This is a genomic window from Klebsiella sp. RCJ4, from assembly GCF_009025755.1.
In the GTDB taxonomy this organism is placed as follows: Bacteria; Pseudomonadota; Gammaproteobacteria; order Enterobacterales; family Enterobacteriaceae; genus Klebsiella; species Klebsiella michiganensis.
This window is the reverse complement of the sequence record NZ_WCIN01000042.1, coordinates 56308-171650: the sequence shown is the minus strand read 5'-3', so window position 1 is coordinate 171650 and position 115343 is coordinate 56308. Positions and strand designations below refer to the sequence as shown.

Annotated in this window: 106 protein-coding genes and 1 riboswitch (2 of these 107 only partly in view); of the genes, 53 read left to right on the top strand and 53 right to left on the bottom strand. The window is 56.5% G+C overall.

Annotation, left to right across the window (positions count from 1 at the left end):
• From nfuA to rsmJ, 4 genes are all read left to right on the top strand, one after another.
• Positions 1 to 9, top strand: the final stretch of a protein-coding gene (nfuA, locus tag F8562_RS21660; protein WP_004106660.1) for a Fe-S biogenesis protein NfuA. It extends 567 nt beyond the left edge of the window; the window shows 9 of its 576 coding nt (coding positions 568–576); the start codon falls outside the window, past its left edge; its stop codon occupies positions 7 to 9.
• Between the two features lie 332 nt (positions 10 to 341).
• Positions 342 to 1658, top strand: coding sequence for a gluconate transporter (gntT, locus tag F8562_RS21655; protein WP_004134706.1), 1317 nt, complete (start codon positions 342 to 344; stop codon positions 1656 to 1658).
• A 209-nt stretch (positions 1659 to 1867) separates the two neighbouring features.
• The gene (gene prlC, locus F8562_RS21650; RefSeq protein ID WP_014839726.1) at positions 1868 to 3910 is read left to right on the top strand and encodes an oligopeptidase A; all 2043 of its coding nucleotides are present in this window, start codon (positions 1868 to 1870) and stop codon (positions 3908 to 3910) included.
• Between the two features lie 7 nt (positions 3911 to 3917).
• A complete protein-coding gene (gene rsmJ / locus F8562_RS21645; protein ID WP_014227143.1) occupies positions 3918 to 4682 on the top strand; it encodes a 16S rRNA (guanine(1516)-N(2))-methyltransferase RsmJ in 765 nt (254 codons plus the stop codon).
• A gap of 138 nt (positions 4683 to 4820) precedes the next feature.
• Here the strand turns inward: rsmJ and dtpB are convergent, their stop codons facing one another.
• The gene (gene dtpB / locus F8562_RS21640) at positions 4821 to 6287 is read right to left on the bottom strand and encodes a dipeptide/tripeptide permease DtpB (RefSeq protein WP_014227142.1); all 1467 of its coding nucleotides are present in this window, start codon (positions 6285 to 6287) and stop codon (positions 4821 to 4823) included.
• Between the two features lie 72 nt (positions 6288 to 6359).
• On the opposite strand from dtpB, the gene F8562_RS29365 reads away from it, so the two are divergent.
• Positions 6360 to 6533, top strand: a complete 174-nt coding sequence (locus F8562_RS29365) for a hypothetical protein (protein WP_014227141.1) — start codon at positions 6360 to 6362, stop codon at positions 6531 to 6533.
• Between the two features lie 12 nt (positions 6534 to 6545).
• On the opposite strand, the gene uspA is transcribed toward F8562_RS29365, so the two are convergent.
• A complete protein-coding gene (gene uspA / locus F8562_RS21635; RefSeq protein ID WP_004126268.1) occupies positions 6546 to 6983 on the bottom strand; it encodes a universal stress protein UspA in 438 nt (145 codons plus the stop codon).
• 380 nt (positions 6984 to 7363) lie between these two features.
• Here uspA and uspB point away from each other — a divergent pair, with 380 nt between their 5' ends.
• Positions 7364 to 7699, top strand: a complete 336-nt coding sequence (gene uspB, locus F8562_RS21630) for a universal stress protein UspB (RefSeq protein ID WP_004855171.1) — start codon at positions 7364 to 7366, stop codon at positions 7697 to 7699.
• A gap of 66 nt (positions 7700 to 7765) precedes the next feature.
• Here the strand turns inward: uspB and pitA are convergent, their stop codons facing one another.
• Positions 7766 to 9262 (bottom strand): inorganic phosphate transporter PitA, encoded by a 1497-nt coding sequence (gene pitA / locus F8562_RS21625; RefSeq protein ID WP_014227140.1) that lies wholly within the window; start codon positions 9260 to 9262, stop codon positions 7766 to 7768.
• A 229-nt stretch (positions 9263 to 9491) separates the two neighbouring features.
• On the opposite strand from pitA, the gene F8562_RS21620 reads away from it, so the two are divergent.
• Positions 9492 to 10688 (top strand): NAD(P)/FAD-dependent oxidoreductase, encoded by a 1197-nt coding sequence (locus tag F8562_RS21620; protein WP_014227139.1) that lies wholly within the window; start codon positions 9492 to 9494, stop codon positions 10686 to 10688.
• Between the two features lie 34 nt (positions 10689 to 10722).
• Here F8562_RS21620 and F8562_RS21615 read toward each other — a convergent pair whose 3' ends face one another.
• From F8562_RS21615 to F8562_RS21595, 5 genes are all read right to left on the bottom strand, one after another.
• Positions 10723 to 12606, bottom strand: a complete 1884-nt coding sequence (locus tag F8562_RS21615; RefSeq protein ID WP_094909481.1) for a sigma 54-interacting transcriptional regulator — start codon at positions 12604 to 12606, stop codon at positions 10723 to 10725.
• Positions 12607 to 12748: 142 nt separating this feature from the next.
• Positions 12749 to 13912 (bottom strand): metallo-dependent hydrolase, encoded by a 1164-nt coding sequence (locus F8562_RS21610; protein ID WP_014227137.1) that lies wholly within the window; start codon positions 13910 to 13912, stop codon positions 12749 to 12751.
• Positions 13913 to 13924: 12 nt separating this feature from the next.
• Positions 13925 to 15319: a DASS family sodium-coupled anion symporter gene (locus F8562_RS21605; protein ID WP_004126262.1), complete on the bottom strand. Its 1395-nt coding sequence runs from the start codon at positions 15317 to 15319 to the stop codon at positions 13925 to 13927.
• Between the two features lie 66 nt (positions 15320 to 15385).
• On the bottom strand, positions 15386 to 16084 hold the full coding sequence (locus tag F8562_RS21600; protein ID WP_014227136.1) for an RraA family protein: 699 nt from the start codon (positions 16082 to 16084) through the stop codon (positions 15386 to 15388).
• 10 nt (positions 16085 to 16094) lie between these two features.
• Positions 16095 to 17048 (bottom strand): hydroxyacid dehydrogenase, encoded by a 954-nt coding sequence (locus F8562_RS21595; protein ID WP_014227135.1) that lies wholly within the window; start codon positions 17046 to 17048, stop codon positions 16095 to 16097.
• A 332-nt stretch (positions 17049 to 17380) separates the two neighbouring features.
• Here F8562_RS21595 and F8562_RS21590 point away from each other — a divergent pair, with 332 nt between their 5' ends.
• Entirely contained in the window at positions 17381 to 17713 is a 333-nt protein-coding gene (locus F8562_RS21590; protein WP_038422952.1) for a LysR family transcriptional regulator, read from the top strand.
• Here the strand turns inward: F8562_RS21590 and F8562_RS21585 are convergent.
• Positions 17679 to 18692: a magnesium transporter gene (locus tag F8562_RS21585; RefSeq protein WP_004855147.1), complete on the bottom strand. Its 1014-nt coding sequence runs from the start codon at positions 18690 to 18692 to the stop codon at positions 17679 to 17681. The genes F8562_RS21590 and F8562_RS21585 overlap by 35 nt on opposite strands.
• A 56-nt stretch (positions 18693 to 18748) precedes the next feature.
• Positions 18749 to 18932, bottom strand: a riboswitch (M-box (ykoK) riboswitch).
• 253 nt (positions 18933 to 19185) lie between these two features.
• On the opposite strand from F8562_RS21585, the gene F8562_RS21580 reads away from it, so the two are divergent.
• Positions 19186 to 19743, top strand: coding sequence for a YagU family protein (locus F8562_RS21580; RefSeq protein ID WP_014227134.1), 558 nt, complete (start codon positions 19186 to 19188; stop codon positions 19741 to 19743).
• Between the two features lie 50 nt (positions 19744 to 19793).
• Here F8562_RS21580 and nikR read toward each other — a convergent pair whose 3' ends face one another.
• From nikR to F8562_RS21540, 7 genes are all read right to left on the bottom strand, one after another.
• Positions 19794 to 20210 carry a nickel-responsive transcriptional regulator NikR gene (nikR, locus tag F8562_RS21575; protein ID WP_014227133.1) on the bottom strand — a complete coding sequence of 139 codons (417 nt, stop codon included), beginning with the start codon at positions 20208 to 20210 and terminating at the stop codon, positions 19794 to 19796.
• Between the two features lie 5 nt (positions 20211 to 20215).
• Positions 20216 to 20986 carry a nickel import ATP-binding protein NikE gene (gene nikE, locus F8562_RS21570; RefSeq protein ID WP_014227132.1) on the bottom strand — a complete coding sequence of 257 codons (771 nt, stop codon included), beginning with the start codon at positions 20984 to 20986 and terminating at the stop codon, positions 20216 to 20218.
• Positions 20986 to 21747: a nickel import ATP-binding protein NikD gene (gene nikD / locus F8562_RS21565; RefSeq protein WP_014227131.1), complete on the bottom strand. Its 762-nt coding sequence runs from the start codon at positions 21745 to 21747 to the stop codon at positions 20986 to 20988. The genes nikE and nikD overlap by 1 nt, the downstream gene beginning before the upstream one ends.
• The gene (gene nikC, locus F8562_RS21560; protein WP_014227130.1) at positions 21747 to 22580 is read right to left on the bottom strand and encodes a nickel ABC transporter permease subunit NikC; all 834 of its coding nucleotides are present in this window, start codon (positions 22578 to 22580) and stop codon (positions 21747 to 21749) included. The genes nikD and nikC overlap by 1 nt, the downstream gene beginning before the upstream one ends.
• Complete coding sequence (gene nikB, locus F8562_RS21555; protein ID WP_014227129.1) at positions 22577 to 23521, bottom strand: nickel ABC transporter permease subunit NikB; 945 nt, start codon at positions 23519 to 23521, stop codon at positions 22577 to 22579. The genes nikC and nikB overlap by 4 nt, the downstream gene beginning before the upstream one ends.
• Positions 23521 to 25089, bottom strand: a complete 1569-nt coding sequence (nikA, locus tag F8562_RS21550) for a nickel ABC transporter substrate-binding protein (RefSeq protein WP_014227128.1) — start codon at positions 25087 to 25089, stop codon at positions 23521 to 23523. The genes nikB and nikA overlap by 1 nt, the downstream gene beginning before the upstream one ends.
• Before the next feature lie 466 nt (positions 25090 to 25555).
• Complete coding sequence (locus F8562_RS21540; RefSeq protein ID WP_014227126.1) at positions 25556 to 26416, bottom strand: LysR family transcriptional regulator; 861 nt, start codon at positions 26414 to 26416, stop codon at positions 25556 to 25558.
• Positions 26417 to 26513: 97 nt separating this feature from the next.
• On the opposite strand from F8562_RS21540, the gene F8562_RS21535 reads away from it, so the two are divergent.
• The 8 genes from F8562_RS21535 (at position 26514) to arnF (ending at position 34798) form a co-directional block, all read left to right on the top strand.
• Positions 26514 to 27020: a phenolic acid decarboxylase gene (locus F8562_RS21535; protein ID WP_025106840.1), complete on the top strand. Its 507-nt coding sequence runs from the start codon at positions 26514 to 26516 to the stop codon at positions 27018 to 27020.
• A 399-nt stretch (positions 27021 to 27419) separates the two neighbouring features.
• Entirely contained in the window at positions 27420 to 28559 is a 1140-nt protein-coding gene (arnB, locus tag F8562_RS21530; RefSeq protein WP_004855110.1) for a UDP-4-amino-4-deoxy-L-arabinose aminotransferase, read from the top strand.
• Between the two features lies 1 nt (position 28560).
• Positions 28561 to 29544, top strand: a complete 984-nt coding sequence (arnC, locus tag F8562_RS21525; RefSeq protein WP_004126208.1) for an undecaprenyl-phosphate 4-deoxy-4-formamido-L-arabinose transferase — start codon at positions 28561 to 28563, stop codon at positions 29542 to 29544.
• A complete protein-coding gene (arnA, locus tag F8562_RS21520) occupies positions 29541 to 31526 on the top strand; it encodes a bifunctional UDP-4-amino-4-deoxy-L-arabinose formyltransferase/UDP-glucuronic acid oxidase ArnA (RefSeq protein ID WP_014227124.1) in 1986 nt (661 codons plus the stop codon). Before arnC ends, arnA begins: the two co-directional genes overlap by 4 nt.
• Positions 31523 to 32425 (top strand): 4-deoxy-4-formamido-L-arabinose-phosphoundecaprenol deformylase, encoded by a 903-nt coding sequence (gene arnD / locus F8562_RS21515; RefSeq protein ID WP_014227123.1) that lies wholly within the window; start codon positions 31523 to 31525, stop codon positions 32423 to 32425. The genes arnA and arnD overlap by 4 nt, the downstream gene beginning before the upstream one ends.
• The gene (arnT, locus tag F8562_RS21510; protein ID WP_014839720.1) at positions 32425 to 34080 is read left to right on the top strand and encodes a lipid IV(A) 4-amino-4-deoxy-L-arabinosyltransferase; all 1656 of its coding nucleotides are present in this window, start codon (positions 32425 to 32427) and stop codon (positions 34078 to 34080) included. The genes arnD and arnT overlap by 1 nt, the downstream gene beginning before the upstream one ends.
• Entirely contained in the window at positions 34077 to 34415 is a 339-nt protein-coding gene (arnE, locus tag F8562_RS21505) for a 4-amino-4-deoxy-L-arabinose-phosphoundecaprenol flippase subunit ArnE (protein ID WP_014227121.1), read from the top strand. Before arnT ends, arnE begins: the two co-directional genes overlap by 4 nt.
• Positions 34415 to 34798 carry a 4-amino-4-deoxy-L-arabinose-phosphoundecaprenol flippase subunit ArnF gene (arnF, locus tag F8562_RS21500; protein WP_014227120.1) on the top strand — a complete coding sequence of 128 codons (384 nt, stop codon included), beginning with the start codon at positions 34415 to 34417 and terminating at the stop codon, positions 34796 to 34798. The genes arnE and arnF overlap by 1 nt, the downstream gene beginning before the upstream one ends.
• A gap of 213 nt (positions 34799 to 35011) precedes the next feature.
• Here arnF and acpT read toward each other — a convergent pair whose 3' ends face one another.
• The 20 genes from acpT to F8562_RS21400 form a co-directional block, all read right to left on the bottom strand.
• Positions 35012 to 35593 carry a 4'-phosphopantetheinyl transferase AcpT gene (gene acpT, locus F8562_RS21495; protein WP_014227119.1) on the bottom strand — a complete coding sequence of 194 codons (582 nt, stop codon included), beginning with the start codon at positions 35591 to 35593 and terminating at the stop codon, positions 35012 to 35014.
• A 1-nt stretch (position 35594) separates the two neighbouring features.
• On the bottom strand, positions 35595 to 36824 hold the full coding sequence (locus F8562_RS21490; protein WP_014227118.1) for a beta-ketoacyl-ACP synthase: 1230 nt from the start codon (positions 36822 to 36824) through the stop codon (positions 35595 to 35597).
• Positions 36821 to 37552: a 3-ketoacyl-ACP reductase FabG2 gene (locus F8562_RS21485; RefSeq protein WP_014227117.1), complete on the bottom strand. Its 732-nt coding sequence runs from the start codon at positions 37550 to 37552 to the stop codon at positions 36821 to 36823. The genes F8562_RS21490 and F8562_RS21485 overlap by 4 nt, the downstream gene beginning before the upstream one ends.
• The gene (locus F8562_RS21480; protein ID WP_014227116.1) at positions 37549 to 38025 is read right to left on the bottom strand and encodes a 3-hydroxy-fatty acyl-ACP dehydratase; all 477 of its coding nucleotides are present in this window, start codon (positions 38023 to 38025) and stop codon (positions 37549 to 37551) included. Before F8562_RS21480 ends, F8562_RS21485 begins: the two co-directional genes overlap by 4 nt.
• Positions 38022 to 39191 carry a beta-ketoacyl-[acyl-carrier-protein] synthase family protein gene (locus F8562_RS21475; protein WP_014227115.1) on the bottom strand — a complete coding sequence of 390 codons (1170 nt, stop codon included), beginning with the start codon at positions 39189 to 39191 and terminating at the stop codon, positions 38022 to 38024. Before F8562_RS21475 ends, F8562_RS21480 begins: the two co-directional genes overlap by 4 nt.
• A 1-nt stretch (position 39192) precedes the next feature.
• Positions 39193 to 39777 (bottom strand): DUF3261 domain-containing protein, encoded by a 585-nt coding sequence (locus tag F8562_RS21470; protein WP_014227114.1) that lies wholly within the window; start codon positions 39775 to 39777, stop codon positions 39193 to 39195.
• Positions 39770 to 42091, bottom strand: coding sequence for an MMPL family transporter (locus F8562_RS21465; protein ID WP_042934209.1), 2322 nt, complete (start codon positions 42089 to 42091; stop codon positions 39770 to 39772). Before F8562_RS21465 ends, F8562_RS21470 begins: the two co-directional genes overlap by 8 nt.
• Positions 42060 to 42665, bottom strand: coding sequence for a LolA family protein (locus F8562_RS21460; RefSeq protein ID WP_014227112.1), 606 nt, complete (start codon positions 42663 to 42665; stop codon positions 42060 to 42062). The genes F8562_RS21465 and F8562_RS21460 overlap by 32 nt, the downstream gene beginning before the upstream one ends.
• Positions 42662 to 43084: an acyl-CoA thioesterase gene (locus tag F8562_RS21455; RefSeq protein WP_014227111.1), complete on the bottom strand. Its 423-nt coding sequence runs from the start codon at positions 43082 to 43084 to the stop codon at positions 42662 to 42664. The genes F8562_RS21460 and F8562_RS21455 overlap by 4 nt, the downstream gene beginning before the upstream one ends.
• Positions 43085 to 43087: 3 nt before the next feature.
• Positions 43088 to 44779, bottom strand: a complete 1692-nt coding sequence (locus tag F8562_RS21450) for a glycosyltransferase family 2 protein (RefSeq protein ID WP_014227110.1) — start codon at positions 44777 to 44779, stop codon at positions 43088 to 43090.
• Positions 44770 to 45123 (bottom strand): hydroxymyristoyl-ACP dehydratase, encoded by a 354-nt coding sequence (locus tag F8562_RS21445; protein ID WP_014839718.1) that lies wholly within the window; start codon positions 45121 to 45123, stop codon positions 44770 to 44772. Before F8562_RS21445 ends, F8562_RS21450 begins: the two co-directional genes overlap by 10 nt.
• Positions 45110 to 46459: an AMP-binding protein gene (locus F8562_RS21440; RefSeq protein WP_014227108.1), complete on the bottom strand. Its 1350-nt coding sequence runs from the start codon at positions 46457 to 46459 to the stop codon at positions 45110 to 45112. The genes F8562_RS21445 and F8562_RS21440 overlap by 14 nt, the downstream gene beginning before the upstream one ends.
• Positions 46456 to 47037: a hypothetical protein gene (locus F8562_RS21435; RefSeq protein ID WP_014227107.1), complete on the bottom strand. Its 582-nt coding sequence runs from the start codon at positions 47035 to 47037 to the stop codon at positions 46456 to 46458. The genes F8562_RS21440 and F8562_RS21435 overlap by 4 nt, the downstream gene beginning before the upstream one ends.
• A gap of 6 nt (positions 47038 to 47043) precedes the next feature.
• Complete coding sequence (locus tag F8562_RS21430) at positions 47044 to 47295, bottom strand: acyl carrier protein (protein WP_014227106.1); 252 nt, start codon at positions 47293 to 47295, stop codon at positions 47044 to 47046.
• A gap of 12 nt (positions 47296 to 47307) precedes the next feature.
• Positions 47308 to 47565: a phosphopantetheine-binding protein gene (locus F8562_RS21425; protein WP_014227105.1), complete on the bottom strand. Its 258-nt coding sequence runs from the start codon at positions 47563 to 47565 to the stop codon at positions 47308 to 47310.
• On the bottom strand, positions 47546 to 48361 hold the full coding sequence (locus F8562_RS21420; protein WP_032719974.1) for a lysophospholipid acyltransferase family protein: 816 nt from the start codon (positions 48359 to 48361) through the stop codon (positions 47546 to 47548). Before F8562_RS21420 ends, F8562_RS21425 begins: the two co-directional genes overlap by 20 nt.
• The gene (locus F8562_RS21415) at positions 48358 to 49080 is read right to left on the bottom strand and encodes a beta-ketoacyl synthase chain length factor (protein WP_014227103.1); all 723 of its coding nucleotides are present in this window, start codon (positions 49078 to 49080) and stop codon (positions 48358 to 48360) included. The genes F8562_RS21420 and F8562_RS21415 overlap by 4 nt, the downstream gene beginning before the upstream one ends.
• Before the next feature lie 76 nt (positions 49081 to 49156).
• Positions 49157 to 50218, bottom strand: coding sequence for a class I SAM-dependent methyltransferase (locus F8562_RS21410; RefSeq protein WP_014227102.1), 1062 nt, complete (start codon positions 50216 to 50218; stop codon positions 49157 to 49159).
• Between the two features lie 63 nt (positions 50219 to 50281).
• Positions 50282 to 50671: a lipoprotein gene (locus tag F8562_RS21405; protein ID WP_014227101.1), complete on the bottom strand. Its 390-nt coding sequence runs from the start codon at positions 50669 to 50671 to the stop codon at positions 50282 to 50284.
• Positions 50672 to 51084: 413 nt separating this feature from the next.
• Positions 51085 to 52134 (bottom strand): AI-2E family transporter, encoded by a 1050-nt coding sequence (locus tag F8562_RS21400; protein ID WP_014227100.1) that lies wholly within the window; start codon positions 52132 to 52134, stop codon positions 51085 to 51087.
• 132 nt (positions 52135 to 52266) lie between these two features.
• Between F8562_RS21400 and F8562_RS21395 the strand changes: the two genes are divergently transcribed.
• Positions 52267 to 53487, top strand: a complete 1221-nt coding sequence (locus tag F8562_RS21395) for an MFS transporter (RefSeq protein ID WP_014227099.1) — start codon at positions 52267 to 52269, stop codon at positions 53485 to 53487.
• Here the strand turns inward: F8562_RS21395 and F8562_RS21390 are convergent, their stop codons facing one another.
• Together F8562_RS21390 and F8562_RS21385 are read right to left on the bottom strand one after the other, a co-directional pair.
• On the bottom strand, positions 53488 to 54045 hold the full coding sequence (locus F8562_RS21390; RefSeq protein WP_004855087.1) for a DcrB family lipoprotein: 558 nt from the start codon (positions 54043 to 54045) through the stop codon (positions 53488 to 53490).
• Between the two features lie 73 nt (positions 54046 to 54118).
• Positions 54119 to 54784, bottom strand: coding sequence for a 7-cyano-7-deazaguanine/7-aminomethyl-7-deazaguanine transporter (locus F8562_RS21385; protein ID WP_004126198.1), 666 nt, complete (start codon positions 54782 to 54784; stop codon positions 54119 to 54121).
• Positions 54785 to 54950: 166 nt separating this feature from the next.
• Between F8562_RS21385 and tusA the strand changes: the two genes are divergently transcribed.
• The gene (gene tusA, locus F8562_RS21380; protein WP_004106582.1) at positions 54951 to 55196 is read left to right on the top strand and encodes a sulfurtransferase TusA; all 246 of its coding nucleotides are present in this window, start codon (positions 54951 to 54953) and stop codon (positions 55194 to 55196) included.
• 78 nt (positions 55197 to 55274) lie between these two features.
• Here the strand turns inward: tusA and zntA are convergent, their stop codons facing one another.
• Positions 55275 to 57479 (bottom strand): Zn(II)/Cd(II)/Pb(II) translocating P-type ATPase ZntA, encoded by a 2205-nt coding sequence (zntA, locus tag F8562_RS21375; protein ID WP_014227098.1) that lies wholly within the window; start codon positions 57477 to 57479, stop codon positions 55275 to 55277.
• A gap of 78 nt (positions 57480 to 57557) precedes the next feature.
• Positions 57558 to 58184 (bottom strand): lysoplasmalogenase, encoded by a 627-nt coding sequence (locus F8562_RS21370; RefSeq protein WP_004855080.1) that lies wholly within the window; start codon positions 58182 to 58184, stop codon positions 57558 to 57560.
• A gap of 142 nt (positions 58185 to 58326) precedes the next feature.
• Between F8562_RS21370 and F8562_RS21365 the strand changes: the two genes are divergently transcribed.
• Positions 58327 to 58686: a DUF2500 domain-containing protein gene (locus F8562_RS21365; protein ID WP_004855078.1), complete on the top strand. Its 360-nt coding sequence runs from the start codon at positions 58327 to 58329 to the stop codon at positions 58684 to 58686.
• 14 nt (positions 58687 to 58700) lie between these two features.
• Here F8562_RS21365 and F8562_RS21360 read toward each other — a convergent pair whose 3' ends face one another.
• Positions 58701 to 58979 (bottom strand): DUF1145 family protein, encoded by a 279-nt coding sequence (locus tag F8562_RS21360; RefSeq protein WP_004106574.1) that lies wholly within the window; start codon positions 58977 to 58979, stop codon positions 58701 to 58703.
• Entirely contained in the window at positions 58969 to 59565 is a 597-nt protein-coding gene (gene rsmD / locus F8562_RS21355; RefSeq protein WP_014227097.1) for a 16S rRNA (guanine(966)-N(2))-methyltransferase, read from the bottom strand. Before rsmD ends, F8562_RS21360 begins: the two co-directional genes overlap by 11 nt.
• A gap of 192 nt (positions 59566 to 59757) precedes the next feature.
• Here rsmD and ftsY point away from each other — a divergent pair, with 192 nt between their 5' ends.
• The 4 genes from ftsY to rpoH all read left to right on the top strand — a co-directional run bounded on the left by ftsY (position 59758) and on the right by rpoH (position 64108).
• On the top strand, positions 59758 to 61275 hold the full coding sequence (gene ftsY, locus F8562_RS21350; protein ID WP_014227096.1) for a signal recognition particle-docking protein FtsY: 1518 nt from the start codon (positions 59758 to 59760) through the stop codon (positions 61273 to 61275).
• 2 nt (positions 61276 to 61277) lie between these two features.
• The gene (gene ftsE, locus F8562_RS21345) at positions 61278 to 61946 is read left to right on the top strand and encodes a cell division ATP-binding protein FtsE (RefSeq protein ID WP_004106557.1); all 669 of its coding nucleotides are present in this window, start codon (positions 61278 to 61280) and stop codon (positions 61944 to 61946) included.
• Entirely contained in the window at positions 61939 to 62997 is a 1059-nt protein-coding gene (gene ftsX / locus F8562_RS21340) for a permease-like cell division protein FtsX (protein ID WP_014227095.1), read from the top strand. Before ftsE ends, ftsX begins: the two co-directional genes overlap by 8 nt.
• 256 nt (positions 62998 to 63253) lie before the next feature.
• The gene (gene rpoH, locus F8562_RS21335) at positions 63254 to 64108 is read left to right on the top strand and encodes an RNA polymerase sigma factor RpoH (RefSeq protein WP_004106554.1); all 855 of its coding nucleotides are present in this window, start codon (positions 63254 to 63256) and stop codon (positions 64106 to 64108) included.
• A gap of 32 nt (positions 64109 to 64140) precedes the next feature.
• Here the strand turns inward: rpoH and F8562_RS21330 are convergent, their stop codons facing one another.
• Positions 64141 to 65655: a PLP-dependent aminotransferase family protein gene (locus tag F8562_RS21330; protein ID WP_014839712.1), complete on the bottom strand. Its 1515-nt coding sequence runs from the start codon at positions 65653 to 65655 to the stop codon at positions 64141 to 64143.
• A gap of 117 nt (positions 65656 to 65772) precedes the next feature.
• Here F8562_RS21330 and F8562_RS21325 point away from each other — a divergent pair, with 117 nt between their 5' ends.
• The 3 genes from F8562_RS21325 (at position 65773) to F8562_RS21315 (ending at position 69792) form a co-directional block, all read left to right on the top strand.
• The gene (locus tag F8562_RS21325; RefSeq protein ID WP_014839711.1) at positions 65773 to 67038 is read left to right on the top strand and encodes a 4-aminobutyrate--2-oxoglutarate transaminase; all 1266 of its coding nucleotides are present in this window, start codon (positions 65773 to 65775) and stop codon (positions 67036 to 67038) included.
• Between the two features lie 149 nt (positions 67039 to 67187).
• On the top strand, positions 67188 to 68432 hold the full coding sequence (locus F8562_RS21320) for an aromatic amino acid transport family protein (RefSeq protein ID WP_038423782.1): 1245 nt from the start codon (positions 67188 to 67190) through the stop codon (positions 68430 to 68432).
• 256 nt (positions 68433 to 68688) lie between these two features.
• Positions 68689 to 69792 carry a branched-chain amino acid ABC transporter substrate-binding protein gene (locus tag F8562_RS21315; RefSeq protein ID WP_014227091.1) on the top strand — a complete coding sequence of 368 codons (1104 nt, stop codon included), beginning with the start codon at positions 68689 to 68691 and terminating at the stop codon, positions 69790 to 69792.
• Between the two features lie 386 nt (positions 69793 to 70178).
• Here the strand turns inward: F8562_RS21315 and panM are convergent, their stop codons facing one another.
• Positions 70179 to 70565, bottom strand: a complete 387-nt coding sequence (gene panM / locus F8562_RS21310; protein ID WP_014839709.1) for an aspartate 1-decarboxylase autocleavage activator PanM — start codon at positions 70563 to 70565, stop codon at positions 70179 to 70181.
• A 420-nt stretch (positions 70566 to 70985) separates the two neighbouring features.
• On the opposite strand from panM, the gene livK reads away from it, so the two are divergent.
• The 5 genes from livK to livF are packed head-to-tail and all read left to right on the top strand — an operon-like array spanning position 70986 to position 75854.
• Entirely contained in the window at positions 70986 to 72095 is a 1110-nt protein-coding gene (gene livK / locus F8562_RS21300; RefSeq protein WP_014227089.1) for a high-affinity branched-chain amino acid ABC transporter substrate-binding protein LivK, read from the top strand.
• 60 nt (positions 72096 to 72155) lie between these two features.
• Positions 72156 to 73082 (top strand): high-affinity branched-chain amino acid ABC transporter permease LivH, encoded by a 927-nt coding sequence (gene livH / locus F8562_RS21295; RefSeq protein WP_094909480.1) that lies wholly within the window; start codon positions 72156 to 72158, stop codon positions 73080 to 73082.
• The gene (livM, locus tag F8562_RS21290) at positions 73079 to 74359 is read left to right on the top strand and encodes a branched chain amino acid ABC transporter permease LivM (RefSeq protein WP_014227087.1); all 1281 of its coding nucleotides are present in this window, start codon (positions 73079 to 73081) and stop codon (positions 74357 to 74359) included. Before livH ends, livM begins: the two co-directional genes overlap by 4 nt.
• Complete coding sequence (livG, locus tag F8562_RS21285) at positions 74356 to 75123, top strand: high-affinity branched-chain amino acid ABC transporter ATP-binding protein LivG (RefSeq protein WP_004855045.1); 768 nt, start codon at positions 74356 to 74358, stop codon at positions 75121 to 75123. The genes livM and livG overlap by 4 nt, the downstream gene beginning before the upstream one ends.
• A gap of 17 nt (positions 75124 to 75140) precedes the next feature.
• Positions 75141 to 75854 carry a high-affinity branched-chain amino acid ABC transporter ATP-binding protein LivF gene (gene livF / locus F8562_RS21280; protein WP_004126158.1) on the top strand — a complete coding sequence of 238 codons (714 nt, stop codon included), beginning with the start codon at positions 75141 to 75143 and terminating at the stop codon, positions 75852 to 75854.
• A gap of 44 nt (positions 75855 to 75898) precedes the next feature.
• On the opposite strand, the gene F8562_RS21275 is transcribed toward livF, so the two are convergent.
• From F8562_RS21275 to F8562_RS21260, 4 genes are all read right to left on the bottom strand, one after another.
• Positions 75899 to 77494, bottom strand: a complete 1596-nt coding sequence (locus F8562_RS21275) for a UxaA family hydrolase (RefSeq protein ID WP_014839706.1) — start codon at positions 77492 to 77494, stop codon at positions 75899 to 75901.
• 33 nt (positions 77495 to 77527) lie between these two features.
• Entirely contained in the window at positions 77528 to 78838 is a 1311-nt protein-coding gene (locus F8562_RS21270) for an MFS transporter (protein ID WP_014839705.1), read from the bottom strand.
• Positions 78839 to 78856: 18 nt separating this feature from the next.
• Positions 78857 to 79756 carry a dihydrodipicolinate synthase family protein gene (locus tag F8562_RS21265; RefSeq protein WP_014839704.1) on the bottom strand — a complete coding sequence of 300 codons (900 nt, stop codon included), beginning with the start codon at positions 79754 to 79756 and terminating at the stop codon, positions 78857 to 78859.
• Positions 79757 to 79984: 228 nt separating this feature from the next.
• Positions 79985 to 80752: an IclR family transcriptional regulator gene (locus F8562_RS21260; protein ID WP_014839703.1), complete on the bottom strand. Its 768-nt coding sequence runs from the start codon at positions 80750 to 80752 to the stop codon at positions 79985 to 79987.
• 271 nt (positions 80753 to 81023) lie between these two features.
• Between F8562_RS21260 and ugpB the strand changes: the two genes are divergently transcribed.
• The 5 genes from ugpB (at position 81024) to ugpQ (ending at position 86001) form a co-directional block, all read left to right on the top strand.
• Positions 81024 to 82340, top strand: coding sequence for a sn-glycerol-3-phosphate ABC transporter substrate-binding protein UgpB (gene ugpB, locus F8562_RS21255; RefSeq protein ID WP_004855028.1), 1317 nt, complete (start codon positions 81024 to 81026; stop codon positions 82338 to 82340).
• 122 nt (positions 82341 to 82462) lie between these two features.
• Positions 82463 to 83350, top strand: coding sequence for a sn-glycerol-3-phosphate ABC transporter permease UgpA (ugpA, locus tag F8562_RS21250; RefSeq protein WP_014839702.1), 888 nt, complete (start codon positions 82463 to 82465; stop codon positions 83348 to 83350).
• The gene (ugpE, locus tag F8562_RS21245) at positions 83347 to 84192 is read left to right on the top strand and encodes a sn-glycerol-3-phosphate ABC transporter permease UgpE (protein ID WP_094909479.1); all 846 of its coding nucleotides are present in this window, start codon (positions 83347 to 83349) and stop codon (positions 84190 to 84192) included. Before ugpA ends, ugpE begins: the two co-directional genes overlap by 4 nt.
• Before the next feature lies 1 nt (position 84193).
• Positions 84194 to 85264 (top strand): sn-glycerol-3-phosphate import ATP-binding protein UgpC, encoded by a 1071-nt coding sequence (locus F8562_RS21240; protein ID WP_014839701.1) that lies wholly within the window; start codon positions 84194 to 84196, stop codon positions 85262 to 85264.
• The gene (ugpQ, locus tag F8562_RS21235) at positions 85261 to 86001 is read left to right on the top strand and encodes a glycerophosphodiester phosphodiesterase (RefSeq protein WP_014839700.1); all 741 of its coding nucleotides are present in this window, start codon (positions 85261 to 85263) and stop codon (positions 85999 to 86001) included. The genes F8562_RS21240 and ugpQ overlap by 4 nt, the downstream gene beginning before the upstream one ends.
• A 23-nt stretch (positions 86002 to 86024) precedes the next feature.
• Here ugpQ and F8562_RS21230 read toward each other — a convergent pair whose 3' ends face one another.
• Complete coding sequence (locus F8562_RS21230) at positions 86025 to 86345, bottom strand: DUF2756 family protein (protein ID WP_004855016.1); 321 nt, start codon at positions 86343 to 86345, stop codon at positions 86025 to 86027.
• A gap of 120 nt (positions 86346 to 86465) precedes the next feature.
• Here F8562_RS21230 and ggt point away from each other — a divergent pair, with 120 nt between their 5' ends.
• Positions 86466 to 88208, top strand: a complete 1743-nt coding sequence (gene ggt / locus F8562_RS21225) for a gamma-glutamyltransferase (protein ID WP_004855015.1) — start codon at positions 86466 to 86468, stop codon at positions 88206 to 88208.
• A gap of 50 nt (positions 88209 to 88258) precedes the next feature.
• Here the strand turns inward: ggt and yhhY are convergent, their stop codons facing one another.
• Complete coding sequence (gene yhhY / locus F8562_RS21220) at positions 88259 to 88750, bottom strand: N-acetyltransferase (RefSeq protein ID WP_014839699.1); 492 nt, start codon at positions 88748 to 88750, stop codon at positions 88259 to 88261.
• A gap of 246 nt (positions 88751 to 88996) precedes the next feature.
• Complete coding sequence (locus tag F8562_RS21215; RefSeq protein ID WP_014227078.1) at positions 88997 to 89635, bottom strand: bactofilin family protein; 639 nt, start codon at positions 89633 to 89635, stop codon at positions 88997 to 88999.
• Positions 89636 to 89888: 253 nt separating this feature from the next.
• Between F8562_RS21215 and F8562_RS21210 the strand changes: the two genes are divergently transcribed.
• The 11 genes from F8562_RS21210 (at position 89889) to glgP (ending at position 106144) form a co-directional block, all read left to right on the top strand.
• A complete protein-coding gene (locus F8562_RS21210) occupies positions 89889 to 90926 on the top strand; it encodes an oxidoreductase (protein ID WP_014839698.1) in 1038 nt (345 codons plus the stop codon).
• A gap of 121 nt (positions 90927 to 91047) precedes the next feature.
• Positions 91048 to 91743 carry a pirin family protein gene (locus tag F8562_RS21205; RefSeq protein ID WP_004855003.1) on the top strand — a complete coding sequence of 232 codons (696 nt, stop codon included), beginning with the start codon at positions 91048 to 91050 and terminating at the stop codon, positions 91741 to 91743.
• Positions 91744 to 91857: 114 nt separating this feature from the next.
• The gene (gene gntR / locus F8562_RS21200; RefSeq protein ID WP_004106498.1) at positions 91858 to 92853 is read left to right on the top strand and encodes a gluconate operon transcriptional repressor GntR; all 996 of its coding nucleotides are present in this window, start codon (positions 91858 to 91860) and stop codon (positions 92851 to 92853) included.
• A gap of 181 nt (positions 92854 to 93034) precedes the next feature.
• The gene (gene gntK, locus F8562_RS21195) at positions 93035 to 93565 is read left to right on the top strand and encodes a gluconokinase (protein WP_014227076.1); all 531 of its coding nucleotides are present in this window, start codon (positions 93035 to 93037) and stop codon (positions 93563 to 93565) included.
• A complete protein-coding gene (gene gntU / locus F8562_RS21190) occupies positions 93565 to 94905 on the top strand; it encodes a gluconate transporter (protein ID WP_014227075.1) in 1341 nt (446 codons plus the stop codon). The genes gntK and gntU overlap by 1 nt, the downstream gene beginning before the upstream one ends.
• A gap of 452 nt (positions 94906 to 95357) precedes the next feature.
• On the top strand, positions 95358 to 96464 hold the full coding sequence (gene asd / locus F8562_RS21180) for an aspartate-semialdehyde dehydrogenase (protein ID WP_004854992.1): 1107 nt from the start codon (positions 95358 to 95360) through the stop codon (positions 96462 to 96464).
• A gap of 248 nt (positions 96465 to 96712) precedes the next feature.
• Positions 96713 to 98899: a 1,4-alpha-glucan branching enzyme gene (glgB, locus tag F8562_RS21175; protein ID WP_014227074.1), complete on the top strand. Its 2187-nt coding sequence runs from the start codon at positions 96713 to 96715 to the stop codon at positions 98897 to 98899.
• Positions 98896 to 100872, top strand: coding sequence for a glycogen debranching protein GlgX (gene glgX, locus F8562_RS21170; RefSeq protein WP_014839696.1), 1977 nt, complete (start codon positions 98896 to 98898; stop codon positions 100870 to 100872). Before glgB ends, glgX begins: the two co-directional genes overlap by 4 nt.
• An 80-nt stretch (positions 100873 to 100952) precedes the next feature.
• Entirely contained in the window at positions 100953 to 102248 is a 1296-nt protein-coding gene (gene glgC, locus F8562_RS21165; protein ID WP_004106488.1) for a glucose-1-phosphate adenylyltransferase, read from the top strand.
• The gene (glgA, locus tag F8562_RS21160) at positions 102248 to 103681 is read left to right on the top strand and encodes a glycogen synthase GlgA (protein WP_004854984.1); all 1434 of its coding nucleotides are present in this window, start codon (positions 102248 to 102250) and stop codon (positions 103679 to 103681) included. Before glgC ends, glgA begins: the two co-directional genes overlap by 1 nt.
• Positions 103682 to 103696: 15 nt before the next feature.
• On the top strand, positions 103697 to 106144 hold the full coding sequence (gene glgP / locus F8562_RS21155; protein ID WP_014227071.1) for a glycogen phosphorylase: 2448 nt from the start codon (positions 103697 to 103699) through the stop codon (positions 106142 to 106144).
• Positions 106145 to 106195: 51 nt separating this feature from the next.
• On the opposite strand, the gene glpD is transcribed toward glgP, so the two are convergent.
• A complete protein-coding gene (gene glpD, locus F8562_RS21150; protein ID WP_014839695.1) occupies positions 106196 to 107704 on the bottom strand; it encodes a glycerol-3-phosphate dehydrogenase in 1509 nt (502 codons plus the stop codon).
• Between the two features lie 212 nt (positions 107705 to 107916).
• On the opposite strand from glpD, the gene glpE reads away from it, so the two are divergent.
• The 3 genes from glpE to F8562_RS21135 are packed head-to-tail and all read left to right on the top strand — an operon-like array spanning position 107917 to position 109914.
• On the top strand, positions 107917 to 108246 hold the full coding sequence (gene glpE, locus F8562_RS21145; RefSeq protein WP_004126086.1) for a thiosulfate sulfurtransferase GlpE: 330 nt from the start codon (positions 107917 to 107919) through the stop codon (positions 108244 to 108246).
• 59 nt (positions 108247 to 108305) lie between these two features.
• The gene (glpG, locus tag F8562_RS21140; protein WP_014227070.1) at positions 108306 to 109136 is read left to right on the top strand and encodes a rhomboid family intramembrane serine protease GlpG; all 831 of its coding nucleotides are present in this window, start codon (positions 108306 to 108308) and stop codon (positions 109134 to 109136) included.
• Between the two features lie 19 nt (positions 109137 to 109155).
• Positions 109156 to 109914: a DeoR/GlpR family transcriptional regulator gene (locus F8562_RS21135; protein ID WP_004106478.1), complete on the top strand. Its 759-nt coding sequence runs from the start codon at positions 109156 to 109158 to the stop codon at positions 109912 to 109914.
• A 165-nt stretch (positions 109915 to 110079) separates the two neighbouring features.
• On the opposite strand, the gene malT is transcribed toward F8562_RS21135, so the two are convergent.
• Positions 110080 to 112785 carry an HTH-type transcriptional regulator MalT gene (gene malT / locus F8562_RS21130; protein WP_014227069.1) on the bottom strand — a complete coding sequence of 902 codons (2706 nt, stop codon included), beginning with the start codon at positions 112783 to 112785 and terminating at the stop codon, positions 110080 to 110082.
• Between the two features lie 618 nt (positions 112786 to 113403).
• On the opposite strand from malT, the gene malP reads away from it, so the two are divergent.
• Positions 113404 to 115343: the 5' portion of a maltodextrin phosphorylase gene (gene malP, locus F8562_RS21120; RefSeq protein ID WP_009654839.1), read on the top strand. Its footprint extends 451 nt past the window's final position; only the first 1940 of its 2391 coding nucleotides appear in the window; the start codon lies at positions 113404 to 113406; the stop codon falls past the right edge of the window.

The window sequence follows — 115343 nt, the reverse complement described above, 5'->3', positions numbered from 1 at the left end:
TACTACTGATTTCCCCGCCCGGCAGCCTTTTCGCGGCCGGGCGACTCCCCTCATGTTACCGCGCAACATTTCCCGCTAAGCGACCCGGCAGAAACCCGGGAAAGAGTATGACTTAAGTCTCATATTTGAAATTTTCACCGCCCAGGTGATTCTCAAACTTCATATGTTACCCGTATCATTCACTTCAGGCGCCACAGATAAAAAAATAGCCAGCTATCCTTTCTCTGGGTAAGGATAAAGCCAGCTTCTACGGCGTCAGACATTTTTTGTTCCGGTCGGAACGGATGAAGTCAATGTTGAAACTATGACGTTACCCATAACAAATTAAGGCCAGGTAAATCATGCCATTAGTCATCGTTGCTATCGGGGTTGCCCTGTTATTGTTGCTGATGATCCGTTTCAAGCTGAACGGGTTTATCGCTCTGGTTCTGGTGGCACTTGCCGTCGGGCTCATGCAGGGTATGCCTCTGGATAAAGTTATCGTCTCCATCAAAAACGGCGTTGGGGGAACCCTCGGCAGCCTCGCGCTGATCATGGGCTTCGGCGCGATGCTCGGTAAAATGCTGGCGGACTGCGGCGGCGCGCAGCGTATCGCCACCACGCTGATTGCCAAATTTGGTAAACAACATATTCAATGGGCGGTTGTGCTCACCGGCTTTACCGTCGGCTTCGCCCTGTTCTATGAAGTGGGCTTCGTACTGATGCTGCCGCTGGTCTTTACCATCGCCGCATCCGCCGGTATCCCGCTGCTCTATATCGGCGTCCCGATGGCGGCCGCGCTCTCCGTCACGCACGGTTTCCTGCCTCCGCACCCGGGCCCGACGGCCATTGCCACTATTTTCCATGCCGACATGGGTAAAACCCTGCTGTTCGGTACGATTCTGGCGATCCCGACGGTTATCCTCGCGGGGCCGGTTTACGCACGCTTCCTGAAAGGTATCGATAAGCCGATTCCGGAAGGCCTGCATAACCCGAAAACGTTCACTGAGGAAGAGATGCCGGGCTTCGGCGTCAGCGTCTGGACCTCTCTGGTGCCGGTTATTCTGATGGCCATGCGCGCCGTGGCCGAAATGGTTCTGCCGAAAGGTCATGCCTTCCTGCCGATCGCGGAATTCTTCGGCGACCCGGTCATGGCCACGCTGATCGCGGTACTGATCGCCATGTTCACCTTCGGTCTTAACCGCGGTCGTTCCATGGAGCAGATTAACGATACGCTGACCTCCTCGATCAAAATTATCGCCATGATGCTGCTTATCATCGGCGGCGGCGGCGCCTTCAAGCAGGTGCTGGTCGATAGCGGCATGGATAAATACATTGCTTCTATCATGCATGAATCCAATATGTCCCCGCTGTTTATGGCATGGTCGATTGCTGCGGTACTGCGTATTGCGCTGGGTTCCGCCACCGTTGCGGCGATCACCGCGGGCGGTATCGCCGCGCCGCTGATCGCCACCACCGGCGTGAGCCCGGAACTGATGGTGATCGCCGTTGGCTCCGGCAGCGTTATCTTCTCTCACGTTAACGACCCGGGCTTCTGGCTGTTTAAGGAATACTTCAACCTGACCATCGGCGAGACCATTAAGTCGTGGTCGGTGCTGGAAACCATTATCTCAGTGTGCGGCCTGGTAGGCTGTCTGCTGCTGGGGATGGTGGTATAAGCTGCTTGTCCGCCTAAAACGAGCCGGGTCGCCGCGAGGCGAACCCGGCTTTTTTATGCGCTCTGGCCACAACGGCCAGACTTATCGCAGTAATACCCGCCTGCGCGCGGCGCCTGACATTGAAATTCAGCAAACTATCCCCCATTCTAGATCTCATGCTATAGCGCCGGACGCGCGCTTCATTCACCCAATTCAACAGGACTGCGCATATGACCAATCCATTACTGACGCCTTTTTCATTACCGCCATTCTCTGCCATCAAACCCGAGCACGTGGTCCCCGCGGTCACTAAAGCGCTGGATGATTGCCGGGCGGCGGTAGAGCGCGCGGTGGCGCAAGGGGCGCCGTATACCTGGGAAAATCTTTGCCAGCCGCTGGCGGAAGTAGACGACGTGCTGGGGCGTATTTTTTCCCCGGTCAGCCATCTGAACTCGGTCAAAAACAGTCCGGAACTGCGCGAAGCCTACGAGCAGACCCTGCCGCTGCTTTCGGAGTACAGCACCTGGGTTGGGCAGCATGAAGGCCTGTACAAAGCGTACCGCGACCTGCGCGACGGCGACCATTACGCCACCCTGAATACCGCGCAGAAAAAAGCGGTGGATAACGCGCTGCGCGATTTTGAACTCTCCGGTATTGGCCTGGCGAAAGAGCAGCAGAAACGCTACGGCGAAATCGCCGCCCGCCTCTCCGAGCTGGGCAATCAGTACAGCAACAACGTGCTCGACGCGACCATGGGCTGGACCAAGCTGGTCACCGATGAATCTGAGCTCTCCGGCATGCCGGAAAGCGCGCTTGCCGCAGCGAAAGCCCAGGCTGAAGCCAAAGAGCAGGAAGGGTTTCTGCTGACCCTGGATATCCCGAGCTATCTGCCGGTAATGACCTACTGCGACAATCAGGCGCTGCGTGAAGAGCTGTATCGCGCCTATTCCACCCGCGCCTCCGACCAGGGGCCGAACGCCGGAAAATGGGACAACAGCCCGGTAATGGCCGAAATCCTCGCCCTGCGCCACGAGCTGGCGCAGCTGCTGGGCTTTGACAGCTTTGCCGACAAGTCGCTGGCGACCAAAATGGCCGAAAATCCGCAGCAGGTGCTCGACTTCCTGACCGACCTGGCGAAACGCGCCCGTCCGCAGGGTGAGAAAGAGCTGGCCCAGCTGCGCGCCTTCGCCAAAGCCGAATTCGGCGTGGATGAACTGCAGCCGTGGGATATCGCTTACTACAGCGAAAAACAGAAGCAGCATCTTTACAGCATCAGCGATGAACAGCTGCGCCCCTACTTCCCGGAAAACAAAGCGGTTAACGGCCTGTTCGAGGTGGTTAAGCGTATTTACGGTATTACCGCGAAAGAGCGTACCGATGTGGACGTCTGGCATCCGGAGGTGCGCTTCTTCGAGCTTTACGATGAAAAAAATGAACTACGCGGTAGCTTCTATCTCGATCTCTACGCTCGCGAACATAAACGCGGCGGGGCGTGGATGGATGACTGCGTTGGCCAGATGCGCAAGCTTGACGGCTCGCTGCAAAAGCCGGTCGCTTATCTGACCTGTAACTTTAACCGTCCCGTCAACGGTAAGCCGGCGCTGTTCACCCACGATGAAGTGATCACCCTGTTCCACGAGTTTGGCCACGGTCTGCACCATATGCTGACCCGTATCGACACCGCCGGCGTGTCCGGCATCAGCGGGGTACCGTGGGATGCGGTCGAGCTGCCGAGCCAGTTTATGGAAAACTGGTGCTGGGAGCCGGAAGCGCTGGCCTTTATCTCCGGCCACTATGAAACCGGCGAACCGCTGCCGCAGGAATTGCTGGAGAAAATGCTGGCGGCGAAAAACTACCAGGCGGCGATGTTTATTCTGCGCCAGCTGGAGTTCGGCCTGTTCGACTTCCGCCTGCATGCGGAGTTCAGCCCGCAGCAGGGCGCGAAAATCCTCGAAACGCTGGCGGAAATTAAGCAGCAGGTGGCGCTGATCCCCGGGCCGTCGTGGGGCCGTTTCCCGCACGCCTTCAGCCATATTTTCGCCGGCGGATACGCAGCGGGTTATTACAGCTATCTGTGGGCCGACGTCCTGGCGGCGGATGCCTTCTCGCGCTTCGAAGAGGAGGGTATCTTCAATCGCGAAACCGGCCAGTCGTTCCTCGACAACATCCTTAGCCGCGGCGGTTCGGAAGAGCCAATGGTCCTGTTCAAACGCTTCCGCGGTCGCGAGCCGCAGCTGGACGCGATGCTTGAGCATTACGGTATTAAGAGTTAACCCTGTTGTGAAAATTTGTTTAATTGATGAAACGGGCGCCGGAGACGGCGCCTTATCTGTTCTGGCTGACCGCTGGGGGCTGGAGCAGGATGAGGACAACCCGATGGCGCTGGTGATGACGCCGGCGCATCTTGAGCTGCGCAAGCGCGATGAACCGAAGCTTGGCGGCATCTTTGTTGATTTTGTCGGTGGGACCATGGCCCACCGGCGCAGGTTCGGCGGCGGCCGCGGCGAGGCGGTGGCAAAAGCGGTGGGAATCAAAGGTGACTATCTGCCGGATGTGGTCGATGCGACCGCCGGTCTGGGAAGGGATGCCTTTGTTCTTGCCTCCGTGGGCTGTCGCGTGCGGATGCTGGAGCGTAACCCGGTGGTTGCCGCGCTGCTCGACGATGGCCTGGCGCGCGGCTACGCCGACGCTGAAATCGGCCCCTGGTTACAGGAGCGTTTGCGGCTGATTCACGCTTCCAGCCTGACGGCGCTGACCGATATCACCCCGCGTCCGCAGGTGGTCTATCTCGACCCGATGTTTCCGCATAAGCAGAAAAGCGCGCTGGTGAAGAAAGAGATGCGGGTATTTCAGTCGCTGGTGGGGCCGGATTTAGACGCCGACGGTCTGCTGGCGCCGGCGCGTCAGCTGGCGACCAAACGGGTGGTGGTTAAGCGCCCGGACTACGCGCCGCCGCTGGCGGATGTCGCGACGCCTAACGCGGTGGTGACCAAAGGCCACCGGTTTGATATCTATGCCGGAACGGCGATTGAGCCGCAGGGGTAAGCAACCTGCGTCAGGGCCCTTTCCCCGAGGGCGGCGCGATGCGCCTTGCCCGGGCTACGGGTTCTTGCGATCTGGGGGTTCTGTAGCCCGGATAAGGCGTTAGCCGCAATCCGGGAAACCTCGTCGACCGCTCCGTTTTTACGCGCTTTTTGTATTAATCATCCTGTTCAGCCACGGCACCATGATCGCCATGACCACCGTTACGCCCAGGGTCACCAGGCCAATTTTGCTGAAGACATCGGTATAAATCGGCAGCGTCTGTAGCGGGTCGGTAATATTATCCGGTACGGCGGTGAAGGTCGCCACGTAGCCGCCCAGCAGGAACGCGGCCGCCTGGGTTAAAAACCACATCCCAAGAATAAAGCCCATCAGATGCTGCGGCACCAGCGCGGCAACCATCGCCAGCCCCAGGGCGCTAATCAGCAGTTCTCCCAGACTCTGGAACAGATAGACCAGCACGATAAACCACGGCGAGGTCAGCCCCTGGGCGTCGGCAAACCACATTCCCGCCGCGGCTGCCGTCAGAAAGCCCAGCGCGCACAGGAACATGCCAAGGGTAAACTTCATCGGCATAGTCAGGTCTTTGCCCTTATTGCCCAAACGCGTGTAGATAGCGGCGAGGATGGGGCTGGCCACCACCACCCAGAACGGGTTTAGCGCCTGAAAGCTCACCGGGTTAATCGCGAAACCAAGTATTTCATGGTGAACGTTATTGATAGCAAAGAAGTTGAGCGAGGTGGGCATCTGCGCGTACAGAATATAAAACAGCACCGCTTCCAGCATCAGGATAAAGGCGACGAACATTTTGTTGCGCCCGGTTTTATCCAGCTTGAAGGCCTCGCGGAAGAAGAAAATCGTCACCACCACTGAGAGGATAATCAGCACCAGATTGGCAATTTTGACATTATGCATTAGCCAGGCGCAGAGAAAAATCATGACCACCGTACCGGCCAGCACGTACAGTAAATTGCGCAGGCTCAGCGGTTTGTGGTCCGGCCCAGAGCCGATATCTTTCACCATACCCCGACAGGCGAAGTAAACCAGCAGGGCGACGATCAGACCGGCGCCGCACAGGTTGTAGGTTACCGCATAGCCGAACTTGTCGGCAATCACCGGCGCCAGCGACAGCGACAGCAGCGAACCGATATTGATCGACATATAAAACAGCGTGAAGGCGCCATCCAGGCGGGCATCTTTTGGCGGATAGCATTTGGACAGCAGGCTTGCCGGGTTAGCTTTAAACAGGCCGTTACCCACCGCAATGGTCCCCAGCGCGATGAAAATCAGATTGGGTTTGAGCAGCGACAGGCCGGTCATAAAGTAGCCTGCGGCAAGCACAATCGCGCCCAGAACCAGCGTACGTTTCGTACCCAGCAGGTGATCGCCAACATAGCCGCCGATGGAGATAAGGCCATATACCAGCGCGGCAAACGCGCCAAAGGTAATAAACGCCTGCTCCTGAGAAAAACCGAGCTGTTTAACAAAGAAAACGGCCAGGATCCCCTGAACGCCGTAATAGCCAAATCGCTCCCATAGTTCCACAAAGAAGATCATGAAGAATGGGCGAGGTTGCTGCAGCAAGCCTGTCGGTGCGGTTGAATTCATCTTTCTTCGCCTTTAAGTCCTGTCCGGAAAAGTATGAACGCGTATGCCAAAACGCGCTGAAAAAGGTTAATTTTGCGTAATGATATGATGTTTATCTATTTTGGCGAATTATTATATGGCTATATTGCTTTTGAAATGGTTGATCAGCCTGGCATTGTGGTGATTATTTGGATTTATATGCTTTTTGCGGCGGGTGGGGGAAATAAAAACGCCCGCGTTGGCGGGCGTTGGTCATCAGCGAAATGAAATAACGGCCTGTTATTCGTCTTCTTCGTCGCGCAGCGGGACAATCAGCATATCCACGTGAACGGTGTTGATGAGCTGACGAGCCGAGGACATCAGTTTGCTCCAGAAGTCCTGATGGTGACCGCAAACCACGAGGTCCATATCATACTTTTTAATCGCATCAACCAGCACCTGGCCGAGATCGCCGCTGCCGCTCAGGGTCTCAGTGATCGGATAGCCCGCGTTGGTGGACAGCTCGCTTAACGCGTGGTGAGTCTCTTCGGAGATGCGTTTCTGCATGTCGCCCAGATTGACGTCAATAAGGCCGGTGTAGAGATCGGAGTAATTCACATCCACGTGGATCAGGGAAACTTTTGCATTGTAGGGGCGGGCCATAGAAACGGCTTTTTCTACCAGTACTTTGCTTTCCGGGGACAGGTCTACTGCAATGAGAATATGTTTGTAAGCCATGGTGTTACTCCTTCCATAAGTTGTCGATGACCGTTGGACCTGACAGCCAGCGCTGCCGCTTCGCCCGCGTCCTGCGTGCTACATTCGCGGGGGGGAGTCCTTAAGGACCTAATTGTAGAAGATATTTCTACCTTATAGCGCCCCTCGCGATCCGTCAATCCACCTTGTTCAGCGAATAGTTAAACAAATATATCCGACTTATGCATTGATAATGATTAACGTTGTGGTAAAAAAATTAACTGATCTCCTACACTATTTAATGAGCCGGTCGGATAAATAAACGTGATCGGAATCGCACTCTTTCACAGTACAGTCGGTTTGATATTGGGGAGCGGTAGTCCCGGAGGGAGCCTCCGAGGACGGGTCGCCGGGGAGGAGGTATGATCAGCACTGTTGCGCTGTTTTGGGCCCTGTGTATCGTATGTGTAGTGAATATGGCACGCTACTTCTCGTCGCTGCGTGCATTGCTTGTTGTGCTACGTGGTTGTGACCCTTTGCTCTATCAATATGTCGACGGCGGCGGTTTTTTTACGTCGCACGGGCAGCCCGGCAAACAGGTGCGCCTGGTGTGGTACATCTACGCCCAGCGCTACCGCGATCACCACGACGATGAATTTATCCGCCGCTGCGAGCGGGTTCGTCGGCAGTTTATTCTCACCAGCGCGCTATGCGGCCTGGTGGTGGTCAGCATGATTGCTCTGGCTATCTGGCACTAGCTTCACGATACAAAAAAAACGGGCCAGTTTCCTGACCCGTTTATCTTTCTTGTTTCTGATATTCGCTTAGATAATCTGCAGCGAGAGCCAGTACAGCGCGCCGGACAGCAGAATCGCCGCGGGCAGGGTCAGTACCCAGGCCATCAGGATGCTGGTGACGGTTTTCTTCTGCAGACCGCCGCCATCAACGAGCATCGTCCCCGCTACCGAGGAGGAGAGCACGTGGGTGGTGGAAACCGGCATACCGGTATAGCTCGCCAGACCAATCGATACGGCGGCGGTCATCTGAGCTGACATACCTTGTGCGTAGGTCATCCCTTTCTTACCGATTTTCTCGCCGATGGTGGTCGCCACGCGACGCCAGCCGATCATGGTGCCGATACCCAGCGCCAGCGCAACCGCCATAATAATCCAGATTGGCGCGTACTCGATGGTGCTCAGCATATCGGTTTTCAGCTTCTTCAGCAGACGCTTATCGTCAGCATTCACTTCCGGCAGCTTAGCCACTTTGTCAGTGGTGTCGGAGATGCAGAGCATAATACGGCGCAGATGGCTACGCTGTTCCACGGAGAGCGTGTCGTAGCTTTCGGTACCGGTCAGCATCGTCTTCACGCGGTCAAGCGCGTTGATGGTGTTTGCCGGGTGGCAGTGGAACTCGCCGTTTGCGGCAGCCCCTGCGTCCGGAGACGGGATGAGCTGCTCGGCGCCGGTCGCTTTTTTCAACAGCTCAGGACGCTGCTGGAAGAAGGTTTCCACGTTGTTGACCGCATCGCGGGTACGGGTGATTTCGTAGCCGGAAGCGTTCATATTGACCACGAAGCCAGCCGGAGCCACGCCGATCAGCACCAGCATCACCAGGCCAATGCCTTTCTGACCATCGTTCGCGCCGTGGGAGAACGCGACCCCAATGGCGGACAAAATCAGCGCAATACGCGTCCAGAACGGCGGCTTTTTCTTGCCGTCTTTCTTTTCACGCTCGGCTGGAGTCAGGTGGATACGGGCGCGTTTTTTGGTTCCGCTCCAGTAGCGACGCAGAATGAAAATCAGGCCGCCCGCCACGACCAGGCCAACGATTGGCGAGACGATCAGCGAGCCAAAAATACCCATGACTTTCGGGATGTTCAGCGCGTCCACCACCGACGTACCGGTCATCAGGGCATTGGTTAAACCAATACCGATGATCGCGCCGATCAGGGTGTGCGAGCTGGAGGCCGGAAGGCCGAAGTACCAGGTGCCGAGGTTCCAGATAATTGCCGCCAGCAGCATGGAAAAGACCATGGCGAGGCCATGTGCTGAACCCATGTTAAGCAGCAGGTCGGTCGGCAACATATGCACGATGGCATAGGCTACGCTGAGACCGCCCAACAGAACGCCGAAGAAGTTAAAAAGAGCCGCCATCGCCACAGCAAGCTGCGACCGCATTGCGCGAGTGTAAATCACCGTTGCAACCGCGTTTGCGGTATCATGAAAACCATTGATCGCTTCGTAAAAAAGCACGAAAGCCAGAGCAAGCAATAACAGTAATCCGGTATGTAAATCCAGACCGGCAAATAAATGTACCATAGGACGTTACGCCATTTTGAGGACATGAACGCGGCGCATTATCAGTGACTTTCGCGGCGCGGGCAAAGTGAAATATAGACTTTTTTTGATTTTCTTCCTGTTTAAGTTTTACCTTGTTGGGAGTATTCCTATATCTTTCAATGAGGTACGCAAATCTGTTTTTTTCAGTCTGGTGCGACCAGAATGAAAAATTTACAATTCCCGACAATCGGGATATGAGGAATGTTGTGTGGAAAGGTTTGATGCCATCGTAATCGGCGCCGGAGCGGCGGGAATGTTTTGTGCAGCGCAGGCGGGGCAGGCAGGCTGTCGGGTGCTGCTGCTCGATAACGGCAAAAAGCCCGGGCGGAAGATCCTGATGTCTGGCGGTGGCCGCTGCAACTTTACTAACATGTATATCGAACCCGCGGCATATCTCAGCCAAAACCCGCATTTTTGCAAATCTGCGCTGGCGCGCTACACCCAGTGGGACTTTATCGATCTGGTTAGCAAACACGGTATCGCCTGGCATGAGAAAACCCTGGGCCAGCTTTTCTGCGATGATTCCGCCGAGCAAATCGTTAACCTGCTGCTGGCCGAGTGCGAAAAAGGCGGCGTACACATTCGCCTGCGTAGCGAAATTATCAGCGTAGAGCGGGATGATGAGGGCTATACGCTACAGCTTAACGGCGAGACGGTGGCGGCGAAAAAGCTGGTGGTTGCCTCCGGCGGGCTATCCATGCCCGGCCTGGGCGCCTCGCCGTTTGGCTATAAGCTCGCCGAGCAGTTTGGCCTGAAGGTGCTGCCGACCCGCGCGGGCCTGGTGCCGTTTACCTTGCATAAGCCGCTGCTCGAACAGCTGCAGGTGCTTTCCGGGGTGTCGGTGCCGTCCACCATCACGGCGGAAAACGGGACCGTCTTCCGGGAAAATCTGCTCTTTACCCACCGCGGGCTGTCCGGGCCGGCGGTACTGCAAATTTCCAGCTACTGGCAGCCGGGAGAGTTCGTCAGCATCAATCTGCTGCCGGATTGCCATCTTGATGACTTCCTCAACGAGCAGCGCGCGGCGCATCCCAATCAGAGCCTGAAGAACACCCTGGCAATGCAGCTGCCAAAGCGGCTGGTCGAGTGCCTGCAGCAGCTGGGGCAACTGCCGGACGTCACCCTGAAACAGCTTAACGTTCGCGAGCAGCAGGCGCTGGTTGAGACGCTGACCGCGTGGCGCGTCCAGCCGAATGGCACCGAAGGCTATCGCACGGCGGAAGTGACCCTCGGCGGTGTCGACACCAACGAACTCTCTTCGCGCACCATGGAGGCCCGCAAGGTGCCCGGTCTGTACTTTATCGGCGAAGTGATGGACGTCACCGGCTGGCTGGGAGGCTATAACTTCCAGTGGGCGTGGGCGTCAGCCTGGGCATGCGCGCAGGCTTTAGCGGAACAGAAATAACCGCCTGCTCTGTATCAGCGGACCCGGCTCCGCCTTATCCGCTGATATTGTGCTGCTTTAATTTGCGCCACAGGGTCGTGGGGCTGATGCCGAGCATCACCGATGCTTTGGTCCTGTCCCCGTCGGTTTTTTCTATGACATGGGTAATCAGCCGTTTCTCTTGTTTCTTTAATAAATCGGTTTCATCTGATGCCACGCCCGCGGCCGGGAAGTGAGAGCTCTCGTTGGCGTCATCCGGTGAAATTTGACCGATCTGCAGCAAAACGTCTTTGCTCACTCGATCGATGTCCAGCAGGACGATGAGCCGGTAGATAACCGCCTGAAGTTCACGAATGTTGCCAGGCCAGCTATAGCGATGCAAAAAATCCACCGCGTCGGGGGTAAATGTGATTTGCCTACCTTGCTGATAAAGCAGGTGCTGAATCAACAACATGATATCGCCCGGTCGTTGGCGTAAGGCCGGTAGACTCAACTCAAGAATATTTATTCTATAGTACAGATCCTGCCTGAACTCACCGCTGGCGACGAGCTGGCGCAGATCTTTATTGCTGGCGGTGATCAGGCGAAAATCGGCGGTGATCAGCGTATCGCCGCCGAGACGAGAGAATTGCTTCTCTTGTAACACGCGCAGCAGCTTAACCTGTACCGATAACGGCGCTTCGCTGATTTCATCGATAAACACCGTGCCGTTCATCGCCATTTCAAACACCCCCGGTTTTCCGCCCTTGCGCGCGCTGGTAAATGCGCCGTCGGCATAGCCAAAGAGTTCACTTTCCAGAATGCTCTCGGGAATGGCCGCGCAGTTAATCGCGATAAAAGGGCCGTGGCTTCTGGCGCTATGGTTATGAATACTCTGAGCGAAAAGCTCTTTACCTGTGCCGGTATCGCCCAAAATATGAATGGGAAGTTCGTGGCGGGCGCACAGTTTAGCTTTTTTTATTACATCGCGTATCGCCGGAGACTGGCCAATAATGTCGTCGAAAGACCAGGTTGTGGAAAAACCGCGGAGTTTACTTTTTTTGCTGATACTATTTTGCCAAAGCGAACTTTCCTGGTTTAATCCTGTAATAATGCTAAAAGATGTTTGGCGGTTGGAAAAATGACGTATGGAAATGTAAATAGTTTGGCCGTTAATATCAATGGCCTGTTCTTTAATATCTAATTCGTTAATAATGCTGGGGTAAATATCTTTAAATGCCTCTTTTTTGAATATTTTATCTCCGACATGACACTGGAATAAGCTCAGGCCGATAGCATTAATATTGATGATCTCACCCAACTGATCAATACACATGATGCCCTCACGTGCTTGATTCAGCGCGGCGTGGCTCATGATGAGCTTGGTATTTTCTCTGTTGAGATATTTTAATAGGCTATCGGCTTCATTGATGGCCTGCTCAATCGAAATATTATCGGTGTCTCCCATAATAGCATTGAGGTTATATTTTTTAGCCATTTCAGCAACCGTGAGGCCGCCGATGACCGTATGGTAATCGTTCTCTGAAAGATTTTTTATAACGTTTTCAATATCATTGTGGTTGTATACCTGGCAAATTTTAAACTCTTCGTTAGTCATGTTCTGATAATGACGTAAGGCATTACAAAATTGGGGGAAACCAACCGCGGCGATTTTTTGTGATTTGATTTTGGCCTGTTGTAAAATGCGATAAACGCCGTGAAAATCATGGGCGATCTCAATGACCGGGATACTAATATTGTTACGCAGGAGGGCGGCGGTGCCGCCTCGGCTAATAATTATCTTAGCGCCGGACTGGATCATCTCATTCGCTTTATCGAGAACGTCAGAATAACGAAATTCATATACCGGAACATCGAGCTTCCTCTCAATAAGAACATTCATGATGCGTTGGGTTATTGTTTTGGAAACTGAAAAAATGACAATTTCATTATTCTTCATATATTATTCGCTCAGGTGTTCTGGGTTTGCAATGTTTATTATATGGTGAGCACAGGGAGAATCAATGAGGGTGGTCATATAATACGATATTAAGAATAAAAGCCTTACGCATAGCAAATGCGTAAGGCTAAGTTTTTAGTGATTAGAAACGCAGGCGGCGGTAGACAATTTGACCGTTGCATAAGGTAGCGCAGTTATCGATATAACGGTCACCTTCGAGTTTGACCCCGTGGGTATCTTCAAAAATGACGTTCTCTTTTCGCAGCTTAACAATCGAAATATCAGCACTGGCGCCGGGCGCCAGGGTACCAATTTGCCCCTGCATTTTCATTAAGCGGGCCGGCGTGGCGGTTACCGCGCGAACGATATCGAAGAAGGACATTCCCATATTGAGATATTTCGACATGACGTGGAGCAGACTGTAGACCTTATCCGTCCGTAAGCTATTTCTCAGGGTGAGATCGGTGCTGATGATATCGGGATAAAATCCCTGCTCCATGGCGGTTCTGGCAACGTGAAAATCAAAGTGGGCCACGCCGTTTGAACAGTCGAAGATAACCCCTCTGGTCTGCGCCTCTTTTATTGCCGCATAGACCTCGCCCTGTTCATTGAGAATCGAGTGGCCGGTACCGTGGAAGCAGTGGGCGTAAATATCATCGGCATTAAAATAGCGGATCAGTTCATCGGCGCAGAGAAGAGAGTCCGTGACGTGAACGCAAATCGTGGTATCCAGTTTACGCGCCAGGGAGACGGTAGAGAGAAGAGGGTCGCTGGCGTACTGTTTCCCTTTGGCGATATCCTGGCTGTAGCGTAGTTTCAATCCCAGAATATTGTCTCTGTTGCTATTCAGCGTTTGGGCGATTTTCTCCTCGTTGTAATTCGCCGGATTGGTATTTTCCAGATACCCGGTCGGCCCGCCCCCGAGGGTGGAAAGCCCGACGTTGACCACGTTCAAATAGCTTTTGATTTTCACCATGGCAGGATGAATCACGCTATTGCGAAAAAGCGGATAATTCACCCAGCCGCTGCTGCCGGCATCGACCATGCTGGTGACCCCGTTGGGCAAGCATACGATGTCAGGGTTGACGCTGATGGCGGTCCCGCCGTGAAAAACATGACCATGGAAGTCGATTAAGCCAGGCAGCACGATACAACCCGCGGCATCAATCACCGTTTCGGCCTGCAAATCGTCAACGGTATTTAAGTCCACGATGCGATCGCCGATAACGCCAATATTACGATTAATATAATCATGACCTTCGGGATCGGCGACCAGACCGTTTTTAATCAGAATATCCAGTTTCATTTTATGCTCCCGTTAAATGCCGATAAATTTCCAGTAGGGAATACCGATCAGGAAGAAGATTAATACGTTGACCACCACCATGATGGTGCCCAGCATCCAGAACGTTTTTTGCGGGACGTAGCCGCTGGAGAACGTAAATACGCCCGCGCCGTTGCCGTAGTGCGTCAGCAGTGCGCCATAGCCTGCGGAGAAAGCCAGAGAAAGCGCCACGTACATCGGGTGCGCCTGGGTCGTCATTCCCAGGGTAAAGAGTACCGGATAGAAAGAGACGACGAACGCGCTGTTCGAGACAAAGAAATAGCGGACGGCAAGGCTGATAAAGACCAGCACGGCAATCGCGCTGATTTCATTGAGATGCGACAGGTCGAGATAGTTTTTGATAACGTCCACCAGAAAGACGTAGAACCCGCCTTTTGATAGGGCAACCGCACAGCCATAAAACGCGCCATACCAGACGAAGGTCTGCCAGGCCGATTTTTCGCTCACCACGTCATTCCAGCTCAGCACGCCGAAAAGCAGCAGACAGGCGAGGAACGCCAGGCCGACGGGAATAAAGGCGATGCCGGTGATGGAACCGGTCATCCAGCCGAGCACGCCCAGGACAAAGAACACGATCAGCAGCTTCTCTTCACGTTTTACCGGACCCAGCTCACGCAGGCCCTTCTCGGCAATTTCATTGACGTTATCGATAACTTTCAGTTCCGGCGCGTAGATTTTATACAGTATCCACGGCGCGAGCAGCAGCACCAGTCCGGCTGGCACCACGGCGGCTTTAAACCAGGTCATCCATTCGAGATTCACCTTCATGATCTCGTTGGCCAGCGAGACGGTAATTGAGTTGGTCGCCATCCCCGTCAGAAACAGGCTGGAGGTTCCCATTGAGACGACGTACATCAGGATGGTCAGATAGGCGCCGATTTTGCGGCTACCGTCGTCGGGCTTCGAGCCCAGCGCTTCGGCGATGTTCCTGAAGATGGGATAGGTAATGCCTCCCGAACGGGACATATTTGAACCCGTTGCCGGGGCCAGTACGGTATCCGTCACCATCATCAGATAACCCAGGGTGAGGGTATTTTTTCCATAGCGTTTTAGCAGCAGATAGGCGATACGTTTACCCAGTCCGGTAATAACAAACGCTTTGCAAATAATAAAGGCGCTGATAATAAACCAGACCATAGGGCTGCCAAAACCGGCAAACAGGGGAGCGGGGTCGAGAACCAGAGAGGCAAACCCGAGAATAATCAGCATAATGACCGCATCGGTAAACGGGCGCAAAACCAGCCCGCACAGCATCGCCAGATAGATGCCAACCATATGCCAGGTCGGTGCGGAGACGCCTTCCGGGTGCGGTATTATCCAAAATAAAACGGGGAAAAAGATAATGGGCAAGAGTTTTAAATAAAGCATTTTTATTACCTTTGCTTTAAAGCCGCGGCCCGTCAGGGCGCCGCGGCCTGATATTATTTAATCAAATTAACGATACATGTCGTCGATAAACTCAACGCCGGTCTCATCCAGTGATTTTTTGACCCAAAGGCGATTCGCGGTGCCGTTTTTGGCGGCCTCTACTTTGCTGGCATCGAATTTTGCATACTCTTTGGCTTTATTCAGTACGGCTTCTGCGTCGCCGAGGGGAATAACAATCACGCCATCCGCATCGCCGACGATCAGGTCGCCCGGACAAACCGCGACGCCGCCAACGGCGATCGGCGTGTTCACCTCCCCTGGACCTTGTTTAAACGGGCCTGCGGGGTTAGAGCCGGTAGCGAACAGCGGAAAATCGAGAACCGACAGCGCATCGATATCGCGGATAGGCCCGTCCAGCACGATACCGGCGATTTTTTTCATGCAGTGGGCATAGGCCACCATGATTTCGCCCATTAATGCCCGCGAACGGTCGCCTTCGTTGGAGACCACAATCACATCGTTCTCACCCGCCATATCCAGCGCGGCGTGCAGCATCAGGTTATCGCCCGCGCGGACTTTCACGGTGATGGCGAACCCCGCCATAATCGGCTTTTTCGGCGAAGAGATACGTTTAATGCCGTTACCCAGAACGGCAATACGGTTCATGGTGTCAGCAATATTCGCCGCCGGGAGCTGTTCAAATTCTTTAAGAAGATCGACGCTGCTGGTCGGACGCTTTAAAAAAATACGGTTACCAATAGTCATTTTTTTCTCCTTAAAAACCCGGGACCGGCCAGGACGGTTTCTTACCGGATAAGACTTCATCAATGCCAATCGCGGAATGGAGCGAGGCTCTGTCGGTCGCTTCAATGGTGGCGGCGCCAATATGCGGGGCAATCACGATATTGCTTAGCGAGAAAATCGGGTCGTTGGCATCAAACGGCTCTTTCTTTAAAACATCCACGCCCGCCCCGGCGATAGCGTGGGTGCTCAAGGCGTGATACAGCGCTTTTTCATCAACCAGCTTCCCGCGCGCGGTATTAATGAAATAGGCGGTAGGCTTCATCATGGAAAACTGTTTCTCTCCGACAAAACCGGTGGTTTCCGCCGTCGTCGGACAGTGCAGAGAAACGAAGTCGCTCTCTTTGAAAATACGGTCAAAATCGTTGGTAAGCTCTACGCCTTCGGGGATCTGCTGCTGGGTTTTATACGGGTCATAGGCGATAACTTTCATATTAAAGCCATGCAGCGCTTTGATTGCCACGCGTGAACCGATATTCCCGACGCCAATTAAACCCAGCGTTTTTCCATCCAGCTCCACTTTTGGCGTGCGCAGTTTCGCCCAGTAATAATCTTCAAGCATCTTTTCCTGTACCAGCTTGAAATTACGCGAGCAGTGCAGCATATAAAATATGGCCAGTTCGGCAACGGACATGCTGTTAGCAATTGGCGCATTTAATACCACGACGCCGTGACGTTTAGCCGACGCCAGATCGACCGTATCGTAACCGGCACCGTGACGCGCAACGACTTTCAGCTTTTTAGCCGCTTCAAATACGCGGTCGGACATTTTTGAAAGGCGGACGATAATACCGTCGCAATCGACGATGTCGCGAATGATATCTTCTTCTTCCATCCCTGAGCCGTTAATCAGTTGATAACCGCGGCTTTCCAGATATTCTCTCCCTTCTGCCATGATTTCCTGCGGGAGTAAAATTTTGTACGTCATTTAACTATCTCCAGTGTTGATTACGTGGAGGTAATTGCATGGCGTGTGCCATACATTCATGCAAGATGTGTATTTTTTGTAATGCTTTGATATATATGTGTATTTTGTTTTTGTGGTCAACGAGTTGTGGTGATGTTCTTCACATACCTGAACGCCGGAGTGAGGCCGGTTATTTAATTGTGAAATGGCTGAAATGCATAATTAAATGTGCGAATGGCGAGCTTCACACTTTATTTTATTTATATACGGAGAGCATTTTCTTGTAGCGATTGACATTGCCCGGTGGACAACTTAAAACGTAAGCCAAAGGTTAATCGGGAGAGGTTTCGGCAATGAATAAATCACAGGTGGAGATATTCATGCTTATGGTTCGGGAGGGGAGTGTTCATTTTGTATCGCAGCGGCTGAGTATTGCGCCTTCGTTGATAACAACCAGCGTATGTGCGCTTGAAAATGAACTGGGTTTCAACCTGATTAAGCGCGGCAGGAATATCAGAAAAGTTATCTTAACGGAAAAAGGACACGCTTTTTATCGGCTTGCTCCAGAGTTACTGAGATTGCTTAATGCGATTGCGGATATTCGGGCGGGAATAAAACAGCCCGGCAAGTCCTCCCCGCCGGGCAAAATAATCAGTTCAGCCCCAGGAAATACTGGGCAATTTTGAAGTAGATAATCAGTCCGGTACCGTCGATAAGGGTGGCGATAAACGGCGCTGAAACTACAGCCGGGTCGATGCCGACGCGTTTGAGCGTCAGGGGGATCACCGACGACACCACCGCGCTCCACAGGGTAATGCATACCAGCGTCAGGCTGACAATCAGGGTGATCTCCATGCCGATGCCCATCATCCAGGCGCGCAGGCAGCCCGCCAGGCCGAGCGTAATGGCAATCAGCAGCGAGGTTGAGACCTCTTTACGGATTACGCGTCCCATATCGCGCAGCCGCACCTCGCCGAGCGCCATGGAACGCACGAGGGTGGAGGTGATCTGCGTCCCGCTATTGCCGCCGGTACCAATCAACAGCGGAATGAAAAAGGCCAGCGCAATCGCCGACTCCAGCGCTTCCTCAAAATGCTGCAACACGCTGCTGGTATAGGCTTCGGCGACAAACAGCAGCAGCAGCCATACCGAACGTTTTTTCCACAGCGCCCACGGGCTGGTTTCCAGGTAGGGCTTTTCCAGCGGCAGCGTCGCGCCCTGACGCTGAGCATCCTCGGTCACGTCATCTTCCAACAGATGCGCGATCTCTTTTTCCATCAGGCAGCCGACCAGCTCGCCTTTTTCGACCACCGGCACGAGGTCGAGCCCGCGCTCGGCCAGCTCGGCGACCACCTGCGGCCGCGGGTCGTCAGGCCTGACGCGAAACAGGCAGCTATCCATTAAATAACGAATGGACTGGGCGGTATCGCTCTCCTGCAGCAGCTTTTTAATCGATAAACTGCCGCGCAGTTTTTTCCCGGCGACGACAAAAACCTGGCCGGGGATCTCATCGCTGGCCAGCTGAGAAACGAACAGCTCACGCGCTTCATGAACGCTGAAATGTTCCGGCAGGGTAATGAAATCGGTACGCATGTACTGGGCGATCGCGTCGCCGTCGAACGCTGCGGTAGCCTGATGTGCGGCGCACAGTTGAATGGAAGACATGGTGTAATTCCCTATAAAAAATCACTCATAGGGGCGAACAAGACAGGATGAGCACAGGCAGATCCCTACGTCCTGGTTTTAGCACTGCACAACGTATCTGCCCGGCATGAATGCCGTCAGAAGTTACCTTGGCAACACCTTGATTCGATGGAAGCCTGTATTTCCCTGAGTGGTCTCTCTCGATACCAACAGGGCGGTAACTTATGTTTATGCAGGAGCCTCGCCATAACGAGATCGTTAAATGAGGCCTGATTATTCGCGAAGAGAGATGATTAACCAAGCATATAATTCATGTGGTTTATTAATTGTTGAGAAAAGGCGAAAGTTTATTGCGATCAGGGCGATACGGGGATTTTTCCCTCTTAGGGTGAACAAAATTTTTTCAAACTATACTTAGCAATGGATGCGTTATAAATGCTATTTCCCGCGAGATTGTTGGTTGAAAAAACTGAGGTGACCCATCGTATAAGCGATATTTAAGAGGAACGCTGTTATGTTGAAAAGCAGGATTAATCTTCAGGTTATTATCTGGACGACGCTCATTGGAGGGTTCATTAGCTCTCTGGTGAAGTCGGGAACGGAAGCTAATATGCCGCCCCGCGTGGCGGGCGAGATATCGCCCCCGGCGGCGCATATCGACGCCTGGCTCGGCTGGCTTGGCATTAATTCACACTCGCTGGACTACGTTTATCAGGGGGTGACAATCCCCGGCGCCGTCATGCTTTACCACTGGCTGTTCAGCTTTGCTTTTGCCTTTCTCTATGTCTTCATTTCCGCATACTGGCCGAAAATCCGGCTTTGGTACGGCGCGGCCTATGGTCTGATTATTACTCTCGTTATGCACGGCTTCCTCATTCCCGCGCTGGGCTTCAGGCATCCCGCCTATTTAAACGGGGAAACCGGGTGGCTGTGGAACCTGAATGGCTACGAGCTGTGGAGCGAAACCCTCGGACATATTTGCTGGTCGTTTTCGATTGAAATCAGCATGATTGCCGTTCTTGCCCTGCTGGCAAAACCGATACGAGGCGCATGGGCCAACGAGTCGCCATAATGGCGTTAGTCCCGATCGCGCGTTAAAGAGTCATTTATCGCATCCCACTGCTATGAGTGGGGTGACTCCTTCTCCGTTGGCAAACACTGCAAATGGCCGTGGCGCACGCCGCGCTGGGCGATAACGTCATCGGCAAAATGCTGAACGTCGCCCATATCGCCTTTCAGCACGGCGATTTCCAGACAGTCGTCATGGTTGATATGTACGTGGAGGGTGGCGACGGAGAGGTCGTGGTGGTGATGCTGGGTGGAAACTAAACGGCTGGCTAAATCGCGCTTCTCATGTTCATAAACATAGGAGAGTACCGCGAAGCCCTGGGTGCTGTGCTCCTGAGCGCTTTCCTGGGCCAGCGCGCCGCGCAGAATATCGCGGATGGCTTCGGAGCGATTATGATAGCCGCGGCGCTGGCTCAGGCTATCCAGCGTGTCGAGTAAATCGTCATCAAGAGTAATCGTGATACGTTGCATCTGTTTTAAACCTTATTACGGCGCACGGGAAAGGCGGGAAGTACCGCATTTTGTAACACGCGACCGGCGTGGGAAGAAAACGTTAATTTGTCGCCCACGACCTGCGTCTCAACGATTTGCCCCTCATCCATCACCATCACCCGCTGGCAAAAACGCTCCACCAGACGTAAGTCGTGGGTGATAAACAGACAGGCGGTGCCAAACTGTCGCTGAAGCTTTTTGAGCAGACCAATGACGCCCGCCTGGAGCACCAGGTCGAGGTTAGACACCGCCTCATCAAGGATCAGCAGCTGCGGCTCAACCGACAGCGCGCGCGCCAGGCAGACGCGCTGTAGCTGTCCGCCGCTCAGCTGCGGGGGGCGCTTATCGAGCATGCCATCATCGAGATCCACCGCCCTGAGCATGTCGCTTGCCCGCGCCAGCTGTTCCGCTTTCGTCAATGACAGCAGATGTCGCATGGGTTCACGCAAAATCTCGCGTACCGTTTTACGCGGATTCACCGCGCTGATGGCGTCCTGAAACACCATCTGAATATCCCGACGGAACGCCTTTTGCTTGGCGCGATTGAGCCGGGAGAGCGGTTCTCCCCGCCAGCAGACGCTGCCCTGAGTGGGGGATTCCAGGCCAACGAGCAGGCGCGCCAGGGTGCTTTTCCCGCAGCCGCTGCGTCCCAGCAGGGCAACGGTTTCACCGCTTTTCAGCGCTAAAGAGACCTCTTTTAGCACCGTTGAATCGGTATATTGATGGGTTATCGCGGATACGCTCAGTAATGTCATCAGGCCAGCTCCAGTCCGTAGAGGGCGAGATGCGCCGCCACCAGGCTGCGGGTGATGCTGTGCTGCGGAGCGTTGAACAGGCTTTCGACATCCCCCTGTTCCACAATGCAGCCGCTATCCATCACCGCCACATCGTCCGCCAGCCGCGCCACGACGCCCATATCGTGAGTGACCAGCAGCATCCCGGGCCCACGGTTTTGCATAACACCTGCCAGCAGATCGAGAATGCGCGCCTGGGCCACGGCGTCCAGGTCGGTGGTGGGTTCATCGGCAATGATAAACGGCGCCTCGCACAGCAGCGCCATGGCAATCATCATCCGCTGCAGCATGCCGCCGCTCATCTCGAACGGATAAAGCTTCAGGACGCGCTGCGCCTCCTCCAGCCCAACGGCTTCCAGTACCGCCGTAAGCGTGGCGTCGTCTGCGGGTTTACCCAATGCCCGGCAGGTTTCCCGCGCGTGGGTCGCCATGGTGTGCAGCGGATTAAAGGCGCTGCGCGGGTTCTGCATAATGGTGGCGATTTTGCTGCCGCGCAGCTCGCCGGGGGAGACCGGCTGGCCGTCGGCGAGGATCATCCCCGCCGTTTGCCGTACGCCGGGAGGCAAAATGCCCAGCGCCGCCGCGCAGGTTAGCGATTTTCCGCTGCCGCTGCCGCCAACCAGCGCCAGCACGCGCCCGCGTTTGAGCGTCAATGATACGCCGTGCACCAGCGGACGCTCGGCCTGTAAGACGATGTTTTGCAGTGTAATTTGTTGCGGCATTAGTGGGCGTGCTCCGCGATCAGATGAGGATCCAGGCGATCGCGCAGCGCGTCGCCCACCATGTTGAAGGCCATGACGGTGATAAACAGCGCCAGTCCCGGCCAGAACATTTGCAGCGGCTGGGTCCAGATATACTGGCGGGCGTCGTTAATCATCACCCCCCACTCGGCGGTTGGCGCGGTGACGCCGAGGCCGAGAAACGACATCCCGGCGACGTGCAGCATCATATGCCCGATATCCAGGGTCGCCAGCACCAGCAGCGACGGAATGACCGCGCCGGCCAGATGGTCGACGAATACCCGCACGTGTCCCGCGCCGGAAAGCCGCGCGGCGAGCACAAATTCGCGCTGGCGCAGGGAGATTGTCAGGCTGCGCACCATCCGCGCATACCACGCCCAGTGCGACAGGGCGATGGCGATAATTACGTTGGTCAGCCCGGTTCCCAGTACCCCCACCATAAAGAAAGAGAGGATTGAGGTCGGGAAGGTCATAAACAGATCCGCGATGCGCATGGTGGCCTGATCGACGCGGCCGCCGATAAGCCCGGCGCAGCCCCCGACGAGGAGTCCCAGCGCCAGCACCAGCAGCAGGCAGGCCATCACCGAGCCGAGCGATACGCGGGTCGCCGCCAGCAGACGCGAGAAGATATCGCGCCCCAGATGATCGGTACCGAGCCAGTGCTGGCTGCCGGGCGGCAGCAGGCGCGAAGGCAGATCGATCGCCTGCGGATCGTACGGCAGCCACCACTGGCTGGTGAGCGCAACGACCGCCAGCAGGGCGATGATAAGCAAAGAAATGCGGACGGACCCGCGTGAAGAGAGGAAAAAGTTCACGAGCGCGCTCCTTCATGGCAGCGAATGCGCGGGTCCAGCGCGGCGTTCAGCAGATCAACCATCAGGTTACAGACCACAAAAACGATCACCATCATCAGGGTGAAACACTGAATCACCGGATAATCGCGATTAAAAATCGCCGAGACGGCGTAGCGGCCCACGCCGGGCCAGGCAAAGATATTCTCGATAATCATCGTGCCGCCAATCAGCTCGCCGATATGCATCCCCACGGCGGTAATCATCGGCAGCGAGGCGTTGCGCAGAATATGGCGGCGCTCGGTTTGCCTGTCGTTCAGGCCGCGCAGTCTGGCCCAGGTTACGTGACGCTGCCCGGCGACTTCCAGCATGCTGGCGCGCAGCAGGCGGGCGTTGATCGCCAGCGACATAAAGGCGATCGACACCGCCGGCAGAATGATGTGCTGCCAGCCGCCATAGCCCATCGCCGGCAGCCATTGCAGATAAACCGAAAAGAACATCACCAGCAGGAAAGCCAGCCAGAAGTTGGGCATCGACACGCCGAGAAAAGCGATGATCCGCACAATAAAATCCGGCAGGCGGTCGCGGTGCCGCGCCGCCCAGATGCCCAGCGGTACGGAAGTGAGGAGGATCAGCACCAGCGCGGCGCCGGCCAGCTGCAGCGTGGCGGGCAGAAAGCTCAGCATGTCATCCAGTACCGGACGCTGGGTGGCGAACGAAACGCCAAAATCCAGATGCAGCGCCTGCCACAGCCAGCTGCCGTACTGGACGATAAGCGGCCGCTCCAGCCCCAGCATCGCGCGGGTTGAGGCCACCATCTCCGGCGTCGGCGGCAGGTTTGACAGGCGCAAATAGTCCAGCGCCGGGTCACCGGTGCCCAGGCGCAGCATTAAAAAGATAATCACCGAGGCGGCGAAGATCATCGGTATCAGCAGCGCGACCCGCCGCAGCGCGTAACGTAACATCAGGGTTTCACCGGCTTAATCTGTTCAAACGGAATTTCAGACGCGATCGGCGCGTAGGGAATCGCCCCCAGCTCCGGTCTGGCGACCACCATCATCGAGACGTAACTGATGGGCAGATAGACCGCATCGTTGTGCAGTCGGGTCAGCAGGTCTTTGTACAGCGCCTGACGCCGCGTTTCATCGGTGGTTATCAGCACCTCGCCGATTTCTTTATCAATAATCGGTTTGTCGGCTAATCCCTGCTGCGCCTGAAAATCGGCGTGCGACGGTACGCGCATCGAACTCATAAAGGCGTGCGGATCGTAGGGGGCGCCCCAGGTACGGTTGAAAATCATGCCGAAGCGACCATCGCGCTGGCGGGCATAAATACTGCTCTCTTCCTCGCCGACCAGCGCCACGTCCACGCCAACCTGGCGCATATCGGCCTGAATGATTTCCGCCATCGATTTGCTTAGCGCGTCGGTACCGATAAACGACAGCTCAACGCGCAGCGGCAGGCCGTTTTTCTCGCGAATATCCTTACCCGCAGGCAGGACCCAACCCGCGTTTTCCAGCAGCGCCTTCGCCTGCTGCGGATCGTACCGGCGCGGCGTCAGGCCAATATCGGCATAGGGCACGGTGGGGGCGAACAGCGTATCGGCCACCTGCTGAGTGCCGTACAGGGCGTTATCAATCAGCGATTTTTTATTCACCGCAAAGTTCAGCGCTTCGCGCACCGCTAGCTCGTTGGTGGGGGCTTTGGCGGAGTTCAGCGCCAGCATCACCGTCTCTATCGGGCGGGAAAGCTGGGTACGGTAGGCCGGGTTGTGGCTGAAGCGGTCGAAGGTGTCGAGCGGCAGCAGCCCTTCGTTGCCGTAGAGCAGGTCAATATCGCCGGTTTCAAAGGCCACCGCGCGGGTCGTCGGGTCCGGGATCACCTTGACGGTAATTTTTTCAATCTGCGGCTTTTCGCCCCAGTAGCGCTCGTTACGCACCAGCACGTCGTACTGATTGAGTTTTGATTCCTTCAGCAGCCACGGACCGGTGCCAATCGGCGCTTTAATGCCGTGCAGGGTCTCATTGTCTTTGAACTGCGACGGGGCGATAAAGCGGAAAGGGCGCGGCAGCGCCAGCTCCTGTAAGAACGGATAATAGGCGCTTTTCAGGGTGATTTGCAGCTGGTTTTTGTCGAGCGCGTTGACCTCGACGATCTGATTAACCAGCTCCAGCCAGGCGTGGCGCTGGCGGTTATCGAGCACCACGCGGAAGTTCTCCGCGGCGGCATGGGCGTCAAACGCTTCGCCGTTGGAAAATGTCACGTCATCGCGCAGGGTGAAGGTCCAGACTTTGCCGTCCGCCGAGTGGGTCCAGCTTTTTGCCAGCCAGGGTTTCACCGAGCCATCCGCCTGATACTTTACCAGCGGCTCATAGACCATGCTCTGGGCGTACATCTGGTTGGGCGTATAGAGGTGCGGGTTGAGCGGCCCCACGTTGACCGGCCAGGCGGTGGTGATTTCATTGGACGCGGCGCAGGCCAGCAAAGGGGCGCAGGCGAATAGCGCCAGCAGGGTGGTGCGGATAATAGACAAGGCTTTTTCTCAGCGACAGGAAAGTATGACGATTTTAAAGATTCATCATACTTTCGGCGTAAGCTGGATCAATATCGGGCCTGAAAGTATAAGAAAACGGTATATCTCTTTTGGCTGTATGAGCTTACGAACCCGCCTGCAGCCCGGCTAAACGCAGCGCAAGCCGGGAAGCATCAGCTTCGGCACATTTCCCGGAGGCGATGCTGCGCATCTGTCCGGGCTACCGGCTCGCAGACGGCGGGGAACCCGTAGCCCGGGCAAGGCGCGTTAAGCGCCGCCCCCGGGAGCAGACCGCAGAGAGGCTGAATTTCCCGGAGGCGATGCTGCGCATCTGTCCGGGCTACCAGACCACAGACGGCAGGGAACCTGTAGCCCGGGCAAGGCGCGATAAGCGCCGCCCCCGGGAGCAGACCGCAGTGATTCTGTAGCCCGGCTAAGCGCAGCGCGAGCCGGGTAAACAAGCCCATCAGGGCGCTCTGAACAGATCCAGCAGCGTGGCGACCTGCTCATCAATAGGTGTTAAATCACGCTTAACGATCAGGTGCAGCGGCGTTGCCCGCCGCGCGCCGTGTCCCAGCGGCAGCGCCTTCAGCACCCCTTGTTGAAGCTGTGGGCCAATGCGCTCTTCCGGCAGCCAGCCAAATCCGACCTGATACAGCACCGCATCGATGGCGGCATCAATAGTGGAAAACGTCCATGCATCGCGGGAAGATTGCGGGTCGTTGCTGCGGTCGGCGATGCGCACCAGCGGCCAGGGGGCCAGCGCGCTGTCGTCCAGCGGCCCCGCCAGTGCGGAGAGTGGATGATCGCGATGGGCGACGGCGACAAAATCAATGTTCATCAGCCATTCGCCGCGGCCGGTAATATCCTGACGGCGGGTCAGCACCATCACGTCCGCCTCGGTGCGGGCCGGATGCTCTTCCTCAACGTTTTCCAGCACTTCGGTCAACCTGACCTGAGTTTGCGGGTAGCGCTGTTGAAACTGGCGCAGAATGGCGAACAGCCGCTGGCGTGGGAAAATGCTGTCGACCACCAGATCCAGCCGGGTCCGGGCGCCGTCTCGCAGGGTGGCGGCATGGGTTTCGACATAAGAGAAGGCCTGCAGCAGCGGCTTAACCTGGCCGAGCAGCAGCTCGCCTGCCGGGGTCAGCACCGCGCGACGGCCCGATGGCGTCAGCAGCGTAACGCCCAGCCGCTCCTGCAACAGCGCGAGATTATAGCTCACCGACGACTGGCTGCGGTGGGTCTCGTCCGCCGCCTTCGCGAAGCTACCCAGCTCGACAACTTTCTCCAGCAGCGCCCATTGTTCCAGCGTAGTCTTGTGCATAATCCATCTAAAAAGTGAATGGGTTTAATCCAAACATAGCGTTATTCATCCATTTTTTAAAGCAGTATGCTTGTTCTCAACAAACAGAGGAGAACAGATTATGAGCACATTCGACAAACATGACCTGAGCGGTTTTATCGGTAAACATCTGGTTTATACCTATGATAATGGCTGGAACTACGAAATTTACGTTAAAAACGGCACCACCCTGGATTATCGCATTCACAGCGGTATCGTGGCGAATCGTTGGGTGAAAGATCAGCAGGCTTACATCGTTCGCGTCGGCGAAAGCATCTACAAAATTTCCTGGACCGAACCGACCGGTACCGACGTGAGCCTGATCGTTAACCTCGGCGATAAGCTGTTTCACGGCACCATCTTTTTCCCGCGCTGGGTAATGAATAACCCGGAGAAAACCGTCTGCTTCCAGAACGATCATATTCCGCTGATGGTCTCTTATCGTGAAGCCGGTCCGGCTTATCCGACAGAAGTGATTGATGAGTTTGCCACCATCACTTTTGTGCGCGATTGCGGCGCGGATAATGACGAAGTGATTAATTGCCCGGCTAATGAATTACCTGACAACTTTCCTGCCAACCTGTAATCATTTTGAAATAGTTTCGTGATTCGACTGGATTTTTTATATTTGCTGAACGATGTTTAAAGATAGCTTATTGGAATCTGGTTGAGCATCCGTTTACTTTTCGCCAATGCGTTCCCGCTATTTCTCCGTCAAGCGGGAACGCTATAGCGCCTTTTTCTGCAATAAATTCCAACCTATCTCAATGATTTTTAACAAAATCATCATGCATATCTAATTAATATTAATTTCTTAATATTATCCTAAGCAAAGCTGACTAAATTTAATAACATCTGAATACAAAATAATGAAATGCGCCATCGGACTGATTTCGCTTTCATTTTCATTTTGTTTAGGTCAGCAGGTGCAGGATATTTCTTATCGACCCGTTTTTTCGCGGGTCATTCACAGAACAGGAACATGATGAGCGATTTTTTGCCGTTTTCGCGCCCGTCGATGGGCGACGCAGAGCTGGCTGCGCTGCGTGAAGTTTTGCAATCGGGCTGGATCACCACTGGACCGAAAAATCAGGCGCTGGAAGAGGCGTTCTGCACGTTAACCGGCAACCGTCACGCCATCGCCGTCAGTTCGGCGACCGGCGGCATGCACGTCACGCTGATGGGGCTGGGTATCGGTGCGGGTGATGAAGTGATCACCCCTTCCCAGACCTGGGTCTCCACGCTGAACATGATCTGCCTGCTCGGCGCGACCCCGGTGATGATCGATGTCGATCCCGATAACCTGATGATTACCCCCGAAGCGGTTGAAGCGGCAATCACCCCGCGAACCAAAGCCATTATCCCTGTGCACTATGCTGGCGCACCGGCGGATATTGACGCCATTCGCGCGATTGGCGAGCGTCACGCTATTCCGGTGATTGAAGATGCCGCCCACGCGGCGGGGACGTACTACAAAGGCCGCCACGTCGGGTGGCGCGGTACCGCCATTTTTTCATTCCATGCGATCAAGAATATGACCTGCGCCGAAGGCGGGCTGGTGGTAACCGACGATGACGAGCTGGCCGCGCGCATTCGCAGCCTGAAGTTCCACGGCCTCGGCGTTGACGCTTATGACCGCCAGACCCTGGGCCGCGCGCCGCAGGCGGAGGTGATTTCGCCGGGCTTTAAATACAATCTCGCGGATATCAACGCCGCGCTGGCGCTGGTGCAGCTGGATAAGCTCGCCCACGCCAATCAGCGCCGCGCCGCCATTGCGCAACGCTATCTGCGCGAGCTGGCGGATACGCCCTTCAGGCCGCTGGTGGCGCCGTCGTGGGAGCATCAGCACGCCTGGCACCTGTTTATTATCCGCGTTGACGAAGCCGCCTGCGGCATCAGCCGCGATGCGCTGATGGAAAGACTGAAGGCCATGGGCATTGGCACCGGCCTGCACTTCCGCGCGGCCCATACGCAAAAGTATTACCGCGAGCGTTTCCCTGAAGTTTCATTACCGCATACGGAATGGAACAGCGCGCGCATTTGTTCCATTCCGTTGTTCCCGGATATGACCGATGACGATGTCACTCGGGTCATTTCCGCACTGCACCAGCTGTCAGGACGTTGATATGTTTAGCTACCCTCCCGTGAAAAAGGTCTCGGTCGTTATTCCTGTGTATAACGAACAGGAGAGCCTGCCGGAGCTTATCCGCCGCACCGACACCGCCTGCGCGACGCTCGGACGGCAATATGAAATTCTGCTGGTCGACGACGGCAGCAGCGACGACTCGGCGCGAATGCTCACCGAAGCCGCCGAGGCCGAAGGCAGCCACGTGGTGGCGGTCCTGTTGAACCGCAACTATGGTCAGCACTCGGCGATTATGGCGGGCTTCAGCCACGTTACCGGTGACCTGATCATTACCCTTGATGCCGACCTGCAAAACCCGCCGGAAGAGATCCCGCGCCTGGTCGAGAAGGCCGATGAGGGCTACGACGTGGTCGGTACCGTGCGCCAGAACCGCCAGGACACCTTCTTCCGTAAAAGCGCCTCGAAGATGATCAACCGCCTAATCCAGCGCACCACCGGTAAAGCGATGGGCGACTATGGCTGCATGCTGCGCGCCTATCGCCGCCATATCATCGACGCGATGCTCAACTGCCATGAGCGCAGTACGTTTATCCCGATTCTGGCGAACACTTTTGCCCGCCGGGCGGTTGAGATCCCGGTGATGCACGCCGAGCGCGAATTCGGCGATTCTAAATACAGCTTTATGCGCCTGATTAACCTGATGTACGACCTGGTGACCTGCCTGACCACCACGCCGCTGCGCCTGCTGAGCCTGTTCGGCAGCGTCATCGCTCTGCTGGGCTTCGCCTTCGGCCTGATGCTGGTAGTGCTGCGTCTGGTGTTTGGTCCCCAGTGGGCGGCGGAAGGGGTGTTCATGCTGTTCGCGGTGCTGTTCATGTTTATCGGCGCCCAGTTCGTCGGGATGGGCCTGCTCGGGGAGTATATCGGCCGCATCTATAACGATGTCCGCGCCCGCCCTCGCTACTTTATTCAACGTGTTGTTCGCCAGCCGGAAACGGCATCTCAAGAGGAAGATCGTTCATGAAAGCCGTAGTCTTCGCTTATCACGATATGGGTTGTGCAGGTATTCAGTCTCTGCTGGATGCCGGTTATGACATCGCCGCTATTTTTACCCATCCGGATAACCCTGGCGAAAACCATTTTTTTGGCTCCGTGGCGCGTATTGCCGCTGAGCAAGGCATCCCGGTATGGGCGCCGGAAGATGCGAATCATCCGCTGTGGATCGAACGTATTCGTGAGATTAAACCGGACGTGCTGTTCTCGTTCTACTACCGCAACCTGCTGTGCGATGACATTTTGAATATTGCGCCGCAGGGGGCTTTTAACCTGCATGGTTCACTGCTGCCAAAATACCGCGGCCGCGCGCCGCTGAACTGGGTGCTGGTGAACGGCGAAAGCGAAACCGGCGTGACGCTGCACCGTATGGTTAACCGCGCCGATGCCGGCAATATCGTGGCGCAGAAAAGCGTCGCGATCGGCGCGGATGACGCGGCGCTGGCGCTGCACCGTAAGCTCTGTTCCGCGGCGTCGGAACTTTTGGCTCAGGCGCTGCCCGCCATCCGCGACGGCAAAACCGAAGAGCGCGCCCAGGATGAAAGCCAGGCGACTTACGTCGGTCGCCGTACGCCGGAAGACGGTCGCCTCGACTGGGAACGCTCGGCCCAGACGCTGCACAACCTCGTCCGTGCGGTCTCCGATCCGTGGCCGGGCGCGTTCGGCTACGCCGGCGCGAACAAGTTTATCGTCTGGAAATCCCGCGTGCGCCACGATCTGGCCGCCGCCAAAGCGGGGACGGTGATCTCCGTTGCGCCGCTGGTGGTCGCCTGCCAGGAAGGGGCGTTAGAAATCGTTACCGGGCAGACCGAGCGCGGCGTTTATATGCAGGGTACGCAGCTGGCGCAGGCGCTTGGCCTGGTTGCCGGCGCGGTGCTGAGCAGCAAACCGGTGGTGGCGATTAAGCGCCGTACCCGCGTGCTGATCCTCGGGGTGAACGGCTTTATCGGCAACCACCTGACCGAGCGTCTGCTGCAGGACGACAACTACGAGATTTACGGCCTGGACATTGGCTCCGACGCTATCAGCCGCTTCCTCGACAACCCGCGCTTCCACTTCGTTGAAGGCGATATCAGCATTCACTCCGAGTGGATCGAGTACCACATTAAGAAGTGCGACGTGGTCCTGCCGCTGGTGGCGATTGCCACGCCAATCGAATATACCCGCAACCCGCTGCGCGTGTTTGAGCTGGATTTCGAAGAGAACCTGAAGATTATCCGCGACTGCGTGAAATACGATAAGCGCATCATCTTCCCGTCGACCTCGGAAGTGTACGGCATGTGCACCGACAATAACTTCGATGAAGATACCTCCAATCTGGTGGTCGGGCCGATTAACAAACAGCGCTGGATCTACTCGGTCTCCAAGCAGCTGCTGGACCGCGTGATCTGGGCCTACGGCGATAAGAACGGCCTGAAGTTTACCCTGTTCCGTCCGTTTAACTGGATGGGGCCGCGCCTCGATAACCTCAACGCCGCGCGCATCGGTAGCTCTCGCGCCATCACCCAGCTGATCCTGAACCTGGTTGAAGGTTCGCCGATCAAGCTGATTGAGGGTGGTAAGCAGAAGCGCTGTTTTACCGATATCAGCGACGGTATCGAAGCGCTGTTCCGCATCATTGAGAACAAAGACGGCCGCTGCGACGGGCAGATCATCAACATCGGCAACCCGGATAACGAAGCGAGTATCAAAGAGCTGGCGGAAATGCTGCTGGCCTGCTTTGAACGCCATCCGCTGCGCGACCGCTTCCCGCCGTTTGCCGGGTTCCGCGAAGTGGAAAGCAGCGATTACTACGGTAAAGGCTACCAGGACGTCGAACATCGTAAGCCGAGCATTCGCAACGCGAAGCGCTGCCTGAACTGGGTGCCAACGGTGGAAATGGAAGAGACCGTGGAACACACCCTGGACTTCTTCCTGCGCACGGTTGAGCTGACGGACAGCGGAAAATCATGAAACAGGTCGGCTTACGCATAGATGTCGATACCTTTCGCGGCACGCGGGACGGGGTCCCGCGGCTGCTGGCTCTGCTGAGCCAGCACGGGATTCAGGCAAGCTTCTTTTTCAGCGTCGGGCCGGACAACATGGGGCGCCATATCTGGCGCCTGATAAAACCGAAGTTTCTGTGGAAGATGCTGCGCTCAAAGGCCGCGTCGCTGTACGGCTGGGATATCCTGCTGGCCGGTACCGCCTGGCCAGGGCGCAGGATCGGCGCCGGGAATGAGGACGTTATCCGCGCCGCCGCGCAGGAGCATGAAGTCGGCCTGCACGCCTGGGATCACTATAGCTGGCAGGCGTGGAGCGGCGTCTGGCCGCAGGAAAGGCTGACGCTGGAGGTTGAACGCGGGCTGCTGGAGCTGGAGCGGATTATCGGTCGCCCGGTCACCTGTTCCGCCGTTGCCGGCTGGCGTGCCGATCAGCGGGTGATCAAAGCCAAAGAGGCTTTCGATTTCCTCTATAACAGCGACTGCCGGGGGACCGGGCCTTTTCTGCCGCAGCTGGGGAACGGCGCGCCGGGAACCGTGCAGATCCCGGTAACCTTACCGACCTGGGATGAAGTGGTGGGCAACGCGGTGGATAGTGCGGGCTTCAACCGCTATCTGCTGGACTGCATCCATCGCGACGCGGGGACGCCGGTCTATACCATCCATGCCGAAGTGGAAGGCATCGCCTTCGCGGAGCAGTTTGATGAACTGCTGACCATGGCCGCACAGGAAGAGATCCGGTTTTGCCCGCTAAGCCAGCTGCTGCCCGCCGATTTTAGCGTGCTGCCGCGAGGTAAAGTGGTTCGTGGTGAACTGGCCGGCCGGGAAGGCTGGCTTGGACGTGAACAATTACTCAATTCGGGTGTTTGATGAAAAGCATTCGCTACGGCGCCTCTCTGGTCGCCCTTTTTGTCCTCTACTATTTACTGCCGCTTAACTTCCGCCTGCTCTGGCAGCCTGATGAAACCCGCTACGCGGAGATCAGCCGCGAAATGCTGGCGACCGGCGACTGGGTGGTGCCGCATTTCCTCGGGCTGCGCTACTTTGAAAAGCCCATTGCCGGCTACTGGATCAACAGCATCGGCCAGTGGCTATTCGGCCACAATAATTTTGCCGTCCGCTTTGGGGTGGTGTTTTCCATTACCGTCACCGCTCTGCTGGTCGCCTGGCTGGCATGGCGTCTTTTCCGCGATAAACGCGTCGCGATCCTGTCACCGGCGATCTTCCTGACCACGCTGCTGGTCTACGGTATCGGCACCTACGCGGTGCTCGACCCGATGATCACCATGTGGATGGCGCTGGCGATGTGCAGCTTCTGGGGCGCGGCGCAGGCCCAAAGCCGCGGCGGCAAAATTCTCGGCTATGTTTTACTCGGCGTGGCCTGCGGGATGGGGGTGATGACCAAAGGCTTCCTCGCGCTGGCGGTGCCGGTGGTCGGGGTACTGCCGTGGGTGATTGCGCGTAAGCGCTGGCGCGAAGTGTTGACTTACGGCTGGCTGGCGGTGGGCGTCTGCGCGCTGGTGGTGCTGCCGTGGGGTCTTGCCATCGCCAAACGCGAGCCGGACTTCTGGCGCTACTTCTTCTGGGTGGAGCATATCCAGCGTTTCGCGGAAAAAGATGCCCAGCATAAAGCGCCGTTCTGGTACTACATTCCGTTCCTGATTGCCGGCAGCCTGCCGTGGCTGGCGCTGCTGCCGGGTGCGCTCAAGCGCGGCTGGACCGAACGCGATGAGTCGCGCGGTGCGCTCTATTTGCTCGGATGGGTGGCGATGCCGTTCCTGTTCTTCAGCATTGCTAAGGGTAAACTCCCAACCTATATCCTGCCCTGTTTTGCTCCCCTGTCGATTCTGATGGCGCGCTACGCGCTGGACGCGGCGAAGGCGGGGGCGAAGGCGCTGAAAATTAACGGCGCGATCAACCTGGCCTTTGGCCTGATTGGCCTGGTCGCCGTGCTGGTGGTTTCGCCGTGGGGCTTTATGCACAAGCCGGTATGGAGCCATATTGAGCTCTATAAGTGCCTGCTGGCGGCGCTGATATTTGGCTGCTGGGCGCTGATGGGCTGGCTGGCGATGAAGGACAACGGCCGCCGCTGGACCCTCGCCGCCTGCTGCCCGCTCGGGCTGGCGCTGCTGGTGGGCTTCGCTATCCCGGATCGGGTGATCGACAGCAAGCAGCCGCAGTTCCTGGTGGATATCGTCAGCGAATCGCTGACCCCGAGCCGCTACGTGTTGACCAATAACGTCGGTATCGCCGGCGGGCTGTCGTGGGAGCTCAAGCGCAGCGATATCATTCTGTTCGACAAGCAGGGCGAGCTGAAGTACGGTCTCTCCTGGCCGGACGCGCAGCACCAGTTTGTCGATCAAGCCCATTTTGCTGACTGGCTAGCGACGCACCGCCAACAGGGCCCCGTCTCGCTGGTTCTGCTGATGGATAAAGGAGAAAGTATGGCTGATTTAGCGCTACCGAAACCGGATAGCTCCTACGAGCTTGGGCGCGTGGTATATATCCAGTATCTGCCGCAATGAGCGTCTGGATCTGTCTGGTTTTCGCCAGCCTGCTGAGCTGCGCCGGACAGCTGTGCCAGAAACAGGCGACCCGCCCGTCCAAATCCGGGCGGCGCGGGTACCATATCCTTGGCTGGCTGGGGCTCGCGCTGCTCTCTCTCGGCTGCAGCATGCTGCTGTGGCTTAGCGTGCTGCAGTCGATCCCGGTCAGCATCGCCTATCCCATGCTGAGCCTGAACTTCGTCTGGGTGACGCTGGCGGCGTGGGGGATCTGGCGCGAGCCGGTCGCGCGTCGCCACTGGCTTGGCGTGGGTCTCATCGTCGTTGGGATCGTTATTCTCGGGAGCCGTATCTGATGGGCTTAATCTGGGCGTTATTCAGCGTCGGCCTGGCGAGCGGCGCGCAGCTGCTGCTGCGCAGCGCGATGGTCGAGCTCCCGCCGCTGACGGAGATATTCACCTTCCTCAACCATCTGCTGCATCTGCGGGCGGGCACGTTTGGCCTGGCGTTCGGGCTTATGGGTTACCTGCTGTCGATGGTCTGCTGGTACTTCGCTCTGCATCAACTGCCGCTGGCGAAAGCCTACGCGCTGCTGAGCCTGAGCTACATCCTGGTATGGGCCGCCGCCATCTGGCTCCCCGGCTGGCATGAACCTTTCCACTGGCAATCGCTGCTGGGCGTGCTGCTGATTGTCGCCGGGGTGCTGACGATCTTCTGGCCGGTGAAGCGGCTCAATTAGCCTGGCTAATATCACTGTTTCTTCCCGGTGGCGCTGCGCCGCTCGGGCTGCGGAGTTGAGCCGGCTGCTGGCCGGTAGCCCGGACAGATGCGCAGCATCGCCTCCGGAAAGTGTGGCGGGGCTGATGATTGGCATTGAATCTTTCCGGTGGTGCAGTGTTGACCGCGCTACGGGAGCGTGCAGTCTGGTGCCGGTTGCCCGCAGGGCTTGATTTTACGAGCGAACCCGGCTGATGTTCGCGGTGGTCAAAAGAAATGGTGTTGGCGTGCAGACCGCGAGGCTGAGCGATCCTATCTGAATCTGGCTCACCGACAGCGCGGAGGGCTGCGTGCTGTCGATACTGCGCATTTGCCAGGCGCTTCCGCCGTACTGCTTGATGATGGCTTCTTTGCGTGTCCAGATCCGCCAGAAGGCAGCTATCTGCCGTTCCGGGGGGATAGCCTCGATCTCAGCCTGTTCGCGGGGGCTAAAAACCGCGCTTACCAACGCGCGCCAGTTATCGCGCTGGCGTACAACTTCGATATCGCAACCCACTTCACCTTCGTCGCTCAGCAGTAACGCGATATCGTCGTTGCTGTGGCTCAGATTGAACCACAGTGGCGTACCGGCCGAGAAAGCAGGTTTGCCCTGTTCGCTATAGATAATTTCCGGCAGTGGCGAAACGGCATGGGAAAGCAGGGCACGCCCGGCCAGCCAGCGAGTTTGGCCGGCGCCCTGAGGCGCGCAGGAGATCAATGCAGACGGCAGATCGCCTGCGCTTAAGGCCGACACGTTTCCCAGAAAAAGCCGGTACATTTCAGGGCCAGCGCTGGATGATAATAGAGGTGTTAATGCCGCCAAAGGCAAAGTTGTTGCTTTGCAGAAACTCACAGTCAATTTTGCGGGCTTCACCCATGATGTAATCCAGTGCGCCGCAGTTGGCATCCGGATGATGCAGGTTCAACGTTGGCGCAAACCAGCCTTCGCGCATCATATGCAGGCTCATCCAGGCTTCCAGCGCACCGCAGGCACCCAGGGTATGGCCAAAATAACTTTTCAGGGAAGAGAAGGGGACGTTGTTACCATAAATCGCCTCTGTTGCCAGGCTTTCTGCAATATCACCGCGATCGGTCGCCGTTCCGTGAGCGGAAATATAGCCAATATCCAGAGCACTCAGGCCTGCTATTTTCAGTGACTGCTCCATGCATATCTGCATGGTTTCTCGCTGCGGTTGGGTTATATGCGCCGCGTCGCAGTTGGTGGCGAAACCGATAATCTCACCGTAGATGGTCGCACCGCGCGCTTTGGCGTGCTCCAGTTCTTCCAGGATCAGCGTGCCTGCGCCTTCGCCAATCACCAGACCATCGCGTTGTTCATCGAACGGGGAAGGGGTGGTTTTGGGGGCATCATTACGCTGGCTGGTGGCGAATAAGGTATCAAACACTGCCGCTTCCGACGGACATAGCTCTTCTGCGCCGCCAGCCACCATTACTGTTTGATATCCGTGACGAATCGCTTCCCATGCGTAACCAATCGCCTGGCTGCCTGAGGTACAGGCACTGGATGTGGGGATAACGCGACCGCGCAATCCGAAAAACAGCCCGGTGTTGACGGCGGTGGTATGCGGCATCATCTGTACGTAGGTGGTGCCGGTGATGTTATTGGTGTGTTTTTCGGTCAGCATAGTGGCGAATTCACTCACTGGTCCGGTGCTGCCGGTTGAGGAGCCATAGGCGATACCAGTTTCGCCGTTGGTTAGCACTGCCTCGCCAATTAGCCCTGCCTGCTCCAGCGCCAGTTCAGTGGCGCGAGTGGACATCAGCGATACGCGGCCCATGGAGCGAATACGCTTACGGGTATAATGCTCCGGTGGGGTGAAATCATCGACCGGCGCGCCCAGCAGCGTATGCAGGCCGTCATAAACCTGCCACTCCGGCATTTTGCGTACTGCGTTCTCGTAGTCAAGCAGTCTGGTGGAAACGGCCTGCCAGCTTTCTCCAAAGGCGGTGACACCGCCCATGCCTGTAATCACCACTCTACGCGTCATAACATCCCTCCATTGATGGAAATCACCTGACGGGTCACGTAGCCCGCCACATCCGACATTAAATAGCTGGCAAGCCCGGCCACTTCGTCCGCATGGCCCATCCGTTTCATGGGGATCATCGACATCGCCTCTTTAAGCGCGGCCTCTTCCATTTCGATCATCCCGGTGTCGATAAGCCCCGGTGCGATGCAGTTGACGGTAATTTTGCGTTTTGCCAGCTCAGTTGCCAGCGCTTTCGTCGCCCCGATAATCCCCGCTTTGGCCGCGCTGTAGTTAACCTGGCCCCGATTGCCCATTACGCCGGAAACCGAAGAAAGCGTAATGATTCGCCCGCCCTTACGCGCGCTAATCATTGGCATGATGCACGGCTGAATAACGTTGTAGAAGCTATCCAGATTGGTGTGGATCACCGTATCCCAGTCGTTATCGCTGAGCGCCGGGAAGGCCGCATCGCGTGTGATACCAGCATTGCTCACCACGCCGTACCACGCGCTATGTGCCTCGATATCCTGCTCTAACACCTTGCGGCACTGCTCGCGGTTGGCGACGTCAAACGTCAGCAGGCGGCCAGCGCCGCCTGCGGCGAGAATCGCATCCAGCGTCTCCTGCGCGCCCTGCGCATCGCGATGATAATGGACGCCAACAATAAAGCCGTCCGCTGCCAGTTGGAGGGCGATAGCGCGACCGATTCCCTTGCTGGAGCCGGTAACCAAAACTGAACGATTCATGCGGACGCTCCTTGTTGAAATAGGGTGTTAAGTTCTTCAGATGTTGGCTGGAAGGTGTTAACCCTGCCAGTAGCCAACGTCTCTTCGCCAGCGGCGATCGTGCATTCAAAGCTGCCGAAGCGCTCATCCTGCATCAGCAACGTGACGGAGACATTCAGCGTTAATCCGGCGGGAACAATCCCCGCCGCGCAGACCAGTTCACGCGCGCCGAGTACCATACCTAAGGAAATACTCTCTTGTCCCTGCCGGTGGCGGTGCCAGCCTGACCAGACGCCAACGGTTTGCGCCATAAGCTCCAGGGCAAACCAGCCGGGGAGATGGCCTTCTGCATCGAGAAAGGGGGCCAGCGTGCCATTGGCCGATACCGTGACTCGGCAGAGGGTGGAGTCGTCCGTCACATTTACCACTTCATCAAGCAGCAGCATTGGCTCGTCGTGCGGCAGGTATTCGCCGGGGGGTAAATAGTCGCTCATGAGATCCTCCCGAGCAGAATACTGGCGTTATTGCCGCCAAAGGCAAACGAGTTTGACAGGATAACTGGACGTTCAAGCGGCTGCGGCTGCTCGATGATACCGCAGGGCGGCAGCGTTTCGTCGCGTGGCGAGGAGCTAAAATTCTGCGGCGGTAGTGGCAGGTTGCGTTGCAAAATTAGCATACCGATCGCCGCTTCGGTGATCCCTGCCGCACCCAGCGTGTGGCCGGTTAGGTGTTTAGTGGAACTGCATGGCACCGTTTCGCCGAACAGTTCGTGCACCACTCTGGATTCAATCTGGTCGTTAAGCGGCGTGGCGGTACCGTGCAGATTGATGTAGCCCACCTGCTCTGGCGTGATTCCTGCGTCGTGCAGCGCCTGATGAATGGCGCGGATCGCTCCTTCACCTTGTGGATGCGGCGCTGAAATATGGTATGCGTCGCTCGACTCGCCCACGCCCAGTAAAGCAATAGGCTGCGGTTCACGAGTCAGCAGCATCAACGCGGCACCTTCACCAATAGTAATGCCATTGCGGTCACGACCGAACGGCTGGCACAGCGTTGGGGAGAGGGATTCCAGACTGTGGAAGCCATTGATCGGCATTCGGCTCAGCGTATCCGCACCGCCGACAATCGCGACGTCCGCTAGCCCGGCTTCAAGCAGGCGGCGTCCGCTAATTATTGCCCGGGCGCTGGAAGAGCAGGCGGTTGACAGCGTGAATGCCGGGCCAGCCAGTGCCAGCCAGCGGCTAAGAAAGCGCGATGGGTCTCCCAGCTCTTGTTGCGGGTACTGCCAGGCCGCGCTTTCCTGTCCGTTAAGCGTCAGATTAACGTGCGTATCGCCTTCATCAAGTCCAGAGGTACTGGTACCCAGTATCACGGCAATCCGGTCCCGTCCGTACTGCGTAATAGCCTTATCGACCTGCGGCTGAATGTGTTTAAGCGCCGCCAGTAGTAATTGATTATTGCGCGAACGATGGGCGCTGAACTCATCGGGAATGACCGGCAGTTCGCCATCTACACCGGCTAATACCGCGTGCGGATGTCCCCGAAGCCAGCCCGAACGAGGGCGCATACCGGGTGCCACGCCGCGCATCAGGTTGGCGGCAATTTCATTGTTATCGCTACCCAGCGCGTTGATCATGCCGACGGCAGAAATATAGATCATTTCAGTCACCCAGATATTGAATGGTGATGTGGTATTTAAAGACATGTTGTTCGATGCTGATCGGCTCACGCTTGCCTTTGCGATTCAGATAGATGATTTCGGTGACCAGCTTACCGCTGGCGTTGCGCAGTTCGCGCTTATCGCCGCAGTCGATCAATGTCCAGCCTTTTGGCAACTGCGACTCCCAGGCGTGAATTGGCCAGTGGCTGAGCATGACATCAGCCAGCACCTGGCTTGCTGGCGGCAACTGCGGTACCACGATTGACTGTTCGCTGTGCAGCCCTTTTTCATCGTAGGTCACAAGGAACAGGCGAATGCCGACAGAGGAGAGTCCTGCCAACGTGAGATTTTTATCGTCAGCATTGAGCAGTACCAGCAGCGACTGGGTTTTGCCGTTAAAGCTGCCGGTGAGTAGTTGCTGTGAATTAATCGGCGGAGAGATGTCCGGTAAAGGCAGTGTGACGCGCGTGCCCGGCTCGAGCCAGGCCTGAGGGCGCCCTTGTTGTTCCGGCTGCGAGCTGCTGCATCCGGCCAGTATCAGCGTTGCGATCAGAGCGATGGCGCGCCAGAACGTCGGTTTAATCATTATCTTTTTTTCTCTTTTTCGCGGGCATCGCCAGTGGTGAAAGCAGAAACGCGGTGAAAATACCGCTTACTAGTACAATGCCAAAACTGCTGATAGCCTGGGTGGCGCTAAAAACCAGCATGCCCAAGGTCAAGATCGTAGTTAGCATCGCCAGCGTAATCGCCAGTAGCGACGTCAGCGGAGTGCCGTGCGGATTGCTAAAAAACAGCGTGTAGTTAATGCCAATTCCGAGCACCAGCACCAGCGCCAGTAGCGAGAACAGGTTTACCGTATGACCGCTCAGCGAAAGTACGGCCAGCCCGCAGCCAAGGGATAACATCGACGGCACCAGGCTAATTAGCCCTTTTCGCCACCCAAGCCGAATCATCGCCCCGCAGGCAATCACCGCTAGCGCAACGCACAGCAGGCCGGTCAGGATATGACGATAAAGTGTGAACAGCTCGTCGAAGCTGCTTTTGCGATCCACCCACGCAACACCAACATATCTTGTGCTGAGAGCATTTAGCGCTGCGCTATTGTTCACGCCTTCTACTGGCACTAGTACGCCGCTTTCTCCATCTGCCAGCGTTATCCACAATAGCCGCCACCCTTCGCTAGCCGGGCTGGCAAGCCAGGCATCAACCGTTACCTGCATGGCGTTGAGGTCGGGATTTACTGCCGCTAGTCCGGCGTTATTCAGGGCTGCGGTAACGGTGGGCGCAGCATTTTTCAACAAACTAAGATCCTGCTGCTGTCGGGTGAGCGAATTTAGCGGAATGGTGCGATACCCGCTGAGCCATCCTTCTGTTTTCGCTTGCTCCAGCTCGGGGGTAAAGCGTTCCAGCCGCTCCAGGGTTTGCTGGGCAGATTTGCCATAAACTACGAACCATTTCTGGTCGACGCTTTGTCCGGTGAGCGCGGTAATGGCTTTTTCCTGGGCCAGGATGTCCTGCGGCAGCGTTTGTAGCTGTGATATATCATCATCAACGCGCAGCGTGGCAAGACCTGCCAGCGAGAACAGCGCCAGCACCACAGGCAAACCGATGGAAAGCTTTTTATTGCGTCGCCATGCGGCAAGCCAGCGCAGCATTTGTACCATGGACGGAACAGGACGGACGGGCAGACCACGACATAGCCACGGATGCCAGAAAATCACCGTTAAACAGGAGGCGCTTAACCCCATCACCGCGAAGACCGCCATCTGACGAATACCGGGGAAGGGGGCGAGCATCATAATCAGGTACGCCGCTACGGTAGTCAGTAGCGCCAGCAGCAGCGCATTCCGCACTTTAGCGAGGCTTTGCCACGGTGACATTTGTGCACCGTGCACCATCCGTTCGGTCAGATAATAGAGCGTATAGTCAGCGGAAATTCCGATAATGCTCATGCTCATCACCAGCGTCATCAGATGCAGCTCGCCGAAAATAAGCAGCGTCACGACCGTGCCCGCCAGCGCGCCAATAGCAATGGATATCAGACACAAAAGCAGCGGGCGCAGCGAGCGGAATACCGCCATAATCAGCAGAATCACGCCGAACAGAGTCGCCACGCCGAGGGTGGAGATATCCTGTTTCGCCTGCTGGCTGGCGTAATCGCTGTAAAAGAGCGTGCCGCGAGACAGCAACTGTGCCTGCGGATATTGCGCTTTAAGTTCACCTTCCAGCGTTTTTAGCGTGGTGACCAACCGATGCGTCTGCTGCATGTCAAACGAGGAACCGGCCAGCTCGCCATGCATCAGATACCAGTAGTTGCCCTGTTTATCCTGAGTCACCAGCCAGCCGTCCATCAGCCGCAGGCGTTGGCCGTTTTTGGCCATTGCCAGCTGCGAGCCGCGCATCAGCATCAACGGATCGTTTTGCAACTCTTTGCCGCTAACGCCGGAGAATGCCGAGTAGAGTTGGGAAAGTATCCATTGCGCCTGCGCCTCGCCGCCGTTTTGCAAACGCGCACGGGTGTCGCTATCGATTAGTCCGTTGCGATGCTGCCAAAAAAAAGCTCCCCACGCTTGCTGGCTGTTGGCGTCCATTGGGCCTTTCACTTCAGCCAGCGCCTGCGATTTTTGCAATCGCATCAGCCAGTCGTGAGCTACCGCCGGATCGGCTTTCTTACCAGGGCTTACCAACCAGACCAACTGTCGGTCGAGACGCTGCATGAAACCGTCGTTCAGGCTCGGAGGGGTCTTCCCCAGTGTTTGCTTTGGCAGCATCGCCAGCACGCTACTGTTTAGCCGCGCCTGAGGCAGCTGCGTTAGCAGAACGCCCAGCAGGATCAGGCAGGCGATTCCCCATAGCAACGCAGGGCGTTTACTGGGCGGCAAAGCGTTGGCGTTCGTCATCGGTCAGTTGCGCTGGCGTGAGTTGATGTTGGGAAAGTGCGATATCGGTACGATCGCCCTGCTTGTCGTTGAGTTGAATGCTCTCCAGATACGTTTTTCCGGCTAAATCAATGGTCGCGAAAATCTTATCCAGCGGCGTGGTGATGGGGGTCAGGCGCAGCGTCCAGCGTCCTTCGCCTAAGTCTACAAACTCTACGCGGAAATTCTCTTCCAGCACTTTACGATCGGCCTGGAACAGCGCGCGCAGCAGATGGTTGAACTGGAACATCTGAGGGTTGTTCTCGGCGGTGATGGTTTGCGGCGGCTGGCCGTTAATCACTTGCACCATCCGCTTGTCATCCAGCAGCAACTGCATCGGGAAAGGGCTGGTTTGATCCCATAGTAAACCCTGGTCGCGGGCGATCAGCATCTTCCCCTGAGATCGCAACGGCTGCGGCAGATCCTTAATCGTTCTGGTTTGATCGAAATGCGCCCGGACCACCGGCTGTTCGGTAAAGCGCTGTTGCAGATTATCAAGCGTCAGGGCGCTGACTATGGGACTGATGAACAGCGCCAGCAGTGGTAAGAATCTCATGGCGTAACTCCCATACGTTCAAACAGAATCGTGGGGCTGACAAAGCACAGTTCGCGACTCTTTTCTTCAACCGCTACCTGAATGGTGTAGCCAGTCGTTGCCCGCTTTCCTGTTTCGGCATCGAAAATTTCATAACCGATGCGCAGGCGGTTTTCGAACTCCTCTATACGCGCGCGGACGCGAATGCGCTGCTCAAAGGTCAGGGGATTACGGTACTTTACCCGCGCATCAACCACGGGCCACAGGTAACCTGAGGCTTTCATCTGTCGGTACCCGTAGTCGAACTGGTTCAGAAGCGCTTCACGGGCAATCTCAAAGTAGCGGAAGTAGTTGCCGTGCCACGCCACGCCCATCATATCAACGTCGTGGAACGGGATAGCCAGCTCGACTTCAGCCGTAAAGCGGGGATCGTTCAGCACCTTTTATTCCTTGTGTTTGGTGTCCGGCAGTTGCCAGAAATCGAAAAAGTTAAACCAGTCCAGCGGCGACTGGAGCGCATAGTGCTCGAGGCGTTCGGCGTAGCGCTCGATAGTTTTCTGCAAGGCATCCTGACGTTCGGCGCGCGGCAGCAGCAGCGGATTGGCGAACGGTTCGCAGTGAATACGCAGCGTTCCCTGCTGGCGCAGGGCGAAAATCAGATCCACCTGACAACCTAAAATCGAGGCGAGAATGAACGGCCCCTGTGGAAACGGAGCGGGTTGGCCCATAAAGCGGCTCCAGCAGACGCGCCATTCGCCGCCGCGCTGGGGATTAACCGCAATGCGATCGCCGACAATGGCAATCCACTCACCGCGCTCTAGCTTCTCTTTAAGCTGGATGGCGGTCTCCGGGCCGATGTCGGTGACCGGCATCAGGTTGAGTCCAGCCTGCGGAGCCATTTCCTGCATAATTTGCTTAAAGCGCTGGGCATTGTCGCTGAATACCAGCGCGTTGATGATTTTGCTGCCCTGTAATTGCGCTAGCGCGCGGCAGGCTTCAACATCGCCCAGATGTGATGCAAGCAGCAGCTTGCCGTACGGTGAGTTGACGTTGAGGGCTTCTTCCGCGCCAGGCGAAAATACCACATCGCGGCCCAACCGCAGCTCGCCGCGCCAACTGGCAATTTTATCGAGCATTGCATTTCCGAAGCGCAGAAAGTGCTGGTAGCTGGTGAGCGAAGGGGGGACCGGCATCAGACGCTCGGAGAGCTGTTCGCGTACGCGAGCTATCCAGTTCCGCGAAGCTTTACGAGCAGTGGAAGCCGTGAGCCAGTAAACGGCGACCACTGGATAGAGTAGCAGAGTAAATGCCTTGCGCCCTAGCAGGCGCCATACCAGAAGCATCACACGCATTCCCCACAATCCCCTGACCTCCTGCTGATGCGCCCAGTGTGGCGATGTGTGGCGGAACAACAGCGATGGGATGCGCGGCAGCATGCCGAAGAACAGTCGCGTGTGCATCCGTGAGATACGCAGGTTATCTTTGAAGGCGTCGAAATGAGATAGCCCGTCTAGCGGATAGGTAACGCGGGTTGGGATAAAATAACTGGTACTACCCTGCCAGTAGAGACGCACCATAACTTCAGTATCGAAGTCCATCCGCTTACCTAGCGCCACGCGCTGCGCTAGCCGCAGCGTTGGCGCAACCGGATAGACCCGAAAGCCACACATGCTGTCTTTCAATTTAAGCGAAAGCGTTTCGATCCACACCCAGACGTGGGTCACCCAGCGCCCATACAGGCGCGAGCGGGGAATGGAATCGTCGTAAATAGGCTGTCCGGAAATCAGCGCCGTCGGGTGTTCCTCGGCCAGGGCAAGCAGTTTGGGAATGTCTTCAAGAGCATGCTGGCCGTCGGCATCAACCTGGACGGCATGACTAAAGCCAGCTTCCGCTGCCGTCTGCATGCCGCGAATAACCGCTGCGCCTTTACCTGAGTTAATCGGCAGGCGAATTAAAGTCATATTTGCAGATGCTGCCGCTAATCGTTCGAGTTCCTGTTGCGTACGGAAATCGCTGCCATCATCAACTACGATGCAGTGCAGGCCAAACGGCTGAAGACGCGCCAGCACGCGCGACATCATCGCGCCGTGGTTATAGCAGGGGATCAGCACGCACGGGGAAAAATTTAACGGCATAAACGGATCTTCCCGCTGCTGGCTATGTGTCGCGCTTCGCCGTCGTGGCGCTGATAGCTAAAGGTGAGTATTTGCCGTTCTTCCTGCCAGAGTACGGTGAGCGTAACGGCTGTCTCCGGCAATAGCGGCGCCTGGAACTTCACGTTCTGAATACTATGAAAACGCCAGCCGGGCGCGAGTAGGGTGGTAGCGTAATGCATCACCCAATCTATTTGCGCAACGCCCGGGAGCAGCGGCTGGACGGCAAAATGCCCGCGAAACCAGAACAGCGTGGGGTCGAGATATAAATCGATTTGAATCTGATGAGGTTGTGCTTGATGGCGCTCAATTTCATGGGGTTTCATGAAATAACTCCTGTAATTGCGCATAGACACGCTTGTTCATACTGTTTACCGGAATTTCATCAATCACCCGCCAGTAGCGGGGAACGGCGACCGGCTCCAGCCATGAGCTCAACGCTTTCCGCCATGTTAATTCCTGGGTTTTACCCCAGCGCTTTCGCGCGTTGTTATCCAGGACCAGCAAGGCGCCCACGCTTTGACGGCTGCCGCGTGTTACCGTTAATACCGCTGCATCAAGGATGCCGTCCAACATCAGCAGGCGCTGCTCCACTTCGCTGAGCGAAATGCGCTTCTCTTCAATTTTGACCACCCGCCCCCGGCGTCCAATCAGGCCGAACTGCCCATTTTTTGAAAATTGCAGAATATCATCGAGTAAAAAGCCATCAACATCTGCAATTAGCGGTGAAATAACGCGAAATGAACCATTTTCCTGATGGATGCTGATGCCAGGAAAAGGCAACCATTTCGCATCATCTTGTTGGTAATCGCGGCAGGCGATAACGCCGGTTTCAGTACTGCCGTAGATTTCATCCACCCAAACGTTCAGCCAGCTAGCTGCTCGCGCGGCATCTGACCAGGAGAGCACACCACCCGCGGACAGGATCATCTCTACCGGTGGGGGAGCGAGCTGGCCGTCGAGGCGTTTGAGGAATGCAGGGCTGCTGATAAACGCGTACCGATATTTATGGCTCAGAGCCGCCAACTGCTCTGCGTACCAGAGCATCCCTGCGTGGAGAGGCAGACCTAAGGCCATCGGCAGGAAGATACGGAATGTCAGGCCGTACAGGTGTTGAGGTGTGACTGAAGCGACTATGCGGCAATTTGCAAGACGATCGGCAAAGCGCGTTGCCAGCAGCTGTGCTTCGTTGTTGAGAAGGCGTATTGGTTTGTTCACACGTTTTGGCTGACCAGTCGATCCGGAGGTAAACAGCTCAATATATGCATCGTTGTCGATTGCTGGAAAGGCGAAGGATTCAGTGGCGAGCGTCATGGCGGAACTGACCACCCGCAGCGAGCCCTGCCAGTCCAGCGCTTTATCGCTCAATAGACCGTCAAATAGGGTGTGCTGCTCACTCAATAATGTTACGCGGCAGTGTCCAGGGAGCACCGGTATTTTACCTGCATGCAGCGTTGCCAGCAGCGCGACGATGAACAAATAGCTGTTTTCAAAACATAGCGCCCAGCGATCGCCTTCCTGCTGTTGCAGGTATTCAAGCAGATGACCGACATCCTTGCGCAGATGCCCAAGTGTCCAGGTATGTCCTTCCTGCCATGCAATCGACGTGTCGACCGGGCGAGGGGCGTTGAGCCACTGGGCCAGAGTGAGGATCGGCTTCATTGATTATCTCTTTTCATTACCCGCTGGCGTACTAACCACTCACCGGCCATCAGCATGCCCATCAACAGATAAGAGAGCATCCCGTTCCACGCCGTCCAAATAGACATGTCGCCGTGCAGCGCGGTTAAGAGCGCAATGCTGCCGTTGAAGATGAAAAATGCGCACCAAATTTGTGTCACACGGCGTGTATAACGAACGGCAGTTTCTGGAAGGTCTGGTTCTCGCAGTCGTGCCAGGCGTTCGATAATCGGCATAGCTGACCACAGCGAACCGCCAAAAACCGCTAGCATGACGCTGTTCACTACCACCGGGTAAAACAGTAGCAGTTGGTGAGTTTTGAGCAGATAGCTGGCAGAGCACAGCGTGATGCCTGCAGCAGCAACGATCTGTGTGACGATGCGTAGTGGCCCCGCCTGTCGTCGGATCTGACGACAGCGTAAAAACAGCAAGAGTGCAATTAGCGGCAGCAGCCAGCGCAGGCCGTTATGCGCCAGACCAAACCAGATCAAAAATGGCCAGGTCAGCAGCAATAAACCTGTCAGCAGGGTGATGACCGGCAGCGACCGTGCGCCTGACACGGAGAATTATGCTTCTTTGAGCAGGCGTTCTACCGCATCGACGACATCCTGCACGGTACGAACGGCTTTAAACTCTTCCGGCTTGATTTTCTTACCGGTTTTCTTTTGAAGATGTACGATCATGTCGACTGCGTCGATGCTATCCAGCTCCAGATCCTCGTACAGGCGCGCTTCAGGTTGAATCGCCTGCGCATCGACTTCGAACAGCTTAATCAGCAGCGCGGAGACTTCTTCGTAAATGGCGTTTTGTGCGGTCATAACGGCGTCTCCTCAGGTACGTTGCGCGTGAATGAAAGATGCCAGCGTGGCAACGGAGAAAAAGTGCTGACGCATCTCTTCACTCTCGGCGGACAGCACCACACCGTACTGGTTTTTCACTGCCAGACCCAGTTCCAGAGCATCGATTGAGTCCAGTCCCAAACCATCGCCAAACAGCGCCGCTTCGGTTTCGATATCGTCAACGGACAGTTCGTCCAGGTTCAGTGTATTTATGATCAGATTTTTAATTTCAAGATAGAGCGCTTGCATCATTAATTCCTGTGCCAGGCGTAGTACCTGATTGTAATTGAAGCAAAATATGCCGGTTTAACTGCCTTGCCGCCAGCGCCGGTTCTTGTATGTTTGCATCGTAAAATTGGTTGATTTGTAGCCGCTCACCAACCGCAATGGTAAAGCGTGGTTTCGTTGGCGGAGCATCATACCACTTGCTCTGTTTGCCCAGCATATGCTCGGTACAGCGGATAACGACTACGCGCAAATCGCTACCGCAGCGAACCGCGATATTGGCCGCACCGCGCTGTAGTGTCATTTTTTCGCCAGGTAACGTGCGCGTTCCCTCGGGAAAAATCAAAATGGTGTCACCCTGTTGTAAACGCTGGCTGCTGGCCGGAAGCAGGGCATCAGCCTGATCGTTAATCAGATAATCCGCCGCGCGAATCACGCCGCTGAGAAACGGATTTTTCAGCAGCGCGCTCTTCACCAGGCAGTCTGTTTCGGGCATTACTGAAGCGAGCATGACATAATCGATCAGGCTAGGGTGGTTGGCGACGATCAAGCAACCGCGCTCCTGGCGCAAAACGTCGCCGCCTTCAATGCGAAAATCGAGTACACCAACGGCTTTTACCACGGTGAGAAAGAATCGGAAACTGGCTGAAATGCTGCGCCGTGCGAGTCGACGGCGACGGGCTTTGTCGCGAATCGTTGCCAGCAGCAGATTAAACCAGACAAGCGAGAGCAGCAGCCCGCCAAGCCCGAAAAGCGCGAAACAAAAGCCGGTCATTGCCGCTCGCCAAAGACGGTTTAGCTTGGGTAGCATACTATTCATGAGCGGCACCACTGCCACTGCGCGCGCTCACCGGGGATGGTGAATGTGCTGGTATTCTGCAAATAGTGTTGTAAAAACAGCAAACTTTGCGGTAGCTCGCTCTCCTCGCCAACCTCGCAGCGTTGGGTTTTACACTGCCATTCGCTACCAGCCTCAATAATCCACGCCGTTGCATAGGGCCAGGTGGGCATCAAAGGTGGTAGCTGCGGGTGATAAAAAACAGGCAGGAAACCGTCGAAATCGACTATTAAAATACGCTGGTACCCCGCATTCAGCAGACCCATGACTTCATACAATCCCTGCTGGAAAGTATCGCGGCCGGCGGAGAGCGACGATGAAACGATCGGCTTTTTCGCGGCGATAGTCAGATTACCTACGGCGGAGTTATGCACGGATAAGGCGAAATCGGTTGGAGAGAGCGCCTGCTCTGTCGCCAGCGCGTGCAGGATCCGGTAGTTACGCTCCAGCTCTCCGTGGCGGCTGGTGTACACCACGGCATCTATCTCATGGCGACGGAGTATTGCCAGCCCGCACTCGACTGCCAGCTTACTACCGGAGCTGAGCCGGCGGGCCGTCATCATTGGCAGCTCGCTGAGCTTAGCCAACGGTGCCGTGGGGTCGATGGCGTGCAAATGCCGTGACCACTTTTGCCACTGTTCGGTGCCACTGACCCCAGGAGCCATGGCTTGCCAGTCAATTATGTTAAATGAAAATGTCATCCGCTCGCGTCCGCGATCAATCAATGATTTTGCTGGCGTTAAATTGAACGCCAAAACAGCGAGTAACGCTGCTTTGTTATTTTATTTTCTGGCATATCAATAAGGTATGCCCAACGCCTAAATTATCCTGACGTTGTTCTACCTGGAATCCTGCCATTTCCAGATAGCGATAAAACTTGTCGACGCTGTAGAACCGGCTGTAACCGTTGGCCATGCAGGTAAAATAGAGCGAAGACGCATTCAGGCTGAAAGATGCAGCTTCAAATTTCTGCGCGTCCCAGAACAGTTCCAGAATGCACAGGCGAGCGCCGGGTTTCATCACGCGCGCCACGTTACTGAGCATGGTGATAATTTGTTCTGGTGAAAAGCAGTCAAGAAATTGACTCATCCACCAGACATCCGCTTCCCCGGGAAGGTGCGCGTCGCTCAGCATATCCACAGCATGGAAATCGATGCGGTGGGTAAGGCCTGCATTTTCTATATTTTCACGAGCCAGTGCAATTTGTTGAGGCAAATCTAATAACGTTACCGCGATATTTTCATCATACTGACAGCAGCGTAAAGCCCACTTTCCGGTATTTCCGCCTACATCGTACAGGGTTGCGGGCTGGCTGGCGAATACATACGGCAGTGCAGCATTGAATGCCCCGTCAGAATAGTAATGATCAAAAGCGAACCAGCTTTTACGCGCCGCCTGCGGTAACTGTGCCAGGGCTGGATAAATCGTGGGCCAGTCGCCAAATACTTTTAACCCGGTTGGCTTTCCTTCCTGGAGCGCATTTTCCAGAAAAAACAATCCCTGATAACAAACATCCTGTGTGAAATCCATATTTACCCGGGTCATTGTATCATGAAGTAAGAAATGTCCTACTTTAGCGAGATAATAGCACTCTCCTTTATGAGTAAGGATACGTCCACTTAATCCCATATCCAGCAATACGCTGACGGCGTATTCATTTACCTCGCAATGCTCACAAATAGCCTCCAGCGTCGCACCGAGTTTACCTTGATGGTCGAGGTAATCTAGTACGCCTGAGTTGCGTAGGCATAATGCAGTTTGAAAAAGCATGGGGGCAAAAGCAATCCGCTGCGCTTCGGTAATAGCATCCAGTGCGCTGAGAGTGTCCTTTTTGTACACGATTGACACAGCCTTTACAGTTTAGTGGGGGAACGGGCCGTTATTGGCCCAAAGAGAGTTCATTTACCGAGCTGAGTCCGCGGCAAGGGTAATTTGAATATCTTTATCAAGGTTGTGCACCCAGCGGTTATAGTTTCTATGAATTTTTCCACCGGAGGCCATCAGGTTAATGCTGCTGGCATAGTTGATGGAATAGCTGGTTGCGGAATAGTTAATTTTAATTTCAGCAATATGGTCGCGTATTTGTTGGCGGGCATTGATCACCCCCGGCCCAGCGTCTGACATAATCCATTCTCTCTGGGCACCTGCCTTGATGATTGCATTTTTAACCTCGGCTTCGGTATGGCCTGCGCTTACTGTTGTATGGATTTGTTCAATGGGCGCTGTACGGGCACAGCCTGCCAGAGCACCGATAATCGTTGCGGCGGCAACCCAGCGAATTATTTTTTTCATGAATACTCCCTATCATTTTATTGGTTAAAAAAATAATATATCGTGTTGGAAATATTGATACGTAGATGTTATGCGGCTATCGTTTTTATTCTACATTAATTCGTGTGTTTGTCTGCTTTTAAGTCGTTCAGATAGATGGAGACTCTGATGTTAATGGGTTTTTATTGTCAAGACGAATAATGGAGGCCGCTTGTTAGAGGCCGGTGCAAAAGTATAATTAAATTAATATGCTCTATCAATGAATATAATCAAAGGAGGGATGTTTCTGCTCTGTAGCGAAAAAGTTGAAAATAAATAGCAGGTGAATAGTGTTCTGTTGTGATTTATCTATGAAGCTTATCTGAATAACGTATTTCCCGCATACCCGCTTTTTTAAATACGGGTATACGGATGCATTGATACGTCAAGATCAGCTAGCCCGGTAGCCTGCTTTTGGGGCGCCCGGGCCCGAGCAGGATGGCTAACTTACTGCCGCCCTTGGTGGTCTCCATCCATATTTTACACACGCTGGTTAACGGTACCGACAGCAGCATTCCCACCGGTCCAAGCAGCCATCCCCAGACCAGCAACGAGAGGAAAACCACCAGCGTAGACATGCCCAGCCGGTGGCCCATCATGCGGGGCTCGAGAATATTGCCGATAATCATGTGCACGACTAAAAAGAGTGCGCCGACCAGCAGGCATTCATAATATCCGTTAAAAAGTAACGCCTGGATCATCGGCGGGACGGCGGAAATCACCGAGCCAATGTTAGGCACATAGTTCAGCAGAAAAGCCAGCACGCCCCACATCAGCGCAAACTGCACCCCCATTAGCATCAGCCCTAACCAGATAATCACCCCGGTCCACAGGCTGAGCAGCGTTTTCAGCGCCAGATAATGCGAAACGCCTTTTAACGCCCGATGAAGACCGGCGATGTGGATTTGCGGGTTGTTGAGGGCAAAACGGAGTTTATAGGGCACATGCCGGACTTCAAAAAGCATAAATACCACCGTCATAACCAGCAGAACGACGCTGGCCATGGCGCCGGACAGCCCGGTCATCAGGGTGGTCGTGAACGTCATCAGCTTGTCGGAGTCTATGCGTTGCAGCATACGCTCCGGGGACATATGAATATGCAAAAAGGGCAGCGCCTCCTGCAGCCGCAGGACTTTTGCCGTCAGCTCTTTATTATATTTTGGCATCATGGCGACAAATTCGTTAACCGACGCGGCCAGTACGCCAATTAACGCGGTGAGCACGATCAGCATCACCACCACTACGATAGTAATGGCGACCGGGCGACGCACGCCGCGGCGAATAAACCAGGTGACCAGAGGGTTGAGGACAATGGCGAAGAACAGCGCCAGTAATAGTTGCACGATGATATCTGCCGCGGCGTGAATACCGGCGAGGATAACCACCAGTGACGCCAGTTTGAGCAGAATATGCATGCCCGTTTTATCGGGCTGAGGGGTTGTCATTCACTCTTCCTTTCTATGATTTTCATTAAGTGTAGCGGCTGGCTTGCTGCCTGGAATCCTAATCTGGCTGCTGATTTATAACGTGCGGCGTGGTAGAAATGAAACACAGTTGTAAAAATCTGGTGGAACCCGATGCCCGAAACCGTCGCCGAACCGGCGCTTAATGGATTGCGCCTCAATCTGCGGATTGTCTCTGTCGTGATTTTTAACTTTGCCAGCTACCTGACCATTGGCCTGCCGCTGGCGGTCTTGCCCGGCTATGTTCATGATGTGATGGGGTTTAGCGCCTTTTGGGCCGGGCTGGTGATTAGCCTCCAGTACTTCGCTACGCTGCTCAGCCGCCCTCACGCCGGGCGCTATGCCGATCTGCTGGGGCCAAAAAAGATCGTCATTTTCGGCCTGTGCGGCTGCTTTCTGAGCGGACTAGGCTATCTGCTGGCGGCGCTCTTCGGCGGCTTGCCCGTGGTTAGCCTGGCGCTGCTGTGCCTTGGCCGGATTATCCTCGGCATCGGGCAGAGCTTCGCGGGAACCGGCTCCACGCTGTGGGGCGTCGGGGTAGTCGGTTCGCTGCATATCGGGCGGGTCATATCCTGGAACGGCATTGTCACCTACGGAGCGATGGCGATGGGCGCGCCGCTCGGCGTGCTCTGTTACTCGCTGATTGGCCTGCACGGGCTGGCGTTGACCATTATGGCGGTCGCCCTGGTGGCCGTGCTGTGCGCGTTGCCGCGGGCGGCGGTCAAAGCGGGCAAGGGTAAAGCGATGTCGTTTCGCGCGGTGCTGGGGCGCGTCTGGCTCTACGGCATGGCGCTGGCCCTGGCTTCGGCGGGTTTTGGCGTTATCGCCACCTTTATCACTCTGTTTTATGATGCTAAAGGCTGGGACGGCGCGGCCTTCGCCCTGACGCTGTTTAGCTGCGCCTTTGTCGGCACCCGGCTGCTGTTCCCCAACGGAATTAACCGCCTCGGCGGGCTGAACGTGGCGATGATCTGTTTTGTCGTCGAGATTATTGGGCTGCTGTTAGTGGGCCTGGCGGAGACGCCGCTGATGGCGAAAATCGGCACTTTCTTTGCCGGAGCCGGTTTTTCGCTGGTGTTCCCGGCGCTTGGCGTGGTGGCGGTGAAGGCCGTACCGCAGCAGAACCAGGGGTCGGCGCTGGCAACCTACACGGTATTTATGGATCTCTCGCTGGGGATCACCGGTCCGCTTGCCGGGCTGCTGATGGCGTGGGCGGGCATTTCATCGATCTATCTGGCGACGGCGGGGCTGGTTGCGGTGGCGCTGCTGCTGGGATGGCGGTTAAAAAAACGGCCCCCGGTCGGTGAACCGGAGGCCGCGGCGTCAGGCCAGTAGTTACTGGATGACGAGGGTGTTGATAATGTTTTCCGCTTCGGTCTGCGCCTGCTGCTGGTTATCCGCTGGCAATGTGATTTGCAGCGTCAGCAGTTTGTCATCAACCTTGCCGAGAAGGACGGAAGACCAGGCGGTCTGACCCTTGGCGGAGATGATGCTGTCCAGCTGTTGCAGCGTGTGGCCTTTGATCTCAATGGATTTATTGCTCACGACCTGCAGCTGCGGGTCGCGGCTGCGCTGCTGCTCTTCCAGACGCTGGCTCATCACCGCCAGCTCCTCGTTGGTATTGTCACCCACAATCACGATCACCGCTTTCTGGCCGGTGGCATCAGAATAGACGTGCATATTGTTGGCCTGGGTGCCCAGCTTGCCGCTCTGGTCGGTCATACCGGCTGGCAGGGAGAAGCTCAGTTTGCCATCCAGCAGACTAATAGGTTGCCCGCTGGCGTTGCTTTCCGCAGCAGCCCCGGCAGTCGGCGTTTTTGTATCGCTGTTATCACAGGCCGCAAGACCCACAACCAGCAGGCCAATACCGACATATTTAACCAAATTGCGCATTGACATCTTCCTTTCGATAAACGGCCATTAACGGCTCATTCGCTTATCTTATCACATCGTTTCGTGAGTACTCTTAACCTGGCTGCAATGCGGATAAATCAGATTTATCTGCCAGTTTTTTCAGCAGCATATTCAACAACATGCCGTACATCGGCAGGAAGAATACGATGCTAATCAGCACTTTGAAGCAGTAGTCGACGATGGCGATTTCACCCCAGTGCGCCGCCATAAACGGGTCCGGGCTGCGCCAGAAGGCGATAAAGAAGAAGGCCAGCGTATCGCTGACGTTACCAAAAAGGGTGGATGCCGTGGGCGCCAGCCACCAGCGGCGGTTTTGACGCAGGCGGTTAAAGACGTGGACGTCGAGGATTTGCCCCAGCGCGTAGGCCATAAAGCTGGCGGCGGCGATACGGGCGACAAACAGGTTAAAGCTGGTTAATGCGGCAAACCCCTGCCACTCGCCCATATAGAACAGCGCGGAAACCCCGTAGGAGATAAGCAGCGCCGGGATCATGACCGCGAGGATAATGCGTCGCGCCAGCGGAGCGCCGAAAATCCGCACCGTCAGGTCGGTGGCGAGGAAAATAAACGGAAAGCTGAACGCGCCCCAGGTGGTATGAAAACCAAAGATGGAGATCGGCAGCTGCACCAGATAGTTACTGGAAGTGATGACCAGCAGATGGAAAAGCGATAGCCAGATCAGCGCTTTTTTACGCTGTACGGTAGTAAACGGACTCATATTGTGACCTTTTTAGTGGTTGGGGTGAGGGAACCCAATAAAAACGGCTGCATGATACTGCGTTGCGAGCGTATTGCAATGGTTGTTTTTCGCGCAAACGTTAACCTGGCTTGCGTACTGGCGAACTGGGGGTAAACTAGGGCCGTTTTGTTAATGTGAGATGAAAATGAGCGAACTTTTCTCCAGCCCTGACCATACGCTTGATGCGCAGGGGCTTCGTTGCCCGGAACCGGTGATGATGGTGCGCAAGACCGTGCGTACGATGCCGGTGGGCGAGACGCTGCTAATCGTGGCCGACGATCCGGCGACGACCCGCGATATTCCCGGTTTCTGCCGCTTTATGGAGCATGAGCTGCTGGCGCAGGAAACCGAGGCGCTGCCGTACCGCTATCTGATCCGTAAAAGCCACTGATCCAGGCTACAAAAAACCAGACCGCACTAATCCGTAGCCCGGGCAAGGCGCGTCAAGCGCCGCCCCCGGGAATTGTCCCTACTTCTTACGTAACAGCCGCAGCGCGTTAGCGGTGACCAGCACCGTCGCCCCGGTATCCGCCAGCACCGCCAGCCACAGGCCGGTGAGGCCGAGCAGGGTGGTGACGAGGAAAATCCCCTTAAGACCCAGCGCGATAGCGATATTCTGCCGGATATTGGCGTGAGTGGCGCGCGCCAGCGAAATCATCTGCGCCAGTCCGGTGAGGCGATTGTGGGTCAATGCCGCATCGGCAGTCTCCAGAGCGACGTCGGTGCCGCTGCCCATCGCGATGCCAATGGTCGCCGCTTTCATCGCCGGCGCATCGTTGATCCCGTCGCCGACCATGGCCAGCGGCGACTGGGCATGAAGCGCCATCACCGCCTGCACTTTATCCGCAGGCAGCAGCCCGGCGCGGAACGCCAGCCCCAGTTCGCTGGCAATAGCCGCCGCCGCGCGCGGATTGTCGCCGGTCAGTATGATTCCCTGAACGCCTAACTGATGGAGTTCATCCACCGCCTGGCGAGCATCATCGCGTAGCGTATCGCGCAGCGCCACAATCCCCAGCAGCGCCTCATCGCGCATCACCAGCACCACGGTTTGCCCCGCGCTCTCCAGCTGCTGAATAGGTTCATCGTACTGTGGATCGCGATTTTTACCCGCGGCGCAAATCAGCACCTGACGTCCTTCAACCTGCGCCTCAATGCCGGAGCCGGCCAGCGCGCGCTGGCCGCTTGCCGGCGGAATGACCAGCTGGCGCTGCTCCGCCTCACGTACGACCGCCTGGGCTAACGGGTGGCTGGAGCCTTGCTCCACGGCGGCCGCCAGCGCCAGCAGATCGTTTTCGCCGATGTCTGCGGTCGTCATCACCGCGGTGACGCGCGGCTGGCCGATGGTCAGGGTGCCGGTTTTATCAAACGCCACCTGGCGCACGCGGCCCAGCTGCTCCAGCGCCGCGCCGCCTTTAATCAGCGCGCCGCGACGCGCCGCCACCGCCAGCCCGGAGGTAATCGCCGCCGGGGTTGAGATCACCAGCGCGCACGGACAGCCAATCAGCAGCAGCGTTAAACCTTTATAGATCCACGGCAGCCATGCGCCCGCAAACAGCAGCGGCGGAACAATGGCCACCAGCAGCGCGACGACCATAATCGCCGGGGTATAGATGCGGCTAAAGCGATCGATAAAGCGCTCAATCGGCGCGCGGCGCTCTTCCGCTTCTTCAATCAGCTTAAGGATACGATCGATAGCGCTGTCGCCCGGTTCGGAGATCACCGTCAGCTGTACCAGACGATCGACGCTGGTCGCGCCGGCCGCCACGCGTTCCCCGGCGTTACGCTCCACCGGTACGGATTCACCGGTTAGCGCGCTCTCATCGAAGCTGGCGAAGGGCGAGAGCAGCTGGCCATCGGCGGGCAGGCGGCCTCCGGCGGCGACTTCAATCACGTCGCCGGGGCGCAGGTCGCGCTGGGCTACGGTTTCACGCACGCCGTCGCGCACGCGGATTGCCGTGTCGGGTTTCAGCGCCATCAAGGCGCTGACGCCTTGCCGCGCGCGGCTGGCGGCCCAGCCCTCAAGACGTTCGCCGATTAAGAACAGCAGCAGGACCATCGCCGCTTCGGCGGTGGCGCCGATAAACAGCGCGCCGATGGCTGCGACGCTCATCAGGGTTTCAATGGCGAACCAGCTTCCGCTTTTGATCAGGCGTATTGCTTGCCGGGCGACCGGCCACAGGCCGACCAGCGTGGTTGCGATGAAGGCGATTTCGCCCAGAGGCGGGCTGAACTGCTCCAGCCCCCAGCTGAGCGCCATCATGGCGACGAGGGTGAGGAGCGGCAGATTCTCGCGCAGCCAAGAGGTGGGCTCCTCTGCCCGTGGCGCGTTTTCATCACGCAGCTGATAGCCCGCGGCGCGCACGGCGCTTTCGATCTGCGGACGGACATTGCCCTCGGCGTTGACCAGCAGCTTTTCGGTGGCGAACAGTACCTGCACCTGGCTGACCCCCGGCACCTGGCGAACGGCGGTTTCGACCTTGCGGGCGCAGGCCGCGCAGTCCATGCCTTCTACCAGCCAGCTAAAGCGCGCGTGACTCAGCGCATCGTTTTCAGCGGCGGTTTCGCTGCTGCAGGCGGGGTCCGCGCAGCAGCTTTCCGCAGGCTGCGCGGCAGGGGTAAATTTTAACGATGAGAAGTGTGGGACTTTTTTATCCTGCGATTCTGGAGCCGACATAGGACCCTCCGGGTAATGATAATTTTCTCATTACCCGCAGGATACACTCTGGAGTCGACTCCAGAGTCAAGCGCTTAATTACAAATAGAGCGCGCGGACGATCAGGAAGTGCCCGGCGAAGTAAAATGCTGAGGAGATCGCGTTGTCAGCGCGGAAGCGGCGGCGATAATGGCTAATGAGCCAGACCGCGTTGCCGAGCAGCAGGGATGCCGCGCCAGCGAAGCCGGACAGGGCGGTATCCGTCGGGCGGGCGAACCACAGCTCACCGGCCAGCCAGACCATCACCAGCGTCATCGCGATAAAGGTAAACACCGGCATCCGCATCTCTTCCAGACGCGTCCAGATAATCGCCAGCAGCAGCGCGCCGAGGATCAGCAGCACCAGCGGCAGCGGCCAGAAGAAAGATAGCGTCAGCTGGCTGGCAAACCAGATGGTGTAGAGCAGATGCGAGAGAAAGAACGCCCCCACGGCGTACATTACCCGCTGCCGCGGCAGCAGGGTCAGCGCATCGCCGACCAGCGAGGCGCAAAGCCCGGCCAGCACCAGATAGCTGATGGCGTTAAACATCGGCGCTTGCCAGGCCAGTAACAGAAGCAGGATCAGCGTGACGGGTTTAAACACCCAGCGACGCCAGGCAGGCCCACGATAGGACGCATCGACGTAAAGCCATGCGGAGAAACAGACAGCAATAAATGACCAAAGCATAGTAAGTCCCTGTATCTGTTATCATTACGTAAGTGATTGTACTTACAGTACTGAATCTCAGTGTAGTGGTTTGCAGAGGAAGATGACAATGATAATCAAGCCACAGTATGCTTATTCCTGATAATTCCTGGGGGCAAGGTGAATGAGTAAAGTTCCGCTGTTTTTTATGGTTGCCGTTGCCATCATTGCGGTTGCCGCGTCGTATCGCTATGTGCAGCAGCGTCGGGAAAAAATGGATAACGATGCCGCGCCGCTGTTGCAAAAACGGGTGGTGGTGAGCAATAAGCGGGAGAAGGTGATTAACGATCGCCGTTCGCGCCAGCAGACGGTGACGCCTGCCGGCAGCGAAATGCGTTATGAAGCAAGCTTCAGGCCGGAAAGCGGCGGGCTGGAAGTGGTTTTTCGTCTGCAGGCGCCGCAGTATCATGCGCTAAGCGTCGGCGATAAGGGCGTCCTGAGCTATAAAGGTTCGCGGTTTATGGGCTTTACGCCAGACCCCTGAACCTTTTCCTGGCATTACTTCTTCTTCAGGGTCGCCTTGAGCTTTTTCTGCCAGGCGACCAGTTCGAACACGCCGAAGATGAAAATACGAATCTGCTCGAAGCGCCCCAGCGGCGGCATCTCTTTCGTCTGCGTCGCCTTGAGCAGCGTCAGCTGCAGGCCGTGCATCAGAATCATAAAGATCAGCGCTACGTTAACGAAGATGTTCAGCGGTTTTGGGAACGGTTGAAACAGGTTCAGCAATAAAAACGCCCACACGCACAGCATCAGCAAGCGGCCAAAATTAATCAGCATGGTTTTCTCCTTGGGCCTCACGTTGATAGAGACGGTAGGCGACCTGTCCGGCCACTTTTTCACGATAGACGTGCCAGTTCATCGGCACCGGCGGTAAACCGTTTTCGACTTCACTCTCAATGTAGACAAGCGCTTCATCGCTAAGCCAGCCGTTGTTTTCCAGCAGCTTTAGCGTCTCTTCAAGCAGTCCTTTACGAAACGGGGGATCGACAAACACGATGTGATGCGGCGTGCCCGCCTGAGCAAGAAACGCTAAAGTATTGGTATTGACCACTTTAGCGTTGCTGGCTTTGAGGGTCGCCAGATTTTTTTGCAGCTGCTGCGCGACGCCGCGTTCCATTTCCAGCAGCGTGGCGCTGGCCGCATAGCGGGAGAGGGCTTCAAGGCCCAGCGCGCCGCTGCCGGCGAAGCAGTCGAGGCAGTTCGCGTCAACGATCGACGGCGCCAGCCAGTTAAATAGCGTTTCGCGCACCCGGTCGGTGGTCGGGCGCAGACCCGGGCTCTCCGGCACCGGGAGTTTACGGCCCCGCCATTGCCCGCCGATAATACGGATCTGGCCGCTGCCCGCGTGGTTTGGTTTCTTCATCTCTTTGCTCAAGTCTCAACTTCCGGGCTGCTATTCTAACGATCGGCGGCGGTTGACGAAACCTTAATCCGGGGGCGGTGATGCGAGTTAAGTTAAGTGGTAGACTATCCGACTAATTTCATCATTTTTCAGCTTCCGCTACCTACTGGCCGAAGCTGTGCCATGAATTAACAGCGAGGAGTGTAGTCGCAAATGGCGAAAGACAAAAAACGTGGCTTCTTTTCCTGGCTGGGCTTTGGTCAAAAAGAACAGGCGCAGGAAAGCGAAACAGAACAAAAAGTAGAAGCCCAGCAAGAGGTTGAAGAACCGGCTCAGGAAAGCGAAGCGCCTGCGGTTGCGCCGGAAACGGTCGACGCCACTGCGACAGAGAAACAGGATGCCGAAGCCTTTGCCGCCGAGGTGGTTGAGGTGACCGAGCAGGTTGTGGAGAGCGAACAGCCGCAGGCGGTTGTCGAATCCCCGGCGGTTGAGGAGATAGCGGAGCAGCCCGCGGTTGAAGAGACGGTCGCTGAGCCGCTGGTGGAAGAGGTCATCGCCGAGCCGGTAGTGGCTGAAGCCGTCGCTGAACAGACGCCGGAAGAGGTCATTACCGAACCGGAAACGGCAGTTCTTGAAGAAACCGCCGTTGACCAGCCGGAACCAGACGAAACGGTAGAAGAGGCTGAGGCCGATATCACCGATGAAGAGCTGGAAGCACAGGCTCTGGCGGCGGCCGATGCGGCAGAAAACGCCGTTGAAGTGGTGCCGGACGAAACCGTCGTGACGCCGTTAGAGCAGGAAAAACCGACCAAAGAAGGTTTCTTCGCCCGCCTCAAACGCAGCCTGGTAAAAACCAAACAGAACCTCGGTTCCGGATTTATCAGTCTGTTCCGCGGTAAGAAAATCGACGATGATCTGTTTGAAGAGCTGGAAGAGCAGCTGCTGATTGCCGATGTCGGCGTGGAAACCACGCGTAAGATCATCACGCGTCTTACCAACGACGCCAGCCGCAAGCAGCTGCGCGACGCCGAGGCGCTGTACGGCCTGCTGAAAGAAGAGATGGGCGATATTCTGGCGAAAGTGGATGAGCCGCTGAACGTAGAAGGCAAAACGCCGTTTGTGATTCTGATGGTCGGCGTCAACGGCGTCGGTAAAACCACCACCATCGGCAAGCTGGCGCGTCAGTTCGAGCAGCAGGGCAAGTCGGTGATGCTGGCGGCGGGGGATACCTTCCGCGCGGCGGCGGTTGAGCAGCTCCAGGTTTGGGGGCAGCGCAACAATATTCCGGTGATTGCCCAGCACACCGGCGCGGATTCGGCATCGGTCATTTTCGACGCCATCCAGGCGGCGAAGGCGCGCAATATTGACGTCCTGATTGCCGATACCGCGGGTCGTCTGCAGAATAAATCGCACCTGATGGAAGAGCTGAAGAAGATTGTCCGCGTCATGAAAAAACTCGATGTCGATGCGCCGCATGAAGTTATGCTGACCATTGACGCCAGCACCGGGCAGAACGCGATTAGCCAGGCCAAACTGTTCCATGAGGCGGTTGGACTGACCGGTATTACCTTGACTAAGCTGGATGGGACCGCCAAGGGCGGGGTTATCTTCTCGGTTGCCGATCAGTTCGGTATTCCGATTCGCTACATCGGTGTTGGCGAACGTATTGAAGATCTGCGTCCGTTTAATGCGGGCGACTTTATTGAGGCACTTTTTGCCCGAGAGGATTAAAAATGATTCGCTTTGAACAAGTCAGCAAAGCCTATCTCGGTGGGAGACAAGCGCTGCAGGGGGTGACTTTCCATCTGCAGGCGGGCGAGATGGCGTTTCTGACCGGCCATTCCGGCGCGGGGAAAAGTACCCTGCTGAAGCTTATCTGCGGTATCGAACGGCCCAGCGCCGGCAAAATCCTTTTCGGCGGCCATGATATTAGCCGCCTGAAGAGCCGCGAGGTGCCGTTTTTGCGCCGTCAGATTGGCATGATTTTCCAGGACCACCATCTGCTGATGGACCGAACCGTTTACGATAATGTAGCGATCCCGCTGATTATCGCCGGCGCCAGCGGGGATGACATCCGTCGTCGCGTCTCGGCGGCGCTGGATAAAGTCGGGCTGCTGGACAAAGCGAAAAACCTGCCGATTCAGCTTTCAGGCGGGGAACAACAGCGCGTGGGCATCGCCCGCGCGGTGGTGAACAAACCTGCGGTCCTGCTGGCGGATGAACCGACCGGTAACCTCGACGAGGCGCTGTCGGAAGGGATCTTACGTCTGTTTGAAGAGTTTAACCGCGTTGGGGTGACGGTGCTGATGGCGACGCATGACCTGGGGCTTATCTCCAGTCGTCCGTACCGCGTCCTGTCCCTCAGCGAGGGGCATATGCATGGAGGCCACATCGGTGAATAAGCGCGAGGCAATGAACCACATTCGCCGATTCGGCAATCGATTCGACCGTTTCCGCAATGCGGGCGGAGCGGGCGGTAGCGGCGGGCGCAATGCGTCGAAGCGGCCAAAAGCGGCGCCGAATCCGGCTTCCCGCAAGAGCAACGTATTCAATGAACAGGTGCGCTACGCCTGGCACGGCGCGCTACAGGATCTGAAAAGCACGCCGCTGGCGACGTTTCTGACGGTGATGGTGATCGCCATTTCATTGACCCTGCCAAGCGTGTGCTACATGGTCTACAAAAACGTCAGCACCGCGGCGTCGCAGTATTATCCCACGCCGCAAATCACCGTCTATCTGGAAAAAACGCTGGATGACGACGCCGCTGCGCGGGTAGTCGGCCAGCTGCAGGCGGAGCAGGGCGTCGAGAAGGTTAACTATCTGTCGCGCGATGAAGCCCTTGGCGAATTCCGCAACTGGTCAGGCTTCGGCGGCGCGCTGGATATGCTGGAAGAGAACCCGCTGCCGGCGGTGGCGATCGTGGTGCCGAAGATTGATTTCCAGAGCGTTGAAGCGCTGAACACGCTGCGCGACCGCGTGAGCCACGTGCAGGGCGTTGATGAAGTGCGTATGGATGACAGCTGGTTTGCGCGGCTCTCGTCGCTGACCGGGCTGGTCGGACGCGTTTCGGCGATGATCGGCGTACTGATGGTGGCGGCGGTCTTCCTGGTGATCGGCAACAGCGTGCGTCTGAGCATCTTCGCCCGCCGCGATACCATTAACGTGCAGAAACTGATTGGCGCGACCGATGGCTTTATTCTGCGTCCGTTCCTTTACGGCGGGGCGCTGCTGGGGTTCTCCGGCGCGTTTCTGTCGCTGATCCTGTCGGAAATTATGGTCATGCGCCTGTCGTCGGCGGTCACCGAAGTGGCGAAAGTCTTCGGCACGCAGTTTGAACTCAGCGGCTTAGGCTTTGACGAGTGCCTGCTGATGCTGATTGTTTGCTCGATGATTGGCTGGGTCGCCGCCTGGCTGGCAACCGTTCAACATTTACGTCACTTTACTCCCGAGTAGTAAAAATCTGGTATAATCTTTCCCTGCACTGAATATCTCTCTGCAGGGAAAGAGTCCCTGTCGACGCTTCCCTAAACTTCATAACCATGTCACATTTTGTGCGTAATCTATTCACATCATTGCATGGAACTTGTGGATAAAATCACTGTCTGATACTAATGTGAGTGATATTCTCGTTGCTCATCAATGCTGGCATGTTTGTTGCTCCGTTGTGAGGACAGAAAGATGCCAGAAGATATCGATTGAGAGGATTTGAATGACCAAAGATATGCAAACTTTAGCCTTAGCCCCCGTTGGTAACCTGGAATCGTACATCCGGGCTGCTAACACTTGGCCGATGTTATCGGCTGATGAAGAGCGGGAGCTTGCTGAAAAGCTGCATTACCAGGGCGATCTGGAAGCAGCGAAAAAGCTGATCCTGTCTCACCTGCGCTTTGTTGTTCATATTGCTCGTAACTACTCGGGCTATGGCCTGCCGCAGGCGGATCTGATTCAGGAAGGCAACATTGGCCTGATGAAAGCCGTGCGCCGTTTTAACCCGGAAGTGGGCGTGCGTCTGGTTTCCTTCGCCGTGCACTGGATCAAAGCGGAAATTCATGAATACGTGCTGCGTAACTGGCGTATCGTGAAGGTCGCGACCACGAAAGCACAGCGTAAGCTGTTCTTTAACCTGCGCAAAACCAAGCAGCGTCTGGGCTGGTTTAACCAGGATGAAGTCGAAATGGTGGCCCGCGAGCTGGGCGTGTCGAGCAAAGACGTGCGTGAGATGGAGTCACGTATGGCGGCGCAGGACATGACCTTCGACATGTCGTCGGATGATGAGTCCGATAGCCAGCCGATGGCGCCGGTGCTCTATCTGCAGGATAAAACGTCTAACTTTGCCGACGGCATTGAAGACGATAACTGGGAAGAGCAGGCGGCAAACAAGCTGACCGACGCGATGCAGGGTCTTGACGAACGTAGCCAGGACATCATCCGCGCCCGCTGGCTGGACGAAGACAACAAGTCCACGCTGCAGGAGCTGGCAGACCGCTACGGCGTGTCGGCTGAACGTGTACGTCAGCTTGAAAAGAACGCCATGAAAAAACTGCGCGCCGCTATCGAAGCCTAATCTGAGCGCCAGTCCCCCGATAACGCCCCACATTACGATGGGGCGTTTTGTTTTTCTGCCTCCGCCAGCGCCTGCGGGCAGTGCATTTTCAGACACTCAAGCAGGACGTTGAACGCCGGTTCCATCTGCGTTTCCGGCTGCGAAGCAAAACCCATCAACAGCCCTTTCTTCCGCTGCGCCGTCAGGTAATAGCGCGACAGCGGACGCACTAAAATATGGCGCGCGTTGGCATCGCGGGCAATCGCCACGTCATCCGCCTCATCCGGCAAATTCAGGATCAAATGCAGTCCGGCATTATCGCTGAAGTCCGACAGCGCGTGCGGCCCGCAGTGCCGCTGAATCAGCTCGGTCAAAAAGACGCGACGGCGGCTGTAGAGCAGGCGCATGCGGCGAATATGCGCCGAGTAATGACCGGCGTTGATAAATTCCGCCAGCGCCAGCTGAATAAGCGAATGGCCGCCGCGGTAGAGCTCGGCGTGGGCGTTTTTGAGTTCAGCCGCCAGCGGGCGAGGCAGCACGACGTAGCCCAGCCGCAGCCCCGGGTAGAGCGTTTTACTGAACGTACCGACGTAGACCACCGGCGCTTCGGGGACTAAGCCCTGTAGCGCCGGGATCGGCTGGCCGGAAAAGCGAAACTCGCTGTCGTAATCATCTTCCACAATCCAGCTGCCGTGCTGATGGGCCAGGGTGAGCAGGCGCTGTCGGCGCTCAAGGCTCATTACCGCGCCAAGGGGGTACTGATGGGATGGCGTAACGAAGATCAGCCGCGGCGCTTCGGCTATGCTTTCGGGCGGACACAGGCCGCTGGCATCAACCACTACGGGCTCGGCCCGCACTTCATTCATCGCCAGCACATGGCGAATGCCCCAGTAGGACGGCTCCTCCACCCAGGCGAGATCGCCGCGGTCGCACAGCATGCGGGTGATCAGGTCGATAGCCTGGTGGATCCCTTCAGTAATAAGAATTTGATCTGCCTGGCACTGAACGCCGCGCGCTACTCTCAGATAGTCCACCAACGCGTGCTGCAGCTCGGCCGTTCCGCCGTTACAGCTATAGCTGAGCTGTTCGGGTTTTGGACGGCGGCTGATACGCGCCTGGATTTTACTGAACAGCGGGTGGGGAAACGCATTGACGTCCGGTACGCCGGGGATAAACGCCCCCCACTGACGCGGACTGGCGCTGATGTGCCCCAGCAGATGCTGGCCGCGCCGGGAGATGGGCGCGCTGGCTGCTGGCGCAGGGCTGCTTTCACTGGCGCTGCTGGCGGGAAGAAACATATCGGGCAGCGTTTTCGCGACGAATGTTCCGCTGCCGCGACGGGACACGACGTACCCCTCAGCCAGCAATTGTTCGTAAACTGTTAAAATTGTGTTGCGCGACATTCTCAGCTCTCCCGCCAGATCCCGTGAAGGGGGCAGGCGGCTATGGGGCGGGAGAGAACCATCCAGAATGGCGTGGCGAATCGCCTTGTAAAGGCGCTTGTGCAGGAGCGGGTCGGTTTCTTTCTGCAATCTGACCAGCACCAGGTCTGCGATAAGCGAACGCAATTGGATCCCTCAGATAATCTGAATTGGTACTCGATTATAGGGCCAAATCCTGTGTAAATAAACGACATAGTTTCGGATTTGTTGCGATAACGTGACACACATGACAGGAGATTCTCGGTGAAAAGTTCAGAACTGAATCAGCGTCGCCAGCAGGCGACTCCGCGCGGCGTAGGGGTGATGTGCAGCTACTTTGTTGAGAAAGCGGAGAACGCTACGCTGTGGGATATTGAAGGGAATGAGGTGATCGATTTCGCCGCCGGCATCGCGGTGCTGAATACCGGCCATCGCCACCCCAAAATCGTTGCCGCCGTTGAACAGCAGCTGCAGGCCTTTACCCACACGGCTTACCAGATTGTCCCGTACGAAAGCTATGTCACGCTGGCCGAGCGGATTAACGAACTGGCGCCGATTGACGGTCCGGCAAAAACGGCGTTCTTTACCACCGGGGCGGAAGCCGTTGAAAACGCGGTGAAAATCGCGCGCGCTTATACCGGCCGTCCGGGGTTGATTACCTTCGGCGGCGGCTTCCACGGCCGTACGTTTATGACCATGGCGCTGACCGGCAAAGTGGCGCCTTACAAGATTGGTTTCGGCCCGTTCCCGGGCTCGGTTTATCACGCCGTCTACCCTAACGCCGCCCATGGCATTACCACCGCCGACGCGATGAAGAGCCTGGAGCGCATTTTCAAAGCGGATATCGCGGCCGACCAGGTGGCGGCGATTGTGCTGGAGCCGATTCAGGGGGAAGGCGGCTTTAACGTTGCCCCGCCTGAGTTTATGCAGGCGCTGCGCGCGCTGTGCGATACCCACGGCATTCTGCTGATTGCCGATGAAGTACAAACCGGCTTTGCGCGCACCGGCAAGCTATTTGCGATGCAGCACTATGATGTGAAGCCTGACCTGATGACGATGGCCAAAAGCCTGGCCGGCGGTTTCCCGCTCTCCGGCGTGGTAGGTCGCGCCGAGGTGATGGATGCGCCTGCGCCGGGCGGTCTGGGCGGCACCTATGCCGGTAACCCGCTGGCGGTCGCGGCCGCACACGCGGTGCTGGACGTGATTGAAGAAGAACAGCTGTGCCAGCGCGCTGAGCGCTTAGGCAGCCATCTGAAAGAGGTGCTGAATCAGGCGCGTCAAAGCTGCCCGGCGATTGCTGACGTACGCGGCCAGGGGTCGATGGTGGCGGTAGAGTTTAACGATCCGCAAACCGGCGAGCCGTCGGCGGAGATCACCCGTCAAATCCAGCAACAAGCCCAGGAGAACGGCCTGCTGCTGCTGAGCTGCGGCGTCTATGGCAACGTCATTCGCTTCCTCTATCCGTTAACGATTCCGGATGCGCAGTTTACGAAAGCGCTGGATATTCTGGCCCGCGTGCTGAAGGGCTAGTCAGTCTTACATCCAGTTGCGGCGGCAGGGAAGCCCAACAGAAACAGGAAGCCGCAGTCTGGTTATTCATGCTCAGCGTGAGTGGTATTTCACCCTGATATCACCTTTTTTCCGGCGGCGCACGCTGCCGGAATAAAACGGAAAATATTATGTCTGACAACTCCACCTTTTCTCCGGCTCTGACGAGCCGGGAGCGTACCGCTGTACCTGCAAAATCCCTCAGTTTCATTGAAGGCGTGTCGATGATCGTCGGCACCAATATCGGCGCTGGGGTGCTATCCATCGCCTATGCCTCCAGCAAAGCGGGCTTTCTGCCGCTGCTGTTTTGGCTGATTGTGGTCGGTAGCCTGACGACCATCACCATGCTCTACGTGGCGGAATCGACGCTGCGCACGCGTAAGCATCTGCAGCTTAGCGGCCTGTCGCAGCGCTACGTCGGCCGCTTTGGCGCGCTGATGATGTTCCTCTCCGTTTGCGTCAACAGCGTCGGCGCGCTGACGGCTTATATGACCGGCAGCGGTAAACTCCTGCATTCGTTATTCGGCATCTCGCCGGCCCTGGGCAGCGCGCTGTTTTTTATTCCGGCGGCCGGGGTGCTTTATCTTGGCCTGAAGGCGATTGGCCGGGGTGAGAAATTCATCAGTATCGGCATGGTCGTTATGATAACCATTTTGGTTGCCGCGACGTTGCTGAAAGAGACCGCCAGCGTCGGTTATTTGCTGGACGGCAACTGGCTGTATATGGTGCCGGTATTTAACGTTGTCGCGTTCTGCTTCTCCGCGCAATATATCGTGCCGGAGATGGCGCGCGGCTTCGCCGATAAACCGGAGAAGCTGCCGAAGGCCATTATGGTGGGGATGTTATTAACCTTTTGCCTGCTGGCGCTGGTCCCGCTTTCGGTGATTGCATTAAGCGGGCTGGATAATATTTCTGATGTGGCAACCATTTCCTGGGGCAGGGCGCTCGGCGAGTGGGCTTTCTTCTCGGCAAATCTTTTTGCGCTCTGCGCGATGCTGACCTCCTATTGGGGGCTGGGCGGAAGCTTCCTGACCAATATTTTCGATCAGTTTCGCCTGGGCAACGACGAGCAGCCGTTCAAACGCTTTAAGGTGCTGTTAGTGGTCGCCGTGCCGCCTTTTATTCTGGCCTATAGCGGGATGGTGTCCTTCGTGAACGCGCTCTATTTTGCCGGGGTATTTAGCGGGGTGATTTTATCTATCATGCCGATCCTGATCCTCAAAGGCTCGCGTCGGCAGGGTGACATCATCCCCGGCTGGACCTGCCCGGCGCTAATCACGCATCCCTTAATCCAGATCTTCATCGTATTGCTCTATCTTTGCAGCGCCGCCTACGCCATCGCTTCGGCCTTTGGCTACCTGCCTGCGGGCTGGTAGTCGCGTTGCTCATGCCCCCGCGTTCGGTTTATTCCGGCGCGGGTTTTTATTTGTCACTTATCTGTTACATACTCCGCAATTTTATCGTTTCCAATTCTCCTGAATGACGGTATGTTTAGCATAGTGTGCTGCAAAAGCGCAGGCGGCAGACCCTAATCTAACTATCATATGCTTTTCTTATGTATCTAATTAGAATAATGCGCTAATAAACAACATCACAACAAATGCAAAAACCATAATAATGGGGAGCCTCAGGATGAATATGAAGGGTAAAGCGTTACTGGCAGGATGTATTGCCTTAATCATGAGCGGTGCGGCAATGGCCGAAGATATCAAAGTCGCCGTTGTTGGCGCGATGTCCGGTCCGGTAGCGCAGTACGGTGACCAGGAGTTTACTGGCGCAGAGCAGGCCATTGCCGATATCAACGCCAAAGGCGGCATCAAAGGCAATAAGCTGCAGATGGTAAAATACGACGACGCCTGTGACCCGAAACAAGCGGTTGCCGTCGCTAACAAAGTGATTAACGACGGTATCAAATACGTTATCGGCCACCTGTGCTCTTCTTCCACCCAGCCGGCGTCTGATATCTATGAAGATGAAGGCGTGCTGATGATCACCCCGGCGGCCACCGCGCCGGAGCTGACGGCTCGCGGCTATCATCTGATTCTGCGCACCACCGGTCTGGACTCCGATCAGGGGCCAACCGCTGCCAAATACATCCTGGAAAAAGTGAAGCCGCAGCGCATCGCGATTGTCCACGACAAACAGCAGTATGGCGAGGGCCTGGCCCGCGCGGTACAGGATAACCTGAAGAAGGGCGGCGCTAACGTGGTGTTCTTTGACGGTATCACCGCCGGTGAGAAAGACTTCTCTACCCTGGTGGCGCGTCTGAAGAAAGAGAATATCGACTTCGTCTACTACGGCGGCTACCACCCGGAGATGGGGCAGATCCTGCGTCAGTCTCGCGCCGCTGGCCTGAAAACGCAGTTTATGGGGCCGGAAGGGGTAGCGAACGTGTCCCTGTCTAATATCGCGGGCGCTTCTGCGGAAGGTATGCTGGTCACCAAGCCGAAAAACTACGACCAGGTTCCGGCGAACAAACCGATTGTGGATGCGATCAAAGCGAAGAAACAGGATCCAAGCGGCGCGTTCGTGTGGACCACCTATGCCGCGCTGCAGTCGCTGGAAGCGGGCCTGAATCAGTCAGAAGATCCGGCTGAAATCGCTAAATACCTGAAGGGCGCAACGGTCGACACCGTAATGGGGCCGCTCACCTGGAACGAGAAGGGCGATCTGAAGGGCTTCGAGTTCGGCGTGTTTACCTGGCATGCTAATGGTACGGCGACCGACGCCAAATAATTTAACCTGCGCCTTTCACGCCGCAGATGCGTTGTCTGCGCCCCTCAACCCCGGTCACTTACCGATGTAAGCTCCCGGGGATTTCGGGTCTTGACGCCTTTCTGCAACGCGAAATTCTTGGTTAAATCAGTTGATCCTTGCCTCTTCGCATAGGCGAGGAGAAAGGTAAAAGCAAAAAGGCAACGTAAGTTGCCTTTTTTAGTCGGTAGCCCGGGTAAGGCGTTACGCCGCAACCCGGGGAATGCGCCGGAGTTGATGCATTGGTGCGGTTTCTTCCCGGGTCGCGCTGCGCTTACCCGGGCTACAGGCTGGTGCGGTCTGGTTTTTTGTAGCCCGGATAAGGCGTTACGCCGCAACCCGGGAATGTTCAGCCTTCTTTCGCCGATTTATTGCTTTTTTACCCAACCGCCGGTTTGCGCGTTAAAGCCCAGCGCCTGCATAAACGCCGCCATCACGCCGCGGTCTTCCACGTCGGCATCCGCGATGCGCCAGCTGCTGATTTCAGGGTTATCCCTTAGCACCTCTTCCACTAAATATTGTCCGACGCCGCGACGGCGGGTCACTTCACGCACGCACAGCGCGCTGAGTTCGCCCTCAACGCCGTTTAGCGTTACGCGAACCGCGGCCAGCAGGCGCTCATTGAAGCGGGCGGCATAAATACGATGGCTTTCATCCAGAGCCAGCGCCGCAAGATCCTGCGACGGCCAGATTTTACCTAAGTCGATGCGATCCTGATCGCTGAAGTGCTGTAAACGAATAATGGTCAGTTTCATACGCGAGGGTCCAGTCAAAACAGAGGCGTTAGTGTATCCAAATTCCCTGCCAGGCGGAGCGCCGTTTTTTGCCTGTTCATCAGGGGATTCGTTTTCCTGGAAGGAGCAGGGTAGAGCAATTCATCATGGATCGAAAAATAAGCAGAATTTTAACCTGATATGTAGCGTTTTATTCCGCCTTATGTATCGTTATTTTATGCTGTTTACTGGACTTTTTTTGTTTATCTTCCAGCAAATACAGAATATTATCTTTGCTTAATCGCCTGAAAAATAGAGATTTTACTCTGTATTCAGGCAAAAAACCTCGCTAAACCATTAAAGATAATGGTAAAAGTAGCGTTGTTTAATAAAAGTACAGAATGCTTTTTAACCATAAAAATACAAAATATTTACACCACATCACGAACGGGGTTCTGCAGCATGAAAAGGAACGCGAAAACGGTTATCGCGGGGTTAGTCGCACTGGCGATGTCCCAGGCGGCTTTTGCCAAAGATATTAAGGTCGCCGTTGTTGGCGCGATGTCTGGCCCGGTAGCCCAGTGGGGCGATATGGAATTCAACGGCGCGCGCCAGGCGATCAAAGATATTAATGCCCAGGGCGGCATCAAGGGCGATAAGCTGGTTGCCGTGGAGTACGATGACGCCTGCGACCCGAAACAGGCCGTTGCGGTGGCGAACAAAATCGTCAATGACGGCATTCAGTACGTTATCGGCCACCTCTGCTCTTCTTCCACCCAGCCGGCATCCGATATCTATGAAGATGAAGGCATTCTGATGATCTCCCCGGGCGCGACCAACCCGGAGCTGACCCAGCGCGGCTATCAGTACATCATGCGTACCGCCGGTCTGGACTCTTCGCAGGGGCCAACCGCCGCAAAATACATCATGGAAACCGTCAAGCCGCAGCGTATTGCTATCATTCATGATAAGCAGCAGTACGGCGAAGGTCTGGCGCGTTCTGTCCAGGAGAGCCTGAAAAAAGGCGGCGCGAATATCGTCTTCTTCGACGGCATTACCGCCGGTGAAAAAGACTTCTCCGCGCTGCTGGCGCGCCTGAAAAAAGAGAATATCGACTTCGTTTACTACGGTGGCTACTACCCGGAAATGGGCCAGATGCTGCGCCAGGCGCGCTCCGTGGGCCTGAAAACCGTGTTTATGGGCCCGGAAGGCGTGGGTAACGCGTCGCTGTCCAACATCGCGGGCGATGCGGCGGAAGGCATGCTGGTGACGATGCCAAAACGCTATGACCAGGACCCGGCCAACAGCGCTATCGTTGACGCGCTCAAAGCCGAGAAGAAAGACCCGAGTGGTCCGTATGTCTGGATCACCTACGCCGCCGTGCAGTCGCTGGCGCAGGCGATGGACCGGGCCGGAAGCCAGGAGCCGCTGGATTTAATCAAAGATCTAAAAGCTCACGGCGCGAAAACCGTAATTGGGCCGCTGAATTGGGACGAAAAAGGCGATTTGAAGGGATTTGAATTTGGTGTCTTCCAGTGGCACGCGGACGGGTCATCCACCCTCGCGAAATAAGCCATAAGACAAGTTATCCCACCGCCCGTGCAAAGCGGGCGGGTAGAAAAAGGTTACCTTATGTCCGAGCAGTTTCTCTATTTTCTGCAGCAGATGTTTAACGGCGTCACGCTGGGAAGCACCTATGCGCTGATTGCCATCGGCTATACCATGGTGTACGGCATTATCGGTATGATCAACTTCGCCCACGGCGAGGTCTATATGATTGGCAGCTACGTCTCCTTCATGATCATTGCCGCCCTGATGATGGTGGGTATCGATACCAGCTGGCTGCTGGTTGCCGCCGGATTCGTCGGCGCTATCGTGATTGCCAGCGCCTACGGCTGGAGTATCGAACGCGTGGCCTACCGGCCGGTGCGCAGCTCAAAACGCCTGATTGCGCTGATCTCCGCCATCGGGATGTCCATCTTCCTGCAAAACTACGTCAGCCTGACGGAAGGTTCGCGCGATGTCGCGCTGCCGAGCCTGTTCAACGGCCAGTGGACGGTAGGCAGCAGCGATAACTTCACCGCCACTATCACCACCATGCAGCTGGTTATCTGGGTCGTGACGTTTATCGCCATGCTGGCGCTGACGCTGTTTATCCGCTATTCCCGCATGGGGCGCGCCTGCCGCGCCTGCGCTGAAGACCTGAAAATGGCCAGCCTGCTCGGCATCAACACCGACCGGGTGATTGCGCTGACGTTTGTGATCGGCGCGGCAATGGCGGCGGTTGCCGGCGTTCTGCTCGGTCAGTTCTACGGCGTAATCAACCCGTACATCGGCTTTATGGCCGGGATGAAGGCCTTCACCGCCGCGGTGTTGGGCGGCATCGGCAGCATTCCCGGGGCGATGATCGGCGGGCTGATCCTCGGTATCGCCGAAGCGCTCTCTTCTGCCTATCTCAGTACGGAATATAAAGACGTTGTCTCCTTCGCGCTGCTGATCCTGGTTCTGCTGGTGATGCCTACCGGTATCCTGGGCCGTCCGGAGGTAGAAAAAGTATGAAACCGATGCATTTTGCGATGGCGCTGCTGTCCGCGGTGATGTTCTTTATCCTGGCGGGCGTCTTTATGGGCGTGCAGCTGGAGCTTGACGGCACGAAGCTGGTGGTGGATACCGCCGCCGATATCCGCTGGCAGTGGATCTTTATCGGAACCGCAGTGGTCTTCTTCTTCCAGCTGCTGCGTCCCGTTTTCCAGAAAACCATGAAGAACGTCTCCGGGCCGAAGTTTATTCTGCCGGCTATCGACGGTTCGACGGTAAAACAGAAGCTGTTCCTGATCGCCCTGCTGGTTATCGCCGTGGCGTGGCCGTTTATGGTGTCGCGCGGAACGGTGGATATCGCTACCCTGACGATGATCTATATCATCCTCGGCCTGGGCCTTAACGTGGTGGTGGGGCTTTCCGGCCTGCTGGTGCTGGGCTACGGCGGTTTCTACGCCATCGGCGCCTATACCTTCGCGCTGCTGAACCACTATTACGGTCTGGGCTTCTGGACCTGCCTGCCGCTGGCGGGGCTGGTTTCGGCGGCGGCGGGCTTCCTGCTTGGCTTCCCGGTCCTGCGCCTGCGCGGCGACTATCTGGCGATTGTCACGCTTGGCTTTGGCGAAATCGTGCGCATCCTGCTGCTTAACAACACCGAAATAACCGGTGGCCCGAACGGCATCAGCCAGATCCCGAAACCGACGCTGTTCGGCCTTGAATTTAGCCGCAGCGCCCGCGAAGGCGGCTGGGATACGTTCAGCAACTTCTTCGGCGTGAAGTACGATCCCTCCGATCGCGTGATTTTCCTCTACCTGGTCGCTCTGCTGCTGGTGGTGTTAAGCCTGTTCGTGATTAACCGCCTGCTGCGTATGCCGCTGGGCCGCGCGTGGGAAGCGCTGCGCGAAGATGAGATTGCCTGCCGCTCGCTGGGCCTCAGCCCGACGCGCATCAAGCTGACCGCCTTTACCATCAGCGCCGCGTTTGCCGGTTTTGCCGGCACCCTGTTCGCCGCCCGGCAGGGCTTCGTCAGTCCGGAATCCTTTACCTTCGCCGAGTCGGCCTTTGTGCTGGCGATTGTGGTTCTCGGCGGTATGGGCTCCCAGTTCGCGGTGATCCTGGCGGCGGTTCTGCTGGTCGTTTCGCGCGAGCTGATGCGTGATTTCAATGAATACAGCATGCTGATGCTGGGTGCGCTGATGGTACTGATGATGATCTGGCGTCCGCAGGGGCTTCTGCCGATGACCCGTCCGCAGCTGAAGCTGAAAAATGGGCAGGCCAAAGAAGGAGAGCAGGCATGAGTCAGCCATTATTATCCGTAAACGGTCTGATGATGCGTTTTGGCGGCCTGCTGGCGGTCAACAACGTGTCGCTGGAGCTGCGCGAGCGGGAAATCGTTTCGCTTATCGGCCCTAACGGCGCGGGCAAAACCACCGTTTTTAACTGTCTGACCGGTTTCTATAAGCCAACCGGCGGTACCATTATGCTGCGCGACCAGCATCTGGAAGGGCTGCCGGGCCAGCAGATTGCCCGTATGGGCGTAGTGCGAACGTTCCAGCACGTGCGTCTGTTCCGCGAAATGACGGTGATTGAAAACCTGCTGGTGGCGCAGCATCAGCAGCTGAAAACCGGGGTTTTCTCCGGCCTGCTGAAGACGCCGTCCTTCCGCCGCGCCCAGAGCGAAGCGCTGGACCGCGCCGCGACCTGGCTTGAACGTATTGGCCTGCTTGAGCACGCCAACCGGCAGGCCAGTAACCTGGCCTACGGCGACCAGCGCCGTCTGGAGATTGCCCGCTGTATGGTGACCCAGCCGGAAATCCTGATGCTGGATGAGCCCGCGGCGGGGCTAAACCCGAAAGAGACCAAAGAGCTGGACGAGCTGATCGTCGAGCTGCGCAGCCATCACAACACCACCATCCTGCTGATTGAGCACGATATGAAGCTGGTGATGGGCATTTCCGACCGTATTTACGTGGTAAACCAGGGCACGCCGCTGGCCAACGGTACGCCGGAAGAGATCCGCAACAACCCGGACGTGATCCGCGCCTATTTAGGTGAAGCATAATGGTGGTGACGCATAAGATGGAAAAAGTGATGTTATCTTTTGACAACGTCAGCGCGCATTACGGCAAAATCCAGGCGCTGCACAACGTCAGTCTGCATATCAATCAGGGAGAGATTGTCACCCTGATTGGCGCCAACGGCGCGGGGAAAACCACGCTACTGGGTACCCTGTGCGGCGACCCGCGCGCCTCCAGCGGCCGCGTGGTTTTCGACGGTAAAGATATTACCGACTGGCAGACGGCGAAAATCATGCGCGAAGCGGTGGCGATTGTGCCGGAAGGGCGCCGCGTTTTCTCGCGGATGACGGTGGAAGAGAACCTGGCGATGGGCGGTTTTTTTGCCGACCGCGACCAGTTCCAGACCCGCATCAAATGGGTGTATGAGCTGTTTCCGCGCCTGCATGAGCGCCGGGTTCAGCGGGCGGGCACCATGTCCGGCGGCGAGCAGCAGATGCTGGCTATCGGGCGCGCGCTGATGAGCCAGCCGCGCCTGCTGCTGCTGGATGAGCCTTCGCTCGGTCTGGCGCCGATTATCATTCAGCAAATCTTCGATACCATCGAACAGCTGCGCGAGCAGGGAATGACCATCTTCCTCGTCGAGCAGAACGCCAACCAGGCGCTGAAGCTGGCCGACCGCGGCTACGTGCTGGAAAACGGTCACGTGGTGCTTGAGGATACCGGCGACGCGCTGCTGGCGAATGAAGCGGTACGCAGCGCCTATCTGGGCGGGTAGCGAAGACAAAACGCCCGGCATCTGCCGGGCGTTTTACTTGATTCCTACAGCTCCAGAGAGCGTTTCCATAGCATAAAATCATACTGTTCGAGCGCATCCGCTTTGGTGCGCCAGGTCCCACTGGCGGTGGCGATGATTTTCTCAAACAGGCCGTCGGCGATGTCCGCCAGCGGCGTGCCTTCGATAATCGGCCCGCAGTCATAATCGATAATATCCGGCATCTTTTTCGCCAGCGCGGAGTTGGTTGAAACCTTAAGCACCGGAACGATAGGGTTCCCCGTCGGCGTACCCAACCCGGTTGAGAAGATCACCACGTTGCACCCCGCCGCGACCAGGCCCGTTACCGCGTCCACATCGTTGCCCGGCGTGCAGACCAGCGAAAGGCCGCTTTCTCCCATCGGTTCGGCGTAGTCGCATACCGCGCTTACCGGCGCTCTGCCGCCTTTTTTCGCCGCGCCGGCGGATTTTATCGCGTCAGTGATCAGCCCATCGGCAATGTTTCCCGGGCTGGGGTTATCGGCGATGGTGGTGCCGAAGAAGTTCGCGACATGCTCATAGTTTTTCATCAGCGACAAAAACTTCTCTTTCAGCTCGCGGGTCGCGCAGCGTTGCACGATATCCCCTTCCGCGCCGCACAGCTCGGGGAATTCCGCCAGCCCCGACGCGCCGCCGAGGGCGACAAGACGATCCGACACTTCGCCCATCGCCGGGTTAGCGCTGATCCCCGAGAACCCGTCAGAAGCGCCGCACTTCACGCCGATTTTGAGGTGGGAGAGCGGGACGTCCTGCCGCTCGGCGACGGGGGCTTCGCGGATCGCGTTATAGGTTTCGGTCAACGCATCCTGCATCATTTTTTCTTCGCTACTCCAGTCCTGCTGCCTGAAGTAAATAATCGGTTTGTTGAAATTCGGGTTGCGCTTCGCCAGCGCGGCGTTGAAATCAACAATTCGCGCTTTTTCACAGCCGAGGGCGAAGACCGTCACGCCAAGAACGTTAGGATGATCGGAATAGGCGGCCAGCACGTCGCACATCGTCATGCTGTCCGAGGTGGCGCCGCCGCAGCCGGAATTGACGGTAATACAGCGGATGCCGTCAAGATGCGGGAAGGGCAGATGCCGGGTATCGTTTAATGCTCCTGCCGACGTCACCTGGCGAGCAAAATTTTTCAGGCCGTTATTGGCGTAGCCGAGGGCGTCGTTCAGCGCATCGGTGACGCGCTGAACGTTGCGGTTTTCACAGAATACCAGCGGAATGACCAGCCAGTAGTTCGCGGTGGCGACCCGGCCATCTTCGCGCACGATCCCCTTGAAAGTCCGCTGCTGCCAGGCGGAAACATCCGGCTGCTGCCAGTCATAGGGCGCGACGTCGTCAAGAGAAACCGGGGCCGCGTAGTGTTTGATATTCTCAGTGGTAATGGCTTCGCCGCGGGTGATGGGGCGCGTCGCTTTGCCGACCGGTACGCCGTACAGCGACACGATATCGCCGGGCGCAATATCCTCGGTGGCGAATTTATGTTTGGCTTTGACATCGCTACGCAGAACGTAGGCTTCATCGTTCCAGTGAACCCGCTGCTCTTTGCGTAAGTCCTGCAGCGCAACGATCAGGTTATCGGTAGGGTCAATTTTTAAGATGGTCTGCATGTTCATTATCCTTTGTTATAAGCGCATCAGGACTTAGTGATGGGGGACCGCGACGCCGTTTGTCGCTTTTCTGCCGGCAAGGGCGGCAATCAGCAGCGCGCAGCAGACGGTGATGAGCGACAGGGCGACCAGACCCGCCGAATCGTTGCCGAAGAAGGCATCGACCTCAACGCGAATCAGCGGCGCGAGGAAGCTGCAAAATGCGCCCATGGTGGTGCAAAAGCCGATACTGGCGGCCAGCGCCGAGCCTGACACAATCTGCGCCGGGAAAGTCCAGAAGATAGGTTGCACGGAGAGGAAGCCGATGGCCGACAGCGAGAGCGCGGCAATGGCGAGTACCGGGCCGGACCAGGCAGAAACAAACAGCCCCAGCGCCGCCGCCAGCATACAGATGACTGAAATCAGCACCCGACGGGCCGGCATTTTGTCCGCCAGACGCGGAATGTAATAGACGCCGACGGCGGAGCAGGCCCACGGAATGGCGGCGACCAGCGACTCCTTAAAGCCGAGCGTGGAGCCCATTAGCGAGGCGACTTGCGAAGGCAGGAAGAACATCAGCCCGTAAACGCTGATCTGGATGGTGCCGTAGATCAGCGCCAGGTGCCAGACTTTCAGGCTTTTCAGGGCGGTGCCGACGCTGCTGGTTTCCGTCTGCCGCTGCTCCTGCTGAAGCTGAGCAATCAGCGCCTTTTTCTCTTCGTCGTTCAGGAATCGCGCTTTGGCCGGCGTATCATCAAGCCAGAACCAGGCGAAGATCCCCATGATGACCGCCGGAATGCCTTCGATAAAGAACATCCAGAACCAGCCGGGTTTGCCGAGGAAGCCGTGCATTTCCAGAAGCGCCCCGGAGATGGGCGAGCCTAAGGTTAATGCCAGCGGCACGCCGAGCACGAAGATACCGACGACGGAGGCGCGAACTTTATTGGGAAAGTAGATGGAGGCCAGCAGCAGAATACCGGGATAAAAACCGGCTTCGCCTAACCCCAGTAAAAAGCGCAGAACAATAAACTGGGTTTCCGTCTGCACCAGTCCGGTGAGGGCAGAGAGAACGCCCCACAGCGCGGTGGTGATGCTTAACCATCTTTGCGCGCCGATTTTATTCAGAATCAGGTTAGCGGGAATACCAAACAGCGCATAGGCGGCGAAAAAGATCCCCGCGCCGAGGGCGAAGGCGGAATTGGAGAGCCCAATATCCACCTGCATCGCCTCTTTGGCGAATCCCACGTTTACCCTGTCGATAAAGGCGATGAAGTACAAAATAAACATCAGTGGCACCAGGCGCTTCCATGATTTGGTAATCGCGGAATTGAGGGCCGGATTGTCGTAAGCTGTGATGGTTTTCATAATACCTCCGCGTGGGGGTCAGGCATTAATTTCAATACCAGCGCGGGAAAGTATCCGCAGAATACTTTCGGTCTGGCAGGTGGCGAGCGAGCTAAACGGTGGCGTGCAGCGGTCGGACTGAATAATTCCGCGCAGCTGTAACGCTTTTTTAAATGTTGGAATGAACGGATCGTTAACCGCGTAAATATCCATTAACCCATCCACTTTTTGCTGATACCGCGAAATTTGCTGCACATCGTTATCGTTAAATGCCTGCATCCAGTCGCGGAATATTTCAGGGCAAATATTGGATAACCCGCCAATACATCCATCGCCCCCCGCCAGGACATTGTGCGCGAAGTTATTGTCATAACCGGCATAGACTTCAAAATACGGTAGTTCAGATTTTACCTGGCGAATCACCTGCGACGTGTGATTGGTGTCCGGAATGGTGTCTTTAAGACCGACAATGTTTGGGAACTCGCTGGCGAGTCGTAAACAGACCTCCGGCGAGACGGAATAGCCGGTGCGCTCCGGAAAGTTATAGATGAATATTTTGGCGGCGGTGCGGCGGGCAATCTGGCTATAAAATGTATAAATGCCTTCATCAGTCAGGCGGAAGTACCACGGGCTGATAATCATGACGCCATCCAGCCCGCACTCATCTGCATAGTTTGCCAGCTCTACGCACTCGTCAATATCCATGCGGCTGGTACCCGCATAGGCCTTTATTCCCTCGCGCGGGAACTCTGCCGCCATTTGAATTATCTGACGGGATGTTTTCATATCCAGCGAGAAAAACTCGCCGGTACTGCCCATGACGACAAATCCCGATACGCTGCTTTTAATGAAATCATACAGGCGAAAGTTGCCTTCAGGATCCAGCCTGCCCTGCTCATCAAAAACCGTTATTGCCGGGGTGATGTAACGACTTTGCATATTCAACCTCTTTGTTGTTCGTATATACAAACACTGTTTGTATTTGCAATTAAGCATAAGTAAACACGCCATCGACGTGAAGTCAAATGGCGTAAAAGGCGTAGTGATAATTGATTAAATCAATGAATAAATAGGGAATTATGCAGAAGAGGCGGGCGTCACGGCGGATCATTAAATCTCGGTATTGTGTGGGTAATCACAATTCCGACGGCACCGCTGGCGAATAAATCAGTAATTTTTAATATCAGGCAGCTTATTCAGCACGCTTTCGATACGACCCTTTGCCTCTTTTAACGCGCGAATAACCTGCTGCGTTTTTTCATCGCTGGCGCGGAAAGAGGGCAATGAGACGCTGATCGCCGCCAGAATAATGCCTTTCTGCAGCAGGGGGACGGCAAAGCAGATGGTATCGTCGTTGATTTCCCGATCGTCCATGGCATAACCGTTGGCGGCGACCCATTCCAGCTGCTGACGAAGCTGAGCCATATTCGTTACGCTGCGGGCGGTAACGGAAGGAAAACCCTGCGGATAGAGCTCCAGGATCTCTTCGTCGCGGTGCTTATGCAGCAGCGCCTTGCCCAGGGCAGAGCAGATTGCCGGAAGGCGAGTCCCTACCTTAGAGACCAGCTGCACGGTTTGGTCGCCCTGAACTTTATCAACATAGAGCACCCAGGCGTCATCCAGAATGCCGAGCTGGCAAACTTCATTGCATTCATTGACCACCGCGTGCATTTCGCTATTGATCGTTTTCAGCCAGAACTCTTTTTCCACCGTTGAGCTGGCCAGAACCGCACACGAAATCCCCAGCGTATATATGCCGTTGCGATCGTCGTGGCTGATATATTTCCGGTACTGCAGCGATTTGAGGATCGGGAAAATGGTTCCCTTTGAAATATCCGTTTTGAGCGATAGCTCGGAAAGCGTCATTCCGTCCGCGTTGGCTAAGGTTTCCAGAATGAGTAAAACGCGTTCGGTAGGTTTATGAAGCGTCTTCATATTTTTCCTTATGACGGCTCGCCGGAGAGTGCTGTTTAACGCCCCCTATTTAACTACAGATCCCCGCTTATCTGTAGCCTGCGCCGCCTCTCTTTTTCGCTTTGCCATTTCCCTGCCACTTTTTTTTCACCGTTTCATCATGTTTTTGCCAATTTATTGTAATATTTTTGTAATGCAATAGTTATTTTTCTGTCATTCGAGCATGTCATGTTACCCCCGCGAACATAAAACGCGTGAAATCGCGCATCCGGAACAACAAGAGAGATAACCGATGATATCGTTACGACATACAGCTTTAGGACTGGCGCTCAGCCTGGCATTTGCCGGACAAGCCCTGGCGGTAACCACTATCCCGTTCTGGCACTCGATGGAAGGGGAGTTGGGTAAAGAAGTTGATTCACTGGCGCAACGTTTCAACGCAGCCAACCCGGACTACAAAATTGTTCCGGTGTATAAAGGCAACTATGAGCAGAGCCTGAGCGCCGGCATCGCCGCCTTCCGTACCGGCAACGCCCCGGCTATTCTGCAGGTTTACGAAGTCGGCACCGCGACGATGATGGCCTCGAAGGCGATTAAGCCGGTCTATCAGGTGTTCAGCGATGCGGGCATTCAGTTTGATGAAACGCAGTTCGTGCCAACCGTCTCCGGTTATTACACCGACTCGAAAACCGGCCATCTGCTCTCCCAGCCGTTTAACAGCTCCACGCCGGTGCTGTACTACAACAAAGACGCCTTTAAAAAAGCCGGATTAGATCCGGAACAGCCGCCGAAAACCTGGCAGGATCTGGCGGCGTATACCGCGAAGCTGAAAGCTGCCGGGATGAAATGCGGCTACGCCAGCGGCTGGCAGGGCTGGATTCAGATTGAAAACTTCAGCGCCTGGCACGGCCTGCCGGTGGCGACCAAAAACAACGGCTTCGACGGTACCGATGCGGTACTGGAGTTCAACAAGCCGGAGCAGGTGAAGCATATCGCTCTGCTCGAAGAACTGAACAAGAAAGGCGACTTCAGCTACTTCGGGCGTAAAGACGAATCCACCGAGAAGTTCTATAACGGCGACTGCGCCATTACTACCGCCTCTTCCGGCTCCCTTGCGGATATTCGCCAGTACGCGAAGTTCAACTATGGCGTAGGGATGATGCCGTACGACGCCGACGTGAAAGGCGCGCCGCAAAACGCCATTATCGGCGGGGCCAGCCTGTGGGTGATGCAGGGTAAAGACAAAGAAACCTATACCGGCGTCGCCAAATTCCTCGATTTCCTGACCAAGCCGGAAAACGCCGCCGAATGGCATCAGAAAACCGGCTATCTGCCGATTACCACCGCCGCTTACAACCTGACCCGCGAACAGGGCTTCTATGATAAGAACCCCGGTGCCGATATCGCGACGCGCCAGATGCTGAACAAGCCGCCGCTGCCGTTCACCAAAGGTCTGCGCCTGGGCAATATGCCGCAGATTCGCACCATCGTAGATGAAGAACTGGAAAGTGTATGGACCGGGAAGAAAACGCCTCAGCAGGCGCTGGACGCCGCGGTTGAGCGCGGTAATCAGCTGCTGCGCCGTTTCGAGCAGTCAACCAGGTCGTAATCTTATAGCCAGCCCCTCACCCTCTCCCCGTCGGGGAGAGGGGATCGCCCGGAGCCGTCTTTTCATCCTCGCCCGTTTAGGGAGAGGGCCGGGATGAGGGGAAACCAACTCAGAGTTTAACTATGTCATCATCCCGTCCGGTGTTCCGCTCGCGTTGGCTGCCCTATGTGCTGGTCGCGCCGCAGCTGGTTATCACCGTCATCTTTTTTATCTGGCCCGCGGGCGAAGCGCTGTGGTATTCGCTGCAGAGCGTCGATCCGTTTGGGCTCTCCAGCCAGTTTGTCGGCCTGGATAACTTTTTAACCCTCTTCCAGGACCCGTACTACCTGGACTCCTTCTGGACCACCATTAAGTTCAGCACGATGGTTACCGTCAGCGGCCTGCTGATCTCGCTGTTTTTCGCCGCGCTGGTGGATTACGTGGTGCGCGGCAGCCGCTTCTATCAGACGCTGATGCTCCTGCCCTATGCCGTTGCGCCCGCGGTGGCGGCGGTGCTATGGATCTTCTTGTTCAACCCCGGACGCGGGCTGATTACGCATCTCCTCGGTGAGATGGGCTACGACTGGAACCACGCGCAGAACAGCGGTCAGGCGATGTTCCTCGTGGTTTTCGCCTCGGTCTGGAAGCAGATTAGTTACAACTTCCTGTTCTTCTTTGCCGCGCTGCAATCGATTCCCCGCTCGCTGGTAGAAGCCGCCGCGATTGACGGCGCCGGCCCGGTTCGCCGCTTCTTCAGGCTGGCGCTACCGCTGATCGCCCCGGTGAGCTTCTTCCTGCTGGTGGTGAACCTGGTATACGCCTTCTTTGATACCTTCCCGGTTATCGATGCCGCAACCGGCGGCGGGCCGGTTCAGGCGACAACAACCCTGATTTATAAGATCTACCGTGAAGGTTTTGCCGGGCTCGACCTTTCCGCTTCCGCCGCCCAGTCGGTGGTGCTGATGTTCCTCGTCATTATTCTGACGGTGGTGCAGTTCCGCTACGTTGAACGAAAGGTGCGCTACCAATGATTGAGAATCGACGCGGGCTGACGATTTTCAGCCACACCATGCTGATTTTAGGGATCGCGGTCATTCTGTTTCCGCTGTATGTCGCCTTTGTCGCGGCGACGCTGGACAGTAAAGCGGTTTTTGATACGCCGATGACGCTGATTCCCGGCGGGCATCTGCTCGAAAACATGAAGTTTATCTGGGTGAACGGCGTAGGGGCCAATAGCGCGCCGTTCTGGCTGATGATGCTCAACAGCTTCATCATGGCCTTCGGCATCACGGTGGGCAAAATTACGGTCTCGATGCTCTCCGCTTTCGCCATCGTCTGGTTTCGTTTTCCGCTGCGCAACCTGTTCTTCTGGATGATCTTCATCACGCTGATGCTGCCGGTTGAGGTGCGTATTTTCCCGACGGTGGAAGTGATCGCCAACCTGAAAATGCTCGACAGCTATGCCGGGCTCACCCTACCGCTGATGGCCTCGGCGACCGCCACCTTCCTGTTCCGCCAGTTCTTTATGACCCTGCCGGACGAGCTGATAGAGGCCGCACGTATCGACGGCGCGTCGCCGATGCGCTTCTTCCGCGACATCGTGCTGCCGCTGTCGAAAACCAACCTGGCGGCGCTGTTCGTCATCATCTTTATCTACGGCTGGAACCAGTATCTGTGGCCGCTGCTGATCATTACCGACGTGAATCTCGGCACGGCGGTCGCGGGCATCAAAGGGATGATCGCCATCGGCCAAGGTACCACGCAGTGGAATCAGGTGATGGCGGCGATGCTGCTCACGCTGATTCCTCCGGTTGTCATCGTTTTAGCCATGCAGCGCGCGTTTGTGCGTGGTTTAGTGGATAGTGAGAAATAAAATGGCAGGACTTAAGCTACAGGCAGTAACCAAAAGCTGGGATGGCAAAACCCAGGTGATCCAGCCGCTGACGCTGGACGTCGCGGACGGCGAATTTATTGTGATGGTGGGCCCCTCGGGCTGCGGAAAATCAACCCTGCTGCGCATGGTGGCGGGCCTGGAGCGGGTCACCAGCGGCGATATCTGGATCGACCGCAAGCGCGTCACCGAAATGGAACCGAAAGATCGCGGTATTGCGATGGTGTTCCAGAACTACGCCCTCTACCCGCATATGAGCGTGGAAGAGAATATGGCGTGGGGCCTGAAAATTCGCGGTTTAGGTAAAGGATTAATTGCCGAACGCGTCCAGGAAGCGGCGCGCATTCTGGAGCTGGACGGCCTGCTGAAGCGCCGTCCGCGCGAACTCTCTGGCGGCCAGCGCCAGCGCGTGGCGATGGGGCGGGCTATCGTGCGCGACCCGGCGGTATTCCTGTTTGATGAGCCGCTCTCCAACCTCGATGCCAAACTGCGCGTGCAGATGCGTCTGGAGCTGCAGCAGCTGCACCGCCGGCTGAAAACCACCTCGCTGTACGTGACGCACGATCAGGTGGAAGCCATGACCCTCGCGCAGCGGGTGATGGTGATGAATAAAGGCATCGCCGAGCAGATTGGTACGCCGGTCGAGGTCTACGAAAAACCGGCCAGCCGCTTTGTGGCGAGCTTTATCGGCAGCCCGGCAATGAACCTGCTGGAAGGCCGGGTCAGCGACGACGGTAGCCGCTTCGAGCTTGAGGGCGGGGTGCTTTTACCCATCAACAGCGAGCACCGCCGCTATGCCGGGCGTAAGATGACCCTGGGTATCCGTCCGGAACATTTTGCATTAAGCTCCGAGGCGGAAGGTGGCGTACCGCTGGTGATGGATACGCTGGAAATTTTAGGTGCCGATAACCTCGCCCACGGGCGCTGGGGCGAGCAAAAGCTGGTGGTCCGGCTGCCGCACCAGCAGCGTCCGCAGGCGGGCAGCACCCTGTGGCTGCATCTGCCGCAGGAAAGTCTGCATCTTTTTGATAGTGAAACAGGACAACGCGCATGAGTCACTGGCCTTATCCTCATATCGTCGCCCACCGCGGCGGCGGTAAACTGGCCCCGGAAAATACCCTGGCGGCCATCGATACCGGCGCTCGTTACGGCCATACGATGATTGAGTTTGACGCTAAGTTATCGAAAGACGGGCAGATTTTTTTACTGCACGATGACAATCTCGAACGCACCAGCAACGGCTGGGGCGTGGCGGGCGAACTGGCGTGGAACGATCTGCTAAAAGTGGATGCCGGCAGCTGGTACAGCGGCGAGTTCAAAGGCGAGCCGCTGCCGCTGCTGAGCGAGGTGGCCGACCGCTGCCGTCAGCACGGCATGATGGCCAATATCGAAATTAAACCGACCACCGGCACCGGGCCGCTGACCGGCAAAGCGGTGGCGCTGGCGGCGCGTGAGCTGTGGCAGGGGATGATGCCGCCGCTGCTCTCATCGTTTGACGTTGATGCGCTGGAAGCCGCGCAGGAGGCGGTGCCCGAACTGCCGCGCGGGCTGCTGCTGGATGAGTGGCGCAACGACTGGCGCGAACTGACCGCGCGTCTCGGCTGCGTCTCTATTCACCTCAACCATAAGCTGCTGGATGAAGCGCGCGTGGCGGGCCTGAAGGCCGCGGGTCTGCATATTCTGGTCTATACCGTTAACAAACCGCAGCGCGCCGCCGAGCTGCTGCGTTGGGGCGTGGACAGCATCTGCACCGATGCGATTGACGTCATCGGCCCCAACTTTCCGGCGTAATCCGCTTCTGCGTCAGGCGGCCCTTACGGGGTCGTCTGGCGCTGCAGCATCCCACCGTTGGTGTTAGGGAGAGGCTGCTCACGGGTCAGATTGTTATTCTGCTGTACCCGCTGCCGATCGTTATTCAACTGCGTCTGAAGATGCTGCTGCTGCGCGCGCGACTGGCTTTGAATACCCTGCTTAAGATTGTTTTGCTGCTGCATTTGCTGGGTCTGCATCTGATTTTGCATCCGCTGCTGGCTGGGCACCACGTACCCCGGCTGATTGGGGTTATTGTCGATATTGATCGGCTGCGCCATGACGCTCAGCGGCAGCAGCGCCGCCAGATATAACATTGCTTTCATTGTTCTCTCCTCACTTCGTGGGATCGTTTAAGTTTACTCCCTTTCCGGCGCAACAATGATTTTTTAAGACTTATCATCCAGGATTATGGGTAAATAAAAACATCATTCAGGAGTATGACAATGATAAGAACAACGCTCTGGCGTCAGGTGGTCATCGCTGCGTTGCTGGCGGGCGGCAGTTTTACCGTTGCGGCAGATCCCGCCCCTCCGCCGGTATCTTATGGCGTAGAGGAAGATGTATTTCACCCGGTCCGCGCTCAGCAGGGGATGGTGGCCTCGGTGGACGCGCTGGCAACGAAGGTAGGCGTGGATATTCTGCGTCAGGGCGGCAACGCGGTCGATGCCGCCGTGGCGGTGGGCTACGCGCTGGCGGTCACCCATCCGCAGGCCGGTAATATCGGCGGCGGCGGGTTTATGATGCTGCGGACCAAAGACGGTAATACCACGGCGATCGACTTCCGCGAGATGGCCCCGGAACAGGCCACCCGGGATATGTTTCTCGACGATCAGGGCAACCCGGACAGCAAGAAATCGCTGACATCGCATCTGGCTTCCGGCACGCCGGGCACCGTCGCCGGGTTCTCCCTCGCGCTGGAAAAATACGGCACAATGCCGCTCAACAAAGTGATTCGCCCGGCGATTAAGCTGGCCGAAGAGGGCTTCACGGTAAATGATGCGCTGGCCGACGACCTGAAAACCTACGGCAGTGAAGTGATCCCCGACCATGCCAACAGCCGGGCTATCTTCTGGAAAAACGGCGAGCCGCTGAAAAAGGGCGATAAGCTGGTGCAAAAACAGCTGGGGAAAAGCCTGGAGCTGATTGCCGAGCTGGGGCCGGATGCCTTCTATAAAGGCGCGATTGCCGACCAGATTGCCGCTGAGATGAAGAATAACGGCGGGCTTATCACCAAAGCGGATCTGGCGAATTACAAAGCGGTCGAACGTACGCCGGTGAGCGGCGAGTATCGCGGCTATCAGGTGTTCTCAATGCCGCCCCCATCGTCCGGGGGCATTCATATCGTGCAGATCCTCAATATCCTCGAAAACTTCGATATGCATAAGTACGGCTTCGGCAGCGCCGACGCCATGCAGGTGATGGCGGAAGCTGAAAAGCACGCCTATGCCGACCGTTCGGAATACCTTGGCGATCCGGACTTCGTCAAGGTGCCGTGGCAGGCGCTGACCAGCAAAGCGTACGCCAAATCGATTGCTGAGCAGATTGATATCAATAAGGCGAAGCCGTCGAGCCAGATTCGCCCCGGTAAGCTGGCGCCGTATGAAAGCAATCAGACCACTCATTTCTCGGTGGTGGATAAGGACGGTAACGCCGTTGCCGTGACCTATACGCTGAATACGACCTTTGGAACCGGCATCGTGGCGGGGAACTCCGGCATTCTGCTGAATAATCAGATGGATGATTTCTCAGCTAAACCCGGCGTGCCAAACGTCTACGGGCTGGTGGGCGGTGACGCCAACGCCGTCGAGCCGAAAAAACGTCCGCTGTCGTCGATGTCGCCAACGATTGTGGTGAAAGATGGCAAAACCTGGCTGGTGACCGGTAGCCCCGGCGGCAGCCGCATCATCACCACCGTCCTGCAGATGGTGGTGAATACCATTGATTTCGGAATGAACGTCGCGGAAGCCACCAACGCCCCGCGCTTCCATCATCAATGGCTGCCGGACGAACTGCGTGTAGAGAAGGGATTTAGCCCGGATACGCTGAAGCTGCTGGAGAGCAAAGGGCAGAAAGTGGCGGTGAAAGAGGCGATGGGCAGCACCCAGAGTATTATGGTTGGCCCGGACGGCACGCTGTACGGCGCATCCGATCCGCGTTCCCCGGATGATTTAACGGCAGGGTATTAGGTTTACCCTTACTCCGACCCTCTCCCTGCCGGGAGAGGGTTAGTTGAGCGTCACCCCTTCAGCCGCGCCATAAAGTAGGCATCGACATATTCGCCGTTGCGCAGGGCATACTTTCTCCCCGTCCCTTCAATTTCAAAGCCTAATTTCTGATACACCGCCACCGCGGGAGCGTTATCCACAAACACCGTCAACTCAATACGGTCAACGCGGAGCCAGTTGTCGCACATGTCGATCATGGTGCGAATCAGCTCACTGGCAACGCCGCGATTGTGCCATCGTGAATCCACGCAAATGCCGAAATCGGCGACGTGGCTCCGGCGCGGGCGCTGGATAACCTCAATGGCGAGGTGTCCCACGACCTGGTCATCTATGCTGGCGACCAGCTGTTTGACGCCCGGTCGGTCGGTTAGTCGCTCGTGCCACATATGGCTGGAAGGATGAGGAACCTGTAGCGTATTGCGATATACCTCCGGCTGAGCATGGATCTGATGGATTGCGTCGTAATCTTTGGCTTCGGCATGGCGTATCACTATGTCGCTCATTCTTCATTTACCTTTTTGGGTTAATCGTCCCCTTAAAGATCGCTGACTTTAAAAAAGGGAGCAACGCCTATTTTTTGCAAAAAGAGGTGGACAAGTGCGAATGAGAATGATTATTATTGCTCTGCATTCAGGGAGACCCTTGCGGAAAGCCTGAAAGCACGACATTGCTCACATTGCTTCCAGTATTACTTTAGCCAGCCGGGTGCTGGCTTTTTTTTTGCTTTTTTCCGCCGCCCCGGATGGCAGTTACTGCGCCTCAACCTTATCTTTGGTTTCAATAGCGGTATCGGCGATAAACCCCACCACGTTGCTCTTTTCTGCCGCAGGCAGCAGCTCTGCCTGGCCGGAAAAAACGCCGCCCTTGTTAATGGCCAGCGTGCGGTAGGCCAACGTACCGGTGACCTGGCCGTTCTTATCGATTTCAATCGTCTCGCTGCGGCACTGACCGAGGATGCAGCCGTCGATAATCAGCTCGCGGCAGGTGATATTTCCCTCGACCAGGCCTCCGGCCATAATCTTAATCTGGCTCTCTTCGGCGTCGATATTGCCGCTTACGGTACCGTAAATATCGACATCTCCCTCAGCGATAATATTGCCGTCAAAGCGGATGCCGCTGGCGATAACCGTGGCGGCAGGTTTGCGGGAAACGGCTAACGGGGATGCGCTGTTGAGTACCGGCGTAGCCGCCGTCTGTGGCGTCGCTTCAACGTTTTTATTCTTTTTAAACATATGGTTAATCCGATGATATTGAAAATGAAAAACGAAAGATGACAAGGAGAAAGAGCCCGATAGCCAGGCCAGATACGTGGATTCGCAGCACCAGGCCATCAGGCCAAGCAGCCAAAAGAGAAGGGCGCTATTCAGGGCAATATACTTGCTTTCCATACGAACGAGATGGCTACTCCTTTAGTCATCGTGTTTTGGGAAACGGCGAGCGCGATACGGCGTCATGCTCCCACGCGCTGGATAAAAAACGTTCTTTTCCCGAGGGCCCTCTTATCCAGAATTTAGGCCTTAGGGTCAATGAATTTGAGCGTTAAATTTTACATTTAAGAATTTGGCACACTTATTGAAGGGGTTAAGTTCGCAGCCAGCTTGCGCTATGGTTAATAGCAGAGACCTAACAAAGGACCGCGTTATGACTTTGTACTGCGCATTTATTGGATTCGGCAAAAGCACCACCCGCTACCATCTTCCCTATGTCCTGCACCGAAAAGACCGCTGGCACGTGGCGCATATCTTTCGCCGCAGCGCAAAGCCAGAGGAACAGGCACCGGCATACTCGCATATTCACTTCACCAGCGACCTCGAGGAAGTGCTTAACGATCCGCAGGTCAAGCTGGTGATTGTGTGCACCCACGCGGACAGCCATTTTGCCTATGCCAAAAGGGCGCTGGAGGCGGGCAAAAATGTGCTGGTCGAAAAGCCCTTTACCCCGACCCTTGATGAGGCAAAAACGCTATTCGCCCTGGCGAAAAGCAAGGGATTGACGGTCACGCCGTACCAGAATCGTCGCTTCGACTCCTGCTTCCTGACCACGAAGAAAGTGATTGAGAGCGGAAAGCTGGGCGAGATCGTCGAGATTGAAAACCATTTTGACAACTATCGCCCGGTAGATGGAGGGAAACCCGGCCTGCCTCAGGACGGCACGTTTTACGGCCTGGGCGTCCATACCCTGGACCAAATTATCTCCCTGTTCGGTCGCCCTGACCATGTCTCTTACGACATCCGTAGCCTGCGCAACAAGGCCAATCCGGACGATACCTTTGAGGCCCAGCTGTTCTACGGCAACCTGAAGGCGATTGTCAAAACCAGCCATCTGGTGAAGCTGCCCTATCCAAAATTCATCGTCCATGGTCATAAAGGGTCGTTTATTAAATACGGTATCGACCAGCAGGAGACCAGCCTGAAGGCCAATATTATGCCGGGCGAGCCGGGATTCGGCGCGGACGAGACGGTTGGTCTGCTGGAGTACGTCAATGAGGCGGGCGAAACCGTACGGGAAGAGATCCCGCTTGAAACCGGCGACTATGGGCGGGTCTATGATTCGCTGTATGAAACCCTCGTTAACGGTCAGTCAAATTTCGTCAAGGAATCTGACGTTCTCACGAATCTGGAGATCCTCGAACGCGGCTTTGAACAGCCATCTCCGGCCACGATTACCCTTACCCGATAAGCCCTCATGGCTCCTCTGTACTCGTTCATATTTTTTGAACAGAGGAGTCAATTTTCACCCTCTATGATCGCCAGGGGATTGGGTCCACACTTATCCCATCGAAAACATACGGGGGTGCAACATGATCTACTTACGCAAAGCTAACGAACGCGGCCACGCTAACCACGGCTGGCTGGATTCCTGGCATACTTTCTCTTTCGCTAACTATTACGACCCTAACTTTATGGGCTTCTCGGCGCTGCGGGTGATCAATGACGACGTGATTGATGCAGGCCAGGGCTTCGGTACCCATCCGCATAAAGATATGGAAATTCTGACCTACGTGCTGGAAGGGGCCGTTGAGCACCAGGACAGCATGGGGAATAAAGAGCAGGTGCCGGCGGGTGAGTTCCAGATCATGAGCGCGGGTACCGGGATTCGTCACTCGGAGTACAACCCAAGCAACACGGAAAAACTGCATCTGTACCAGATCTGGATTATGCCGGAAAAAAATGGCATCACGCCGCGCTACGAACAGCGCCGCTTTGACGCCGCGCAGGGCAAGCAGCTGGTGCTGTCGCCGGATGCCCGCGAAGGTTCGCTGAAGGTGTACCAGGATATGGAACTGTACCGCTGGGCGCTGCTGAAAGACGAGCAGTCGGTGCACCAGATTGCCGCTGAACGGCGGGTGTGGATCCAGGTGGTGAAAGGTGAAGTCACCATCAACGGAACGAAGGCCACCACCAGCGATGGCCTGGCCATTTGGGACGAGCAGGCGATTTCCGTACACGCCGACGGCGATAGCGAAATTCTGCTGTTCGATCTGCCGCCCGTCTGATCGTTCTCCGATCGGGTCTAAATAAATTGCGCAACCTTCCCTGATGTTAGGGAAGGTTGCGCTTTGTCCGTGATAAACTGAGAAAATGTTTCCCCGTTGATCGCAGTCAGGACGATGAAAAAGAAAAGACCCGTACTTCAGGATGTAGCCGATCTTGTCGGCGTGACCAAAATGACGGTCAGTCGCTACTTACGTAACCCGGAACAGGTTTCCGAAGCGCTGCGTGGCAAGATAGCCGTTGCTCTCGATGAACTGGGTTATATTCCTAATCGCGCCCCCGACATCCTTTCGAATGCCACCAGCCGCGCTATTGGCGTGCTGCTGCCCTCGTTAACTAACCAGGTTTTCTCAGAAGTGCTGCGCGGTATTGAAAGCGTGACCGACTCTTTCGGTTACCAGACGATGCTGGCGCACTACGGCTATAAGCCGGAAATGGAAGAAAAACGCCTGGAATCCATGCTTTCCTGGAATATTGACGGCCTGATCCTTACCGAACGAACCCATACGCCGCGCACCCTGAAGATGATTGAAGTGGCGGGTATCCCGGTTGTGGAGCTGATGGACAGCCAGTCGCCGTGCCTCGATATCGCCGTCGGCTTTGATAACTTTGAAGCGGCCCGGCAGATGACCGCGGCGATTATCAATCATGGCCATCGTCACGTTGCCTATCTTGGCGCACGTCTTGATGAACGTACTATCATCAAACAGAAGGGGTATGAGCAGGCGATGCTTGATGCCGGAATGACGCCCTACAGCGTGATGGTTGAGCAGTCTTCCTCTTATTCATCGGGGATTGAGCTGATGCGCCAGGCGCGTCGCGAATATCCGCAGCTTGACGGCATTTTCTGTACCAACGATGACCTTGCGGTCGGCGCGGCGTTTGAGTGCCAGCGGCTGGGGCTTAAAATCCCTGACGATATGGCGATTGCCGGTTTCCACGGCCACGATATTGGTCAGGTGATGGAGCCGCGTCTGGCCAGCGTGCTGACGCCGCGTGAGCGGATGGGGCGGATTGGCGCTGAACGTCTGCTGGCGCGGATACGCGGTGAAGCGGTGACGCCTAAGATGTTAGATTTAGGTTTCACATTGTCACCGGGCGGATCTATTTAAACTGACAAATTTGAAGTAGATCACACATATTCACATCTGGCACGAATGGTTATTGCTTCTCCACTACTCCGGCATGACAATGTTACCGATAACAGTTACCCGTAACAATTAATCTGTACGCCAGTATTCCACGCCGTTAAACGCTGCCAGGCTGCGCGTATGTGTCCAGTGGGAGGAAGCTTTGAGCACGACTAACCATGATCACCACATCTATGTCCTGATGGGCGTTTCCGGCAGCGGGAAATCCGCTGTCGCCAGCGAAGTGGCGCATCAACTGCACGCCGCGTTTCTCGACGGCGACTTTCTGCATCCGCGCAGCAATATCAACAAGATGGCTTCCGGCGAACCGTTAAATGATGACGACCGCACCCCGTGGCTGCAGGCGCTGAACGATGCCGCCTTTGCTATGCAGCGCACCAATAAAGTGTCGCTGATTGTCTGCTCCGCGTTGAAAAAGAGCTATCGCGACATCCTGCGTAAAGGTAACCCGAACCTCTCCTTTATCTATCTGAAAGGTGATTTTGCGGTTATCGAACAACGTCTGAAGGCGCGTAAAGGCCACTTCTTTAAGACTCAGATGCTGGTTACGCAGTTTGAGACGCTGCAGGAACCGGGCGCGGATGAAAGCGATGTGTTAATCGTCGATATCGACCAGTCATTGGAAGGCGTGGTCGCCAGCACCATTGAGGTGATCAACAAAGGCAGTAAATAGTGAGTACATTAACGCTTGTTTTAACAGCAGTCGGCTCCGTTTTGCTGCTGCTGTTTTTAGTGATGAAGGCGCGTATGCATGCCTTCGTGGCTTTGATGGTGGTTTCTATTGGAGCAGGGCTTTTTTCCGGAATGCCGTTGGACAAGATCGCGGCGACGATGGAAAAAGGCATGGGCGGCACGCTGGGCTTTCTGGCTATCGTCGTCGCGCTGGGGGCTATGTTCGGTAAGATCCTGCATGAAACCGGCGCGGTCGACCAGATTGCCGTTAAGATGCTGAAATCTTTCGGCCACAATCGCGCCCACTATGCGATAGGCCTGGCCGGACTTATCTGCGCGCTGCCGCTGTTTTTCGAAGTGGCGATCGTGCTGCTGATCAGCGTGGCTTTCTCAATGGCGCGCCACACCGGCACCAACCTGGTGAAGCTGGTGATCCCGCTGTTTGCTGGCGTAGCCGCTGCGGCCGCGTTCCTGCTGCCGGGGCCCGCGCCGATGCTGCTGGCCTCGCAGATGCACGCCGACTTTGGCTGGATGATCCTGATTGGCCTGTGCGCCGCGATCCCGGGGATGATTATCGCCGGACCGCTGTGGGGTAACTTTATCAGCCGTTACGTTGAGCTGCATATTCCGGACGATATTAGCGAGCCGCACCTCGGCGAAGGCAAAATGCCGTCATTCGGCTTCAGCCTGTCGCTGATTCTGCTGCCGCTGGTGCTGGTTGGTCTGAAAACCATCGCCGCGCGCTTTGTGCCGGAAGGCTCTACCGCCTACGAATGGTTTGAGTTTATCGGCCATCCGTTTACCGCGATTCTGGTGGCGTGCCTGGTGGCTATCTATGGCCTGGCGGTACGTCAGGGGATGGCCAAAGATCGGGTGATGGAGATTTGCGGTCATGCGCTCCAGCCTGCGGGAATTATCCTGCTGGTCATCGGTGCGGGCGGCGTGTTCAAACAGGTGCTGGTCGACTCTGGCGTCGGTCCTGCCCTCGGCGAAGCGTTGACCGGTATGGGCCTGCCGATTGCCATCACCTGCTTCGTGCTGGCGGCGGCGGTGCGTATTATTCAGGGCTCCGCGACCGTTGCCTGCCTGACGGCCGTTGGGCTGGTGATGCCGGTTATCGAACAGCTGCACTACAGCGGCGCGCAGATGGCGGCGCTCTCTATCTGCATCGCCGGCGGCTCTATTGTCGTCAGCCACGTTAACGACGCGGGCTTCTGGCTGTTCGGTAAGTTTACCGGCGCGACCGAAGCGCAAACGCTGAAGACCTGGACGATGATGGAAACCATCCTCGGCACCGTCGGGGCGATTGTCGGCATGATTGCGTTTACGCTATTGAGCTAAACGACAAAGTGAAACACCCGGCGGAGCGAGGCGATGCCGGGTTAATTTTTCCGCTCTACTTATATCGAAAACCCTTAGCTTTACCCCTCTCCCGATCTGCCACTATCAGAAATACGATAAACGTCATACGGCTCACAAACCCGCGCCACGCCTGGCTTTAACCGGTTTGGTTAGCAAGAGTAAAACAACCGAATTTCTGCCGTAATCCATAATCCTGATCAATAAAATAGTGGCGGAAAATATTTCCTTCGCGATATAAATTCCCTGATAATTATTAGGGTATTCCGGGGGGCCAGCGACGGCTGCCGCTATGCAAAATTAGTTACGTTACTGATTGCCTGGCAATCATTGATTAATTTCACTTGCGACTTTAGCTGCATTTTGTAATGTGAAGGACTAACCAGTAGGAAACTGGCCTGGAACAAACAGCACACACCTCGCAGGAATACGTTATGAAAAATGTTGGTTTTATCGGCTGGCGCGGAATGGTCGGCTCTGTCCTCATGCAACGCATGGTTGAAGAGCGCGATTTTGATGCCATTCGCCCTGTTTTTTTCTCCACCTCCCAGCTGGGGCAGCCTGCTCCATCTTTTGGTGGCAGTACCGGTGGCACGCTTCAGGATGCATTCGATCTGGAAGCACTGAAGGCGCTGGACATTATTGTCACGTGTCAGGGCGGCGATTACACCAACGATATTTACCCGAAGCTGCGTGAAAGCGGCTGGCAGGGCTACTGGATTGACGCCGCCTCTTCGCTGCGCATGAAAGACGACGCCATCATCATTCTCGACCCGGTGAACCAGGACGTTATCACCGCAGGTCTGAACAACGGCGTTAAAACCTTTGTCGGCGGCAACTGTACCGTCAGCCTGATGCTGATGTCTCTCGGCGGCCTGTTTGCTCAGGATCTGGTTGAGTGGGTTAGCGTGGCGACTTATCAGGCGGCTTCCGGCGGCGGTGCGCGGCATATGCGCGAGCTGCTGACCCAGATGGGCCAGCTGCACAGCCATGTTGCGGCTGAGCTGGCGGATCCGGCTTCCGCGATCCTGGATATTGAACGCAAGGTCACCTCGTTGACCCGCAGCGGCGAGCTGGCGGTAGACAACTTTGGCGTTCCTCTGGCGGGCAGCCTGATCCCATGGATCGACAAACAGCTGGATAACGGCCAGAGCCGTGAAGAGTGGAAAGGCCAGGCGGAGACCAACAAAATTCTCGCGACCGCCTCACCGATTCCGGTAGACGGCCTGTGCGTTCGCGTTGGCGCGCTGCGCTGCCATAGCCAGGCGTTCACCATCAAGCTGAAAAAAGATGTTTCTATTCCGACCGTTGAGGAACTGCTGGCCGCGCATAACCCGTGGGCCAAAGTGGTACCGAACGATCGTGATATCACCATGCGTGAGCTGACTCCGGCTGCCGTTACCGGCACCCTTACCACCCCGGTGGGTCGCCTGCGTAAACTGAACATGGGGCCGGAGTATCTGTCGGCCTTCACCGTTGGTGACCAGCTGCTGTGGGGGGCCGCCGAGCCGCTCCGCCGCATGCTAAGACAGCTGGCGTAGTCGTCACAAGATGAGAAAAGGGGTGTTGAAACACCCCTTTTTTTTGCGTAATACAAGGAGTAAACGCGAATGTTAGATTTTTCCCAACGGAGGTAACTCAGCCTTGGCTATGCTTTAAGTAAGGAGTCGCGATGTCTCCTTACCTGAAGGTGGGACGGAGCAGGGGGACGCATAACGTGCTGCGCCGTTCAGGTCAAAAAAAAGTCGCCGGATACAGGAAAGGGCGACACCTACAACAGGATGAAACCATGTCTAATCGTATTGATAAGGACGTGATTAATGCGCTTATCGCCGGCCATTTTGCGGATCCTTTTTCCGTGCTTGGCATGCATTACACCGACGCCGGGCTGGAAGTTCGTGCATTATTACCCGATGCCACCGATGTGTGGGTCATTGAACCAAAAACCGGACGCAAAGTCGGCAAGCTGGAATGCCTCGACTCGCGCGGTTTCTTCAGCGGCGTTCTGCCGCGTCGTAAAAATCCTTTTCGCTATCAGCTGGCCGTCACCTGGCACGGGCAGCAGAACCTGATTGATGACCCGTACCGTTTTGGTCCGCTGCTGCAGGATCTTGATGTCTGGCTGCTGTCGGAAGGCACGCATCTGCGTCCTTATGAAACGCTGGGCGCGCATGCCGATACCATGGACGGCGTGGTCGGTACGCGTTTCTCCGTATGGGCGCCGAATGCCCGCCGGGTATCGGTCGTCGGCCAGTTTAACTACTGGGACGGCCGCCGCCACCCGATGCGCCTGCGTAAAGAGTCCGGCATCTGGGAGCTGTTTGTTCCCGGCGCGCTGAACGGCCAGCTGTATAAATTCGAGCTTATCGATGCCCACGGCAACCTGCGGGTGAAGTCCGACCCTTACGCTTTTGAAGCGCAAATGCGCCCGGAGAGCGCCTCGCTCATCTGCGGGCTGCCGGAAAAGGTCGCACAGCCGCCGGAGCGCAAGCAGGCTAACCAGTTTGATGCGCCGATCTCGATTTATGAAGTACATCTCGGCTCCTGGCGCCGCCACACCGATAATAACTTCTGGCTGAGCTATCGCGAGCTTGCCGACCAGCTGGTCCCGTATGCCAAATGGATGGGCTTTACCCACCTCGAACTGCTGCCGGTTAACGAGCATCCGTTTGACGGCAGCTGGGGCTATCAGCCGACCGGGCTGTACGCGCCCACCCGTCGCTTCGGTACCCGGGAGGATTTCCGCTACTTTATCAACGCCGCGCACGCCGCGGGGCTTAACGTTATTCTGGATTGGGTGCCTGGCCATTTTCCGGCGGATGATTTTGCGCTCGCCTCGTTTGACGGCACCTCGCTGTATGAACACAGCGACCCGCGCGAAGGCTACCATCAGGACTGGAACACCCTGATTTACAACTACGGCCGCCGCGAGGTCAGCAATTACCTGGTCGGCAATGCGCTGTACTGGATCGAACGCTTCGGCATTGACGCGCTGCGGGTTGATGCGGTGGCGTCGATGATTTATCGCGATTACAGCCGCAAGCAGGGCGAGTGGGTGCCGAACGAATTCGGCGGTCGGGAAAACCTTGAAGCGATTGAGTTTCTGCGCAATACCAACCGCGTGCTGGGCGAACAGACGCCGGGCGCGGTAACCATGGCGGAAGAGTCGACCGATTTTCCCGGCGTTTCCCGTCCTTCCTCCACCGGCGGGCTGGGTTTCTGGTTCAAGTGGAACCTCGGCTGGATGCACGACACCCTCGACTACATGAAGCTGGACCCGGTGCATCGCCGTCATCATCACGACAAGATGACCTTCGGTATGCTCTACAACTACACCGAAAACTTTGTCCTGCCGCTCTCTCATGATGAAGTGGTGCACGGCAAAAAATCGATACTCGACCGCATGCCGGGCGACGCCTGGCAGAAGTTCGCTAACCTGCGCGCCTACTACGGCTGGCTGTTTGCCTTCCCGGGTAAAAAGCTGCTGTTTATGGGCAATGAGTTTGCTCAGGGGCGCGAATGGAACCACGACGCAAGCCTCGACTGGCATCTGCTGGAAGGCGGCGATAACTGGCACCACGGCGTCCAGCGGCTGGTGCGCGACCTCAACCATACCTATCGTCACCATAAAGCGCTGCACGAGCTGGATTTCGATCCCTACGGCTTCGAATGGCTGGTGGTGGACGACCATGAGCGTTCGGTATTTATCTTTGTTCGTCGCGACAGGGCGGGCAATGAAATTATCGTCGCCAGCAACTTCACCCCGGTCCCGCGTCATGAGTATCGCTTTGGCATCAACCAGCCCGGCCGCTGGCGTGAAGAGCTCAACACCGACTCCATGCATTACCACGGCAGCAACACCGGCAACGGCGGCGTCGTTGAGAGCGACCCGATCGCCAGCCACGGTCGTGAACACTCCCTCTCCATTACGCTGCCGCCGCTGGCGACGGTGTGGCTGGTGCGGGAGGCGCAATGATCGCACTCACGGCAGGAAAGCCCGCGCCTTTAGGGGCCAGCTACGACGGTAAGGGCGTGAATTTCGCGCTCTTTTCCGCCCATGCGGAGCGGGTGGAACTCTGCGTGTTTGACGAGCAGGGCAATGAGCGACGCGTCGACCTGCCCGCGCGCAGCGGCGATATCTGGCACGGCTGGCTCGCCGATGTCGGTCCTGGCCTGCGCTACGGCTACCGCGTCCACGGGCCCTGGGACCCAGCGCAAGGGCACCGCTTCAACTCGGCGAAGCTGCTGCTTGACCCCTGCTGCCATCAGGTAGACGGCGGGTTGCCTGACGATGAACGTCTCCACGGCGGCGATCGCGTTCCCGATCGTCGCGACAGCGCGGCGATAGCGCCGAAGTCGCGGGTGATCGACCTGCATTACGACTGGCGCGGCGATAAGCCGCCGCGCACGCCGTGGGGCCAGACGGTGATTTATGAAGCCCACGTCAAGGGGCTGACGTATCTGCACCCCGATCTGCCGGAGAATATCCGCGGCACCTATAAAGCGCTTGGTCATCCGGTGATGATCGATTACTTCCGCATGCTGGGCATTACTGCACTAGAGTTAATGCCGGTGGCGCAGTTCGCCAGCGAACCGCGCCTTCAGCGGATGGGGTTAAGCAACTATTGGGGCTACAACCCGCTGGCGATTTTCGCCCTCGACACGCGCTACGCCAGCGCGCCGGAGCAGGCGTTAAACGAGTTTCGCGATGCGGTAAAAGCGCTACATGCGGCGGGCATCGAAGTGATCCTTGACGTGGTGCTGAACCATAGCGCGGAGATAGACCTGGAAGGGCCGACCTTCTCCCTGCGCGGAATCGATAACCGTAGCTATTATTGGATCAGGGAAGACGGCGATTACCACAACTGGACCGGCTGCGGGAACACCCTCAACCTCAGCCACCCCGGCGTGGTGGAGTATGCCCGCCAGTGCCTGCGCTTTTGGGTTGACGAGTGCCACGTCGACGGCTTTCGTTTCGACCTCGCCTCGGTGATGGGGCGGACGCCGGCGTTTCGTCAGGATGCGCCGCTGTTTGAGGCCATCCGTAACGACCCGCGTCTGGCTGAGGTCAAGCTGATCGCGGAACCCTGGGATATCGGCCCGGGCGGCTACCAGGTGGGTAACTTTCCGCCGCTGTTCGCCGAGTGGAACGACCATTTCCGCGATACCGCGCGTCGATTCTGGCTGCAGCAGAACGTCTCGCTGGGCGACTTCGCTCAGCGTTTTGCCGCATCCAGCGACGTTTTTCAGCGTAACGGCAGAGCGCCTTCGACGGCGGTTAACCTGGTCACCGCGCACGATGGTTTCACCCTGCGCGACTGCGTTTGTTTCAATCAGAAACATAATGAGGCAAACGGGGAGGAGAATCGCGATGGGACTAACAATAACTACAGCAACAATCATGGTATAGAAGGATTAGAAGGGAGTCTTGCCGTGATTGAACGGCGCCGTGCCAGCGTTCACGCTCTTCTGGCGACGCTACTGCTGGCGCAGGGAACGCCGATGCTGCTGGCGGGTGACGAACACGGTCACAGCCAGCATGGCAACAACAATGCTTACTGTCAGGACAATGCGTTGACCTGGCTGGACTGGAACCATACTAACCGCGGGCTGACCGCGTTCACCGCCGCGTTGATTCATCTGCGCCAGCGCGTTCCGGCTTTAACCGAGAATCGCTGGTGGCAGGAGGGAGACGGCAGCGTTCGCTGGTTAAACCAACATGCGCAGCCGCTGTCCGCCGATGAATGGCAGCACGGTGCGCCGCGTATGCAGATCATATTGTCCGATCGCTGGCTGATAGCGCTCAACGCCACCGCCGAGGTGGCAGAGATGGTTTTACCCGCGGGGGAATGGCGCGCCATTCCACCTTTCGCGGGAGAGGATAATCCGGTCACTATAGCTGTCTGGCATGGGCCCGCGCACGGAGTGTGCGTATTTCAAAGGTCGTAACCTCGGGGCTTCCGGTTGGTCTCGAAGCGGCGGCGCGACGAGAAGGGCAGGCAAGCTGGGGAGTAAAAAAGGAGTTAATTATGGTTGGGGTAGAAAAGAACGATCCATTGATGCTGGCGCGTCAGTTGCCGATCAAATCCGTTGCGCTGATCCTTGCCGGGGGACGTGGTACCCGTCTGAAGGATCTGACCAATAAACGCGCGAAACCTGCTGTCCATTTCGGCGGCAAGTTCCGCATTATCGATTTTGCGTTATCTAACTGTATTAACTCAGGCATTCGACGCATCGGCGTCATCACCCAGTATCAATCGCATACGCTGGTGCAGCATATCCAGCGCGGTTGGTCGTTCTTCAATGAAGAGATGAACGAGTTTGTTGACCTGCTGCCCGCCCAGCAAAGGATGCAGGGGGAAAACTGGTATCGCGGCACGGCGGATGCGGTGACGCAGAACCTCGACATCATTCGTCGTTACAAGGCGGAGTACGTCGTTATCCTCGCGGGCGACCATATTTACAAACAAGACTACTCGCGCATGCTTATCGATCACGTCGAAAAAGGCGCGCGTTGCACCGTGGCCTGTATGCCGGTGCCTATTGAAGAAGCACGGGCGTTCGGGGTCATGGCGGTGGACGAGAGCGATAAGATTATCGATTTCGTCGAAAAACCGGCTAATCCGCCTGCGATGCCGGGCGATGCCAGCAAATCGCTGGCGAGTATGGGTATCTATGTCTTTGACGCGGATTACCTTTATGAGCTTCTGGAAGAAGACGACAGCGATGAAAGCTCCAGCCACGATTTTGGTAAAGACATCATTCCGAAAATCACCAAAGCTGGCATGGCTTATGCACATCCTTTCCCGCTTTCCTGCGTGCAGTCCGATCCGCAGTCTGAGCCCTACTGGCGTGATGTCGGGACCCTGGAAGCGTACTGGAAAGCCAACCTCGATCTGGCTTCGGTGACCCCGGAACTGGACATGTACGATCAGAACTGGCCGATTCGCACCCATATGGAGCCTTTGCCTCCGGCAAAATTCGTCCAGGACCGCTCGGGCAGCCACGGGATGACCCTGAACTCGCTGGTTTCAGGCGGCTGTATTATCTCCGGTTCGGTGGTTGTGCAGTCGGTGCTGTTCCCGCGCGTGCGGGTGAATTCATTCTGTAATATTGATTCGGCAGTCTTGTTGCCAGAGGTTTGGGTTGGCCGTTCGTGCCGCCTGCGTCGCTGCATTATTGACCGCGCCTGCGTGATCCCGGAAGGTATGGTTGTTGGGGAGAACGCGGAAGAGGATGCACGCCGTTTCTACCGCTCGGAGGAAGGTATCGTGCTGGTCACCCGCGACATGCTGCGGAAATTGGGGTATCCACAGGAGCGCTAATGCAGGTATTACATGTATGTTCAGAGATGTTCCCGCTGTTAAAAACCGGTGGACTGGCGGATGTGATCGGCGCGCTGCCTGCAGCGCAAATTGCCGGGGGCGTCGACACGCGCGTACTGCTGCCCGCATTTCCTGATATCCGCCGCGGCGTGACGGATGCGCAGGTGGTGACGCGCCGGGAGACGTTTGCCGGGCGCATCACTTTGCTGTTCGGTCACTTTAACGGCGTGGGCATCTATTTGATTGATGCCCCGCATCTCTACGATCGCCCAGGGAGCCCTTACCACGATACCAATCAGCACGCCTATACCGACAACGTGCTGCGCTTTGCGCTGCTGGGATGGGTCGGTAGCGAGATGGCCTGCGGCCTGGATCCTTTCTGGCGCCCTGACGTTGTTCACGCCCACGACTGGCATGCGGGCCTGACGCCGGCTTATCTGGCGGCGCGCGGCCACCCGGCTAAGTCGGTCTTTACGGTGCATAACCTGGCCTACCAGGGGATGTTCTACTCGTGGCATATGAACGACATTGAGCTGCCGTGGTCGTTCTACAACGTTCATGGCCTTGAATTTAACGGCCAGATCTCCTTTCTGAAGGCGGGGCTCTACTACGCCGACCATATTACGGCGGTCAGCCCGACCTATGCGCGCGAAATCACCGAGCCGCAGTTCGCTTACGGCATGGAAGGGCTGCTGCGTCAGCGGCAGCATGAGGGCCGCCTTTCCGGGATCCTCAACGGGGTGGATGACCATATCTGGAATCCGGAAAGCGACCTGCTGCTGGCCGCGCGCTACGATCGCGATCGGCTGGAAGAGAAAGCGGAAAACAAACGCCAGCTGCAAATCGCCATGGGGCTGAAGGTGGATGACAAAGCGCCGCTGTTTGCCGTTGTCAGCCGTTTGACCAGCCAGAAGGGGCTGGACCTGGTGCTTGAGGCGCTGCCGGGCCTGCTGGAGCAGGGCGGTCAGCTGGCGCTGCTGGGGGCGGGCGACCCGGTGCTGCAGGAGGGCTTCCTGGCCGCCGCGGCCGAGCATCCGGGCAAGGTCGGCGTACAGATTGGCTACCATGAAGCCTTCTCGCACCGCATTATGGGCGGCGCCGATGTGATTCTGGTGCCCAGCCGTTTTGAACCGTGCGGCTTAACCCAGCTGTACGGCCTGAAGTACGGCACGCTACCGCTGGTGCGGCGTACCGGCGGACTGGCGGACACCGTGTCCGATTGCTCGCTGGAGAACCTCGCCGACGGTCTGGCTACCGGCTTTGTTTTTGAAGATAGCAACGCTTTGTCGCTGCTGCGGGCTATTCGACGCACATTCGTCCTGTGGTCGCGCCCGTCGCTCTGGCGCTACGTCCAGCGTCAGGCGATGAATATGGATTTTAGCTGGCAGGTTGCCGCAAATTCTTACCGCGAACTTTATCAACGCTTGCTGTAACCAGGAGCCAAAGCTATGAATGTACCTTTTAGCTACTCATCACCCACCCTGAGCGTTGAGGCGTTAAAGCACTCTATTGCTTATAAGCTGATGTTTATCATCGGCAAAGATCCGGCTATCGCTAACAAACATGAATGGCTCAACGCCACGCTGTTCGCCGTTCGCGATCGCATGGTTGAGCGCTGGCTGCGTTCAAACCGGGCGCAGCTCTCTCAGGAAGTGCGCCAGGTTTACTATCTGTCGATGGAGTTTTTGATTGGCCGCACCTTGTCCAACGCGCTGCTATCGCTCGGTATTTATGAGGACGTGAACAGCGCGCTGGAAGAGATGGGGCTGAATCTTGAAGAGCTGATTGACGAAGAGAACGACCCGGGCCTGGGCAACGGCGGTCTTGGTCGTCTGGCTGCCTGCTTCCTCGACTCGCTGGCGGCGCTGGGTTTGCCGGGCCGCGGCTACGGTATTCGCTACGACTACGGGATGTTTAAGCAGAATATCGTCGACGGGCGGCAGAAAGAGTCCCCGGACTACTGGCTGGAGTACGGCAACCCGTGGGAGTTCGAGCGCCACAATACGCGCTACAAAGTGCGCTTCGGCGGCCGCATTCAGCAGGAAGGTAAACATTCCCGCTGGGTGGAGACCGAAGAGATTATTGCCGAAGCCTACGATCAGATCATCCCGGGTTTCGACACCGATGCCACCAACACGCTGCGTCTGTGGAGCGCGCAGGCCAGCAGCGAGATCAACCTCGGTAAATTCAACCAGGGCGACTACTTCGCGGCGGTGGAAGATAAAAACCACTCTGAGAACGTGTCGCGGGTGCTCTATCCGGATGACTCCACCTATTCCGGGCGCGAGCTGCGCCTGCGCCAGGAGTATTTCCTCGTGTCGGCGACGGTACAGGATATCCTCAGCCGTCACTACCAGCTGCATAAAACCTACGCCAATCTGGCGGACAAAATCGCGATTCACCTCAACGATACGCACCCGGTGCTGTCGATTCCGGAGCTGATGCGCCTGCTGATTGACGAGCATAAGTTTAGCTGGGATGAGGCGTTCGAGGTGACCTGCCAGGTCTTCTCCTATACCAACCATACCCTGATGAGCGAAGCGCTGGAGACCTGGCCCGTCGATATGCTGGGTAAAATCCTGCCGCGTCATTTGCAGATTATTTTCGAGATTAACGACTACTTCCTGAAGACCCTGCAGGAGCAGTATCCCAACGATACGGCGATGCTGGGCCGTACGTCGATTATCGACGAGTCTAACGGGCGTCGCGTACGCATGGCGTGGCTGGCGGTGGTGGTAAGCCACAAGGTCAACGGCGTGTCGGAGCTGCACTCCCGGCTGATGGTCGAGTCGCTGTTTGCCGAATTTGCCAAAATCTTCCCGATGCGCTTTACCAACGTCACGAACGGCGTCACTCCGCGCCGCTGGCTGGCGCTGGCGAATCCGCCGCTGTCGAAAGTGCTGGATGAAAATATCGGCCACACCTGGCGTACGGATTTAAGCCAGCTGAAGGAGCTGGAGCAGCATATTGACTATCCGAAGGTTAACCAGGCGGTGCGCCAGGCCAAGCTGGAAAACAAGCAGCGGCTGGCGAACTACATCGGCCAGCAGCTTAACGTGGTGGTCAACCCGAAAGCCCTGTTCGATGTGCAGATCAAGCGTATTCACGAGTACAAACGTCAGCTAATGAACGTGCTGCATGTGATCACCCGCTACAATCGCATTAAGGCCGATCCCGACGCCGAGTGGGTACCGCGCGTGAATATCTTCGCCGGCAAGGCGGCTTCGGCTTACTACATGGCGAAGCATATTATTCATTTAATCAATGACGTCGCGGCGGTGGTGAATAACGATCCGGACGTTGGCGATAAGCTGAAAGTGGTGTTCATTCCTAACTACAGCGTAAGCCTCGCGCAGCTGATCATTCCGGCAGCGGATCTCTCCGAGCAGATCTCGCTGGCGGGGACGGAGGCGTCCGGTACCAGCAACATGAAGTTCGCGCTTAACGGCGCGTTAACCATCGGTACCCTGGACGGGGCTAACGTTGAGATGCAGGAACACGTCGGGGCGGATAATTTCTTTATCTTCGGTAATACGGCGGAAGAGGTTGAAGCCCTGCGGGCTAACGGCTACAAACCGCGTGATTACTATGAGCAGGATGAAGAGCTGCACCAGGCGCTGACGCAGATCGGCACCGGCCTGTTCAGCCCATCGGAGCCGGGACGTTACCGTGACCTGCTGGATTCGCTGATTAACTTCGGCGACCACTATCAGGTTCTGGCGGATTACCGTAGCTACGTGGATTGTCAGGATAAGGTGGATGAGCTGTACCGTCATCCGGAGGAGTGGGCCAATAAAGCGATGCTGAATATCGCCAATATGGGCTACTTCTCTTCTGACCGCACTATTAAAGAGTATGCCGACCATATCTGGCATATCGATCCGGTAAGGTTGTAACGGATTAGCCATAAAAAACGGGGCCCGCAGGCCCCGTTACTGTTTGCGGTGTTACGACGCCAGCGACAGCTCAGACTTTCCCGCGTGCTGCGCCAGCCACTCGCTGATGCGCGCCTGCTGCTCGTCATTCAGCCACATACCTTGTTTAGTGCGACGCCAGATCGCGTCATCCAGCGAACGAACCCATTCGTGCTCAACCAGATAGCGCAGTTCGGCTTCAAAAAACTCATGGCCGAAATGCTCACCCAGATCGTCCAGTGAGGTCGCCTTATCAAGGATTAGCTCGCTGTTGCTGCCGTAGGTGCGGGCGTAATGGCGGGCCATCGATTCGCTGATAAACGAAAAGCGGCGGCGCAGTTTCGCCGCGTAGTCGTCACGGTCGCTGCTGATATCGCCGCCGGGCAGCACCGCGGTTTTGGTCCATGCCGGGCCGATGCCTTTGTAGTAAGGCGTCAGTTTCTCCAGCGCGTGCTCGGCCAGCTTGCGATAGGTGGTCAGCTTGCCGCCAAAGACCGACAGCAGCGGCGCCTGCCCGTTATCATCATGGATATCAAGAGTGTAATCGCGGGTGATCGCCTGCGGCGAGTCGGATTCATCGTCGCACAGCGGGCGCACGCCGGAGTAGGTCCAGACGATATCGTCCCGCGTGAGAGGCTTTTTAAAGTGGGCGTTATAGACGTTCAGCAGGTAGTTCACTTCGTTGTCGTCGATCGCTACCGCTTTCGGATCGCCTTTATACTCCACGTCGGTGGTGCCGATGATGGAAAATTCATCCATCCACGGGATCACAAACACAATGCGTTTATCTTCATTTTGCAGGATGTAGGCCTGTTTCTGCGTGTGCACGCGCGGCACCACGATATGGCTGCCCTTGATCAAGCGAATACCGTACGGCGAGCGCAGATGCATCCCTTCGTCGAAGAACTGTTTGACCCACGGGCCGGTGGCGTTAACCAGACCGCGCGCCTGCCAGGTAAACTTCTCGCCGCTATCAATATCTTCGGCTTCGACAATCCACAAACCGTTTTCACGTTTTGCCGAGATGGCGCGGGTCCGCGTGCGCACTTCCCCGCCTTTACGCACAACCATCTGGGCATTGGCCAGCACCAGACGCGCATCGTCAACCCAGCAGTCGGAATATTCGAAACCGCGCACGATTTCAGGTTTAAGTACCGATTCTGTGCCAAAACGCAACCCGGTTGAGCCGGGTAAGCTGGTGCGCTTGCCCAGATGATCGTACATAAACAGGCCAATGCGGATCATCCACGCCGGACGCAGGTGCGGGCGATGCGGTAAACGAAAGCGCATCGGGAAGGCGATATGCGGGGCCATTTTTAACAACACTTCGCGTTCGGCCAGCGCTTCGCTCACCAGGCGGAACTCATAGTGTTCAAGGTAGCGCAGCCCGCCGTGAATCAGCTTTGAGCTGGCGCTGGATGTGGCGCAGGCAAGGTCGCTTGCCTCCAGCATCAGTACGGATAAACCACGCCCTGCGGCGTCTGCCGCGATACCGGCACCGTTGATGCCTCCCCCTATCACAATCAGATCTTTGGTTTCCACGCTCGCCACCTCTTACACTTTCGTTTAAGCTCACAAATGTTCGATATCGCTCAATATAGCAAACAATCGCGCTATTGGTAACATCAAAAAAACATTTCAGAGTGATGCGTGTAACATATTGGCGTTTATTTAGCGCCAGGCTGTACACTAGACGCTAAAATCCAGGGCGTTTCGCCGCCTGCCTGTATATCCGTATATAAAGAAGAGAGCTTATGGATCGCTTTGAATGTATTAACGTAGAAGAAGCCCACCAGAAAATGCACCAGCAGACGGCGGTGCTGGTCGATATTCGCGACCCGCAAAGCTATGCGATGGGCCACACGCCGGGCGCATTCCATCTGACCAACGATACGCTGGGCGCGTTTATGCGCGACAACGACTTTGATACGGCGGTCATGGTGATGTGCTATCACGGCAATAGCAGCAAAGGCGCCGCGCAGTATCTGCTGCAGCAGGGTTACGACAAGGTTTACAGCGTGGACGGCGGGTTTGATGCCTGGCACCGGCATTTTCCGGCGGAAGTCGCGCATGGCGCACTTTAGGCGTTAGCGCCGGTTGTGGCTATAATATCTCCCTTTGTGTGGAATAAGCGATCCGCTGCATGTTAATGATTACCTCTTTTGCCAACCCGCGCGTGGCCCAGGCGTTTGTCGACTATATGGCGACGCAGGGCATTATTCTGACTATTCAGCAGCATACGCAGAGCGATATCTGGCTGGCTGATGAGTCCCAGGCCGGACGCGTACAGGCCGAACTGGCCCGCTTTCTGGAAAATCCCGCCGATCCGCGTTACCTCGCCGCCAGCTGGCAGTCGGGGCACACCAATAGCGGGCTGCACTACCAGCGCTTTCCCTTTTTAGCGACGCTTCGCCATAACGCCGGGCCGGTGACCTGGGGCGTGCTCTTCGCCTGCATCGCCGTCTTTGTCCTGCAAACGGTCATTGGCGATCAACCGGTCATGCTGCTGCTGGCCTGGCCCTACGATCCTTCGCTGAAATTTGAAGTCTGGCGCTACTTTAGCCATGCGCTTATGCACTTCTCGCTGATGCATATTCTGTTCAACCTGCTATGGTGGTGGTACCTCGGCGGAGCGGTAGAAAAGCGCATCGGCAGCGGCAAGCTGGTGGTGATTACGGTGATCGCCGCTTTGCTGAGCGGCTTTGTGCAGCATCAGTTCAGCGGCCCGTGGTTTGGCGGACTCTCCGGCGTAGTCTATGCGCTAATGGGCTATGTCTGGCTACGAGGCGAGCGCGATCCGCAGAGCGGCGTTTATTTACAGCGCGGCTTGATACTCTTCTCTTTAGTATGGTTAATTGCTGGATGGTTTGATGTTTTCGGCATGTCGATTGCGAACGGTGCGCACGTGGCCGGTCTGGTGACCGGGCTGGCGATGGCGTTTGTTGATACGCAGAATGTGCGAAAACGAACGTAGAGATTCCCAGGGATATTTCATGAAACAAACACAACGTCATGACGCGATTATCGAGCTGGTAAAAAAACAGGGATACGTCAGTACCGAAGAGCTTGTCGAGCAGTTTGCCGTCAGCCCGCAGACCATTCGCCGCGATCTGAATGATTTAGCCGATCAGAAAATGATTCTGCGTCATCACGGCGGCGCTGCGCTACCGTCCAGCTCGGTGAATACGTCCTGGCACGACAGAAAATCGACCCAGACCCAGGAAAAAGAGCGCATCGCCCGCAAGGTGGCGAGCGAAATCCCCGATGGCGCGACGCTGTTTATCGATATCGGTACCACGCCGGAAGCGGTGGCCCACGCGCTGCTTAACCATAACGATCTGCGCATCGTCACCAATAACCTCAACGTCGCCAATACGCTGATGGTGAAAGAGGACTTCCGCATTATCCTGGCCGGCGGCGAGCTGCGCAGCCGGGATGGCGGTATTATCGGTGAGGCCACCCTGGACTTTATCTCCCAGTTTCGCCTTGATTTCGGCATTCTCGGCATCAGCGGTATCGACAGCGATGGCTCGCTGCTGGAGTTTGACTACCACGAAGTGCGCACCAAACGGGCGATTATTGAAAACTCCCGCCACGTGATGCTGGTCGTTGACCATTCTAAATTTGGCCGTAATGCGATGGTCAACATGGGCAGCATCAGCATGGTTGATGCGGTCTATACCGATGTGATGCCGCCCGCCGGCGTACTGAAGGTGATTACCGATAACAACCTTCAGCTGGAACTGTGCTGAACCTTTAGCATTTCCGGGTCATGCCAGAGCGTTGCTCCGCCTGACGCGCGCGATTGATGGCGTGGTGTTGATGAGTGACGGGATTATCTCCGCCGTCAGGCGGAGGGAAACCTGCCGCCGGCGATGACGTAACGGTTATGTTGCCTGAAGCGAGCCGATAGCGGCTTAAACCCCGTATCCCATCATTTTCAACAGCTGCTGGGCATGCTGAACGGCATCCTGGCGGTGCGCCACGCCCAGCTTCTGATACAAGTTACGGATATGCGTTTTAATCGTAGTGGCGGCCACGTCCAGCTCACCGGCAATCTGCTCGTTGCTGTAGCCGGAATAGATAAGTCCCAGGACCTGCCATTCGCGCTGGGTCAGCGGGCTGGTGCGGATAAGCTCCGGCACTTCCGGGTGGTTCAGCAGCCGTTCGACGAAGCTCTCGTCAAAGTGGGCGAACTTATGCCGATGATGCTGGTTGATATCGCGCAGAATACGCTGGGCGCGGTGCTGCTCCAGCTCCGGCAGCGTATTGAGCTGAATCAGCTGGCGCAGCTGCTGCGCCATCGCTTCGCCTTCAATGACAAAATGATTAATAAACCCGGTGCGGTTAGCGAGGGTGAGCGCTTCCAGCAGCGCTTTTTGCGCTTCGCTCTTACGCCCGGCCTGCCAGTAGAGCTGGTTGAGCAGCAGCAGGTTGCGGTTCAAGTCGCTCATCAAACGCAGCGAGCGGGCGTTATCGTTTAGCTCTTCCAGTACCATTTCGGCGGAATCAAAATCGCCGAGCAGGATCTGCGCGCGGGCGATATTGCGCCACTGGCTCTGCAGGAAATGGTTGTTAGCGAATTCCGGTTTTGGCGTCTGGCGCAGCCAGTTTGCCGCGGCGGCTTTATCGCCGATCATCTGCCAGTAGATCACCCGGACTTTGTCGGCATTGGATACCCAGTCGCTATGGTAATGGCCGTTGCCCAGCAGGTTTTCCAGGCGATTCAAATGGCTGCGGGCGTTATCCAGGTCGCCCCGCGCCAGCGAGCACTGTACCATCAGCGTCAAGCACTGCAGCTGCTGCTGCGGCTGATAGGAGGAAAGCACGTTCATGCCGCTGCGCGCGGAGGTCTCCGCTTCATCCAGCCGCGCCCAGGCCCACAGCAGCTGGGAGCGAATCCGCAGCAGGAACTCGTGCATCGGCAGCTGCTCAAGGTGCTGTTCGCGAATCAGCTGGAACGCTTTTTCCTGAATTTCCCAGGCGGCCTGCAGGAACCCCTGCGCAAAGAGGATTTCGCTTTGCTGGATCATGCTCCATAACGCGTAGTGCCAGACGTCATGACGGCGGGCCATCTGTTCCGTCTGCTGCATGACCGCCAGCGATTTGCTCAGCTGGCCTTTGCAGTGCAGAACTTCACCGTGTACGGATGTGGCAACGATACGGCTGTAGTAGCTGGCCAGCGGCAGTTCATCAAGGGCCACCATCGCCAGGCGCTCGGCTTCGTCCTGATCGCCCGCGTTGATCGCCACCTGGGCGCGCAGGGCGTTGAAATCCCCGTGCATGGCGGTGTCCATTTCCGTATCCATCTCCTGCTCGGCGCGCGCCAGCAGGGTATTCACTTCGCTATAGCGGTGCTGGCTCTGCATCAGCCAGGCCTGCAAAAGAATTAAACGCGGGTTTTCCAGCAGGTTTGACCACGGCAGCGCGGCGAGGGACTGCTCCAGCAAACTCAGTTCGCTGTGGTTAAACATGCCCCACGCGTGGTTGAGCAGAATATCGCGCAGCATTTTGGCGTCACCCGCGGCCAGGGCGTGGTGAATGGCTTCGCTCGGGAAGCCTTGCGCCATCCAGCTTTCTGCCGCCGCACGGTGAATTTCCGGTAGCTCAACCGCCAGCTCCCACTGGCAGCGCTGGCGCAGGAAGTTGCCGAACAGCGGATGGTAGCGGAACCATTCGCCGGAATCGTCCATCCGCTGCAGGAATAAGCCCTGACGTTCAATTTCTTCCAGCTGCATCTGGCCATTCTCTTCGCCGGTAACGCGGACGATGAGCGCATCGTTCATTGAACGCAGTAGCGAACTTTTCAGCAGGAAATTACGCGTCCGCGGGTCCACGTTATCCAGCACCTCATCGACCAGATAGTCAGAAAGATGGCTGGCGTTAATGCCGGCAAGACGACGAGCGGAGTGGTGGGCGGAAGTATTGTTCTGGCGCGCCGAGAGGGCAATCAGCTGTAGCGCGGTGGCCCAGCCGGCAACATCGTCGCACAGCCTTTTGCTGTCGTCGGCCTCAATGGGCGAACTGAGACGACAGTCGAAAAACTGCTTGGCTTCCTGATGGGTAAAAGCCAGCTGCTGGCTGCCGATTTCCAGCAGCTGATCGCGCACGCGCAGGTTGGCGATACCCAGCTGCGGCAGATTACGCGACAGCACCACCAGCGTCATATTTTCTGGCTGATGGCGGAGGAAGAAACGCATTGCGTCATGAATCACCGGATTGCTGATCAGATGGTAATCATCAATCACCAGGAACAGCGGGCGCTGCCAGTCGGCCAGTTCAATAAACAGTTGTGCGAAGAGGGAAGGCAGGCTGGCGTACTGGCGTTTTTGCACCATCGCTTCGCTGGCCGCGCAGTGGCCGCCGGTTGCCTGTTGAACGGCGGCGATAAGATAGCTGGCAAAACGCTCCTGTTGGTTATCGCCTTCATCCAGGGAGAACCAGCCGAGATCGTTTTTCCCCGCCGCCCATTGAGACACGAGCGTGGTCTTACCGTAGCCAGCCGGGCTGGTCACCAACGCGAGACGATAATTGTTCGCGCCGGAAAGTTTCGCCAGCAATCGCTCACGAACCACAGTGTGTTCAAGGCGGACCGGGCGACTTAATTTAGACGGAATCAACATAGTTCTTCATTTCGCTGTGCAAGGGAGGAGTTGCGAATTTTTTTGCGCTTCGTAATTAATATCCAATAAGGTCGGCCATAATGAATTTTATTGCAAGTTATGTCCGAGTTTTATGCTCTTGAATTTGCTCTATGTCACAAATTTGGACATAGAGATAAATTCACAGAAATCCGCGTCAGCGTGCGCGGTTGTTGGGATTGCGCAGGTTACAGACACAATAAGCTAATGTTTTATTACAAAATTAGTAGCTGTTTGTTTTTAATAAAATATTATCAGCGAAATCTTATAAGTCATCTTTTGAGCTATTTCTACATTAAAGTACGTTTATTCCCCTGATATTTACTTTTATTTGTCGATATTTACACAACGGCGTTTCGCTTGCTTTTATCGTCCTGGCTTGTAACAAAATTTTGAGCGCCAGGCGGGCCGGTTTGTTGTTCCGGTATGGCGAATTTTGCAGCATAATTTTGGCCGGTAGGCTAACGTAATAGTGGCCACGATCACACTTTTCGCTCATCCCTGCTACTCCTCCCCGGCTAATCCCTGGCGGGATGAGGACGTGACTCCGGGAGGTCGGCACACTAACGCTAACGTTTTAGTAAAGGACCCGGATTACTTATGTCACAGACTTCTTTTAACAAAGCTCAGTTTCAGGCTGCACTGACGCGTCAGTGGCAGCATTTTGGTTTACAGTCCGCTTCCGAGATGACCCAGCGTCAGTGGTGGCGCGCCGTTAGCGGTGCGCTGTCCGAGCTGTTGTCGGCTCAGCCGGTAGCGAAAGCGGCCGAAGGGCAGCGCCACGTAAACTATATCTCCATGGAGTTTTTGATCGGTCGCCTGACCGGCAACAACCTGCTTAACCTTGGCTGGTATCAGCAGGTCAGCGATGAGCTTCAGGCGCACGACATTAATTTGACCGACCTGCTGGAAGAGGAAATCGACCCGGGTCTGGGCAACGGCGGTCTTGGCCGTCTGGCGGCTTGTTTCCTTGATTCAATGGCTACCGTTGGCCAGTCGGCGACCGGCTACGGCCTGAACTACCAGTACGGTCTGTTCCGCCAGTCTTTCGCTGACGGCCAGCAGATGGAAGCGCCGGATGACTGGGGGCGTAATAGCTACCCGTGGTTCCGCCACAACGAAGCGCTGGACGTGCAGGTTGGCCTCGGCGGTAAAGTGACCAAAAGCGGTGAGTGGGTACCGGCATTCGTGATTACCGGCGAAGCCTGGGATCTGCCGGTGCTGGGCTACCGCAACAACGTGGCTCAGCCGCTGCGCCTGTGGCAGGCTAAGCACGCGCATCCGTTTAACCTGACCAAATTCAACGACGGCGATTTCCTGCGTGCCGAACAGCAGGGCATTGACGCCGAAAAACTGACGAAAGTTCTCTACCCGAACGATAACCATCAGGCGGGTAAAAAACTGCGTCTGATGCAGCAGTACTTCCAGTGCGCCTGCTCGGTTGCCGATATTCTGCGTCGCCATCATCTGGCGGGCCGCAAGCTGGCGGAGCTGGCGGATTATGAAGTCATCCAGCTTAACGATACTCACCCGACGATTGCGATTCCGGAACTGCTGCGCGTGCTGATTGATGAGCATCAGCTGAGCTGGGACGACGCCTGGGCGATTACCAGCAAAACCTTCGCGTATACCAACCATACCCTGATGCCGGAAGCGCTGGAGTGCTGGGATGAGAAGCTGGTGAAGGCGCTTCTGCCGCGCCACATGCAGATCATCAAACAGATTAACGACCGCTTTAAAACGCTGGTGGATAAAACCTGGCCGGGCGATAAGCAGGTATGGGCGAAACTGGCGGTGGTGCACGATAAACAGGTTCGCATGGCGAACATGTGCGTGGTGAGCGGCTTTGCGGTTAACGGCGTTGCCGCGCTGCACTCCGACCTGGTGGTGAAAGATCTGTTCCCGGAATATCACCAGCTGTGGCCGAATAAATTCCATAACGTCACCAACGGTATTACCCCGCGCCGCTGGATCAAACAGTGCAACCCGGCTCTGGCCGCGCTGCTGGATAAAACCCTGAAGAAAGAGTGGGCCAACGATCTCGACCAGCTGATCAACCTCGAAAAATATGCCGATGACGCTAAGTTCCGTCAGACGTATCGCGACATTAAGCTGGCCAACAAGGTTCGTCTGGCGGAGTTTGTGAAGCGGCGTACCGGTATCGAGATTAATCCGCAGGCGATTTTCGATATCCAGATTAAACGTCTGCACGAGTACAAACGTCAGCACCTCAACCTGCTGAACATCCTCGCGCAGTACAAAGAAATCCGCGAGAACCCGCAGACGGACCGCGTACCGCGCGTGTTCCTGTTCGGTGCGAAAGCGGCGCCGGGCTACTACCTGGCGAAGAATATTATCTGGGCGATCAACAAGGTTGCCGCAGCGATCAATAACGATCCGCTGGTTGGCGATAAGCTGAAAGTGGTATTCCTGCCGGACTACTGCGTCTCGGCGGCGGAAATGCTGATCCCGGCGGCGGATGTCTCCGAGCAGATCTCTACGGCGGGTAAAGAGGCCTCCGGTACCGGCAATATGAAGCT

What these genes read in the sequence shown, in the direction of transcription:
- gntT (WP_004134706.1), top strand. Translation starts at nt 342, where the DNA reads ATGCCATTAGTCATCGTTGCTATCGGGGTTGCCCTGTTATTGTTGCTG.
- prlC (WP_014839726.1), top strand. Translation starts at nt 1,868, where the DNA reads ATGACCAATCCATTACTGACGCCTTTTTCATTACCGCCATTCTCTGCC.
- dtpB (WP_014227142.1), bottom strand. Translation starts at nt 6,287, where the DNA reads ATGAATTCAACCGCACCGACAGGCTTGCTGCAGCAACCTCGCCCATTC.
- uspA (WP_004126268.1), bottom strand. Translation starts at nt 6,983, where the DNA reads ATGGCTTACAAACATATTCTCATTGCAGTAGACCTGTCCCCGGAAAGC.
- uspB (WP_004855171.1), top strand. Translation starts at nt 7,364, where the DNA reads ATGATCAGCACTGTTGCGCTGTTTTGGGCCCTGTGTATCGTATGTGTA.
- pitA (WP_014227140.1), bottom strand. Translation starts at nt 9,262, where the DNA reads ATGGTACATTTATTTGCCGGTCTGGATTTACATACCGGATTACTGTTA.
- F8562_RS21615 (WP_094909481.1), bottom strand. Translation starts at nt 12,606, where the DNA reads ATGAAGAATAATGAAATTGTCATTTTTTCAGTTTCCAAAACAATAACC.
- F8562_RS21610 (WP_014227137.1), bottom strand. Translation starts at nt 13,912, where the DNA reads ATGAAACTGGATATTCTGATTAAAAACGGTCTGGTCGCCGATCCCGAA.
- F8562_RS21605 (WP_004126262.1), bottom strand. Translation starts at nt 15,319, where the DNA reads ATGCTTTATTTAAAACTCTTGCCCATTATCTTTTTCCCCGTTTTATTT.
- F8562_RS21600 (WP_014227136.1), bottom strand. Translation starts at nt 16,084, where the DNA reads ATGACTATTGGTAACCGTATTTTTTTAAAGCGTCCGACCAGCAGCGTC.
- F8562_RS21595 (WP_014227135.1), bottom strand. Translation starts at nt 17,048, where the DNA reads ATGACGTACAAAATTTTACTCCCGCAGGAAATCATGGCAGAAGGGAGA.
- F8562_RS21590 (WP_038422952.1), top strand. Translation starts at nt 17,381, where the DNA reads ATGAATAAATCACAGGTGGAGATATTCATGCTTATGGTTCGGGAGGGG.
- F8562_RS21585 (WP_004855147.1), bottom strand. Translation starts at nt 18,692, where the DNA reads ATGTCTTCCATTCAACTGTGCGCCGCACATCAGGCTACCGCAGCGTTC.
- F8562_RS21580 (WP_014227134.1), top strand. Translation starts at nt 19,186, where the DNA reads ATGTTGAAAAGCAGGATTAATCTTCAGGTTATTATCTGGACGACGCTC.
- nikR (WP_014227133.1), bottom strand. Translation starts at nt 20,210, where the DNA reads ATGCAACGTATCACGATTACTCTTGATGACGATTTACTCGACACGCTG.
- nikE (WP_014227132.1), bottom strand. Translation starts at nt 20,986, where the DNA reads ATGACATTACTGAGCGTATCCGCGATAACCCATCAATATACCGATTCA.
- nikD (WP_014227131.1), bottom strand. Translation starts at nt 21,747, where the DNA reads ATGCCGCAACAAATTACACTGCAAAACATCGTCTTACAGGCCGAGCGT.
- nikB (WP_014227129.1), bottom strand. Translation starts at nt 23,521, where the DNA reads ATGTTACGTTACGCGCTGCGGCGGGTCGCGCTGCTGATACCGATGATC.
- F8562_RS21540 (WP_014227126.1), bottom strand. Translation starts at nt 26,416, where the DNA reads ATGCACAAGACTACGCTGGAACAATGGGCGCTGCTGGAGAAAGTTGTC.
- arnB (WP_004855110.1), top strand. Translation starts at nt 27,420, where the DNA reads ATGAGCGATTTTTTGCCGTTTTCGCGCCCGTCGATGGGCGACGCAGAG.
- arnC (WP_004126208.1), top strand. Translation starts at nt 28,561, where the DNA reads ATGTTTAGCTACCCTCCCGTGAAAAAGGTCTCGGTCGTTATTCCTGTG.
- arnA (WP_014227124.1), top strand. Translation starts at nt 29,541, where the DNA reads ATGAAAGCCGTAGTCTTCGCTTATCACGATATGGGTTGTGCAGGTATT.
- arnD (WP_014227123.1), top strand. Translation starts at nt 31,523, where the DNA reads ATGAAACAGGTCGGCTTACGCATAGATGTCGATACCTTTCGCGGCACG.
- arnT (WP_014839720.1), top strand. Translation starts at nt 32,425, where the DNA reads ATGAAAAGCATTCGCTACGGCGCCTCTCTGGTCGCCCTTTTTGTCCTC.
- arnE (WP_014227121.1), top strand. Translation starts at nt 34,077, where the DNA reads ATGAGCGTCTGGATCTGTCTGGTTTTCGCCAGCCTGCTGAGCTGCGCC.
- arnF (WP_014227120.1), top strand. Translation starts at nt 34,415, where the DNA reads ATGGGCTTAATCTGGGCGTTATTCAGCGTCGGCCTGGCGAGCGGCGCG.
- acpT (WP_014227119.1), bottom strand. Translation starts at nt 35,593, where the DNA reads ATGTACCGGCTTTTTCTGGGAAACGTGTCGGCCTTAAGCGCAGGCGAT.
- F8562_RS21490 (WP_014227118.1), bottom strand. Translation starts at nt 36,824, where the DNA reads ATGACGCGTAGAGTGGTGATTACAGGCATGGGCGGTGTCACCGCCTTT.
- F8562_RS21485 (WP_014227117.1), bottom strand. Translation starts at nt 37,552, where the DNA reads ATGAATCGTTCAGTTTTGGTTACCGGCTCCAGCAAGGGAATCGGTCGC.
- F8562_RS21480 (WP_014227116.1), bottom strand. Translation starts at nt 38,025, where the DNA reads ATGAGCGACTATTTACCCCCCGGCGAATACCTGCCGCACGACGAGCCA.
- F8562_RS21475 (WP_014227115.1), bottom strand. Translation starts at nt 39,191, where the DNA reads ATGATCTATATTTCTGCCGTCGGCATGATCAACGCGCTGGGTAGCGAT.
- F8562_RS21470 (WP_014227114.1), bottom strand. Translation starts at nt 39,777, where the DNA reads ATGATTAAACCGACGTTCTGGCGCGCCATCGCTCTGATCGCAACGCTG.
- F8562_RS21465 (WP_042934209.1), bottom strand. Translation starts at nt 42,091, where the DNA reads ATGACGAACGCCAACGCTTTGCCGCCCAGTAAACGCCCTGCGTTGCTA.
- F8562_RS21460 (WP_014227112.1), bottom strand. Translation starts at nt 42,665, where the DNA reads ATGAGATTCTTACCACTGCTGGCGCTGTTCATCAGTCCCATAGTCAGC.
- F8562_RS21450 (WP_014227110.1), bottom strand. Translation starts at nt 44,779, where the DNA reads ATGCCGTTAAATTTTTCCCCGTGCGTGCTGATCCCCTGCTATAACCAC.
- F8562_RS21445 (WP_014839718.1), bottom strand. Translation starts at nt 45,123, where the DNA reads ATGAAACCCCATGAAATTGAGCGCCATCAAGCACAACCTCATCAGATT.
- F8562_RS21440 (WP_014227108.1), bottom strand. Translation starts at nt 46,459, where the DNA reads ATGAAGCCGATCCTCACTCTGGCCCAGTGGCTCAACGCCCCTCGCCCG.
- F8562_RS21430 (WP_014227106.1), bottom strand. Translation starts at nt 47,295, where the DNA reads ATGACCGCACAAAACGCCATTTACGAAGAAGTCTCCGCGCTGCTGATT.
- F8562_RS21425 (WP_014227105.1), bottom strand. Translation starts at nt 47,565, where the DNA reads ATGCAAGCGCTCTATCTTGAAATTAAAAATCTGATCATAAATACACTG.
- F8562_RS21420 (WP_032719974.1), bottom strand. Translation starts at nt 48,361, where the DNA reads ATGAATAGTATGCTACCCAAGCTAAACCGTCTTTGGCGAGCGGCAATG.
- F8562_RS21415 (WP_014227103.1), bottom strand. Translation starts at nt 49,080, where the DNA reads ATGACATTTTCATTTAACATAATTGACTGGCAAGCCATGGCTCCTGGG.
- F8562_RS21405 (WP_014227101.1), bottom strand. Translation starts at nt 50,671, where the DNA reads ATGAAAAAAATAATTCGCTGGGTTGCCGCCGCAACGATTATCGGTGCT.
- F8562_RS21400 (WP_014227100.1), bottom strand. Translation starts at nt 52,134, where the DNA reads ATGACAACCCCTCAGCCCGATAAAACGGGCATGCATATTCTGCTCAAA.
- F8562_RS21395 (WP_014227099.1), top strand. Translation starts at nt 52,267, where the DNA reads ATGCCCGAAACCGTCGCCGAACCGGCGCTTAATGGATTGCGCCTCAAT.
- F8562_RS21390 (WP_004855087.1), bottom strand. Translation starts at nt 54,045, where the DNA reads ATGCGCAATTTGGTTAAATATGTCGGTATTGGCCTGCTGGTTGTGGGT.
- F8562_RS21385 (WP_004126198.1), bottom strand. Translation starts at nt 54,784, where the DNA reads ATGAGTCCGTTTACTACCGTACAGCGTAAAAAAGCGCTGATCTGGCTA.
- tusA (WP_004106582.1), top strand. Translation starts at nt 54,951, where the DNA reads ATGAGCGAACTTTTCTCCAGCCCTGACCATACGCTTGATGCGCAGGGG.
- zntA (WP_014227098.1), bottom strand. Translation starts at nt 57,479, where the DNA reads ATGTCGGCTCCAGAATCGCAGGATAAAAAAGTCCCACACTTCTCATCG.
- F8562_RS21370 (WP_004855080.1), bottom strand. Translation starts at nt 58,184, where the DNA reads ATGCTTTGGTCATTTATTGCTGTCTGTTTCTCCGCATGGCTTTACGTC.
- F8562_RS21365 (WP_004855078.1), top strand. Translation starts at nt 58,327, where the DNA reads ATGAGTAAAGTTCCGCTGTTTTTTATGGTTGCCGTTGCCATCATTGCG.
- F8562_RS21360 (WP_004106574.1), bottom strand. Translation starts at nt 58,979, where the DNA reads ATGCTGATTAATTTTGGCCGCTTGCTGATGCTGTGCGTGTGGGCGTTT.
- rsmD (WP_014227097.1), bottom strand. Translation starts at nt 59,565, where the DNA reads ATGAAGAAACCAAACCACGCGGGCAGCGGCCAGATCCGTATTATCGGC.
- ftsY (WP_014227096.1), top strand. Translation starts at nt 59,758, where the DNA reads ATGGCGAAAGACAAAAAACGTGGCTTCTTTTCCTGGCTGGGCTTTGGT.
- ftsE (WP_004106557.1), top strand. Translation starts at nt 61,278, where the DNA reads ATGATTCGCTTTGAACAAGTCAGCAAAGCCTATCTCGGTGGGAGACAA.
- rpoH (WP_004106554.1), top strand. Translation starts at nt 63,254, where the DNA reads ATGACCAAAGATATGCAAACTTTAGCCTTAGCCCCCGTTGGTAACCTG.
- F8562_RS21320 (WP_038423782.1), top strand. Translation starts at nt 67,188, where the DNA reads ATGTCTGACAACTCCACCTTTTCTCCGGCTCTGACGAGCCGGGAGCGT.
- F8562_RS21315 (WP_014227091.1), top strand. Translation starts at nt 68,689, where the DNA reads ATGAATATGAAGGGTAAAGCGTTACTGGCAGGATGTATTGCCTTAATC.
- panM (WP_014839709.1), bottom strand. Translation starts at nt 70,565, where the DNA reads ATGAAACTGACCATTATTCGTTTACAGCACTTCAGCGATCAGGATCGC.
- livK (WP_014227089.1), top strand. Translation starts at nt 70,986, where the DNA reads ATGAAAAGGAACGCGAAAACGGTTATCGCGGGGTTAGTCGCACTGGCG.
- livH (WP_094909480.1), top strand. Translation starts at nt 72,156, where the DNA reads ATGTCCGAGCAGTTTCTCTATTTTCTGCAGCAGATGTTTAACGGCGTC.
- livM (WP_014227087.1), top strand. Translation starts at nt 73,079, where the DNA reads ATGAAACCGATGCATTTTGCGATGGCGCTGCTGTCCGCGGTGATGTTC.
- livG (WP_004855045.1), top strand. Translation starts at nt 74,356, where the DNA reads ATGAGTCAGCCATTATTATCCGTAAACGGTCTGATGATGCGTTTTGGC.
- livF (WP_004126158.1), top strand. Translation starts at nt 75,141, where the DNA reads ATGGAAAAAGTGATGTTATCTTTTGACAACGTCAGCGCGCATTACGGC.
- F8562_RS21275 (WP_014839706.1), bottom strand. Translation starts at nt 77,494, where the DNA reads ATGCAGACCATCTTAAAAATTGACCCTACCGATAACCTGATCGTTGCG.
- F8562_RS21270 (WP_014839705.1), bottom strand. Translation starts at nt 78,838, where the DNA reads ATGAAAACCATCACAGCTTACGACAATCCGGCCCTCAATTCCGCGATT.
- F8562_RS21265 (WP_014839704.1), bottom strand. Translation starts at nt 79,756, where the DNA reads ATGCAAAGTCGTTACATCACCCCGGCAATAACGGTTTTTGATGAGCAG.
- F8562_RS21260 (WP_014839703.1), bottom strand. Translation starts at nt 80,752, where the DNA reads ATGAAGACGCTTCATAAACCTACCGAACGCGTTTTACTCATTCTGGAA.
- ugpB (WP_004855028.1), top strand. Translation starts at nt 81,024, where the DNA reads ATGATATCGTTACGACATACAGCTTTAGGACTGGCGCTCAGCCTGGCA.
- ugpA (WP_014839702.1), top strand. Translation starts at nt 82,463, where the DNA reads ATGTCATCATCCCGTCCGGTGTTCCGCTCGCGTTGGCTGCCCTATGTG.
- ugpE (WP_094909479.1), top strand. Translation starts at nt 83,347, where the DNA reads ATGATTGAGAATCGACGCGGGCTGACGATTTTCAGCCACACCATGCTG.
- F8562_RS21240 (WP_014839701.1), top strand. Translation starts at nt 84,194, where the DNA reads ATGGCAGGACTTAAGCTACAGGCAGTAACCAAAAGCTGGGATGGCAAA.
- ugpQ (WP_014839700.1), top strand. Translation starts at nt 85,261, where the DNA reads ATGAGTCACTGGCCTTATCCTCATATCGTCGCCCACCGCGGCGGCGGT.
- F8562_RS21230 (WP_004855016.1), bottom strand. Translation starts at nt 86,345, where the DNA reads ATGAAAGCAATGTTATATCTGGCGGCGCTGCTGCCGCTGAGCGTCATG.
- ggt (WP_004855015.1), top strand. Translation starts at nt 86,466, where the DNA reads ATGATAAGAACAACGCTCTGGCGTCAGGTGGTCATCGCTGCGTTGCTG.
- yhhY (WP_014839699.1), bottom strand. Translation starts at nt 88,750, where the DNA reads ATGAGCGACATAGTGATACGCCATGCCGAAGCCAAAGATTACGACGCA.
- F8562_RS21215 (WP_014227078.1), bottom strand. Translation starts at nt 89,635, where the DNA reads ATGGAAAGCAAGTATATTGCCCTGAATAGCGCCCTTCTCTTTTGGCTG.
- F8562_RS21210 (WP_014839698.1), top strand. Translation starts at nt 89,889, where the DNA reads ATGACTTTGTACTGCGCATTTATTGGATTCGGCAAAAGCACCACCCGC.
- F8562_RS21205 (WP_004855003.1), top strand. Translation starts at nt 91,048, where the DNA reads ATGATCTACTTACGCAAAGCTAACGAACGCGGCCACGCTAACCACGGC.
- gntR (WP_004106498.1), top strand. Translation starts at nt 91,858, where the DNA reads ATGAAAAAGAAAAGACCCGTACTTCAGGATGTAGCCGATCTTGTCGGC.
- asd (WP_004854992.1), top strand. Translation starts at nt 95,358, where the DNA reads ATGAAAAATGTTGGTTTTATCGGCTGGCGCGGAATGGTCGGCTCTGTC.
- glgB (WP_014227074.1), top strand. Translation starts at nt 96,713, where the DNA reads ATGTCTAATCGTATTGATAAGGACGTGATTAATGCGCTTATCGCCGGC.
- glgX (WP_014839696.1), top strand. Translation starts at nt 98,896, where the DNA reads ATGATCGCACTCACGGCAGGAAAGCCCGCGCCTTTAGGGGCCAGCTAC.
- glgC (WP_004106488.1), top strand. Translation starts at nt 100,953, where the DNA reads ATGGTTGGGGTAGAAAAGAACGATCCATTGATGCTGGCGCGTCAGTTG.
- glgA (WP_004854984.1), top strand. Translation starts at nt 102,248, where the DNA reads ATGCAGGTATTACATGTATGTTCAGAGATGTTCCCGCTGTTAAAAACC.
- glgP (WP_014227071.1), top strand. Translation starts at nt 103,697, where the DNA reads ATGAATGTACCTTTTAGCTACTCATCACCCACCCTGAGCGTTGAGGCG.
- glpE (WP_004126086.1), top strand. Translation starts at nt 107,917, where the DNA reads ATGGATCGCTTTGAATGTATTAACGTAGAAGAAGCCCACCAGAAAATG.
- glpG (WP_014227070.1), top strand. Translation starts at nt 108,306, where the DNA reads ATGTTAATGATTACCTCTTTTGCCAACCCGCGCGTGGCCCAGGCGTTT.
- F8562_RS21135 (WP_004106478.1), top strand. Translation starts at nt 109,156, where the DNA reads ATGAAACAAACACAACGTCATGACGCGATTATCGAGCTGGTAAAAAAA.
- malT (WP_014227069.1), bottom strand. Translation starts at nt 112,785, where the DNA reads ATGTTGATTCCGTCTAAATTAAGTCGCCCGGTCCGCCTTGAACACACT.